98 protein-coding genes and 2 pseudogenes (2 of these 100 cut by a window edge) are annotated in these 108,895 nt (G+C 65.0%); 43 read left to right on the top strand and 57 right to left on the bottom strand.

Going from position 1 to position 108,895, the window contains the following annotated elements; genetic code table 11:
- Both rhtA and K2O50_RS09295 read left to right on the top strand, forming a co-directional pair.
- Positions 1–429 carry the 3' portion of a threonine/homoserine exporter RhtA gene (gene rhtA, locus K2O50_RS09300; RefSeq protein WP_050705008.1) on the top strand. Its footprint begins 459 nt before the window's first position, so only the last 429 of its 888 coding nucleotides appear in the window; its start codon lies off the left edge, out of view; it ends in the stop codon at positions 427–429.
- A 185-nt stretch (positions 430–614) separates the two neighbouring features.
- Positions 615–896 carry a hypothetical protein gene (locus K2O50_RS09295; RefSeq protein ID WP_050705007.1) on the top strand — a complete coding sequence of 94 codons (282 nt, stop codon included), beginning with the start codon at positions 615–617 and terminating at the stop codon, positions 894–896.
- A gap of 40 nt (positions 897–936) precedes the next feature.
- Here K2O50_RS09295 and K2O50_RS09290 read toward each other — a convergent pair whose 3' ends face one another.
- Positions 937–2,739: an aminopeptidase P family protein gene (locus tag K2O50_RS09290; protein WP_050705006.1), complete on the bottom strand. Its 1,803-nt coding sequence runs from the start codon at positions 2,737–2,739 to the stop codon at positions 937–939.
- 195 nt (positions 2,740–2,934) lie between these two features.
- Here K2O50_RS09290 and K2O50_RS09285 point away from each other — a divergent pair, with 195 nt between their 5' ends.
- On the top strand, positions 2,935–4,047 hold the full coding sequence (locus tag K2O50_RS09285) for a DUF3182 family protein (RefSeq protein WP_050705005.1): 1,113 nt from the start codon (positions 2,935–2,937) through the stop codon (positions 4,045–4,047).
- Positions 4,031–4,801 carry a S9 family peptidase gene (locus tag K2O50_RS09280; RefSeq protein ID WP_050705004.1) on the top strand — a complete coding sequence of 257 codons (771 nt, stop codon included), beginning with the start codon at positions 4,031–4,033 and terminating at the stop codon, positions 4,799–4,801. Before K2O50_RS09285 ends, K2O50_RS09280 begins: the two co-directional genes overlap by 17 nt.
- On the opposite strand, the gene K2O50_RS09275 is transcribed toward K2O50_RS09280, so the two are convergent.
- Positions 4,780–5,160 (bottom strand): antibiotic biosynthesis monooxygenase, encoded by a 381-nt coding sequence (locus tag K2O50_RS09275; RefSeq protein ID WP_050705003.1) that lies wholly within the window; start codon positions 5,158–5,160, stop codon positions 4,780–4,782. The two genes, K2O50_RS09280 and K2O50_RS09275, sit on opposite strands and share 22 nt — an antisense overlap.
- An 88-nt stretch (positions 5,161–5,248) precedes the next feature.
- On the opposite strand from K2O50_RS09275, the gene soxR reads away from it, so the two are divergent.
- Positions 5,249–5,737, top strand: coding sequence for a redox-sensitive transcriptional activator SoxR (soxR, locus tag K2O50_RS09270; RefSeq protein ID WP_050705002.1), 489 nt, complete (start codon positions 5,249–5,251; stop codon positions 5,735–5,737).
- On the opposite strand, the gene K2O50_RS09265 is transcribed toward soxR, so the two are convergent.
- On the bottom strand, positions 5,704–6,681 hold the full coding sequence (locus K2O50_RS09265) for a GlxA family transcriptional regulator (protein ID WP_050705001.1): 978 nt from the start codon (positions 6,679–6,681) through the stop codon (positions 5,704–5,706). The genes soxR and K2O50_RS09265 overlap by 34 nt on opposite strands.
- Before the next feature lie 82 nt (positions 6,682–6,763).
- Here K2O50_RS09265 and K2O50_RS09260 point away from each other — a divergent pair, with 82 nt between their 5' ends.
- Positions 6,764–7,312, top strand: coding sequence for a cysteine hydrolase family protein (locus K2O50_RS09260; protein ID WP_050705000.1), 549 nt, complete (start codon positions 6,764–6,766; stop codon positions 7,310–7,312).
- Between the two features lie 4 nt (positions 7,313–7,316).
- On the opposite strand, the gene K2O50_RS09255 is transcribed toward K2O50_RS09260, so the two are convergent.
- Positions 7,317–7,880, bottom strand: a complete 564-nt coding sequence (locus K2O50_RS09255) for a helix-turn-helix domain-containing protein (protein WP_050704999.1) — start codon at positions 7,878–7,880, stop codon at positions 7,317–7,319.
- A gap of 21 nt (positions 7,881–7,901) precedes the next feature.
- On the opposite strand from K2O50_RS09255, the gene K2O50_RS09250 reads away from it, so the two are divergent.
- The 7 genes from K2O50_RS09250 (at position 7,902) to K2O50_RS09220 (ending at position 15,253) form a co-directional block, all read left to right on the top strand.
- Positions 7,902–8,909 carry a DMT family transporter gene (locus tag K2O50_RS09250; RefSeq protein ID WP_409077810.1) on the top strand — a complete coding sequence of 336 codons (1,008 nt, stop codon included), beginning with the start codon at positions 7,902–7,904 and terminating at the stop codon, positions 8,907–8,909.
- 295 nt (positions 8,910–9,204) lie between these two features.
- Positions 9,205–12,111 (top strand): monovalent cation/H+ antiporter subunit A, encoded by a 2,907-nt coding sequence (locus tag K2O50_RS09245; RefSeq protein ID WP_050704996.1) that lies wholly within the window; start codon positions 9,205–9,207, stop codon positions 12,109–12,111.
- Complete coding sequence (locus K2O50_RS09240) at positions 12,111–12,455, top strand: Na+/H+ antiporter subunit C (protein ID WP_028690551.1); 345 nt, start codon at positions 12,111–12,113, stop codon at positions 12,453–12,455. The genes K2O50_RS09245 and K2O50_RS09240 overlap by 1 nt, the downstream gene beginning before the upstream one ends.
- Positions 12,452–14,131, top strand: a complete 1,680-nt coding sequence (locus tag K2O50_RS09235) for a monovalent cation/H+ antiporter subunit D (protein ID WP_050704995.1) — start codon at positions 12,452–12,454, stop codon at positions 14,129–14,131. Before K2O50_RS09240 ends, K2O50_RS09235 begins: the two co-directional genes overlap by 4 nt.
- Positions 14,128–14,616: a Na+/H+ antiporter subunit E gene (locus tag K2O50_RS09230; protein ID WP_050704994.1), complete on the top strand. Its 489-nt coding sequence runs from the start codon at positions 14,128–14,130 to the stop codon at positions 14,614–14,616. The genes K2O50_RS09235 and K2O50_RS09230 overlap by 4 nt, the downstream gene beginning before the upstream one ends.
- Complete coding sequence (locus K2O50_RS09225) at positions 14,613–14,891, top strand: K+/H+ antiporter subunit F (protein WP_011534656.1); 279 nt, start codon at positions 14,613–14,615, stop codon at positions 14,889–14,891. Before K2O50_RS09230 ends, K2O50_RS09225 begins: the two co-directional genes overlap by 4 nt.
- Entirely contained in the window at positions 14,888–15,253 is a 366-nt protein-coding gene (locus K2O50_RS09220; RefSeq protein WP_050704993.1) for a Na+/H+ antiporter subunit G, read from the top strand. The genes K2O50_RS09225 and K2O50_RS09220 overlap by 4 nt, the downstream gene beginning before the upstream one ends.
- Before the next feature lie 165 nt (positions 15,254–15,418).
- Here the strand turns inward: K2O50_RS09220 and K2O50_RS09215 are convergent, their stop codons facing one another.
- Together K2O50_RS09215 and K2O50_RS09210 are read right to left on the bottom strand one after the other, a co-directional pair.
- Positions 15,419–15,628, bottom strand: a complete 210-nt coding sequence (locus K2O50_RS09215) for a hypothetical protein (protein WP_050704992.1) — start codon at positions 15,626–15,628, stop codon at positions 15,419–15,421.
- A complete protein-coding gene (locus K2O50_RS09210; protein ID WP_050704991.1) occupies positions 15,625–16,095 on the bottom strand; it encodes a hypothetical protein in 471 nt (156 codons plus the stop codon). The genes K2O50_RS09215 and K2O50_RS09210 overlap by 4 nt, the downstream gene beginning before the upstream one ends.
- Positions 16,096–16,354: 259 nt before the next feature.
- On the opposite strand from K2O50_RS09210, the gene K2O50_RS09205 reads away from it, so the two are divergent.
- Positions 16,355–16,597 (top strand): hypothetical protein, encoded by a 243-nt coding sequence (locus K2O50_RS09205; protein ID WP_082337700.1) that lies wholly within the window; start codon positions 16,355–16,357, stop codon positions 16,595–16,597.
- A 4-nt stretch (positions 16,598–16,601) separates the two neighbouring features.
- Here K2O50_RS09205 and K2O50_RS09200 read toward each other — a convergent pair whose 3' ends face one another.
- The 3 genes from K2O50_RS09200 to K2O50_RS09190 form a co-directional block, all read right to left on the bottom strand.
- Entirely contained in the window at positions 16,602–16,796 is a 195-nt protein-coding gene (locus K2O50_RS09200; protein WP_050704990.1) for a hypothetical protein, read from the bottom strand.
- Between the two features lie 116 nt (positions 16,797–16,912).
- Positions 16,913–18,397, bottom strand: coding sequence for a methyl-accepting chemotaxis protein (locus K2O50_RS09195; RefSeq protein ID WP_256205978.1), 1,485 nt, complete (start codon positions 18,395–18,397; stop codon positions 16,913–16,915).
- Between the two features lie 275 nt (positions 18,398–18,672).
- On the bottom strand, positions 18,673–19,077 hold the full coding sequence (locus tag K2O50_RS09190; protein WP_050704989.1) for a TraR/DksA family transcriptional regulator: 405 nt from the start codon (positions 19,075–19,077) through the stop codon (positions 18,673–18,675).
- Positions 19,078–19,419: 342 nt separating this feature from the next.
- Here K2O50_RS09190 and K2O50_RS09185 point away from each other — a divergent pair, with 342 nt between their 5' ends.
- Positions 19,420–23,964, top strand: a complete 4,545-nt coding sequence (locus K2O50_RS09185; RefSeq protein WP_050704988.1) for a hypothetical protein — start codon at positions 19,420–19,422, stop codon at positions 23,962–23,964.
- Positions 23,965–24,003: 39 nt separating this feature from the next.
- Here K2O50_RS09185 and K2O50_RS09180 read toward each other — a convergent pair whose 3' ends face one another.
- From K2O50_RS09180 to K2O50_RS09145, 8 genes are all read right to left on the bottom strand, one after another.
- Positions 24,004–24,777 (bottom strand): enoyl-CoA hydratase, encoded by a 774-nt coding sequence (locus K2O50_RS09180; RefSeq protein ID WP_050704987.1) that lies wholly within the window; start codon positions 24,775–24,777, stop codon positions 24,004–24,006.
- 13 nt (positions 24,778–24,790) lie between these two features.
- Entirely contained in the window at positions 24,791–25,918 is a 1,128-nt protein-coding gene (locus K2O50_RS09175; RefSeq protein WP_050704986.1) for an acyl-CoA dehydrogenase, read from the bottom strand.
- Between the two features lie 8 nt (positions 25,919–25,926).
- The gene (locus tag K2O50_RS09170) at positions 25,927–27,120 is read right to left on the bottom strand and encodes an acetyl-CoA C-acyltransferase (RefSeq protein WP_050704985.1); all 1,194 of its coding nucleotides are present in this window, start codon (positions 27,118–27,120) and stop codon (positions 25,927–25,929) included.
- Positions 27,121–27,132: 12 nt separating this feature from the next.
- Complete coding sequence (locus K2O50_RS09165) at positions 27,133–27,900, bottom strand: SDR family NAD(P)-dependent oxidoreductase (protein WP_050704984.1); 768 nt, start codon at positions 27,898–27,900, stop codon at positions 27,133–27,135.
- A 12-nt stretch (positions 27,901–27,912) separates the two neighbouring features.
- Positions 27,913–29,559, bottom strand: coding sequence for an AMP-binding protein (locus K2O50_RS09160; protein ID WP_050704983.1), 1,647 nt, complete (start codon positions 29,557–29,559; stop codon positions 27,913–27,915).
- Between the two features lie 89 nt (positions 29,560–29,648).
- Positions 29,649–34,202: an NEL-type E3 ubiquitin ligase domain-containing protein gene (locus tag K2O50_RS09155; protein ID WP_050704982.1), complete on the bottom strand. Its 4,554-nt coding sequence runs from the start codon at positions 34,200–34,202 to the stop codon at positions 29,649–29,651.
- 70 nt (positions 34,203–34,272) lie between these two features.
- On the bottom strand, positions 34,273–35,301 hold the full coding sequence (locus K2O50_RS09150; protein WP_050704981.1) for an AraC family transcriptional regulator: 1,029 nt from the start codon (positions 35,299–35,301) through the stop codon (positions 34,273–34,275).
- A gap of 64 nt (positions 35,302–35,365) precedes the next feature.
- A complete protein-coding gene (locus tag K2O50_RS09145) occupies positions 35,366–36,229 on the bottom strand; it encodes a LysR substrate-binding domain-containing protein (RefSeq protein ID WP_050704980.1) in 864 nt (287 codons plus the stop codon).
- A 113-nt stretch (positions 36,230–36,342) separates the two neighbouring features.
- Between K2O50_RS09145 and K2O50_RS09140 the strand changes: the two genes are divergently transcribed.
- Both K2O50_RS09140 and phnX read left to right on the top strand, forming a co-directional pair.
- Positions 36,343–37,449, top strand: a complete 1,107-nt coding sequence (locus K2O50_RS09140) for a 2-aminoethylphosphonate--pyruvate transaminase (protein ID WP_050704979.1) — start codon at positions 36,343–36,345, stop codon at positions 37,447–37,449.
- Between the two features lie 34 nt (positions 37,450–37,483).
- Positions 37,484–38,311, top strand: a complete 828-nt coding sequence (gene phnX, locus K2O50_RS09135) for a phosphonoacetaldehyde hydrolase (RefSeq protein WP_050704978.1) — start codon at positions 37,484–37,486, stop codon at positions 38,309–38,311.
- Positions 38,312–38,402: 91 nt separating this feature from the next.
- On the opposite strand, the gene K2O50_RS09130 is transcribed toward phnX, so the two are convergent.
- Entirely contained in the window at positions 38,403–38,963 is a 561-nt protein-coding gene (locus K2O50_RS09130; RefSeq protein ID WP_050704977.1) for an NADPH-dependent FMN reductase, read from the bottom strand.
- Positions 38,964–39,121: 158 nt separating this feature from the next.
- On the opposite strand from K2O50_RS09130, the gene K2O50_RS09125 reads away from it, so the two are divergent.
- Positions 39,122–39,340: a hypothetical protein gene (locus K2O50_RS09125; RefSeq protein WP_028690532.1), complete on the top strand. Its 219-nt coding sequence runs from the start codon at positions 39,122–39,124 to the stop codon at positions 39,338–39,340.
- Here the strand turns inward: K2O50_RS09125 and K2O50_RS09120 are convergent.
- From K2O50_RS09120 to K2O50_RS09105, 4 genes are all read right to left on the bottom strand, one after another.
- Entirely contained in the window at positions 39,324–41,567 is a 2,244-nt protein-coding gene (locus tag K2O50_RS09120; RefSeq protein WP_050704976.1) for an Orn/Lys/Arg decarboxylase N-terminal domain-containing protein, read from the bottom strand. The genes K2O50_RS09125 and K2O50_RS09120 overlap by 17 nt on opposite strands.
- A gap of 152 nt (positions 41,568–41,719) precedes the next feature.
- Complete coding sequence (gene dnaQ / locus K2O50_RS09115; RefSeq protein WP_050704975.1) at positions 41,720–42,475, bottom strand: DNA polymerase III subunit epsilon; 756 nt, start codon at positions 42,473–42,475, stop codon at positions 41,720–41,722.
- Between the two features lie 150 nt (positions 42,476–42,625).
- Positions 42,626–43,072, bottom strand: coding sequence for a ribonuclease HI (gene rnhA / locus K2O50_RS09110; RefSeq protein WP_050704974.1), 447 nt, complete (start codon positions 43,070–43,072; stop codon positions 42,626–42,628).
- A 13-nt stretch (positions 43,073–43,085) separates the two neighbouring features.
- Positions 43,086–43,859, bottom strand: coding sequence for a class I SAM-dependent methyltransferase (locus tag K2O50_RS09105; protein ID WP_028690528.1), 774 nt, complete (start codon positions 43,857–43,859; stop codon positions 43,086–43,088).
- An 84-nt stretch (positions 43,860–43,943) separates the two neighbouring features.
- Between K2O50_RS09105 and gloB the strand changes: the two genes are divergently transcribed.
- The 11 genes from gloB (at position 43,944) to K2O50_RS09050 (ending at position 56,190) form a co-directional block, all read left to right on the top strand.
- Positions 43,944–44,723, top strand: coding sequence for a hydroxyacylglutathione hydrolase (gene gloB, locus K2O50_RS09100; RefSeq protein ID WP_050704973.1), 780 nt, complete (start codon positions 43,944–43,946; stop codon positions 44,721–44,723).
- 100 nt (positions 44,724–44,823) lie between these two features.
- Positions 44,824–46,251: a lytic transglycosylase domain-containing protein gene (locus tag K2O50_RS09095; RefSeq protein WP_050704972.1), complete on the top strand. Its 1,428-nt coding sequence runs from the start codon at positions 44,824–44,826 to the stop codon at positions 46,249–46,251.
- 236 nt (positions 46,252–46,487) lie between these two features.
- Positions 46,488–48,320 (top strand): extracellular solute-binding protein, encoded by a 1,833-nt coding sequence (locus K2O50_RS09090; RefSeq protein WP_218188890.1) that lies wholly within the window; start codon positions 46,488–46,490, stop codon positions 48,318–48,320.
- Positions 48,317–50,149: an extracellular solute-binding protein gene (locus tag K2O50_RS09085; RefSeq protein WP_050704970.1), complete on the top strand. Its 1,833-nt coding sequence runs from the start codon at positions 48,317–48,319 to the stop codon at positions 50,147–50,149. Before K2O50_RS09090 ends, K2O50_RS09085 begins: the two co-directional genes overlap by 4 nt.
- 1 nt (position 50,150) lies before the next feature.
- A complete protein-coding gene (locus K2O50_RS09080) occupies positions 50,151–51,224 on the top strand; it encodes a microcin C ABC transporter permease YejB (RefSeq protein WP_050704969.1) in 1,074 nt (357 codons plus the stop codon).
- A gap of 1 nt (position 51,225) precedes the next feature.
- Positions 51,226–52,245, top strand: a complete 1,020-nt coding sequence (locus tag K2O50_RS09075; protein WP_028690523.1) for an ABC transporter permease — start codon at positions 51,226–51,228, stop codon at positions 52,243–52,245.
- A gap of 1 nt (position 52,246) precedes the next feature.
- The gene (locus K2O50_RS09070; protein ID WP_050704968.1) at positions 52,247–53,857 is read left to right on the top strand and encodes an ABC transporter ATP-binding protein; all 1,611 of its coding nucleotides are present in this window, start codon (positions 52,247–52,249) and stop codon (positions 53,855–53,857) included.
- Positions 53,858–54,244: 387 nt separating this feature from the next.
- Positions 54,245–54,490 (top strand): hypothetical protein, encoded by a 246-nt coding sequence (locus tag K2O50_RS09065; protein WP_050704967.1) that lies wholly within the window; start codon positions 54,245–54,247, stop codon positions 54,488–54,490.
- Positions 54,491–54,689: 199 nt separating this feature from the next.
- Complete coding sequence (locus K2O50_RS09060; protein WP_050704966.1) at positions 54,690–54,959, top strand: DUF3077 domain-containing protein; 270 nt, start codon at positions 54,690–54,692, stop codon at positions 54,957–54,959.
- 278 nt (positions 54,960–55,237) lie between these two features.
- Complete coding sequence (locus K2O50_RS09055; protein ID WP_156329607.1) at positions 55,238–55,861, top strand: hypothetical protein; 624 nt, start codon at positions 55,238–55,240, stop codon at positions 55,859–55,861.
- Complete coding sequence (locus K2O50_RS09050; protein ID WP_050704964.1) at positions 55,858–56,190, top strand: hypothetical protein; 333 nt, start codon at positions 55,858–55,860, stop codon at positions 56,188–56,190. Before K2O50_RS09055 ends, K2O50_RS09050 begins: the two co-directional genes overlap by 4 nt.
- Positions 56,191–56,284: 94 nt before the next feature.
- Here K2O50_RS09050 and K2O50_RS09045 read toward each other — a convergent pair whose 3' ends face one another.
- Together K2O50_RS09045 and K2O50_RS09040 are read right to left on the bottom strand one after the other, a co-directional pair.
- On the bottom strand, positions 56,285–57,601 hold the full coding sequence (locus K2O50_RS09045; RefSeq protein ID WP_050704963.1) for an APC family permease: 1,317 nt from the start codon (positions 57,599–57,601) through the stop codon (positions 56,285–56,287).
- Between the two features lie 425 nt (positions 57,602–58,026).
- A complete protein-coding gene (locus tag K2O50_RS09040; RefSeq protein WP_050704962.1) occupies positions 58,027–58,839 on the bottom strand; it encodes a LuxR C-terminal-related transcriptional regulator in 813 nt (270 codons plus the stop codon).
- A gap of 123 nt (positions 58,840–58,962) precedes the next feature.
- Between K2O50_RS09040 and K2O50_RS09035 the strand changes: the two genes are divergently transcribed.
- Positions 58,963–59,778, top strand: coding sequence for a carbon-nitrogen hydrolase family protein (locus K2O50_RS09035; RefSeq protein WP_050704961.1), 816 nt, complete (start codon positions 58,963–58,965; stop codon positions 59,776–59,778).
- Between the two features lie 63 nt (positions 59,779–59,841).
- Here K2O50_RS09035 and K2O50_RS09030 read toward each other — a convergent pair whose 3' ends face one another.
- The gene (locus tag K2O50_RS09030) at positions 59,842–60,714 is read right to left on the bottom strand and encodes a contractile injection system protein, VgrG/Pvc8 family (protein WP_050704960.1); all 873 of its coding nucleotides are present in this window, start codon (positions 60,712–60,714) and stop codon (positions 59,842–59,844) included.
- Between the two features lie 185 nt (positions 60,715–60,899).
- Complete coding sequence (locus K2O50_RS09025) at positions 60,900–62,003, bottom strand: polyamine ABC transporter substrate-binding protein (protein WP_023629237.1); 1,104 nt, start codon at positions 62,001–62,003, stop codon at positions 60,900–60,902.
- Between the two features lie 138 nt (positions 62,004–62,141).
- On the opposite strand from K2O50_RS09025, the gene K2O50_RS09020 reads away from it, so the two are divergent.
- Complete coding sequence (locus tag K2O50_RS09020; protein ID WP_050704959.1) at positions 62,142–62,933, top strand: response regulator transcription factor; 792 nt, start codon at positions 62,142–62,144, stop codon at positions 62,931–62,933.
- A 23-nt stretch (positions 62,934–62,956) separates the two neighbouring features.
- Here K2O50_RS09020 and K2O50_RS09015 read toward each other — a convergent pair whose 3' ends face one another.
- Both K2O50_RS09015 and K2O50_RS09010 read right to left on the bottom strand, forming a co-directional pair.
- Positions 62,957–63,388, bottom strand: coding sequence for an MAPEG family protein (locus K2O50_RS09015; RefSeq protein ID WP_050704958.1), 432 nt, complete (start codon positions 63,386–63,388; stop codon positions 62,957–62,959).
- A complete protein-coding gene (locus K2O50_RS09010; protein ID WP_050704957.1) occupies positions 63,385–63,699 on the bottom strand; it encodes a hypothetical protein in 315 nt (104 codons plus the stop codon). The genes K2O50_RS09015 and K2O50_RS09010 overlap by 4 nt, the downstream gene beginning before the upstream one ends.
- A gap of 246 nt (positions 63,700–63,945) precedes the next feature.
- On the opposite strand from K2O50_RS09010, the gene K2O50_RS09005 reads away from it, so the two are divergent.
- A complete protein-coding gene (locus K2O50_RS09005; protein WP_050704956.1) occupies positions 63,946–64,770 on the top strand; it encodes a helix-turn-helix domain-containing protein in 825 nt (274 codons plus the stop codon).
- A 45-nt stretch (positions 64,771–64,815) separates the two neighbouring features.
- Here K2O50_RS09005 and K2O50_RS09000 read toward each other — a convergent pair whose 3' ends face one another.
- The 5 genes from K2O50_RS09000 to K2O50_RS08980 all read right to left on the bottom strand — a co-directional run bounded on the left by K2O50_RS09000 (position 64,816) and on the right by K2O50_RS08980 (position 71,562).
- Positions 64,816–66,168, bottom strand: a complete 1,353-nt coding sequence (locus K2O50_RS09000) for an MFS transporter (protein ID WP_050704955.1) — start codon at positions 66,166–66,168, stop codon at positions 64,816–64,818.
- A 179-nt stretch (positions 66,169–66,347) separates the two neighbouring features.
- Entirely contained in the window at positions 66,348–67,601 is a 1,254-nt protein-coding gene (locus tag K2O50_RS08995) for an OprD family porin (protein ID WP_050704954.1), read from the bottom strand.
- A gap of 63 nt (positions 67,602–67,664) precedes the next feature.
- A complete protein-coding gene (locus K2O50_RS08990) occupies positions 67,665–68,969 on the bottom strand; it encodes a CitMHS family transporter (RefSeq protein WP_050704953.1) in 1,305 nt (434 codons plus the stop codon).
- Between the two features lie 123 nt (positions 68,970–69,092).
- Positions 69,093–70,406 carry a C4-dicarboxylate transporter DctA gene (dctA, locus tag K2O50_RS08985; RefSeq protein ID WP_028690501.1) on the bottom strand — a complete coding sequence of 438 codons (1,314 nt, stop codon included), beginning with the start codon at positions 70,404–70,406 and terminating at the stop codon, positions 69,093–69,095.
- A gap of 76 nt (positions 70,407–70,482) precedes the next feature.
- A complete protein-coding gene (locus K2O50_RS08980; RefSeq protein ID WP_052896410.1) occupies positions 70,483–71,562 on the bottom strand; it encodes a 4-oxalomesaconate tautomerase in 1,080 nt (359 codons plus the stop codon).
- 146 nt (positions 71,563–71,708) lie between these two features.
- Between K2O50_RS08980 and K2O50_RS08975 the strand changes: the two genes are divergently transcribed.
- The 3 genes from K2O50_RS08975 (at position 71,709) to K2O50_RS08965 (ending at position 75,250) form a co-directional block, all read left to right on the top strand.
- Positions 71,709–72,602 (top strand): LysR family transcriptional regulator, encoded by an 894-nt coding sequence (locus K2O50_RS08975; protein WP_028690499.1) that lies wholly within the window; start codon positions 71,709–71,711, stop codon positions 72,600–72,602.
- A gap of 132 nt (positions 72,603–72,734) precedes the next feature.
- Positions 72,735–73,988, top strand: a complete 1,254-nt coding sequence (locus tag K2O50_RS08970; protein ID WP_050704951.1) for an MFS transporter — start codon at positions 72,735–72,737, stop codon at positions 73,986–73,988.
- Between the two features lie 8 nt (positions 73,989–73,996).
- Complete coding sequence (locus K2O50_RS08965) at positions 73,997–75,250, top strand: arsenic transporter (protein WP_050704950.1); 1,254 nt, start codon at positions 73,997–73,999, stop codon at positions 75,248–75,250.
- 9 nt (positions 75,251–75,259) lie between these two features.
- On the opposite strand, the gene K2O50_RS08960 is transcribed toward K2O50_RS08965, so the two are convergent.
- The 3 genes from K2O50_RS08960 to K2O50_RS08950 form a co-directional block, all read right to left on the bottom strand.
- Positions 75,260–76,483: an amidohydrolase family protein gene (locus K2O50_RS08960; RefSeq protein ID WP_050704949.1), complete on the bottom strand. Its 1,224-nt coding sequence runs from the start codon at positions 76,481–76,483 to the stop codon at positions 75,260–75,262.
- A gap of 164 nt (positions 76,484–76,647) precedes the next feature.
- Positions 76,648–77,118 (bottom strand): cyanase, encoded by a 471-nt coding sequence (gene cynS, locus K2O50_RS08955; RefSeq protein WP_050704948.1) that lies wholly within the window; start codon positions 77,116–77,118, stop codon positions 76,648–76,650.
- A gap of 29 nt (positions 77,119–77,147) precedes the next feature.
- Entirely contained in the window at positions 77,148–77,807 is a 660-nt protein-coding gene (locus K2O50_RS08950; RefSeq protein ID WP_028690494.1) for a carbonic anhydrase, read from the bottom strand.
- A 110-nt stretch (positions 77,808–77,917) separates the two neighbouring features.
- Here K2O50_RS08950 and cynR point away from each other — a divergent pair, with 110 nt between their 5' ends.
- Positions 77,918–78,808, top strand: coding sequence for a transcriptional regulator CynR (gene cynR, locus K2O50_RS08945; RefSeq protein ID WP_050704947.1), 891 nt, complete (start codon positions 77,918–77,920; stop codon positions 78,806–78,808).
- A gap of 3 nt (positions 78,809–78,811) precedes the next feature.
- On the opposite strand, the gene K2O50_RS08940 is transcribed toward cynR, so the two are convergent.
- Both K2O50_RS08940 and K2O50_RS08935 read right to left on the bottom strand, forming a co-directional pair.
- Complete coding sequence (locus K2O50_RS08940) at positions 78,812–79,150, bottom strand: hypothetical protein (RefSeq protein WP_050704946.1); 339 nt, start codon at positions 79,148–79,150, stop codon at positions 78,812–78,814.
- A gap of 79 nt (positions 79,151–79,229) precedes the next feature.
- Positions 79,230–80,144 carry a LysR family transcriptional regulator gene (locus K2O50_RS08935; protein ID WP_050704945.1) on the bottom strand — a complete coding sequence of 305 codons (915 nt, stop codon included), beginning with the start codon at positions 80,142–80,144 and terminating at the stop codon, positions 79,230–79,232.
- Between the two features lie 227 nt (positions 80,145–80,371).
- Here K2O50_RS08935 and lysA point away from each other — a divergent pair, with 227 nt between their 5' ends.
- Positions 80,372–81,601: a diaminopimelate decarboxylase gene (gene lysA / locus K2O50_RS08930; RefSeq protein ID WP_050704944.1), complete on the top strand. Its 1,230-nt coding sequence runs from the start codon at positions 80,372–80,374 to the stop codon at positions 81,599–81,601.
- 87 nt (positions 81,602–81,688) lie between these two features.
- Here the strand turns inward: lysA and K2O50_RS08925 are convergent, their stop codons facing one another.
- The 14 genes from K2O50_RS08925 to K2O50_RS08860 all read right to left on the bottom strand — a co-directional run bounded on the left by K2O50_RS08925 (position 81,689) and on the right by K2O50_RS08860 (position 95,959).
- A complete protein-coding gene (locus K2O50_RS08925) occupies positions 81,689–82,384 on the bottom strand; it encodes a response regulator (protein WP_050704943.1) in 696 nt (231 codons plus the stop codon).
- A complete protein-coding gene (locus tag K2O50_RS08920; RefSeq protein WP_220689995.1) occupies positions 82,381–85,035 on the bottom strand; it encodes a sensor histidine kinase KdpD in 2,655 nt (884 codons plus the stop codon). Before K2O50_RS08920 ends, K2O50_RS08925 begins: the two co-directional genes overlap by 4 nt.
- A gap of 156 nt (positions 85,036–85,191) precedes the next feature.
- Positions 85,192–85,755: a potassium-transporting ATPase subunit KdpC gene (gene kdpC, locus K2O50_RS08915; protein ID WP_050704941.1), complete on the bottom strand. Its 564-nt coding sequence runs from the start codon at positions 85,753–85,755 to the stop codon at positions 85,192–85,194.
- 10 nt (positions 85,756–85,765) lie between these two features.
- Complete coding sequence (gene kdpB / locus K2O50_RS08910; protein WP_050704940.1) at positions 85,766–87,820, bottom strand: potassium-transporting ATPase subunit KdpB; 2,055 nt, start codon at positions 87,818–87,820, stop codon at positions 85,766–85,768.
- Between the two features lie 10 nt (positions 87,821–87,830).
- On the bottom strand, positions 87,831–89,525 hold the full coding sequence (kdpA, locus tag K2O50_RS08905) for a potassium-transporting ATPase subunit KdpA (protein WP_050704939.1): 1,695 nt from the start codon (positions 89,523–89,525) through the stop codon (positions 87,831–87,833).
- A gap of 9 nt (positions 89,526–89,534) precedes the next feature.
- Positions 89,535–89,624 (bottom strand): K(+)-transporting ATPase subunit F, encoded by a 90-nt coding sequence (gene kdpF / locus K2O50_RS08900; protein WP_011534724.1) that lies wholly within the window; start codon positions 89,622–89,624, stop codon positions 89,535–89,537.
- A 238-nt stretch (positions 89,625–89,862) separates the two neighbouring features.
- Positions 89,863–90,915, bottom strand: coding sequence for an AI-2E family transporter (locus K2O50_RS08895; protein ID WP_220689994.1), 1,053 nt, complete (start codon positions 90,913–90,915; stop codon positions 89,863–89,865).
- A gap of 12 nt (positions 90,916–90,927) precedes the next feature.
- Positions 90,928–91,722 carry a DUF4892 domain-containing protein gene (locus K2O50_RS08890; RefSeq protein WP_050706500.1) on the bottom strand — a complete coding sequence of 265 codons (795 nt, stop codon included), beginning with the start codon at positions 91,720–91,722 and terminating at the stop codon, positions 90,928–90,930.
- A 102-nt stretch (positions 91,723–91,824) separates the two neighbouring features.
- Complete coding sequence (locus tag K2O50_RS08885) at positions 91,825–92,679, bottom strand: alpha/beta hydrolase (RefSeq protein WP_050706501.1); 855 nt, start codon at positions 92,677–92,679, stop codon at positions 91,825–91,827.
- A complete protein-coding gene (locus tag K2O50_RS08880; RefSeq protein ID WP_050706502.1) occupies positions 92,676–93,464 on the bottom strand; it encodes an alpha/beta fold hydrolase in 789 nt (262 codons plus the stop codon). Before K2O50_RS08880 ends, K2O50_RS08885 begins: the two co-directional genes overlap by 4 nt.
- Positions 93,465–93,553: 89 nt before the next feature.
- On the bottom strand, positions 93,554–93,910 hold the full coding sequence (locus K2O50_RS08875) for a hypothetical protein (RefSeq protein WP_050706503.1): 357 nt from the start codon (positions 93,908–93,910) through the stop codon (positions 93,554–93,556).
- A gap of 209 nt (positions 93,911–94,119) precedes the next feature.
- On the bottom strand, positions 94,120–94,578 hold the full coding sequence (sixA, locus tag K2O50_RS08870; RefSeq protein WP_050706504.1) for a phosphohistidine phosphatase SixA: 459 nt from the start codon (positions 94,576–94,578) through the stop codon (positions 94,120–94,122).
- A complete protein-coding gene (locus K2O50_RS08865) occupies positions 94,575–94,922 on the bottom strand; it encodes a DUF4389 domain-containing protein (RefSeq protein ID WP_050706505.1) in 348 nt (115 codons plus the stop codon). The genes sixA and K2O50_RS08865 overlap by 4 nt, the downstream gene beginning before the upstream one ends.
- Before the next feature lie 11 nt (positions 94,923–94,933).
- Positions 94,934–95,959 carry an NAD(P)H-dependent glycerol-3-phosphate dehydrogenase gene (locus K2O50_RS08860; protein WP_050706506.1) on the bottom strand — a complete coding sequence of 342 codons (1,026 nt, stop codon included), beginning with the start codon at positions 95,957–95,959 and terminating at the stop codon, positions 94,934–94,936.
- Between the two features lie 192 nt (positions 95,960–96,151).
- On the opposite strand from K2O50_RS08860, the gene K2O50_RS08855 reads away from it, so the two are divergent.
- The 5 genes from K2O50_RS08855 (at position 96,152) to fabB (ending at position 103,068) form a co-directional block, all read left to right on the top strand.
- Positions 96,152–98,299: a TonB-dependent siderophore receptor gene (locus tag K2O50_RS08855; RefSeq protein WP_177330854.1), complete on the top strand. Its 2,148-nt coding sequence runs from the start codon at positions 96,152–96,154 to the stop codon at positions 98,297–98,299.
- A complete protein-coding gene (locus tag K2O50_RS08850) occupies positions 98,299–99,189 on the top strand; it encodes an ABC transporter substrate-binding protein (RefSeq protein ID WP_050706507.1) in 891 nt (296 codons plus the stop codon). The genes K2O50_RS08855 and K2O50_RS08850 overlap by 1 nt, the downstream gene beginning before the upstream one ends.
- On the top strand, positions 99,186–101,114 hold the full coding sequence (locus K2O50_RS08845; protein WP_050706508.1) for a response regulator: 1,929 nt from the start codon (positions 99,186–99,188) through the stop codon (positions 101,112–101,114). The genes K2O50_RS08850 and K2O50_RS08845 overlap by 4 nt, the downstream gene beginning before the upstream one ends.
- A gap of 206 nt (positions 101,115–101,320) precedes the next feature.
- On the top strand, positions 101,321–101,836 hold the full coding sequence (fabA, locus tag K2O50_RS08840) for a 3-hydroxyacyl-[acyl-carrier-protein] dehydratase FabA (protein WP_028690473.1): 516 nt from the start codon (positions 101,321–101,323) through the stop codon (positions 101,834–101,836).
- Between the two features lie 11 nt (positions 101,837–101,847).
- The gene (gene fabB / locus K2O50_RS08835; protein WP_050706509.1) at positions 101,848–103,068 is read left to right on the top strand and encodes a beta-ketoacyl-ACP synthase I; all 1,221 of its coding nucleotides are present in this window, start codon (positions 101,848–101,850) and stop codon (positions 103,066–103,068) included.
- 151 nt (positions 103,069–103,219) lie between these two features.
- Here fabB and K2O50_RS26885 read toward each other — a convergent pair.
- The 3 genes and pseudogenes from K2O50_RS26885 to K2O50_RS08825 all read right to left on the bottom strand — a co-directional run.
- A pseudogene (locus K2O50_RS26885) lies at positions 103,220–103,816 on the bottom strand (methyl-accepting chemotaxis protein); the annotation flags it as partial.
- A 306-nt stretch (positions 103,817–104,122) separates the two neighbouring features.
- Positions 104,123–104,791, bottom strand: a pseudogene (locus K2O50_RS26880) (MCP four helix bundle domain-containing protein); the annotation flags it as partial.
- A gap of 168 nt (positions 104,792–104,959) precedes the next feature.
- A complete protein-coding gene (locus tag K2O50_RS08825) occupies positions 104,960–105,967 on the bottom strand; it encodes an amidohydrolase family protein (RefSeq protein ID WP_050706511.1) in 1,008 nt (335 codons plus the stop codon).
- Between the two features lie 109 nt (positions 105,968–106,076).
- Between K2O50_RS08825 and K2O50_RS08820 the strand changes: the two genes are divergently transcribed.
- On the top strand, positions 106,077–106,940 hold the full coding sequence (locus K2O50_RS08820) for a pirin family protein (protein WP_050706512.1): 864 nt from the start codon (positions 106,077–106,079) through the stop codon (positions 106,938–106,940).
- 113 nt (positions 106,941–107,053) lie between these two features.
- Here the strand turns inward: K2O50_RS08820 and K2O50_RS08815 are convergent, their stop codons facing one another.
- Positions 107,054–107,779, bottom strand: a complete 726-nt coding sequence (locus K2O50_RS08815; protein ID WP_050706513.1) for a dienelactone hydrolase family protein — start codon at positions 107,777–107,779, stop codon at positions 107,054–107,056.
- A 112-nt stretch (positions 107,780–107,891) separates the two neighbouring features.
- On the bottom strand, positions 107,892–108,895 hold the 3' portion of the coding sequence (htpG, locus tag K2O50_RS08810) for a molecular chaperone HtpG (protein WP_050706514.1). 904 nt of this gene lie beyond the right edge of the window; the window shows 1,004 of its 1,908 coding nt (coding positions 905–1,908); its start codon lies off the right edge, out of view; it ends in the stop codon at positions 107,892–107,894.

Raw genomic sequence — 108,895 nt, 5'->3', positions numbered from 1 at the left:
GCCCTGGGGGCCGGAGTGTGCTGGGCGCTGTACATCCTCTATGGGCAAAAAGCCGGTGCCGAGAACGGTATACAGACTGCAGCCCTGGGCGTGGTGATCGCCGCGCTGTTCGTCGCCCCCATTGGCATTGCCCACGCCGGCAGCGCCCTGCTGACGCCCGCGCTGCTACCGGTGGCCCTGGGCGTGGCCGTCCTTTCGACAGCCCTCCCCTACAGCCTGGAGATGGTTGCCCTGACCCGCATGCCCGCCCGCACTTTCGGCACGCTGATGAGCATAGAACCAGCGTTTGGCGCACTGTCCGGACTACTCTTCCTGGGCGAGAAACTCACCCTCTGGCAATGGCTGGCTATTCTCGCCATCATCACCGCCTCGGTGGGCGCGACCCTTTCCATGAAACGGGATACAGCACCGCCCGTGGCCGCCGACTGATTTGAGAAATATTTGCATTTAGCTGACCTGCAACCTTGTACCACCCGGCCTGGCTGATTAAGCTGTCACCCAATCATCATCTTGACGCTATCTACTGTGCGGCACATGGACGCCGGGGATCATCAGGGAAGAGGCAAAGCGCAAACGACAGGTCCGTTAAAGCAGTCGGGCCGATAAGGACAGGAATGAAACGTATTTTGCTCATCCTGGGCATCCTGGCCATCGCGGGATGCGCCGCGACAGCCAACACCGAGGTGAAGCGGGGGAAGAAGGGCCTGCACATCAACTGCTCGGGGCTCTCCTCGTCGTGGGACAAGTGCTACAGCAAAGCCGCCAGCTCGTGCAGCAGCAAGGGCTACAAGGTCATCGCCCGCTCCGGCGACACCGACGAAGAGCCTGGCGATTATGTATTCGGCATCAATCCGGCCGGCTATACCAGCCGCAGCATGATCGTGATCTGCAAGTAACAGATGCAAATAGGGCAGCCAGTGGCTGCCCTTTTCATAGTCAGAGCGCCGCGGTGCGCCGCTCCAGCCAGGCCAGCGCCTCGCCTTCCAGCAGCGGTGCCAGCCGTTCCCGTACCGTCTGGTGGTAACGGTTCAGCCAGGCGATATCTTCACTGCCCAGCGCCTCGACCAGCAGGCAACGCGTGTCGATCGGGCACAGGGTCAACGTCTCGAAGTTCAGGAACTCACCGAACTCGCTGCTACCCGCCTCGCGATTGACCACCAGGTTCTCGATCCGCACACCCCACTGCCCCGGGCGATAGGTCCCAGGCTCGATGGAACTGATCATGCCCGGCTGCATGGCCGTCTGCGGTGTGGCCGCAGCCTGGTAGGCGATCACCTGCGGGCCTTCGTGCACGTTCATGAAATAGCCGACACCGTGACCGGTACCATGGCCGTACTCGACCTGATCGGCCCAGATCGGTGCCCGGGCAATGGCATCGAGCAGTGGCGAAAGTATTCCGCGCGGGAAGCTGGCCCGTGACAGGGCAATCATGCCCTTGAGCACCCGGGAGCAATCGGCCTTCTGCTCATGGCTCGGCTCGCCGATCGGCACCATGCGGGTGATATCGGTGGTCCCACCCAGGTACTGGCCACCCGAGTCGATCAACAGCAGGCCATTGCCTTCGATGACGGCGTGGGACTCTTCGGTGGCGCGGTAATGCGGCATCGCACCGTTGGCGTTATAGGCCGCGATGGTGGAAAAACTCAGCGACACAAAGCCTGGACGGCGGGCACGGGCCGCGCTCAGCTGGTCGTCGATGGTCAATTCGGTGATCGCTTGCGCGCCGAGGTTCGCTTCGAACCAGGCGAAGAATTCGCACAACGCCGCGCCATCCTGCTCCATGGCCTGGCGGATATGGACGAGGTCGCCCTCCCCCTTGCGCGACTTGCTCAAGGTAGTGGGGTTGATGCTCTCGACCAGTCGCACCTGCTCGTGCAGGTTGTCCAGCAGGCCGCGGGTAACCCGCGTCGGGTCCACCAGCAGGCTCGCCGCAGCCGGTATCGCGGCCAGCGCGTCATTGACCTCGGCGTAGTCGCGAACCTCGATGCCATCGGCCGCCAGCACCTGGCGCAGGTGGCCATCGACCTTGTCACGCCCGACAAACAGGAACGCCTTGTCCTGGCTGACCAGCGCGAAGGAAACGAACACGGGATTGTAGGAGACATCGCTGCCGCGCAGGTTGAACAGCCAGGCGATGTCGTCGAGGGTGGCAATGAAATGCCAGTCGGCACCCTTCTCCCGCAATGTGCTGCGCAACTCGGCGAGTTTTTGCGCACGGTTGACCGTGGCATGGGGTGGCAGGTGCTGGTATACCGGATTACCCGGAAGCGAGGGACGGTCAGCCCAGACCAGTTCCAGCAGGTCGAGATCGGTGCGCAATTTCGCACCACGCGCCTGCAGGCGCTCGCCCAGTTGCCGCGCCGAGGCCAAGGCCATGACTGCGCCGTCCACCGCGACGGTACCGGACACTTCTGCGCCCAGCCACTCCAGCGCCCCGGGCTGGCCGGGGCGCAGCTTCATCAACTCGATGCCGCTGCCGGCCAGTTCCTTGTCCGCCTGTTCCCAGTAACGGCTGTCAGCCCACAGCCCGGCAAAGTCCGCGGTCACCACCAGCGTCCCCACCGAACCGAGGAACCCGGACAGCCACTGCCGTCCCTGCCAGTAGCCCGGCAGGTACTCGGACAGGTGCGGGTCGGCCGAAGGCACCAGCAAGGCATCCACGCCCTCCCGGGCCATGGCCTCGCGCACGCGGGCAAGGCGCGCGGGGACGGATTCGTGAAGGGGGGACTGACTGTTCATGCGCACTCCTGCGGATAGGTGTCGACGGGTCCAGGACGCTGATAATGGAACAGCCGGCAGGCGCCCGCAATCTCCGCGACCGTAACAAGGCATGCATTGCCCCAACTGCCCTGCCGACCGTCGATCCATCCTCCTGAACTAATCCGGCTGCGGGCCTTCACAACCCTTACATACCGTGCGTACGCGAGGCCAAGCATGCCCCACTCACGCAAGCCGAAAAGCGCCATCGTGCTGCTCGACACCCGCGAGCACACACCCGAGCATGAACGGGCAGTCCACCTGAAGATCGCCGATCACCTGGCGCCCCTGCTGGGAATCGAGCGGGTCGAGCCTTCACCCACGCAATCCGATACGGCCGGCTACTACTATGTACCGACCCAGACTTTGGTCGATCCGGAGCGTCACGCAGCACTGGGCATTCACGACGAACAGGATCTGTTTGGTGGCATTGTCAGCCATCCGCACATGGCCACCAAGGCCATCTCGCACCCGCTGCCAGCCGACGCCAGCTTCCCGCCCGGCTGGACCGATGCCTTTGCCCAGCATGCCAGCGACGCCCTGCTGCGCGGCTACACCGTGTTCTCCAGGGCCGACGCCCGCCGCGCCGCCGAACTGCTGCTGCGCGATGGGCCGGTAAGGATCAAGCCGGTACTGGCCTGCGCTGGCCGGGGCCAGGAGGTGATCATCGACAGGCTGGCCCTGGAGCCGTTGCTGGAGGCGATGGATGAACAGCAGCTGGGCTTATGGGGATTGGTATTGGAAGAAGACCTCGACAAGGTCGAGACTTTCAGCGTAGGGCAGGTGCGCGTGGCCGGGCTGACCCTGAGCTATCACGGCACCCAGCACCTCACCCACGATCATGCGGGCACGGAGGTGTACGGCGGCTCCGACCTGGTGATCGTGCGCGGCGACTACCAGCAACTGCTGCAGTTGCCGCTCGAGGACCACCTGCGCCTTGCCATCAACCAGGCCATGACCTACGAAGAGGCCGCCGAACGCTACTTCCCGGGCTTCATCGCCTCACGTCGCAACTACGACATCGCCCGTGGCCAGGACCACCATGGCCATCTGCGCAGTGGCGTGCTCGAGCAATCCTGGCGCCTGGGCGGCGCCAGCCCTGCCGAGGTCCTAGCGCTGCAGGCCTTCGCCGCCGATCCCGCGCTGCAACGGCTACACGCCTCGACCCACGAGGTATTCGGCGACGCGCAACTGCCCGCCGATGCCACCCTGTTCTACCAGGGCCATGACAGTGAACTTGGACAACTCAGTAAATATGCACGGATACGCGACCATGACCATCGAGAGTGAAACCGTGGAACTGCAAGTAGAAGGCGACAGCATCGCCGGCACCCTGGTCAGCCCGGGCAGCCGCATGCCTGGGATCCTCTTCGTCCATGGCTGGGGCGGCAGCCAGCAGCGCGACCTGGCCCGTGCCCGGCAGATCACCGGGCTCGGCTGCGTATGCATGACCTTCGACCTGCGCGGCCACGAAAAGACCGAGAGCCAGCGCCTGACCGTCACCCGCGAGCAGAACCTGGCCGATCTGCTGGCCGCCTATGACCGGCTGGCCAGCCACCCGTCGGTCGATCCCGGCGCCATCGCCGTGATCGGCAGCAGCTACGGCGGCTACCTGGCGACCCTGCTCACCCGTCACCGGTCAGTCAAATGGCTGGCGTTGAGGGTGCCGGCCTTGTACTGGGACGATGAATGGGATGCGCCCAAGCAGGCCCTCGACCGTCAGCGGCTCAACGCCTATCGCCGGCGTGACCTGGGCCCGGCCGACAATCGTGCCCTGGCGGCCTGCGCCGAGTTCGGCGGCGACGTGCTGCTGGTGGAGTCCGAACAGGACGACTATGTGCCACACAGCACGTTGATGAGCTACCGCTCGGCCTTCGTCGGCGCCCACTCGATGACCCACCGCCTGGTCGACGGCGCCGACCACGCGCTGTCCAGCGAGGAAAGCCAGAAAGCCTACAGCGCCATACTCACCGCGTGGATCAGCGAGATGGTCATCGGCGCACGCCTGGACCGCTACCCGCACTACGCGCCCTGGTACGCCTGATTACTGCCCAGCTGGCAATGCAGGCCGCCATCGGCGCCACGCACCAGGCTGCGCAGCGTCTGGTACGCGGCGAAGTTCACCCCACGGGCCTGATGCTCGCCCAGCAGGTCGAGGAACGGCTCCTCGATGAAGCAGCCGGCGGCGGCGACCCAGGCCTGGCGCGATTGCCAGCGCAGGTGCTGGAGTACCCGGCGACCGTCGTCGCTGACCTGGATGCTGACGCTGAGCAGGCCGTCGCAGCGATGCGCCAGGTATTCGCTGCGCACCACCAGGGCCTCGGCCAGGGCGTCCTGGCGCAAGGGTGGCACGTCGTACTCGATCATCTGGGTGAACCACAGGGATTGGGTGTTGGCCGCCATGACGCATCTCCTCGTTTCGGGCTCTTGCAGCAGATGGTCGTGGAGGGTAAAACCTCCAGCTAACTCAAGGTCAAGGATTTTATTGCCGATGAAGCCCCCTTCCGCCCAGGAGCGCCTGCTCAGCGTCGGCCAGCTGGCCGCGCGCAGCGGCGTGGCCGTGACCGCCCTGCACTTCTACGAGACCAAGGGGCTGATCCACAGCACCCGCAACGCCGGCAACCAGCGCCGCTATCCACGAGCCATGCTGCGCCGGGTGGCGGTGATCAAGATGGCCCAGCGCCTGGGCATCGCCCTGGCCGACATCGCCAGCGCCCTGGAGGCCCTGCCCTGCGATCACACCCCAACCGCCGACGATTGGCAGCGCCTGTCGGCGCGCTGGCGCGACGACTTGAGCCGGCGCATCGACGAGATGGTGATGCTGCGCGATCAGCTCGACGGCTGCATCGGCTGTGGCTGCATGTCGTTGAAGGAATGCCCGCTGCGCAACCACCACGACCGCCTCGCCGATGAAGGCCCGGGGCCGCACCCGACCAGCAGCGAGGCTCAGCCGCTGATGACCGCGAAGCGCCGCCGGTAGTCGCTGGGGGTCATCCCGGTCAGGCGCTGGAACACCTTGCGAAAGGCGCTGGGGTCCTGATAGCCGACGCCCCAGGCGATCTGGTCGACGCTGCGCCGGGTGAACTCCAGCAAGCGGCAGGCCCGGCCGACCCGCACCTGCTGCGCGTATTCGGTGGGACGCAGGCCGGTGGCGGCGCGAAAGCGACGCAGGAAGGTGCGCGGCTCGAGGCCCGCGCAACCGGCCATGTCGGCCAGCCCGGCATCCCGGGCCTCCTCGGCCTGCAACCAGTGCTGCACCTTCAGCACCGCCTCGTCACCATGGTCCAGGCGCGGCTGGAACAGGGCGCCGGGCAGCGGCGCCGGCGAGGGCTCGACCGCAAGATAGCGGGCCGTCTCGCGGGCCAGGGTGTGGCCGAGGAAGCGTTCGATCAAGTGCAAGCCGAGGTCGGTCCAGGCCATCAGCCCGGCAGAGGTGACGATGTCGCCGTCGTCGAGCAGTGGCTGGCTGCCTTGCACCCGCACCTTGGGGAAGCGATCGGAAAGGGCCTGGGCATAGTTCCAATGGGTACAGGCCGCCCGACCATCCAGCAGGCCGCTGCCGGCCACCAGGAACACACCGATGCATACCGAGGCCAGCACGGTACCCTGGCCGTGCACCCGACTGAGCGCGGCGCGATGGGCCTGCAACACCTCGGCCGAAGGGGTCGCCGCCAGGCTCGGCGGAATCATCAGCGCCCGCAGCGCATGGCCGCTTGCCGGCTGGCTGTCATGCACCACCTGCAGCTGCCCCGCGCCATCGAGCTGCCAATGGGTCACCCGCAGCACCGGCAGATCGTGGCCCCCCAGCTGCGCGGCGACCCGGTTGGCCACCGCGAACAGGTCGGTCAGGCCGTGCACCGCCGCGCTCTGGGCGCCGGGATAGATCAGCACGCCGATTTCCAGGCTGTCAGTTTTTGCCGTCATTGTGTCGCTCGCGCCTATCCTCGATCGGGTCGCCACAGCCTATAACTATCGGCAGTTCATCACTACTGCCGCAGGAGGCACCATGAGCAAGCGCGCCCTGATCGTCATCGATATCCAGAACGACTACTTCCCCGGTGGCAAATGGACCCTGGACGGCGCCGAGGCGGCCGCCGACAACGCCGCCCGGTTGCTGGCCGCGGCCCGTGAGCGTGGCGACCTGGTGGTGCATGTGCGCCATGAGTTCGAGAGCGTCGACGCCCCCTTCTTCGTGCCAGGCTCGGCCGGCGCGCAGATCCACCCCAAGGTCGCGCCGGCGGCCGGCGAGGCGGTGGTGCTCAAGCACAAGGTCAACAGCTTCCGCGACACCCAGCTGAAGGCGCTGCTCGACCAGCACGACATCAAGGCACTGACCATCGCCGGCAGCATGAGCCACATGTGCATCGATGCCGCGACCCGCGCCGCCGCCGACTTCGGCTATGAAGTCAGCGTCGCCCACGATGCCTGCGCGACCCTAGCGCTGGATTTCGGCGGCAAGTCGGTGGCGGCGACCGATGTGCACGCCTCGGCAATGGCCGCGCTGGCGTTCGCCTATGCCAGGGTCGCCAGTACCGACGAGTTGCTGGCCGGTTGAGGGCTCAGATCACCACGTTGCGCACGAAGCGCACCGACTCCTGCCCATCGTTGCGGTAGGCGTAGCGGCAGTCGCTGGGGAAGACGAAGAACTCGCCCTTGCCCAAGTGCCGCTCTCCCCCTTCGATGATCAGGGTCAGGCGGCCTTCGGTCACATAGATCTGCTCGCTCCAGCCGGCGGCATCGGCTTCGCTGGCGTAGCACTCGCCGGGGGCCAGGGTCCACTCCCACAACTCGACCTCGCGTCGCGCCGGGCTGCTGCCTAGCAGCACGGCGCGGCTGGCAGGGTGCACACCGGCCCAGGCCAGCTCTTCGATGCGGCTGGGGTCGCGGCGGTCCGGCGCCTGGATCAGGGTGCTGAACGCCACCCCCAGCGCTTCGGCGATCAGGTCCAAGGTGGTGAGGCTGACATTCTTCTCGCCAGCCTCGATGGCCACCAGCATCCGCCGACTGACCCCGGAACGCTCGGCCAGGGCGGCCTGGCTCAGGCCGGCGTCGCCGCGCAGGCGACGAACGTTCTGGCTGACATGCTGCAGCACCGATGCGCGGTGCTCGGAATCTTTGTGCACTATATTGCTCACTGGTAGGGGATGCGCAGTATACTGCCCACTTTGCGGCGAATTGTGCGCCGCCCCTTCCGAGTGTGCAAGACCATGAACCAGGCCCCCACCCGCAAACCCACCGTGAGCTTGCGCCTGAGCAAGGCCGAACTGGTGCTGGTGTTCATCACCATGCTCTGGGGCGGCACCTTCCTGATCGTGCACAACGTCATGACCGTCAGCGGGCCGATGTTCTTCGTCGGCCTGCGCTTTGCCGCCGCCGCGCTGTTCGTCGGCCTGGTATCGGCCCGTTCGCTGTCGGGGCTGACCTTCACCGAGCTCAAGGCCGGCGTGCTCATCGGCGTATCGATCATGCTTGGCTACGGCTTGCAGACCATGGGCCTGCAGACCATCAGCAGCAGCCAGTCGGCGTTCATCACCGCGCTCTACGTGCCCTTCGTGCCGCTGCTGCAATGGCTGGTGCTGGGCCGCCGCCCGGGCCTGATGCCGAGCCTGGGCATCGGCCTGGCCTTCGTCGGCCTGATGCTGCTGGCCGGCCCCGAGGGTGGCGCGCTGCACTTCAGCGAAGGCGAACTGGTGACGCTGGTCAGCGCCGTGGCGATTGCCGGCGAGATCATCCTGATCAGCCGCTACGCCGGCAAGGTCGATGTGCGCCGGGTCACCGTGGTGCAGCTGGCCACCGCCTCGGCGCTGTCGTTCCTGATGATCGTGCCGACCCAGGAGCAACTGCCCGGTTTTTCCTGGCTGCTGTTGATCAGCGCGGTGGGCCTGGGCGCCATGAGCGCGGTGATCCAGGTGGCGATGAACTGGGCGCAGCAGTCGGTTTCGCCGACCCGCGCCACCCTGATCTATGCCGGCGAGCCGGTGTGGGCCGGCATCGTCGGGCGCATCGCCGGCGAGCGCCTGCCGGGCGTGGCGCTGATCGGCGGGCTGCTGATCGTACTGGCGGTGGTGGTGAGCGAGCTGAAGATCCGTCGCCAGGATGAGGCCGATGCCTTGCAGGATGATGAGGCGCGTGAGCGCGAGGCGGGGTTGTAGGTAACCACCTTGTGTAGGAGCGGCCTTGCGCCGCGAAAAGGGCTGCAAAGCAGCCCCGGCGATTGAACACTGAATCCCCGGGGCCGCCATGCGGCCCTTTTCGCGGCGCAAGGCCGCTCCTACACAGGGAACGCATAACCCCACGGGCACACGATCAGCCGCTATGCTCTGAAAGAAACTGTTATAAAAAAACAGCGTGTCACAGCACATTTGTAGGATCCTGCAAACCCTTGCGTGTTGGTGATCAACCGTCCGGCACGTATGATCCTTGGCAAACTTCTCAGAACAGAACGCTATGTCATTGATTGTGCTATTGCTTCTGCCCTTCCTGGGCAGTTGCCTGGCGGCAGTACTGCCGCACAACGCACGCAACGCCGAGTCCATTCTTGCCGGGCTCGTGGCCCTGGTCGGCACCGTCCAGGTGGCGTTGCTGTACCCTCAAATCGCCGATGGCGGGGTGATCCGCGAAGAGTTCCTCTGGCTGCCAAGCCTGGGCCTGAACCTGGTCCTGCGCATGGACGGCTTCGCCTGGCTGTTCAGCCTGCTGGTGCTGGGCATCGGCACCCTGGTGTCGCTGTACGCCCGCTACTACATGTCGCCCCAGGATCCGGTGCCGCGCTTCTTCGCCTTCTTCCTGGCGTTCATGGGCGCCATGCTCGGCCTGGTGATCTCCGGCAACCTGATCCAGCTGGTGTTCTTCTGGGAACTGACCAGCCTGTTCTCCTTCCTGCTGATCGGCTACTGGCACCACCGCGCCGACGCCCGCCGCGGCGCCTACATGGCGTTGATGGTCACGGGGGCCGGCGGCTTGTGCCTGCTGGTCGGGGCCCTGCTGCTCGGCCATGTGGTCGGCAGCTATGACCTGGACAAGGTCCTGGCTGCCGGCGACACCATCCGCCAGCATGCGCTGTACCCGGTGCTGCTGCCCCTCATCCTGATCGGCGCCCTGAGCAAGAGCGCACAATTCCCCTTCCAGTTCTGGCTGCCCCATGCCATGGCGGCTCCCACCCCCGTCTCGGCTTACCTGCACTCGGCGACCATGGTCAAGGCCGGGGTGTTCCTGCTGGCCCGCCTGTGGCCGGCGCTGTCGGGCAGCGAGGAATGGTTCTGGATCGTCGGCGGCGCCGGCGCCGCCACCCTGCTGCTCGGCGCCTTCGCCGCGATGTTCCAGAACGACCTCAAGGGCCTGCTGGCCTATTCGACCATCAGCCACCTGGGCCTGATTACCCTGCTGCTGGGCCTGAACAGCCCGCTGGCGGCGGTCGCCGCGGTGTTCCACATCCTCAACCACGCCACCTTCAAGGCCTCGCTGTTCATGGCGGCGGGTATCATCGACCACGAGAGCGGCACCCGTGACATCCGCCGCCTGAGCGGCCTGTTCCGCCTGGTGCCGTTCACCGCGACCCTGGCCATGGTCGCCAGCGCCTCGATGGCCGGCGTGCCGTTAATGAATGGCTTCCTGTCCAAGGAAATGTTCTTCGCCGAGACCGTGTTCATCACCTCCACCGCCTGGGTCGAAGCGGCCCTGCCGGTGATCGCCACCCTGGCCGGGACGTTCAGCGTGGCCTACGCGCTGCGTTTCACCGTCGATGTGTTCTTCGGCCCACCGGCCCAGGACCTGCCACACACGCCCCACGAGCCGCCGCGCTGGATGCGCGCGCCGGTCGAACTGCTGGTGCTCACCTGCCTGGTGGTCGGCATCTTCCCGGCGCAATCGGTCGGCCCGCTGCTGGCCGCGGCCGCGACCCCCGTGGTGGGTGGCGTGCTGCCGGAATACAGCCTGGCCATCTGGCACGGTTGGAACGCGCCACTGATGATGAGCCTGATCGCCATGACCGGCGGTATCGTGCTCTACCTGCTGCTACGCAAGCAGCTGCAGCGCGGCCGCTTCCCCTACCCACCGCTGATCGAGCGTTTCAACGGCAAGCGTCTGTTCGAGCACGGCCTGGTGCGCCTGATGCTGCTGGCCCGGCATGCCGAGCGGCTGCTGACCACCAAGCGCCTGCAGACGCAATTGTTCATGCTGGTGCTGGCGGCCTTCGTCGCCGGCCTGGTGCCGTTGCTGTACAGCGGTCTGAGCTGGGGCGACCGGCCGAAGATCCCGGGCTCCGGCGTGTTCGTCGCGCTCTGGCTGATCGCCATCGCCTGCGCCATCGGCGCCGCCTACCAGGCCAAGTACCACCGACTGGCCGCCTTGATCATGGTCGGCGTCTGCGGCCTGATGACCTGCATCACCTTCGTCTGGTTCTCCGCGCCGGACCTGGCACTGACCCAGCTGGCGGTCGAGGTGGTCACCACCGTGCTGATCCTGCTTGGCCTGCGCTGGTTGCCACGGCGTATCGAAGGCGTGTCGCCGCTGCCCGGCAGCCAGGACCGCGCACGCCTGCGGCGCCTGCGCGACCTGGTGCTGGCGGTACTGGTCGGCGGCGGCATGGCGCTGCTGTCCTACGCCATGCTGACCCGTCCGACGCCCAACGACATCTCATCGTTCTACCTCAGCCGTGCCTTGCCCCAGGGCGGCGGCAGCAACGTGGTCAACGTGATGCTGGTGGACTTCCGCGGTTTCGACACCCTCGGCGAGGTCACCGTGCTGGTGGCCGTGGCGCTGACCGTGTTCGCCCTGCTGCGCCGCTTCCGCCCGCCGAAGGAGAGCATGCAGTTGCCGGCCCAGCAGCGTTTACTTGCGCCGGACGTGGTCACCGACCTGGTCAACCCGCGTCAGGCCACCGACACCGCGCTCGGCTTCATGATGGTGCCGGCCGCCCTGGTGCGCCTGCTGCTGCCGATCGCCCTGCTGGTGTCGATGTACCTGTTCATGCGCGGCCACAACCAGCCGGGTGGCGGCTTCGTCGCCGGCCTGGTGATGTCGGTGGCGTTCATCCTGCAGTACATGGTCGCCGGCACCCAGTGGGTGGAGGCGCAGATGAGCCTGCGTCCGCTGCGCTGGATGGGCACCGGCCTGCTCTGCGCCACCCTCACCGGCGCCGGGGCGATGCTGCTGGGCTACCCGTTCCTGACCACCCACACCGCCCACCTGCACCTGCCGCTGCTGGGTGACGTGCACGTGGCCAGCGCGCTGTTCTTCGACATCGGCGTCTACACCGTGGTGGTCGGCTCGACCCTGCTCATTCTCACCGCCCTGGCCCACCAGTCGGTGCGCGCCTACCGCCCCGCCAAGTCCAGCCAAGCAGGAGCCGCCTGATGGAAGAAGTCATTGCAGTCGCCATCGGCGTCCTGGCCGCCTCCGGGGTCTGGCTGGTCCTGCGCCCGCGAACCTACCAGGTGATCATGGGCCTGTGCCTGCTGTCCTACGGGGTCAACCTGTTCATCTTCAGCATGGGCAGCCTGTTCATCGGCAAGGAGCCGATCATCAAGGACGGCGTGCCCCACGACCTGCTGCACTACACCGACCCGCTGCCCCAGGCACTGGTGCTCACCGCGATCGTCATCAGCTTCGCCATGACTGCGCTGTTCCTGGTGGTGCTGCTGGCTTCCCGCGGCCTGACCGGGACCGACCACGTCGATGGCCGGGAGCGTGAGGAATGAGCGGGATGAACCAACTGATCATCGCGCCGATCCTGCTGCCGCTGATCACCGCCTCATTGATGCTGCTGATTGGCGAGAAGCACCGCTGGCTCAAGGCGCGCTTGAACCTGCTGTCCACCGCCGTCGGCCTGGGCATCGCCATCACCTTGTTGATGTGGGTGCGCACCCAGGGCCAGGCCGAGTCCATCGGCGTCTACCTGCCGGGCAACTGGCCGGCGCCGTTTGGTATCGCCCTGGTGGTCGATCACCTGTCGGCGCTGCTGCTCACCCTCACCGGCATCGTCGGCTTGAGCGCCCTGCTGTTCGCCCGGGCACGCTGGGATGGCGCCGGGGCCAGCTTCCATGCGCTGTTCCAGATCCAGCTGATGGGCCTGTACGGCGCCTTCCTTACTGCCGACCTGTTCAACCTGTTCGTGTTCTTCGAGGTGCTGCTGGCGGCCTCCTACGGCCTGCTGCTGCATGGCTCGGGGCGGGCGCGGGTCAAGGCCGGGCTGCACTACATCGCCATCAACCTGTTCGCCTCGTCGCTGTTCCTGGTCGGCGCGGCCATGCTCTATGGCGTGACCGGCACCCTGAACATGGCCGACCTGGCGCTGAAAGTGCCGCTGGTGCCGGAAGCCGACCGCGGCCTGCTGCATGCCGGCGCGGCGATCCTGGCCATCGCCTTCCTGGCCAAGGCCGGGATGTGGCCGTTGAACTTCTGGCTGGTGCCGGCCTATTCATCGGCCAGCGCGCCGGTGGCCGCGCTGTTCGCAATCATGACCAAGGTCGGGCTGTACGCCATCCTGCGCATGTGGACGCTGCTGTTCTCCGGCCAGGCCGGCGCCTCGGCGTACTTCGGTGGCGACTGGCTGGTGTACGGCGGCCTGGCGACCCTGGCCGTGGCGGCCATGTCGATCCTCGCCGCCCAGCGCCTGGAGCGCCTGGCGGCCCTGAGCATCCTGATGTCCGCCGGCACGCTGCTGGCCGCCGTCGGCTTCGGCCAGTCGATCCTGACCGGCGCCGCGCTGTTCTACCTGGCAAGCTCCACCCTGGCCCTGTGCGCGCTGTTCCTGCTGGCCGAGCTGGTGGAGCGCTCGCGTTCGGCCAACGAGGCGCCGCTGGATGAGGAAGAGGACGCGATGCCCTCGCCGCTGGAGTCGCTGCACCCGCCCAAGGGCATCAACCTGGACGACGAGCAGCAGGTGGTGATCGGCCAGATCATTCCCTGGACCATGGCCTTCCTGGGCCTGAGCTTCATCGCCTGCGCCCTGCTGATCATCGGCATGCCACCGCTGTCGGGCTTCATCGGCAAGCTCAACCTGATCAGCGCGCTGTTCAACCCGCAAGGCCTGGGCGTTGTCCCGGAGCAACCGCTGGGCGCCGCGGGCTGGACCCTGGTCACCCTGCTGGTGCTGTCCGGCATGGCCTCGCTGATCGCCTTCGGCCGCGTCGGCATCCAGCGCTTCTGGAAGCCCGAGGAGCGCCCCTCCCCGGTGCTACGTCGCTATGAATGCGTGCCCATCGTCATCCTCCTGGGCCTGTGCATCTTCCTCAGCCTCAAGGCCGAACCGCTGCTGCGCTACACCCAGGACACCGCCGCCAGCCTGCGCACGCCGGAGGCCTACATCAAGGCCGTGATGTCGACCCGGCCGCAGCCCGGCCCGACCACCGCCGGCCTGGAGGTGCAGCCATGAACCGCCTGTTCCCCGCGCCGCTGCTGTCCGTCGCGCTGTTCGTGCTGTGGCTGCTGCTCAATCTGTCGGTCAGCCCGGGCAACCTGCTGCTGGGTGCCTTGCTGGGTATCCTCGCGCCGATCCTGATGGCCCCGCTGCGCCCGCAACATGCCCACGTGCGCCGGCCCTGGGTGATCGCCAAGCTGATTGGTCGGGTCGGCCTCGACGTGATCCATTCCAACCTGCAGGTCGCCCGTGGTGTCCTGCGCGCCGGCAGCACGCCACCGCGCTCGGCGTTCGTGCATATCCCGCTGGACCTGCGCGACGCCCACGGCCTGGCGGCCCTGTCGATGATCACCACCGTGGTGCCGGGCACCATCTGGTCGGAGCTGGCCCTGGACCGTAGCGTGCTGCTGCTGCACGTGTTCGACCTGGACGACGAACCGGCGTTCGTCGAGCACTTCAAACACACCTATGAACGCCCGCTGATGGAGATCTTCGAATGAGCGGCCTGCTTGCCAATGCCGTCCTCGCCAGCCTGTTCATCTTCGCCCTGGCCATGGGCCTGACGCTGATCCGGCTGTTCCGCGGTCCGTCCGCCCAGGACCGGGTACTGGCCCTGGACTACCTGTACATCCTCGGCATGCTGATGATGCTGGTGCTGGGCATCCGTTACGCCAGTGACACCTACTTCGAAGGCGCCCTGCTGATCGCCCTGTTCGGCTTCGTCGGCTCCTTCGCCCTGGCCAAGTTCCTCCTGCGTGGCGAGGTGATCGAATGAACGAAAGCGTGGTATTGCCGTTCTGGCTGGAGCTGGTCACCGCCGCCCTGCTGCTTATCGGCAGCCTGTTCGCACTGATCGGCGCCATCGGCCTGGTGCGCCTGAAGGAGTACTTCCAGCGCATGCACCCGCCCGCGCTGGCCTCGACCATCGGCGCCTGGTGCGTGGCGCTGGCCTCGATCCTGTATTTCTCGGTGCTCAAGCAGAGCCCGGTGCTGCACGCCTGGCTGATCCCGATCCTGCTGTCGATCACCGTGCCGGTGACCACCCTGCTGCTGGCCAGGGCCGCGCTATTTCGCAAACGCACCTCGGGCGAGGACGTACCGGAAGAAGTCAGCAGCGGGCGTGATCGCGGTAACTGAAGCAGCGTCAAACCACGCACGCCCCTTGTAGGAGCGGCCTTGCGCCGCGAAAGTGCCGCAAAGCGGCCCCGGCGATCTCTGTATGGACGCTGATACCCTGGGGCCGCTGCGCAGCCCTTTCGCGGCGCAAGGCCGCTCCTACATGGAGGCGTGTAAACCCAACCGTCAGGCCTGGCTCAGGCGCTGCAACTCGCGTCGCACCATCGCAACGAAAGGCGGCGGGCTCATCTGGTAGAGCTCGCCGGCCACCCAGGCCAGCCATGCCCCCTGCAGCTCATCCCGGCGCGCCAGCAGACGCTCGGCCTGCTCGAGGGCCCGGGCCTGATGCTCACGGTGGAAGTCGGCCCGCGAGGCAGGCGTGGCCTCGTCGCTCACTCGCTGGCCTTGAAGGTGGTCAGCTCACCCTTGCGCCACTTGGCGACCTTGCCGGTCACCGCCTTGAGCAGCTTGCCCAGGCCTTCCTGGACCTGCTGGTGGGCTGCGAACACCAGCATCACGCCCTGCCCTTCACGGAACACGATGGCCTCGCCTTCCGGCACGGAAACGAAGGCGTAGTCGCCCTGACCGTACACATTGAACTTGATCTCGCGAAAACGCAGTTCGAGCTTGCCGCCTTCGCGGCTGGGCAGCACCGCGGCGCGGAAGTGGTCACCCACTTTCAGCTCCAGGCGCTGCTTGTCGTCGACCACCATGGCGTCATCGGTATCGATCTCGGCCATGTACAGACCGTCGGGGTTCTGCTCGGTGACATACACGAAGCGCCCCTGGAACAACTTGACCAGCTTGGCGCGCAAATCGCCCAGGGCAAACAACGCATGGGTATCAAGAGTACTGACTGCCAATGAAAAGCTCCTCACATCAATTACAGCGGGCCGCACCGCGCACGCCGCTGGGCGTGGGGTGGCAGCCACTTCGAGTCGAAGTCCGATGGACCATGGATTCGGTCAGCGAAGATCCACGCACAGGGACGATACGCCAAGCAGGGAACACTTCCCCGCTGGAACATCCGGCGTGCTTCGGCAAACTATCCGCAAATAGGAAACGTATTACCTGACAGCTATGGGGTCAGGAAGATGCGACTACTGAGGGCGACACTTCAGCATGAGTGTGCCCCAACCCTTCGTCGCGCATTACAGGGATACGAATATGCACGAAAACACTGAAATCCGTCGAGAGGCGCGTAACATTTCTTGTCATGCGGCGGTGCCAGACAAGCCTCGATATCGTGTCGTAGCAGCCGGTAAAGGCTTGTTCCACATCACCGAAAGCCCCTCAGGCAAGGTCCGTGGCTTTCGCCAGCGTTACCAGGACGCCTGTGAACTGGCACGCTGGCTGGAGCGCTGAGGCCTCACGCCGCATGACTCCTGTCCACTTGCTGCTGCCACGCCGCCTGGCACTCCAGGGCCTCGTCGCGGCTGGCAAAGGCCGTGCCACGGCGCTCGCCGTCAACCAGCACCACCCAGCAGGCCCTTTTGCCCAGGGCCTGCAAGGACCGTGGCACACCACTGCCGATCATCACGGCCACATCGACTCGGCTAGTCATCATTCCCTCCGGAATTTAATTAGCAACCTAACGATGCGCGCATGATACGACCTGGGTACCCCGCGAATAAAGCGCAACGCGGTACAGCAGTGTTGCATTCCAGGCAACAAATCGCCTCAGTCGAGCCCGGGCTCGGGCCGATACCCCAGGCGCAGGCCGCCCCAGTGCTGTCCCGCGACGAAGATCGGTACCGACAGGTCGTGCATCAGCTCGCCGGTGTCCCGCGTGTAGGTCTGCAACAACACCCTCTGCTGATGACTGCCGCAACGGGCACCCGTACGGTCGTCGAACATACGCTTGCTGCGGTTATGTGCGGTGTCGTGGGCGATATCGCCGGTCAGCGGCTGGTTGAAGGCATTGTTGTGGGTCGGCACATACCCCTGCTGGGTGCAGGCGATGGCATACACCAGCCCGTCCTGCTGCAGCAATGGCTCCTGGAGCTGTGGCAGCACGGTATCGGTGTAGTGGTCGAAGCGCGTGGTGAAACGCGGGGGCTGCATGCCGGCAATTGGCCGATACTGGCGGTCGAACAGATCATCCAGGCCGATGCGCCCCTGCGCGATGTCCGCCTCGAAACGCTCGCCGATCTGCCGCGCGCCGGTCTGCGCCAGCTCGAACACCCGCTGGTGATAGGCGTCCAGGCCGACCTCGGCCAACCGTTCGCTGAGGCTTTCCACCTGCCCCTCCATCTGCACCGCCGCCTTGGCCAGGCGACGGGTCTGCTGGTCGCTGACCTCCAGATCACCACGCACCTGGGCCACGGCCTGGAACAGGGTATCGAGCTGGGCCTGGTTGACCTGAGTCCCTCCGGCGATCTCGCTCACCTGCCCCTCGACACTGGCCGCCAGACTGGCGATCTGCGCCAGCTGCCTGCCGGCCTGCTCGACTTGGCCGACACCCTTGCCCAGGTCCTCGGCCAGCGTGCGGATCTGCGCCACCACCTGGGCAGTGCGCGACTGGATATCCGCGACCATCTGCCCCACCTCCTCAGTAGCGCTGGCGGTGCGCCCGGCCAGGCCGCGCACCTCGTCGGCCACCACCGCGAAACCACGACCATGCTCGCCGGCTCGCGCCGCCTCGATGGCGGCGTTGAGCGCCAGCAGGTTGGTCTGGCTGGCGATGCCCTGGATCACCAGGGTAACCCGGGCGATATCCTCGCTGCGCTGGTGCAGGGCCTCGATCAGCTCGCGGCTGGCCGAGGCGCGGGCACTCAGCTCGCGCATGCACTGGATGGACTCGGCCAGCACTTCGCTGCCGGCCACGCTGCTGCCGTGGGCAGAGCGAGCAGCTTCAAGCGCCTGCTGGCTGAGCTGGGCGGTCTGCTCCTCGGTGGTGATCATGATCTCGGCGCTGCCGACGATCTCCTGCGCCGCCCCCAGCTGCGACTGCACCCGGGCCGCCAGTTGCTGCACCGAATGGGCCACCGCGGCGGCCGACAGGGCATTGTGGCTGGTACCGCGGGCCAGTTCCTGAAGCAGCGCGCCATCCTGGACAGGAGCCGACACCAGCTGCACGACGGCTGCCTTGCGCGCACGCGGTAGCCACAGCACCAGCAGCGCCAGCGGCAAGGCCAGGTACAGGGGCAACCCGGTGAACGCCATGGCCGCCAGCAACGCGCACAGCAAAACGCCCTGCAACAGGGCGACGGCGGCTCCCGTACGGGCCGGGGTGGCCCGCGGTGATTCGCTGGCCGGCAGAGATCCTTCTCGCATCATCTTCGTGGTCCATCCGCATGTCGTTATTGTGACGCCATTAAACGCCACTATAACGCCATTATCCACGCTCACTTGGATGCAGCCGGCCACCCGTTGATACAGGGCAAGAAAACACGAAGGCCCCAGGGATCACTCCGTGGGGCCTTGCGCAAGGCGCTGGATCAGATCTGCCGCTGGTGGCGGTCGAGCTGCTCGTGACGCTCCTGGGCTTCGATGCAGTACTTGGTGGTCGGGCTGATCAGCAGGCGCTTCAGGCCGATCGGCTCGCCGCTGTCGTCGCACCAGCCGAAGCTTTCATCGGCGATGCGGTCCAGGGCCATCTCCAGCTGCGGCAACAGGCGCTGGTCGCGGTCGATGGCGTTGACCAGCCAGGTACGCTCTTCCTCGACCGAGGCCACGTCAGCCGGATCCGACGGGCTGTCCAGGCTTTCGATGGAGGTGCGGCTGAGTTCGATGCGCTCGTGCGTTTCGACTTTCATCGCTTGCAGCAGCTTGGTGAAGAACGCGAGCTGTTCGGCGTTCATGTAGTCATCGGCCGACATGGCCAGCAACTGTTCCTTGGTCATCGATTTCTCTATGAAAAAATGTGCATTTGGGCGATTCGGGTGCCGCCAGCGAAGCTTCGTCGGCGGCGGAATTCTTCAAGCGCCAACCGGCACTCTTTTACAGGGGGCGGCAGTCTAAGGCGCCGCGCCCGAGTGGGCAACAGAAATGACGGCGGATTTGGCCGAAACAGGTGAGGAATCCGCTGATTGGCGCGGTGGAATAGTACGGATTGCGCACCTGCGCGGAGCCACTGGGTAATATGCCGAAATAATAATGGTTCTCTCGGGTAGTAGCCAGCTAGCGCACGAATCGCCAGGCAAGCGCGCTTGATTGTGGCCCTCTCACCGCCCCGAGGCCCTTTCATGAACGACAACCTGCACCAACGCCTGGCCAGCTTCAGCAGCCTGGACTGCAAGGTCGCCAAACGCTTCAGCGACCGCCCCACCCTGCTGGACGCCGCAGATGACATCCTGCGTGAACAGTGGCAACAACGCCATGTCAGCAGCGCACATGATCCTCTCACCCTGTACCTGGCCAGTCCCCAACCCGATCCGGGGAGCGCCTGGGTCCGACCGCTTTCACAGGTCCTGGTGGAGCGTTACTGTCAACCGGGCACCTTGAACCTCACCGCCGAAGAAGACTATCTCACCACCCGATCCGAGGCCGATCCGGCCTGGAGCGTGGATATCGACCTGCACGAAGTCGAACTGCTGATCAACGAAAGCGGACCGCTTCTGCTCGAGATCTACCTGCAGCAGCTGATCGCTTACTGGAGCCGCTTCGACAGCAGCGGCGTAACGCCGTGGAGCTGGTACTCCGGTTACCTGCGCAACCAATTCCAGCAGGCTCAACGTAAGGCAACCCGCTTGCCGGGCTTTGCCCGTGCCATTCTGCAGATGGTGCACGACGATCCCGCCGAAGGTCAGCGCGACCGCTGGGCGAACACCCAAGGGCTCAAGGCACTCAACATGGGGTTGGACCTGTCGGCCGGCGGCAGGCTCGATGCCGATATGTCCAGCGCGGTGCTGATCGAGCACAGCGACAAGGATCCCGCGCGCAACGTAGCGCTGCTGTACACACTGACCGGTCGCCTGTTCCGCTATCCATCACGCCCGGCGTTGCTGCAAGCGCTCAGCACCGCATTGCCGGCTCCGTTGCGTTCCACGCCCCGCCAACTCGAGATCGCGGCCTCGACCGACTCGGTATTTGAAGTCCAGGCCCTCGGCCTGCTGATCCAGTTACTACGGCTCATCGAACACCTCGCCGGGCGATACCGCGGCAGGCTCGACGCGCTTGCCATGAACCGCGATCTGGATCGCCTGACATCATTGATCGATCTGTGCGACGAAGTCGAAACCGCGCAACGCCAGGCCCTCAGCAAACAACTGCCTGACTGGCTGCGCAACGCCACAAGCCGCTCACTGATGCAGTACAGCGAACGACTGATCGATGTCGCCCAGCAATACCGCGACAGCAGTGGGCAATTCTGGCTTGACGGTATCGAGCAAGCCGAAGCCTTCGCCAACCGCCAACTGGCGGCACGACTGGCCCGCGACCATCCACAGGACACGCTCAAGCCCGAAGATATCGTGGTCACCAACTACCAGACCACCGCCAGCGCGATCGCCGGTCAGGACGTGATCATCACATCGGGGGAAGTCACCCCGGTGGACTTCTCGCTGGCACAACTGGCCATCGGCAACTTGGGGCTGCTCAGGCCAGGACGCGTAGCCCTGAGCCGAAAGGACGACGATACCCTGCCTGCCTGGATGGACGCCGCTTACCTGCGTCGCCTGGTGTCCGAGCTCGACATTGGCCGCGCCTATCCCGCCATGCTGCGCGAAAAGCTGCTGAACGATCCGCTTCGACGCCCGCAACGTCAACGCCAGCTAAGCGATCAGTTGCGGGTGCAACTGCCGGCACTGGCAATGGAGCTGTACCTTCGCGGCCAACTGCCAAGCCCTACCCTGGCAGAACACATCGCCCAGGTATTCGTCCCCGGGCCCGACCAGGGCGCGACGCGCTGGATCATGCGAGCATTGGGGTTGATCAAGGCACCTGGCTCATCACCGGATCATCCGCTCAATACCTGGCTGATCGAACCCGAAACACCCGGTACCGAGGGCTGCCTGCTGTATCGCCCCCTGCACGTGGCGCCGCTGCTGTACTTCGGCGACCGCATGGCCCTGTTCGTCGCCATCAGCACCGCAGGTGCGCTGCAGGACGACCTGCTGCAACGCTTGCCCGCCGAGGACCGGCGCTTCTATGCCCACGGAGGCTTCATCGAACCCCATCTGTTCGTGCCCCTGGACGATACCAGCGCCGTGCCTTTCGGGACTCCCGCCCCGGTCACACTGTCCGTAGAGGATGCGATCAGCGACATCGGCAAGGCGCTCTATGAGGGATGCGTGACCGAATCGATCCAACGTTTCGAGGCGCAGTCCGCCACCACCGCCCAGGCACGCTGGGAAAGCTGGAAGGAACTGGGCTGGTTGCTGTTCAACACGCTACTGCCCTTGGCAGGCAAAACCCTGGGCAAGATCGCATGGCTGGCCCAGATGGAAGTCGCCCTGGCCGACTTCATCGAATCCGATGCCGAGAAAAACCCGACAGGTCATGAGCTGGCACTGGTCAACCTGCTGGTAAACATCGCCTTGTTGCTGTTTTCCCACGCCCTGTTCCGCCTGGAACTGGAACAGGGCGATACCGCGCAATCGCCGCTCGAACAAAGCCCCCCGACCCTACCTGAGAAAAGCGAGCCCCTCTCCTTCGGCCCCCCATCGCCACCTTCTCGCCTCGAGTTCGGCTGGGCACACCCCGATCGCACGCTTAACGCCACACAGCGCAAGACACTTGAGACACTCCAGGCCACGGTTGCCGCCCCCGCGCTTGGTAAACCGATTCCAAATGGCACGCTGCGGGGCCTTTACCTCAAAGGCACACGCTTTTACACGGTGCTTGACGACAAGGTCTATGAAGTGGAGATGGCCGAACCACAGAAGCTGCACATCATCGGCCCGGACGGCACCCAGGGCCCATGGCTGCACCGTGACGAGATCGGCCGCTGGCAACTCGATCTGCGCCTGGGCCTGAAAGGCGGCATGCCATTGTCCGAACAGATCCGCAAGCTGCGCCTGAACAAGGAACAGGCCATGCTCGCTGCCAATGAGGCGATCAAGGCAGACAAGCAAAGCCTCCCCACCAAGCTTGCACAGATGGCCACGATTGAAAAACTGGTTCACGCCACCCCGGACGACACCATCCTCGAACAGTGCCAAGGCAAGCTCCAGGCGCTCTCACAGTTCTGGGGCGAACACAGGGAACACCTCAGGGCACGCAACGCCCTGGAACCGGTGAAGGACTTCAGGAAAGTGCATGCCTTTGCGTTGTATCAGGACGCCAGCTGCCAGCATTTACTGCGCAAACTCCTGAACAAACGCTACAAGCCCAGTCGCGAACAGTTGCTGGTGATCGCTCGACAACAAGAGCAGAACCGCGAGGAACTCACCCCCGCCGATGTCCAGATCGCTACCCAGCGCCTGGACAAGCTGGTCCCCCTGCTCGAGCAGATGATCGACAACAACGACCGGTTGCGCCAACGCCAGGAGGAGCTGGCCAGGCTGGCCAGCCAGCGACACCCGCAGATCGTCGAATGGCGCGACCTCGCGGCCCTGCCTGCGGCCACGGCACAAAAGGACCTGCTCATGCGCTTCCTGCTGCTGGAGGCCCAACTCAATCGCCTGACCCTGGTTCATGGTCTGACCAGCGAAGCCTGCTACTGGAGGGATCGTTTCTGGAGCAACTTCCAGCTGGGTATCGTCCAGCGCAGTGAACTGTACAACCTGACAGACCCGGCACAAGAGCTCACGGTCCGCCTGCTGCGCAGCATCCAGGGGCACTTTCAGGCGGCGGCCCGCCAGCTCGGCAATCTCGGTGAGCTTATCCAAGGCAAGGCCGCGCAGCAGACCTTGCGTCTGCTACAGGACGAGTTGGAACACATACAAGCGCTGATTGCCCAGGACCTTGGCAACCTGCCGGACTATCCTCCGGTCAGCTCGCTGAAGCAGTTGCGCAACAAGGCGCCCGGCCTGATCGAGACCACCGAGCATGGCCTGCTGCTGGCCGAGCCCCGAGCGGACGATGAGAACACCGTGGACATACCCGGCCCGGACAGCAAGACACCCGGCCAGACCTACCACCTCAAGCAAGGCGAATGGGTGGAAGTCACGCCGCCCTCTGCGCCAAGCCGCCCCTCGGGGCACAGTCTCAAGCGCCTGCTAAAAGACAGCGACGGTTTGATAACACAAGCCCAGAAAGAGGTCGCACGTCTGCTGCGTGCATCGGACAGCTACCTGCCGGTGGAGATCGAAGAGTCCGTGTTGCACCAGCGCGATCGCGTCCTGGCCATGGTCGACGGTATCGAGGCACGCCTGACCCAGGACAACGAAACCGATGAAGCCAGCCAGGGCAAGGACGCCGAGACGGTTGCCAAACACCTGCGGGAACTTGCCGATACGTTGACCAGCCAAGCGACACGGATGCGAATAGAGGCCGCAGTGACGCGCAAGCCCAAGATGGGCGAGGTGCAGTTCCTGCTGGAGCAGGGCGAGGCGCGTATCGCCAAGGTAGGCCAACGCACGCGCCTGGCCAAGGTCAAAGGGCGGCCCGACGACTACATCGATGAGTACAGCATCAGCCGTGACGGCCAGGTGCTGTGGTACGCGCATTTCCACTACCCGGCACTGGATACGGCCAAAGTCGACTTCACCGCCGGCCACCTGAAGACCGCCGCCCAGCGCCATGCCGCCGGCGGGCGTTACACCGACGCCAGCGGCAAGGACGTGGAGGTCTACCGAGCACCGATTACCGGCGCCGCAGCCGCACGTTACTTCTTCAGTCTGGAGTGACCACCAGTGGGGCGCCGCACGGACGGCGCCCCTGTTACATCAACGGTCCTTGAACTGCGCCTCGCGCTTGGCGATGAACGCGGCCATGCCTTCCTTCTGGTCTTCGGTGGCGAAGGCTGCATGGAATACCCGGCGCTCGAAGCGCACGCCCTCGCTCAGAGTGACCTCGAAGGCGCGGTTGACGCTCTCCTTGACCATCATGCTCACCGGAATCGACTTGCTGGCGATGGTCGCGGCCACCTTCAGCGCCTCTTCCACCAGCTCCGCCTGCGGCACGATACGCGCCACCAGGCCGGCACGCTCGGCTTCCTCGGCCCCCATCAGGCGGCCGGTCAGGCACAGCTCCATCGCCTTGGCCTTGCCGACGGCGCGGGTCAGGCGCTGGGTGCCGCCCATGCCCGGCAGCACGCCGAGGTTGATCTCCGGCTGGCCGAACTTGGCGTTGTCGGCGGCGAGGATGAAGTCGCACATCATCGCCAGCTCGCAGCCACCGCCCAGGGCAAAGCCCGATACCGCGGCGATGATCGGCTTGCGCCGGTTGGCAATGCGGTCGGCATCGCTGAACAGGTCGTCGACGTAGATCTGCGGATATTGCAGCTCGGCCATTTCCTTGATGTCGGCGCCGGCGGCGAAGGCCTTGGCGGAACCGGTCAGCACCACGCAGCCGATGTTCGGGTCACGCTCCAGCTGGTCCAGGGCCTGGTTGATCTCGCCGACGATCTGCGCGTTCAGCGCGTTCAGCGCCTGTGGGCGGTTGAGGGTGATCAGGCCGACCTTGCCGTGGATGTCCAACAGGATGGTTTCGAATGCCATGCAGTCTGCTCCTTCAAAGATTGCGCGCAATGACCATGCGCTGAATGTCGCTGGTGCCTTCGTAGATCTGGCAGACCCGCACGTCGCGGTAGATCCGCTCCAGCGGGAAGTCGCTCAGATAGCCATAACCGCCGAGGGTCTGCAAGGCATCCGAACAGACCTTTTCGGCCATTTCCGAGGCAAAAAGCTTGGCCATCGAGGCTTCCACCAGTGCCGGACGCCCGGCGTCGCGCAGGGCGGCGGCGTGCAGCACCATCTGCCGGGCCACGGCGATCTTGGTTGCCATGTCGGCCAGGCGGAAGGCCACGGCCTGGTGCTCGATCAGCGGCTTGCCGAAGGTCTGCCGCTCATTGGCGTAGTCGCGTGCCACCTCGAAGGCAGCGCGGGCCATGCCCACCGACTGCGAGGCGATGCCGATGCGGCCACCTTCGAGGTTGGCCAGGGCGATCTTGTAACCCTGCCCTTCCTCACCGAGGCGGTTGGCCACCGGCACGCGCACGTTGTCGAAGACGATCTGGCAGGTGTCGGAGGCATGCTGGCCAAGTTTGTCCTCGACCCGCGCCACCTGGTAGCCCGGTGAATCGGTGGGCACGATGAAGGCCGAGATGCCGCGCTTGCCGGCGTCCGGATCGGTGACGGCGAAAACGATCACCACCCCGGCGTTCTGCCCGGAGGTGATGAACTGCTTGCTGCCGTTGAGCACGTAGTGGTCGCCTTCCAGACGAGCGCGGGTCTTCAGGCTGCTGGCGTCGGAGCCGGCCTGGGGCTCGGTCAAGGCAAAGGCGCCGAGCATCGCACCGCTGGCCAGTGGCGCCAGGAACTGCTGTTTCTGTGCCTCTGTGCCGAACTTGAGGATCGGCACGCAGCCCACCGAATTGTGCACGCTCATGATGGTCGAGCAGGCACCGTCACCGGCAGCGATCTCTTCCAGGGCCATGGCATAGGCCACATAGCCGGTGTCGCTGCCGCCGTACTGTTCCGGCACCAGCATGCCGAACAGGCCCAGGCCGGCCATCTCTTCGATGGCCTCCTTGGGGAAGCGGTGTTCCTTGTCCCATTGCTCGGCAAACGGCTTCAGGCGCTCCTGGGCGAAGTCGCGCACGGCGTCGGCGATCTGTTGTTGCTCTTCAGTTACCAGCATGATTCACCTCAGTACAGGCACTCGACCGCCATGGCCGTGGCTTCGCCACCGCCGATGCAGATGGCCGCCACGCCACGGCGCAGGTTGTTCTGGCGCAGGGCCGACAGCAGGGTTACCAGAATGCGCGCGCCCGAGGCGCCGATCGGGTGACCCAGGGCGCAGGCGCCGCCGTGGATGTTGACTTTGTCATGGGGCAGGTCGAGGTGCTTCATGGCCGCCAGGGTGACCACGGCGAAGGCCTCGTTGATCTCGAACAGGTCCACCTCGGCCAGATTCCAACCGGTGCGTTTGAGCAGCTTGTCGATGGCGCCGATGGGTGCGGTGGGGAACAGTGCCGGGGTGTCGGCGAAGGCGGCGTGGCCATGGATCACCGCCAGTGGTTTGAGGCCACGTTTCTCGGCCTCGGAACGGCGCATCAGCACCAGTGCCGCAGCACCGTCAGAGATGGAGCTTGAGTTGGCCGCGGTGACGGTGCCGCCTTCGCGGAACGCCGGCTTGAGCTGCGGGATCTTGTCCAGACGCGCCTTGGGCGGCTGCTCGTCGTCCTTGATGACGCGTTTTTCCTTGCCCTCGGTGACTTCAACCGGAACGATCTCGGCGGCGAAGCGGCCACTCTTGATCGCGTCCTGGGCACGGGTCAGCGAAGCGATGGCGAAGGCGTCCTGGGCCTCGCGGCTGAAGTCGCCCTTCTGCGCGCAGTCCTCGGCGAAGGTGCCCATCAGGCGGCCCTTGTCGTAGGCATCTTCCAGGCCGTCCATGAACATGTGGTCGATGATCTTGCCGTGGCCCATGCGGTAGCCGCCTCGGGCCTTGTCCAGCAGGTACGGGGCGTTGGTCATGCTTTCCATGCCACCGGCGACGATCACGTCGGCGCTGCCGGCCAGCAGTTGGTCATGGGCCATGATCGCCGCCTGCATGCCCGAGCCGCACATCTTGTTCAGGGTGGTGCAGGTGGTGTGCTTGTCCAGGCCGGCACCCAGCGCCGCCTGGCGTGCCGGTGCCTGGCCCTGGCCGGCCGGCAGCACGCAGCCGAACAGCACTTGCTCGACACTGGCGGCATCGATACCGGCGCGCTCGACAGCGGCACGAATGGCTGCGCTGCCCAGTTGTGGCGCAGTCAGGCTCTTGAGGTCGCCCTGCAGGCCGCCCATGGGGGTGCGCACGGCGCTGACGATGACAATCGGATCGTGGTTCAGGCTCATGTTCGGTTCTCCTTACTTGGCAGCCATGCGCAGCGCGCCGTCGAGACGGATCACTTCGCCGTTGAGCATGCTGTTCTCGATGATATGACGAGCGAGCGCTGCATACTCCTGCGGGCGGCCCAGGCGTGGCGGGAATGGCACGCCGGCGGACAGCGAAGCGCGGACTTCGTCGGTCATGCCGGCCATCATCGGGGTTTCGAAGATGCCGGGGGCGATGGTCATCACGCGGATGCCGAAGCGCGCCAGCTCACGGGCCGCCGGCAGGGTGAGGCTGGCGATGGCGCCCTTGGAGGCGGCATAGGCGGCCTGGCCGATCTGGCCGTCATAAGCGGCGATGGAGGCGGTATTGATGATCACGCCCCGCTCGCCGCCCTCATCCGCAGGTCCTTCGGCCATGGCCGCTGCAGCCAGGCGCAACAGGTTGAAACTGCCGATCAGGTTGACGTTGATAACCTTGGCGAAGCTGCCCAGGGCGTGCGGGCCATTCTTGCCCAGGACCTTCTCGGCGCCGACGATGCCAGCGCAGTTGACTAGGCCATGCAGGCTGCCAAAGGCGTTGACGGCGGCATCGACCGCCGCCTTGGCGGCCTGCTCGTCGCTGATGTCGGCCACCGCGAAGCAGGCATTTGTGCCTAGTTCGGCGGCCTTGGCCTCGACGGCCGCAGCGTTCAGGTCGACCAGCATGACCTTGGCGCCGGCCTCGATGAGCATCTGCGCGGTGGCGGCGCCCAGGCCCGAGGCCGCGCCGCTGACAATGAAATTCTTTTGAGTGATGTGCATGTCGGTCTTCCTTCAGGCGCCCGCAGCGATCGGCTGCGCGGCTTGTTGTCGGGCGATTTCCTGGTTGCGCAGGATGAAGCGTTGCAGCTTGCCGCTCGGGGTCTTGGGCAGCTCGCCGACGAATTCGATTTCACGCGGGTAGGCGTGGGCGTAGAGACGCTGGCGTACGTGTTGGCGCAGGATTTCCTCAAGTTCGGCGCTGCCCTGGTAACCCTGGGCCAACACCACGAAGGCCTTGATCAATTCGGTGCGCTCCGGGTCGGGTTTGCCGATCACCGCCGCCTCGACCACCGCCGGGTGCTCGATCAGCGCGCTTTCCACGTCGAACGGGCCGACCCGGTAGCCCGAGGTGGTGATCACATCGTCGCTGCGACCGACGAAGCTGATGCTGCCGTCCTGATTGAGCTCGACCGTGTCGCCGGACAGGTAGTACTTGCCGACGAAGGCCTTGGTCGGCAGCCCGTGGTAACCGGCGAACCAGCACAGCGGCGATTGCTCGCGGTCCACCGCGAGGATGCCGGGCTGGCCGACAGGCAGTTCGTTGCCCTGCTCGTCCACCACGACGATGCGGTGGCCGGGAATGGCGAAGCCGGCCGAGCCCAGGTGCACCGGGTGCGCCAACGCGTGGTGGTTGCACAGCACCATGCCCAGCTCGGTCTGGCCGTAGTGGTCATGAATGGTCACCCCGAGCTCGTCGGCGAACCAGCGGATCACCTCAGGATTGAGCGGTTCGCCAGCACTGCTGACCACCCGCAAGCGCCCCTTGATCGGCACCGAGAATGCGCTGCCCGCCGCGATCAGCAACCTGTAGGCGGTAGGCGAACCCGCCAGGTTGGTAATGCCCAGCTTGTCGATGACCCGCGCGCAACTTTCGACGCTGAACGGACCGTCGTAGAAGGTGGTGGCGTGGCCCAGCGACAACGGGCCGGTGACCGCGTAGTAAAGACCGTAGGCCCAGCCGGGGTCGGCCAGGTTCCAGAAGTTGTCGTCCGGGCGCAGGCCGATGGCATCGCGCATGTAGCCCTGGAACGCGACGATGGCGCGCAGCGGCACTTCCAGCGGCTTGGCCGGGCCGGTGGTGCCCGAGGTGAACATCAGCAGGAAAGGATCGTTGCCGCTACGCATGACCGGCGCGCATTCGCTGGCAGCGGCTTCGAGGCTGCGGTGAAAGTCCAGCTCGCCCTCGGCGGCGGCGACCGTGACGATGGTCGGGCAGCCCGCCACCCCATCGAGCTTGGGCCGATTGTGGCGGTCGGTGACCACCACCTTGGCGTGGGACTGCTCGAGACGGTGCTCGATGGCCTTGGGGCCGAAAGCGGTAAACAGCGGTTGATAGACCGCACCCAGGCGCCAGGTAGCGAGGATGGTCACCAGCAATTCAGAGGTACGCGGCATAAGCCCGGCGACCCGGTCACCGTCCTCGACACCCTGGGCCTTGAGCACGTTGGCAAAGCGTGCGGCCAGGGCCTGCAGTTGATCGAAGGTGTAACGCCCGCTGTTGCCATCCCGGTCCTCCCAGACCAAGGCGGGTTTGTTGCTGCCGGTGTGGCGGTCGCAGCACTCGACACAGGCATTGAGGGCCTCGAGGTTGCCATGCAGCGCCGCAGTGGCGGCCCGGGCATGGTCGAACGAACGGGCGGCCTCGGCGTAATCGCGCATCGTCAGACTCCTGGTTTCTTATTGTTGGAGTGCACCATCGGTCTGACGATGTTCGCGCCGAGAGGCGCAGCCGGCAATGGCCAAAGCTGTCAATCCGGCTGAGCGGATTCGCCATCCTCCGGATCGAGCTTGACGCCCACGGCCTCAAGGTCCAGCACTTCCTGGGTCAGCGTGACCGTCATCGCGCGCTCACTGGCCTCGCGCTCCGCCGCCACGGCATTGCAGGCCTTCAGGTACGCATCGCTGCTCAAGGCCTGCTCATCCAGCGCGGCAAGCTTTTCAGCGAACTCTTCGTCATGCTGGGCAAAGAGTTCGCCATGCCGCACTTTCAGGTAATCACGCCAAAATTCACGATTGGCCAGGCTCTGCACCAGGTGCCCATCCGTCTCGTCCGCCAGCACCGCATCGACCGCCCGCTCCTTCAGCGAAGGCGTGATGTTCGCCACCGCGCCATACAGCATCGACCTGGGTTGCCCGATCAGACCCAGCGTGTCGGCCAGCTCGACCCGCAGGCCGAGCACGACCTCCAGCTCGTCGACCTCCTGCCTCGCAGCCTCCCGCACCATCACTTCCTGCCTGGCGAACTCGTCGAGACGGTCCAGGCGAAACAGGGCCCGTCCCAACTTCAGCAGTTCGTCACCATTGCTGCCTACCTTGCCCTGTAGTTCGGCATGGTGAACCAGCGCCCGCATCCACAACCTGCTGAAGCGTTCCGCGACACTATCATGGCAGGTGAGCTGGATACCGGCATGGGTGAAGAGGTCATCGCGCAACACGCTGTCGGTGTCTATATCCTCGATCAACTGCCAGACCTGCTCACCCAGGTATTCGGGGGCCTGGAGGAAGTCCTGGGTCCTGGTGAGAGTCGCCAACAACTGGAACCATTGTGCGCTGCCTTCGAGTTGTTGCACGCGCTGCCACATGGCACGTCGTTCAGCACGCCCCTGCGGCTCACCCGTCTCGAGCCAGCGTTGCAAGGGGTCGATAACCTCCGGTAGCTGCGCGTCGACCGGTTCGTCAGCGTCCCCGGCCATGAATGCGGTCAACGTTGGCAGTGGCACCGGGTTGCCGTCCAGGTTCACGCGACGCCTGAAGGTCCGCGAGGTCGCCATCAGGCCATTGGGAATCGTCGAAATCAGGTTGAAACGCAGATCGGCCAGGATCAGTTGCGTGCATCGCTCGATACCTGTCGGCACGCTTCTCAGGGAGCATCGATCCGCCCTGAGGAATTGCAGTTCGGTAAGACGGGAGAAGTCCAGTTCGAGCGAACGCAGCGGATTGAAGTCGAGCACCAGGGTCTCCAGGCCTTCAAGGCTGGACAAGGTGGCGACGCCCGAGGCATTCATCTGGATGCGGTTCGACCTCATCTCCAGCCGCCTGAGCCTGGGCAGCTGGGCAATCTGCTCAGGCACCGTAGTCAGCAGGTTATTGTTCAAGCTCAAGGTTTCCAGGGAATCGAAGCAGCCCAGGAACATCGGCGACATGCTCATCAGGTCCATGCCGGACATGCGCAACTCGTAGATGTGCCCCATGTCGATTTCCGCCGGCAGGTCGGGCAATGAGCCGATGCGCCAGCCCCCGATGCTCAGGATACGCCCGACACGGTCCTGGCTGTGGCTGCGAATGGTTTCACCCTCATGGCGCCAGGCGCTGCGCAGGCGATTGGAGAACTGCCGGCGCCGATTGCGCAGTGCACGGCTGCGCGGCTCACGTTCCCAGGCGCTTAGCGTATCTTCCAGGTAAGTGAAATTGGTTTCCTGGGACAATAGCTCCTCGATGGCATCCCCGGTGCGCAACTGCCACTCCTGGATCATCCTGTCCACCTCGACAATGCTGAGCGAGGGGTAAAGCGCCCTGACACGTAGCCTCAGGGTATCCATGGTCCCAGAGCGCCTGGAAAGAGAGCCGCCAAGGGTGTAGCCGACTCGTCCATCAGGCAAGCGCTTGCCAGGGTTGAACCTGGGGGCCACTGCCCGCCAGCCTAAGCGGTTGATGATGGCGTCTCGTGATATTGGCAGTTCGCCGATGATCGCTTGGCGCAGTTGCTCGGCGGGTGACTGGCCAGTGAGCTTGAGGGCCTGCCTCCCCTCCTGCCCGAGCACGCCCACCAGAGCCTGGAACAACCCGCCCGGCGCGTCGATGTCCTGCTCCAGCGCCAGCCCCTGGTGGTCATAAAGGTGGAACTGGCCCGACCGCCAGACCAGCACAGTGCGTTTCTCGCGCAGACCTTGAGGGTCCAACACACTGATCAGTCGACCAAACGCCGAACCTTCGCGCAGCTCCAGGTTCAGCGACGCAGGCCAGTTGGCGAGTCTGGGCAGCAAGGCCAGCACCAGCTCGCCAGTCCCATCGGTGTAGCTGGTATCCAGCAAAAGACCTTCCAGTGCCCGTGTCAGTCGCGCTTGCCCAAGCAGCGAGCGAACCTGCTTTAGTATCGTCATCGGCAGCCGAGACTCGCTGATGGCCACCCGACGCAACATCGAATCGGCGCCTTGCACCGCCTCGGTGGCATAAGCCAGGGGCAAGCCGGGAAACTCGCTTTGCAACTGCTTTAACAGCGCGTCAGCAGGAGGTTCATCGTCGGGCAAGGCCTCCAGAGGATCCTCGGCGAGCAGCAGGTCCTCCGCCAGGTGATTCTGCAAGGCCTCTCGCAGCTCATACCGTCGCGTCAGCAACTGCCTGCCGATGGCCGGGTCTTCCAGTGTGTGCATGTCCGCACAGGCTCTGCACCATGCCAGTACCTGGGTGTCCTCGAGGAGCGCACCGGGTTTCTCCAATGCACTGAACAGCGCCGAAACCCGACTCGCCGCCATGTAGCGCCTCAAGGTATCCCGTAGGGTGATCGGCGCCTGGCGGTTCTCCACCAGCACCCCACGCAATGCCTCCTTGTCGACGCCGGCCACCTGCAGTATCCGCCCGGCCGTTTCGGCAGACAGCGGGGGGTCCAGCGGCCAAAGGCGGTTGAGCATCCGTGTGCTGTCGTCCCACTCCAAAGGTCGCTCCAGGCGTATGCGCCAGCAACGCTCGCCATTGAAGTCGACCGGCGGCCCGTAAGCATCGGCGCGCTCGGCATGACGCAAACTCCAGGGCTTGCCTGGCGCCTCTCGTTGCAATTCGTAGTACTTGTCGTCGACACGTAACCAGCGCCGGGAGCCTTCGCCGTACAAGCCGTTGTCCAACAGCCGCGCCGCCCCCGGGTCAGATTCGTACACCTGCAGGTCCGACTGCCAAAGGCGCGCTCCCAGATTTGTCTTGACCGGATCCAGTAGGTCGACGAACGAACTGCGCTTCAGCACGCTTGCAACCGCCATGGCACCTGCGGCGGTGGCGGCGGTGATCGCCACGGTCTCGGCGACGCTGAACAGGTGCTCCAGCGCTTCATGCTGGTGCCCCTCGCTCCAATCGACAGCGCCTTCATACACATGCGCGAGGGTGTCCACCACCAAGGTCGCGAAGAGCGCCACACCAACGATAGGAATACCCAGCCCCGCCAATCCGAGCACGGTGAAACCGATCCCTGACCAAGTGGCCAGACGCTCATTGGCGGCTCGTTGATCGGCGTCCGCGTTAGAGACCAGCAGCAGCTTGCCGTCATCCTTGAACCGCTCTACTTGGGTAGTGGCCAGAGTGCTGAAGATATCTTGCCCGGAAGCGGCACCTTCCATTTGCAGGTCTGGCACATCATCACTCAGGCGCACCTCCAGCAACCGACTGAAAGCAGCGCGGTCACGCAGGCGAATCCGTTCGCGAAAGTCCCGACGGATATCCGCGTTTTCCAGCTCACTGGCCAGCGCCTGCTCCATTCGCCGGGCCGAATCGAAACGGCGCAATGAGTTCTGCCCATCATCGGGCACGTATAGGATGACGCCCTTGTCCGTACCCTGCGCGTCACGCAACTGGATTTTCAAAGCGTTCTCGACGGTGAACCCCAGCATGCGCAGTTCACCGGCGCCGGCGAAGCACTGTTGGCCTGGCTGATCTGCCTTGCCGCTCGAAAGCTGGTCAAGGGCCATGTACTCCTCGACGCTGATCTGCGCACGACACAAGGCAAGCTCGCACATCAGGACAAACGCGGCTCGTTTATGTTCAGCAAGCAAAGTTCGATTGGCCGGGCTGAGCACCTGAGCGATCAATGCCTGGTACTGCTTGCCCAGATCCAGCTTGCGGCAGGCACCGGCAACACCCTCTGGGTTGGACAGGACAGCCGAAGCGCCGCTGTTCACCAATCCTGTGGCAACGAAAAACGAGGCAGATGTGGGAAAGTTCTGCATCAGCCGCAGCCGTGCCGGCGAACGCAACTCATGTGGCTCGACACTAGGTGTGGACAGGATCGGCGTCACCCCGTACCAGGCGTCGACCCACTCCAGCGCATCCAGCGCGGGCCCGTCAGGCAACAGGGTCTTGAGCATCGGTTGGAAATGCTGCTCGGCGAACTGTTGCGCCGATACCAAAGCAGTTGTCGCCCGCGCCAGTTGCTGACGACTCTTTTCATGGACCTGGAACGCCTTGTGCAGTGCCCTCAGGCGCTCCACGGAAGCCTGTGTGAACCAGTCCGGCAGTCTTGCACCAATGAATTTGTCCAGAAGTACGCGAAGTTGCGCATTCCTGCCTGCTTCGGTTGGCAAGAGGGTATTGGAAGTCATGCTGTAAGGACCTTGTACTTGAAGGTGCCTCACAGTGCACAAGCCGCCAGCGCCGCTTCAGCGGGAAGGCTCACCCACCCGTTGCGCCACCTTCATGCATGACCAGCGAACGGTAATGCCCCGGATTGCAACCGAACCACTTGCGAAACGCCTTGTAGAACGAGCTGCTGTCGGCAAAGCCCAGGCGCTCGGCGATATCGCTCAACCCCAGCTGCGCCTCGGCCAGCCAGGCAATGGCCAACTCCCGACGCACGCCATCCTTGATGCCCTGATAGCTCTGGCCCTCTTCCGACAGACGCCGGCGCAACGTCGACACCGACATGTGCAGGGTGGCGGCCACCTGCTCGGCGTCCGGCCAGGCGCCCGGCGGCATCTCCAGCAAGCGGTGGCGGATCTGCCGGGCCAGGCTGGCCGGGTCGCGGAACTTGACCAGAATATTGCCTGGAGCCTCGGCCAGAAAACGCTGCAACTCCTCGTCACTGCGCCTGACCGGCAGTTCCAGGCATTCGGCGGCGATGATCATCCGCGTACGCGGACGCTCGAACTGCAGGTTTTCGGAAAACATCACCCGGTAGTCATCGCAGAATGGCGGCTCGGCGCAACGCAGGTCGATGGCCAGGATCGGAATGCGCCGCCCGGCCAGCCAGCAGGCCAGGCCGTGCACGATCATCCAGAAGGTGAAGTAGGTGAACGCCCGGCGCGGCGTGTCGCCGGGCTCGTTGATGACGATCTCGGCCAGGCTCTGCTGGCGCACCAGGCCCGGTTGCAGGTCTTCGAGCATCAGCGACAGGAACGCCAGCAGGTTGTCCAGGGCCGCGCCCAGGGTCGGCTGGGCCATGGCGCTGCGGGCCATGAAGGCCAGGCTGCCACTGCGCAGGCCGCGCCGGTCCATGGCGAAGAACTCGTCGTTGCAGCGCCGCGCCAGCAGGCGCCAGAGCCGGGCGTAGGACTCGGCCGTCACCCGTGCCTCGGGCCGGTCCAACTGCTCGGCCGCGATCCCGGCACGCGCCAGCAGCCCAGCATCGGGTTCGCCGGCCGGGCAGGTCTGCAACAGGGCTTCGCGCACCAGTTGCATGGAAATGGTGTCCTTCTCGCTCATCGACAATCCAGTCTGCGCTGTGGCGGCCATCTTAGGCCGCCACGGGGAAAACGTCAGCCGCCAATCACTGGCCGGCGGCCAGGCCCAGGAACGCCTGGATCAGGCGCAGCTCGCGGCGGCGCTCCAGGCAACCGACCATGTGCTGGTTGACCAGGCCCAGACCGGCCAGGGGGCGGGCCACCACCCGCGGGTCATGGGCCACCTCGGTGGAGGACACCACGCCAATGCCCAGTTCCGCCGCCACCGCCTCGGTAACTGCTTCGCGGCTGTCCAGCTCCAGCAGCACCCGAGGTTGCACGCCGGCATCGGCGCAGGCCTTATCGAAGGTGCGCCGGGTGGTCGAGTTGGGCTCGCGCAGCACCATGATCTGCCTGTCCAGCTCGGCCAGCGGCAAGTCTCCCCCGGCACCCGCCCACGCATGCCCCACGGGCAGCAGCGCACACAACCGCGATTCGCATAACGCCTGCAGGTGCAGGCCCTTGCGCGGCTCGATCTCGGTCAGCACAGCCACATCGGCATGCTCCGACAGCAACGCGGCCAGGGTTTCCTGGGCATTGCCCAGGCGCAGGTTGACGGTGATGCCGGGATAGCGTTCGCGCAACTGCGCCAGCATCGGCATCACCCGGTGCGGGCCGTCCGCCGCCACCTCCAGGCGCCCGGTCAGTAACTGCCGGTTGGCCTCGAGCATGGCCTGGGCCTCCTCGGCCAGGCCGAACATGGCCCGGGTAATGGCCGCCAGCCGCGTGCCCTCCTCGGTCAGCTCGACCCGCCGGGCGGTACGGCGCAGCAGGGTGATCTGGTAGTGCTCCTCCAACGCCTTCACATGCCCGGTCACCGCCGGCTGGCTGATGAACAGCCGCTCGGCGGCGCGGGTGAAGCTGCCCTCGCGAGCGACGGCGTCGAAGGCGCGGAGCTGGAACAGGTTCATATCTATCGGCCTGACTTATGGCTGGCATATCTACAAACAATTTGATTGATGACACAGCGAATTGCAACCTAGCCCCACTAGTTTCCAGCCCACCGCAAGTGAGGAACCACGGAATGAGCAACGCCCCGATCCTGCTGACCCCCGGTCCACTGACCACCTCGATCCGCACCCGCCAGGCCATGCTCGTGGACTGGGGCTCGTGGGACCGCGACTTCAACCAGCTGACCGCCAGCGTTTGCGAGCAACTGCTGGCCATCCTCGACGGCAGCGCCAGCCACCACTGCGTGCCCCTGCAAGGCAGCGGCACCTTCGCCGTCGAGGCCGCCATCGGCACCCTGGTACCCCGTGACGGCAAGGTCCTGGTGCTGATCAACGGCGCCTACGGCCAGCGCCTGGCGAAGATCTGCAAGGTGCTGGGCCGCGCCTACAGCACCTTCGAGACCGCCGAGGACCAGCCGACCACCGCTGCCGATGTCGACCGCCTGCTGGCCGCCGACCCCGCCGTGACCCACGTGGCGCTGATCCACTGCGAGACCAGCACCGGCATCCTCAACCCACTGCCCGAGATCGCCCAGGTGATCCAGCGCCACGGCAAGCGCCTGATCATCGACGCAATGAGCTCCTTCGGCGCGCTGCCGATCGATGCCCGCCAGATCCCCTTCGAAGCGCTGATCGCCGCCTCCGGTAAGTGCCTGGAGGGCGTGCCGGGCATGGGCTTCGTCTTCGCCGAGAAAACCGCCCTGGCCGCCGCGGAAGGCAACGCCCACTCCCTGGCCATGGACCTGCACGACCAGCACGCCTACATGGCCAAGACCGGCCAGTGGCGCTTCACCCCGCCGACCCACGTGGTCGCCGCCCTGCACGAAGCACTGCAGCAATACAACGAAGAGGGGGGACTGCCCGCCCGCCACCAGCGCTACGCCGACAACTGCAAGACGCTGCTCGACGGCATGGCGAAGATCGGCCTGCAGAGCTTTTTGCCCGCCGACATCCAGGCACCGATCATCGTCACCTTCCACGCGCCGAAGGATCCGCGCTACCAGTTCAAGGACTTCTACGAGCGGGTCAAGGCCAAGGGCTTCATCCTTTACCCGGGCAAGCTGACCCAGGTCGAGACCTTCCGCGTCGGCTGCATCGGCGTGGTCGGTGCCGACGGCATGCAGGCCGCCGTCAATGCCGTGGCCGAGGTGCTGCGGGAAATGGAAGTGCTGGACATCTGACCCTTTGCCCACCCAATTCAAGGAAAATGCGCACATGAACTACAGCAACCCCACCCAGCTGCAAGCCGCCATCCTCGACTGGGCCGGCACCGTGGTCGACTTCGGCTCGTTCGCCCCGACCCAGATCTTCGTCGAAGCCTTCGCCGAGTTCGACGTGCAGGTGTCCATCGAAGAGGCCCGTGGCCCGATGGGCATGGGCAAGTGGGACCATATCCGCACCCTGTGCGACGTGCCGGAGATCGCCGAGCGCTACCGCAAGGTGTTCGGCCGCGCACCCACCGACGACGACGTCACCGCCATCTACGAGCGCTTCATGCCGCTGCAGATCGAGAAGATCGCCGTGCACTCGGCGCTGATCCCCGGCGCCCTGGAGACCCTGACCGGGTTGCGCAAGGACGGCTTGAAGATCGGCTCCTGCTCGGGCTACCCGAAGGTGGTGATGGACAAGGTGGTCGAACTGGCCGCGCAGAACGGCTACGTGGCCGACCATGTGGTGGCCACCGACGAGACACCGAACGGCCGCCCGTGGCCGGCCCAGGCGCTGGCCAACGTGATTGCCTTGGGCATCGATGACGTGGCTGCCTGCGTGAAGGTCGACGACACCGTGCCGGGGATTCTCGAAGGCCGCCGCGCCGGGATGTGGACCGTGGCGCTGGTGTGCTCGGGCAATGCCCTGGGGCTGACCTGGGAAGGCTACCGGGCGTTGAGCGCGGAGAAGCTGGAGAGCGAACGCAAGCGGATTCATGGGATGTTCGCCGCATCGCGGCCGCACTACTTGATCGATACCATCAACGAGTTGCCCGAGGTGATTGCCGATATCAACCGGCGATTGGCCAAGGGGGAGATGCCGCAGAGCGCGTGATGTCGAAAAACATCGCGGGGCAAGCCCGCTCCCACGCAGGTTGGTATAGCCTGGCGTGGGAGCGGGCTTGCCCCGCGATGCCTTTTGGGGATCAGACCGCCCGGTTCAGCTTCACCCACGACGCAAAACGGTCGATAAAGCCCTGCAGGAACGGCCGGGTCTTGTCATTGAGCTTACCGCTGTCATCGAACAACGTCGCCGCCCCGCCGATATACGCCTCGGGCATCTGCATGCACGGCATGTCAAGGAACACCAGCGACTGGCGCACCGCATGATTGGCACCGAACCCGCCGATTGCCCCCGGCGACACGCTGGCCACCGCTGCCGGCTTGCCGCCCCACACGCTCTGCCCATAGGGCCGCGACCCCACATCGATGGCGTTCTTCAACCCGCCCGGCACCGAACGGTTGTACTCCGGGGTGACGAACAGCACCGCATCGCTGCGGCGGATCTCGTCGCGAAAATGCTTCCATGCCTCGGGCGCGCCCTCGGCCTCGACATCCTCGTTGTACAACGGCAGCTCGCCAATCTCGACGATCCGCAGGGCAAGGCTGGACGGCGCCAGCTCAGACAGCGCGCGGGCCACCTTGCGGTTGTAGGACTCCTTGCGCAAGCTGCCGACGACAACCGCAACCGAATAGACCTGGCTCATGGCGTTTTGCAACCTCTGCTCTGGGAATGGGACCTGTTAGTTATAGATGACCGTTCCTCGGCTTCGCGGTTTTTTTCCATTCGGCTGAAAACTTCCCGGGCGTTTCACTGGTCTATGCCTACAGACATTTCCTACACGATTCAGAGGTTTCCACCTAAATGGCAGCAGTAATGGTCGGCCAGTTCCACGCCCGCGACGCCGAAGGCCGTATCTACCCGGTCCACGAGTTCCAGGAGTCCACCCTCCAGGCCGACGGCAGCACCCTCGGCGCGCCGGTCACCAGCTATCGGCTGGCCATCGGCGACCGCGTCAACCACCTGGGCGACGACCGCTTCGAACTGGCCCAGACCGGCGTCGAGATCATCCGCATTCCTTGACGCAATCGACGGTGTACAGCGTCCCCTCGCGCTGCAGGCCATGCACGTCGGCGACAAAGCCCGGGAAGCCCTGGTCGAAGGCCCGGGCACAGTCCAGGTAGACCAGGATCGAGCGGGTCGCCTCGGTGAAGCGCTCGCCCGGCATGATCAAGGGAATTCCCGGCGGATACGGCACCAGCATCACCGCCGCGACCCGACCCAACAGCTGCTCGATCGGCACCGCCTCCACCTCCCCGCGCACCATCCGGTCATAGGCCTCGGCCGGGGTCATCGCCACTTCGGGCAAACGGGTGAACAGCAGCTTGAGCTGCCTGGACGTGGCATTGGCGCGGTAGAAGGCATGCAGTTGCTGGCACAGGTCGCGCAGCCCCAGCCCCTGGTAGCGTGACGGCTGCGGCGTCACCACGCTGGGCAGGCAGTCGGCCAGCGCGGTATTGGCATCGTAATGGCGCTTGAACTCCAGCAGCTCGGTGAGCAGCGTGCTCCACTTGCCCTTGGTGATGCCCATCGAGAACAGCACCAGGAAGCTGTACAGGCCAGTCTTCTCCACCACCAGCCCCCGCTCCCACAAAAACTTGCTGACCACCGCAGCCGGAATGCCCTGCTCGCCCGCGCCGCCACCGGCCCCGGGCATCACCAGGGTGACTTTGAGTGGGTCAAGCAGCACATACTCGTCGCTCAGCTCGGCAAAGCCATGCCACTCGGCACCAGGCTGCAACAGCCAGTCCGACGCCTCCAGCCGCTCGCCACCCTGGGCCTGCGGCGGCTGCCAGATGCTGAACCACCAGTCGTCGGCAGCGATGTGCTCGCGCAGGTTGGCCAGCGCCCGGCGAAAGCTCAGGGCCTCGTCGAACATCTCCTGCAGCAGCGAACGCCCGGCTGGGCCTTCCATCATCGCCGAGGCCACGTCCAGCGAGGCGAGGATGCTGTACTGCGGCGAAGTGGAGATATGCATCATGAACGCTTCGTTGAAACGGTCGCGGTCCAGCTGGCGGGAGGCGCCATCCTGCACATGGATCATCGACGCCTGGCTGAAGGCGGCCAGCAGCTTGTGGGTCGAATGGGTGCTGAACAGCAGCGGCCCTTCATCGCCGCGTGGCGTGCCCATGGCATAGCGGCCAGCGAAGAATTCATGGAAGGCGGCGTAGGCGAACCAGGCCTCGTCGAAGTGCAGCACCTCGACACTGGCGCCGAGGGTCTGCTTGATCAGCCCGGCGTGGTAGCACAGGCCGTCGTAGGTGGAGTTGGTGACCACCGCCAGCTTGATCTTCGCCGGCCGCCCCTGGGCCAGCGGATGGGCCTGGATCTTCGCCTGGATCGACGCCGGGGTGAACTCGCTGAGCGGAATCGGCCCGATGATGCCCAGCTCGTTGCGCTCCGGGCTCAGGTAGAGGGGGATGGCGCCGGTCATGATGATCGCGTGCACCACCGACTTGTGGCAGTTGCGGTCCACCAGCACCAGATCACCGCGCCCGACCATCGCATGCCAGACGATCTTGTTGGCGGTGGAGGTGCCGTTGATGACGAAGAAGGTGTGGTCGGCGCCGAAGTTGCGCGCCGCCCGCGCCTCGGCGGCGGCCAGAGGGCCAGTGTGATCGAGGAGCGAGCCCAGCTCCGGCACCGACACGGACAGGTCCGAGCGCAGGGTGTTTTCGCCGAAGAATTGGTGGAAGGCCTGCCCCACCGGGCTCTTGTGATAGGCCACGCCGCCGCCGTGACCCGGCGTGTGCCACGAATAGTTCGACTGCGCGGTGTGTTGCACAAGGGCCTTGAAGAATGGTGGCAGCAGGCCGTCTAGGTAGCTGTGCGCGGCCCGTGCCACCTGGCGGGCGAGAAAGGGCACGGTGTCTTCGAACAGGTAGAGGATGCCGCGCAGCTGGTTGAGCTCACCCATGGCCTCGGCCGGAGCGTTTTCCAGGGTGACCTGCTCGCCCAGGGCGAAGATCGGCAGGTTGGGTGCGCGCAGCCGAGCCAGGCGGATCAGCTCGGCCATGTTCTGCAGAAGCCGGCTGTTGTCGCCAACGCCCTCGGCGGCGATCAGCATGCAGGCCAGGCCGTGGTGGGTGGCGGCCACCAGGCGCGCCTCGGCCTGGTCGGCGGCGGCGAGGATGGCGAAGCCGTCCCTGGCCAGTTCATCGGCGATGCCGCGCACCCGCTCGCCGGCGACACTGTCGGCCTTGATCGCCCGGTGGACGATGAGGATGGGGAACTGGAGGTCCTTGTACATCGGGCGGCTACCTCTGCGGGGGCTTCCCCCTCAGGGTAGTTGAGGCTGGTGTCGTCAGTGCCGGCCTCTTCGCGGGTAAACCCGCTCCCACAGGTTCGGGGATAGCCTGTGGGAGCGGGTTTACCCGCGAAAGGGCCAGTACTGCTGGCAAATCAGCTGGCAGGTGTCTCGGTCAACGCCTGCCACATCGCCGGCCCACCGGCTGACTTGGCAATGGCCGCCAAGCGCTCGGCATGGGCCTCAAGCTCTTCCTCGCTGGCCATGATCACCTTACCCGCCGCACGACCGGTAATCCGACGGATCTCACTGCCGGTACTGGCCTGCCCATCCTCGCCCTGCGCGCCATCCCCCGCCAGCGACAGGCTGGTCTGGCCGCCGGTCATCGCCAGGTAGACGTCGGCCAGCAGTTCCGAGTCGAGCAGTGCGCCGTGCAGCTCACGGCCGGAGTTGTCGATGCCGTAGCGTTTGCACAGCGCATCGAGGCTGTTGCGCTGCCCCGGATGGCGCGAGCGCGCCATCATCAGGGTGTCGAGGATCGGGCAGTGCTGCGAGATGTCGGCGCGGTCCTGCTGGCCGATCAGCGCGAACTCGTTGTTGATGAAGCCGACGTCGAACGCCGCGTTGTGGATGACCAGGGTGGCGCCCTGGATGAACTCGAAGAACTCCTCGGCCACGTCGCCGAAACGCGGTTTGCCGACCAGGAAGGCGTCGGTGATGCCGTGGACGTTGATCGCGCCCTCGTCACTGTCGCGGTCGGGCTGCAGGTAGACGTGAAAATGCCGCCCGGTCAGGCGCCGGCCGATGACCTCGACGCAACCGATCTCGATGATGCGGTGGCCTTCGGCCACCGGCATGCCGGTGGTCTCGGTGTCGAGGATGACGAACCGTTTGTCTTGCTGCTGCTCCACGCGGGGACTCCAACTGGCGGTGCTTGAATTCAGGGTGGGAGTATAACGAAATCGGGGCCGCTTTGCGGCCATCGCGGGGCAAGCCCGCTCCCACGCAGGCAGTGCTCACCCTGTGGGAGCGGGCTTGCCCCGCGATGACCCGCAACACAATCAACGCTGGGCGCGTACTTCGTCGACCCCACGATTGGCCAACTGGTCAGCCCGCTCGTTGCCCGGGTGGCCGATATGCCCGCGCACCCACTTCCAGGTCACCTTGTGCCGGTTGACCTGCTCATCGAGGGCCATCCACAGGTCGGCGTTCTTCACCGGCTCCTTGGCGGCGGTCTTCCAGCCGCGCTTCTTCCAGTTGGTCATCCACTCGTTGATGCCCTTCATCACATACTGGGAGTCGGTGGTCAGCACCACCTCGCACTCGCGCTTGAGCGCCTTCAGGCCCTCGATCGCGGCCATCAGCTCCATGCGGTTGTTGGTGGTCTCGCGCTCGCCGCCCCACAGTTCCTTCTCGACGCCCTTGAAAATCATCAGGACGCCCCAGCCGCCCGGGCCGGGATTGCCCTTGCAGGCACCATCGGTGTAGATCTCGACGCTATCGCTCATGTACCACTCGTGTTCAGTGCTTTTCGGAATCGGGGTGGGTGGCGCTGCGGTTGACCTTGGCCAACGGCAGCGGCAGCAGCTTGCCCATCGGCTCGCGGCGCTCCAGGCGCAGCGGCCGCAGGCCGACCACCATCTTGCGCGCCACCAGCAGGTAGACGCCGCCACCAGCACTCTGCCAGCCTCCGGCCACCCGCTCCCAACCGGCCAGGCGTTGTTGCCAGGCCGGCGAGGCAAGCGGCGGACGATAGCACCCGAAGCGGCGTTTCTCCAGCGCGAAGCCCAGCAGGTTGAGCCAGTCGCCGACCCGCGACGGCGAGATGCAGCGGGCCTTGCGCAAGGCGCCCTGGCTGAAGAAATGCCGCAGGCCCCAGCTGCTCCACGGGTTGATGCCGACGATCAGCAGGTGCCCGCCCGGACGCACCGCGCTGGCCGCCTCGCGCAGCAGGCCATGGGGCGACAGGCTGAAGTCCAGGCCATGCTGCAGCACCACCACGTCGGCGGCGTGCTCCGACAACGGCCAGGCCTGTTCCTCGCAGACGATCTCCACCCCCGGCAGTGGCGCACCGAGGCGCACGTTGCGCTGCACCTGTGGCGCATTGGGCGGAGGTTCGGCGCAGGGGCCGTAGTGCACCAGGTAACCACCGAAGAAGCGCCGCAGCTCTTCTTCAAGCAACTTTTCCTCTTCCTTGAGCATCAACTGCCCAAGGGGGCCATTGAACCAGTCGCGGGCCAGGCTGATGAGCTCGACCCAGTCGGGGTCGGCCTGGGCGAAGGCTTGGTCGGTCATTGCATTCTCCCTCGAAGGTTCTCGGGCCGCGACATCGCGGCTAAGATGCCCCCAATGTCCAGGCTTGGCGATACGGATCCGCACATGATACAGATCGATGCCCTACCCGCTTTCAACGACAACTACATCTGGTTGTTACAGGATACTGCCAATCGCCGCTGCGCAGTGGTCGATCCCGGCGATGCCGGGCCGGTGCTCGCCTGGCTCGGCCAGCATCCCGACTGGGCGCTGGAGGCGATCCTGGTCACCCACCACCACCATGACCACGTCGGCGGTGTCGAAGCCCTGAAGCAGGCCAGCGGCGCCACCGTCTACGGCCCGGCCAACGAGCGCATCCCGGCCCGTGATGTCGCCCTGGAGGACGGCGCACAGGTGCAGGCACTGGGCCTGACCTTCGAGGTCCTGGCCATGCCCGGACACACCCTCGGCCACATCGCCTATTACACTGCGCAATCGCCCACGCCGCTACTGTTCAGTGGCGATACCCTGTTCGCCGCCGGCTGCGGGCGGTTGTTCGAAGGCACGCCCGAGCAGATGCACCATTCGCTGCAGCGCCTGGCCGCCCTGCCGGCCGAGACCGAAGTGTACTGCGCCCACGAATACACCCTGAGCAACCTGCGCTTCGCCCGTGCCGTGGAACCGGAAAACCTGCACGTTCTGCAACGCTTCGAAGACGTTACCCGCCTGCGCGCCGACAATCGCATCAGCTTGCCCTCCACCATCGGCCTCGAGCGCCTGACCAACCCGTTTTTGCGTACTGCTGAAACATTCGTTAAACAAAAAGCAGACGAATGGAAGGGACATTCCAACCCCACCCAAGCCACTGTTTTTGCTGCCTTGAGGTCTTGGAAGGACGTGTTCTGATAACCTCAAGATATATCGTGACATAAGCCCAAAGGTTGACCCGGCCGGGGCCGGTTTTTAGAATCGCCCAACTTTTTTGCCCGGATAACCGTTCCAGCCGATGTCTTCCCCTAGCCGCAGAACCGCTCATTCGGTCGCCCTGACGCGACTGGCACAGATCAGTGCACTGGCGCTGGCCGCCACCCTGGTCGGCTGCCAGAGCACCCGTCAGCTCGACGATTCGGACAGCGTTCGCGCGCACAACTACCAGGCGCGGATCAAACACAAGCCCGCGCCGCTGGTGGTCAAACCCAAGGAAGCACCGCCCCAGGACGTCTGGGAGCGCATGCGCCAGGGCTTCGCCCTGCAGGACGGCATGGACGTCAACCCGCGCATCGAACAGCAGCGCCTGTGGTTCGCCAGCAACCCGTCGTTCCTCGAGAACGCCGGCGAGCGCGGCAGCCTTTACCTGCACTACATCGTCGAGCGCCTCGAAGAACGCGACATGCCGTTGGAACTGGCCCTGCTGCCGGCCATCGAAAGCGCCTACAACCCGATGGCCTATTCCCGCGCTCATGCCGCCGGCATGTGGCAGTTCATCCCATCCACCGGGCGCCACTTCAACCTGCGCCAGACCAACTTCTACGACGGTCGCCGCGACGTCACCGCCTCGACCAACGCCGCGCTGGACTACCTGAACCGCCTGCACGACATGTTCAACGGCGACTGGCTGCTGGCCCTGGCGGCCTACAATGCCGGCGAAGGCACCGTCAGCCGCGCCATCGAGCGCAACGAGCGCCTGGGCCTGCCGACCGACTACTGGAACCTGCCGCTGCCGCAGGAAACCCGCGACTACGTGCCCAAGCTGCTGGCCCTGTCGCAGGTGGTCAACACCCCGGCCGCCTACGGGATCAACCTGAACCCGATCGCCAACGAACCCTATTTCGAAGCCGTCGCCATCAACGACCGCCTCGACCTGTCCCGCGTCGCGGCTTTCGCCGACATCGACGAAGACGAACTGATCCAGCTCAACCCCGCCTTCAAGAAGCGCATGACCGTGGACGGCCCGCAGCAACTGCTGGTGCCCACCGCCAAGGCGCAGCTGCTGAGCGACCGCATGTCCAACCTCAAGCCCGAGGAACTGGTCGCCCTGCAGCCGAACAAGGCTGTGTTCCAAGCCGCCCTGGCCGAAGCCAAGGCGCCGGCGGCGCGCAGCTACCGGGTCAAGCGTGGCGACAACCTGGGCAGCATCGCCAAGGCCAACCGCGTCGCGGTCAAGGACATCCAGCGCTGGAACAGCCTGCGCGGCAACAGCCTCAAGGTCGGCCAGGTGCTGGCACTGCGTGGCGGCAACGCGCCGAGCGCGGCGGCCAACCGCGTGGCCGACGCGAAGCAGCGGTCCACCCAGTACAAGGTGCGCAAGGGCGACTCGTACTACCTGGTGGCCAAGCGTTTCAACGTTGAGATGAAACACCTCAAGCGCTGGAATCCGCGTAGCGGGCATGCGCTCAAGCCGGGGCAGACGCTGACCGTTTACCTGTCGCGTTGATGTGAATTCTGGGGGCGCTTCGCGCCCCTTTCGCGACACAAGGCCGCTCCTACAGGCATTGCACCAGCCTGAGGGTTTGCGCAATCCCTGTAGGAGCGGCCTTGTGTCGCGAAAGGGTTGCGAAGCAACCCCATTGCAGCCACCCCCACCCGCCCTGCCCCAGCCCTTTTTCCATTCCAGACAAGCTGTTACTGTACCCCGAACCAAGCCCAACGCCTTCTGGATCGGATGCCGACTTGATACGTCCCCTCCTGCTGTCTCTCAGCCTGGCCTTGAGCTTCCCCGCCGTCGCGATGGTGAGCGAAAGCCACGGATACGCGCAGTTCGGCACGCTCAAGTACCCGGCCAGCTTCACCCACTTCGACTGGGTCAACCCGCAAGCCCCGAAAGGCGGCACCTTGCGGGCCATGGCCTTCGGCACCTTCGACACGCTCAACCCCTATACCTTCAAGGGCTCGAGCCCGGTCACCACGCCCAACTTCCTGCAATACGGCATCAACGAGCTCAACGAGCCGCTGATGGTCGGCACCGGCATGTACGACCCCTCCGGAGACGAACCCACCTCCAGCTACGGCCTGATCGCCCGCTCCGTCGAATACAGCGAGGACCGCAGTTGGGTGGTGTTCAACCTGCGTCCCGAAGCGCACTTCCACGACGGCGTGCCGATCACCGCCGCCGACGTCGCCTTCAGCTACCGCACCCTGCTCAAGGACGGTCACCCGATCTACCGCACCAACCTGCAGGAAGTGGCCCGGGTCGACATCCTAGGCCCGCTGCGCATCCGCTTCGTGTTCAAGCGCGCCGGCAACCCGCTGCTGATCCTGCGCCTGGGCGAAATGCCGGTGCTGCCCAAGCACTACTGGGAAAAACGCGACTTCAAGGCCACCACCTTCGACCCGCCGCTGGGCAGCGGCCCCTACCGCATCACCGAGGTGCAACCGGGCCGGCGCCTGGTGTTCGAACGGGTAAAGGACTACTGGGGCAAGGACCTGGCCGTGAACCGCGGCAAGTACAACTTCAAGCGCGTCGAATACGAGTTCTACCGTGACGCCACCGTGGCCTTCGAAGCGTTCAAGGCCGGCGAATTCGACATCTATATCGAACACCAGGCGAAGAACTGGGCCAATGGCTACACCTTCCCCGCCGTGCGCCGGGGCGAGGTGATCAAGGCGCAGATCCCACACCAGATCCCCACGCAGACCCAAGGCCTGTTCATGAACAGCCGCCGTGCCGCGTTCAGCGACCCACGGGTGCGCCAGGCCCTGAGCCTGATGCTCGACTTCGAATGGACCAATCGCGCCCTGTTCAACGGCGCCTACCGGCGCGCCACCAGCTATTACCCTAATAGCGATTTCACCGCCACAGGCCTGCCCACCGGCAAGGAATGGCTGCTGCTCAAGCCGTTCCGCGACCAGTTACCCGAAAAGCTGTTCACCCAGCCCTACCAGGTCAGCCACACCGACGGCAGCGGCATCAGCCGCCCTGCCCTGCGCCAGGCGCTCGACCTGTTCGCCCAGGCCGGTTGGAAACTCAACGGCCAGCGCCTGGTGGACGGCAAGGGCCAGCCATTCCGTATGGAACTGCTGCTGGTGAACCCGAACCTCGAACGCATCCTGCAACCTTATGTCGAAAATCTGGCCAGCATCGGCATCGATGCGCGCTTGCGCACCGTCGACCGCGCCCAGTACAAACAACGGCTCGACCAGTTCGATTTCGACATGATCCTGATGACCTTGAACCAGACCCTGAGCCCGGGCCTCGAACAGTGGCTGTATTTCCACTCGAGCCAGGCCGCCACCAAGGGCAGCAAGAACTATGCTGGCGTGAAGGACCCGGTGGTCGACCACCTGCTCGACACCCTGCTCGCCGCCCGCAGCCGCGATGACCAGATCGCCGCCGCGCGCGCCCTGGACCGCGTACTCTCATGGCAGTACTACATGATCCCCAACTGGTACCTCGACAATCACCGCCTGGCCTACCGCAACCGGTTCGCCTTCGTCACCACGCCGCCCTACACCCTCGGGCTGAACAGCTGGTGGATCAAGAAGACTTCGGAGAAAGCCAAATGACGCCCACCCTGCGCCGCCTGGCCGCCAGCCTGCTGCTGGCCTGCCTCACGCTCCCGGCCGTGGCCGCCCCGCAACACGCCCTGACCCTGTACGGCGAGGAGCCGAAATACCCGGCCACCTTCAAGCACTTCGATTTCGTCAACCCCGACGCACCCAAGGGCGGCACCTTCCGCCAGTCCAGCTTCGGCGGCTTCGACAGCCTCAACCCGTTCATCAACAAGGGCGTGCCCGCCGACAACGTCGGCAGCATCTACGACACGCTGATGCGCCAGAGCCTGGACGAGCCCTTCACCGAGTACGGCCTGGTGGCCGGCAAGATCGAGAAGGCCCCCGACAACAGCTGGGTGCGCTTCTACCTGCGCCCCGAGGCGCGCTTCCACGACGGCCAGCCGATGCGCGCCGAAGACGTGGTGTTCACCTTCAACGCCCTGATCAAGGACGGCGCGCCGCTGTACCGCCAGTACTATGCCGACGTCGCCGAAGTGGTCGCCGAAGACCCGCTCAAGGTGCTGTTCAAGTTCAAGCACAGCAACAACCGCGAGCTGCCGCTGATCCTCGGCCAGCTGCCGGTGCTGCCCAAGCACTGGTATGCCAACCGCGACTTCAACCGCGGCAACCTGGAAATTCCGCTCGGCAGTGGCCCGTACAAGGTCGCCGAGGTGAAGGCCGGCCGCTCGATCCGCTACGAGCGGGTCAAGGACTACTGGGCCAAGGACCTGCCGATCAACCGCGGCTTCTACAACTTCGACGTGATGACCTTCGACTCCTACCGCGACAACACCGTCGCCCTCGAAGCGCTCAAGGCCGGCCAGTTCGACTACGCCCTGGAAGTCAGCGCGAAGAACTGGGCCACCGCCTACGACGTGCCCGCCGTGCGCGACGGCCGCCTGATCAAGGAAGAGATCCCCAACGGCAACCCGGTGGGCATGCAGGGCTTCATCTTCAACCTGCGCAAGCCGATGTTCCAGGACATCCGCGTGCGCCAGGCCATCAGCCTGCTGCTGGACTTCGAATGGACCAACAAGCAGCTGTTCAACGGCGCCTACACCCGCACCGGCAGCTATTTCGAGAACTCCGAGATGGCCGCCAGCGGCCTGCCCTCGCCCGCCGAACTGAAGATTCTCGAACCGCTGCGCGGCAAGGTGCCCGACGAGGTGTTCAACGGCGCCTTCCGCAACCCCGTCACCGACGGCAGCGGCATGATCCGCGACCAGCAGCGCCAGGCCTACAAGCTGCTGCAGGACGCCGGCTGGAAGATCGTCGACGACAAGATGGTCGACAAGGACGGCAAGCCGCTGAGCATCGAGTTCCTGCTGGCCCAGACCCAGTTCGAGCGCGTGCTGCTACCGTTCAAGCGCAACCTCGCGGACCTGGGCATCAACCTCGAGATCCGCCGCGTGGACGTGTCGCAGTACATCACCCGCTTGCGTTCGCGGGACTACGACATGATCGTCGGCGGCTTCGCGCAATCGAACTCGCCCGGCAACGAGCAGCGTGAATACTGGAACAGCGCCGCCGCCGACAACCCCGGCAGCCGCAACTTCATCGGCCTGCGCGACCCCGCCATCGACCAGTTGGTGGAACAGCTGATCAACGCCGATTCGCGTCAGAGCCTGGTCGACCACTGCCGCGCCCTGGACCGCGTGCTGCTGTGGGGCTACTACGTGATCCCCAACTGGCACATCAAGACCTGGCGCGTGGCCTACTGGAACCACATCGGTCACCCCGCCGTGTCGCCCAAGTACGACATCGGCATCGACACCTGGTGGATCAAGCCCGACGTCACGCCTGCCGTAAGCGAAGCCCCCGCCGTGGAAGAGGCTCATTGACATGCTGGCCTATATCCTGCGGCGCCTGCTGCTGATCATCCCGACCCTGTTCGGCATCCTGATCATCAACTTCATCATCGTCCAGGCCGCCCCCGGCGGCCCGGTGGAGCAGATGATCGCCAAGCTCGAAGGCTTCGACGGTGCCACCAGCCGCATCGCTGGCGGCGGCGCCGAAGTGTCGGTGGCCGGTTCCAATTACCGTGGCGCGCAAGGCCTGGACCCGGCGCTGATCGCCGAGATCGAGCGCATGTATGGCTTCGACAAGTCCGCGCCCGAGCGGCTGTGGATCATGGTCAAGAACTATGCCCATCTGGACTTTGGCAACAGCTTCTTCCGCGACGCCAAGGTCATCGACCTGATCGCCGAGAAGATGCCCGTGTCCATCTCGCTGGGGCTATGGAGCACGCTGATCATGTACCTGGTGTCGATCCCCCTGGGGATCGCCAAGGCCGTGCGCCACGGCAGCCATTTCGACGTGTGGACCAGTTCGGCGATCATCGTCGGCTACGCCATCCCCGCGTTCCTCTTCGCCATCCTGCTGATCGTGCTGTTCGCCGGCGGCAGCTACTTCGACTGGTTCCCGCTGCGCGGGCTGACCTCCAACAACTTCGACGAGCTTTCCACCGCCGGCAAGGTACTCGACTACTTCTGGCACCTGGTGCTGCCGATCACCGCACTGGTGATCGGCAACTTCGCCACCATGACCCTGCTGACCAAAAACAGCTTCCTCGACGAGATCAACAAGCAGTACGTGGTCACCGCCCAGGCCAAGGGCCTGAGCCGTTCGCGGGTGCTGTACGGCCATGTGTTCCGCAACGCCATGCTGCTGGTGATCGCCGGCTTCCCCTCGGCGTTCATCGGCATTTTCTTCACCGGTTCCTTGCTGATCGAGGTGATCTTCAGCCTCGACGGCCTGGGCCTGATGAGTTTTGAAGCGGCGATCAACCGCGACTACCCGGTGGTGTTCGGCACCTTGTTCATCTTCACCCTGCTCGGTCTGGTGGTGAAGCTGATCGGCGACCTCACCTACACCCTGGTCGATCCACGCATCGACTTCGCCAGCCGGGAGCACTGACATGGCCCTGTCCCCCCTCAATCGCCGGCGCTTCGAGCGCTTCAAGGCCAACCGCCGCGGCTGGTGGTCGCTGTGGATCTTCCTGGTGCTGTTCGTGCTCAGCCTGGGCGCCGAGTTCATCGCCAACGACAAGCCGATTGCCGTGCGCTACGACGGCGAGTGGTACTTCCCCGCCTTCAAGCGCTACCCGGAGACCACCTTCGGCGGCGAGTTCCCGTTGGAGGCCAACTACAAGAGCCCGTACATCCGCGAGCTGCTGGAGAAAAAAGACGCCTTCGTGTTGTGGGCGCCGATCCCCTACAGCTACCAGAGCATCAACTACGACCTGAAAGTGCCGGCCCCCGCGCCGCCCTCCACCGACAACCTGCTGGGCACCGACGACCAGGGCCGCGACGTGCTGGCCCGGGTGATCTATGGCTTCCGTATCTCGGTGCTGTTCGCCCTCACGCTGACCATCGCCAGCTCCATCGTCGGCGTAATCGCCGGCGCCTTGCAGGGTTTCTACGGCGGCTGGGTGGACCTGGCCGGCCAGCGCTTTTTGGAGATCTGGTCCGGCCTGCCGGTGCTGTACCTGCTGATCATCCTTGCCAGCTTCGTGCAGCCCAACTTCTGGTGGTTGCTGGGCATCATGCTGCTGTTCTCGTGGATGAGCCTGGTGGACGTGGTGCGCGCCGAGTTCCTGCGCGGGCGCAACCTCGAATACGTGCGCGCCGCCCGCGCGCTGGGCATGCGCAACGGCCCGATCATGTTCCGCCACATCCTGCCCAACGCCATGATCTCGACCATGACCTTCATGCCGTTCATCCTCACCGGCGCCATCGGCACCCTCACCGCCCTGGACTTCTTAGGCTTCGGCCTGCCTGCCGGCTCGCCGTCGCTGGGCGAGCTGGTCGCCCAAGGCAAGTCCAACCTGCAAGCCCCCTGGCTGGGCATCAGCGCCTTCGCCGTGCTGGCGGTGATGCTGAGCCTGCTGGTATTCATCGGCGAATCCGCCCGCGACGCCTTCGACCCGAGGAAATGACATGAGCCAAGACACCCTGATCGAAGTCCGCGACCTGGCGGTGGAGTTCGTCACTGGCGAGCAGGTCAACCGCGTGGTCGACGGCATCAGCTTCGACATCCGCAAGGGCGAGACCCTGGCCCTGGTCGGCGAAAGCGGCTCGGGCAAGTCGGTGACCGCCCATTCGATCCTGCGCCTGCTGCCCTACCCGCTGGCCCGGCATCCTTCCGGCACCATCCAGTACGGCGGCAAGGACCTGCTGCACCTGGGCGAGAAGCCCATGCAGCGGATTCGCGGCAACCGCATTGCGATGATCTTCCAGGAGCCGATGACCTCGCTGAACCCGCTGCATAGCATCGAGAAGCAGATCAACGAGATCCTGTTGCTGCACAAGGGCCTGACCGGCAAGGCCGCCACTGCGCGCACGCTGGAGCTGCTGGAGCTGGTGGGTATTCCCGAGCCGAAGAAGCGCCTGAAAGCCCTGCCCCATGAGCTGTCCGGTGGCCAGCGCCAGCGGGTGATGATCGCCATGGCCCTGGCCAACGAGCCCGAACTGCTGATCGCCGACGAGCCCACCACGGCGCTCGACGTGACCGTGCAATTGAAGATTCTCGACCTGCTCAAGGAGCTGCAGGCGCGCCTCGGCATGGCCCTGCTGCTGATCAGCCACGACCTCAACCTGGTGCGCCGCATCGCCCACCGGGTGTGCGTGATGCAGTGCGGCAAGATCGTCGAGCAGGCCGATTGCGCCATGCTGTTCAGCAAGCCGCAGCATCCGTATACGCAGATGCTGATCAATGCCGAGCCCAGCGGGGCGCCCGCCGCGAACGCCGAAGGGGCGCCGTTGCTGGAGGTGAAGGACCTGAAGGTGTGGTTCCCGATCAAGAAGGGGCTGCTGCGCCGGACCGTGGACCATGTGAAGGCCGTGGATGGGGTGAACTTCAGCCTGCCCCAGGGGCAGACGCTGGGGATCGTTGGCGAGAGTGGATCGGGCAAGTCCACCTTGGGACTAGCCATCCTGCGGTTGATTTCCAGCCAGGGTGGCATTCGCTTTCATGGGCAGGATCTTGAAGGGCTGAACCAGAAGGCCGTGCGACCGCTGCGGCGGGAGATGCAGGTGGTGTTTCAGGATCCCTTTGGCAGCCTGAGCCCGCGCATGTGCGTGGCGGATATCGTTGGCGAGGGGTTACGGATTCACAAGATCGGCACGCCGGCTGAGCAGGAAGCGGCGATTATTGCGGCGTTGGAGGAAGTGGGGCTGGATCCGCGGACGCGGCATCGGTATCCCCATGAGTTTTCTGGGGGGCAGCGGCAGCGGATTGCGATTGCTCGGGCGTTGGTGTTGAAGCCGGCGCTGATTTTGCTGGATGAGCCGACCTCGGCGCTGGATCGGACGGTGCAGCGGCAGGTGGTTGAGTTGCTGCGGAATTTGCAGGTTAAGTACAACCTGACTTATCTGTTTATCAGTCATGACCTGGCGGTGGTCAAGGCGTTGAGTCATCAGTTGATGGTGATCAAGCATGGGCAGGTGGTGGAACAGGGGGATGCGGGGGCGATATTTCATGAGCCGCGGCATGGGTATACGCGGCAGTTGTTGGAAGCTGCGTTTTTGGGGACGACATCGACCGCCTGAAGCAGCGTAGCCAACTCAAATGTCATCGGACGCGCAACCGCTGTCCGCCTTGTTGGTATCACGTCGTATCGCGGTGGGTCGTCCAGAAAAATCAGATTAAGACCCTATGCTGTAGTCCATTTCCCAAACATACTTCTGCCGCCTTTTTTCCGTTGCGGTCGCCCTGGCGGGGCTCTAGTCTCGGCCTATCGTTGCACATCAACGATACAGCTTTGACAGGCTGTGACGGCAAATTGCACGCAGCTCAACCTTTATGGCAGCTGTACGTGCGGGCACGCTTGCGTGCGCCGGAACTTTGCAATTTCCGCCGGTCTGTCAACCCACGTACAGCTGCCACCCTACTGTTTGACAGCAGGCAGGTGGCCGCACCACCACAGGGAAATTGTTATGTTAAAGATCGTCCCCGATCCACCTCACAACCACCACTCCCTCGAAGACACCATCATTCAGGCCACGGAGTACGCCCTGTGCGCGCAGACTGTGGCGCATCAGGCTATTCTGCTGCATCCCAAGTCGCCCGTGTCGATTCTGGTCATGGCCGCGATGCATGAAATGGAGGCGCTGCGGGTACTGCTCGAGTCGGCGTTGATTCAGGTGCAGATGCCGCAGGTGGAGCCTCGGACTTTGCACTAGGGCTTGAGTCATTTGTTGGCTGGGCTGACGCAATCGCGGGGCAAGCCCGCTCCCACGCTGTGATCCCAACACGCTGTGATCCATGGCTGCGATCTATGTGCAGCACACCCACATGCGGCGTGGCACCTGTACCCGTGGGAGCGGGCTTGTCCCGCGATTGCGCAAGCCCAGGCACCGATCATTTCAGGGAGATTGAGCCATGAGCACAGACGACAGCACGCCCCACACCACCGTGGGCAAGACCAAGTTCTACCAGGGTGAAAAGCATACCGACCCGCTGTTCTGCATCGAACCCGGCATCCCTTGCCAGCACGCTCGGGAACAGGCTTCGGAGTTGATGGGCTGCGTGTGCGACCTGACCATCACCGGGATCATGGAGGAGAAGCCTCAGTTAATCTGGGCATCGTATTACCTGAGCGCGCTGGCCAAGGCGCTGATGGATGATGCGGAGTTGGGGATGAAACACTGACCTCAAGGTACATGCGGGCTCTGTAGGAACGGCCTTGTGCCGCGAAAGGGCTGCGTAGCAGCCCCGGCAATAGCCTGGGCTGTGTCGCGGCCCATCGCGGCACAAGGCCACTTCTGGAGATTTGTATGAGGGTGGACACGACAGAAGCGCCACCCCATGGCTGTTTGGGAAAGCACTGACACACCGAGTCACGCTATCGGGCAGCTGCACAGTTTGCCCTGCCACTATAATCAGTTTTCTTGTTCGGCCCGGCACAGTACAAACAATGGAACTCCCCCATGAAAGGAAACCCCTTAAGCCGATTGGTGTACATAGCTATCTTGGTTCTACTCACAGCAGGTGCACTTTTCACTGCACACAAATACCCAGCATTGCATGACACTGACGTCAACACCTTGGGCTTCCTGGGATTCTGGTTAACGCTGTACGGCTTGATTGTTGCCATATGCGAAATTGTACGCAATGGCTCAGCGGCTCATCAAATGGCTCGCGTTGCCGAGGCTTCACACAATAGGCTCAAGCGTCAAATGGAACATCATGAAGTCCAAGCCTGCATTGAAATAATAAATTCCGCACTGAGCGACCTGTATAACAAGAAAGCCGTTTCAGTCATTTTTATAACCCGGATCAAACAAGGCTACATCTCGTCATTCTCAAAAGCCGGGATACCTGATCGTTACCGAGAAAACCTGAATATCCTGAATAGCTACGAGCATCTGGTGCAATCCCGAGTGCTCAAGACCAAAACCAATCCCAACTATGCGGGAAGCCAGTATCCCAAACCCAACCCCGGGGCGCCCGACAATCCCTATAGACTGACCATCGACACACTGAAACGAATGCAAGATGACCTGCTGATGCATTCGGCTTCAAAAAATGAATACATAGGTGACCCTGCATGATTCCATCTCACTTCGAACGTTTTATGCAATTCGTCTTGACCCACACTCAAAATGGCGACTTGCAATGGGGCATTGGCGAGGGTGGTAGCTTCGTTGCTTCTCACGAGGAAATCACCTTGATCATCTCCTCTGATTACGACCCAGACCGCGATATCAACACATTTTGGTTCCGTCTGAATGGCAGTACACGCTCTACGCCATTTTCAGTCTCTGAAAAGGAACAGGGGTATGGGCTTATGAAGAGTATTTTTGAAGAAGTCACTGCAAACGCGAACGATGTCAAAAGCGATATGGAGAAGTTCATGGCCGGGTTCAGTCGTGGAGCTTGAGGCATAGCTCGCCATGCCTCGTTTTATTTCGATCTCAGTTGATCGCGGGGCAAGCCCGCTCCCACCAGATACCTGACCTGGACACCCTGCGCTTTCAGGTCTCAACCTCCATAAGCCCCGGCGTGGGCTTGCTGAACCCCGCCGTCAACCACATCAGGTACAACCCGCCACACACCAGCCAAGCCACCCCGGCCAGTATCACCACCGTGCTCAACAGCGACAGCAGATACAGGTTTACCCCAATCGCCAGCAGCGGAAACACCACGAACCCCACCCCACTCAACCGCTGCTTGCGCCGCTCACGCAGGTAGTACGCAATCACGCAGACATTCACCGCGGCAAACGCCAGGAACGCGCCGAAGTTGATCAGCGAAGCGGCCGAGCTCACATCCGCGCCGATCCCGATCAACCCCAGCCCGGCAATCAGCAGCAGGTTGAACACCGGCGTGCGCGCCCTGCCCTGCACCTTGGCGAAGTAACGCGGCGGCAGCACGCCTTCGCGGCCCATGAAGTACAGCAAGCGGCTGGCGCTGACCTGCACCGCCAGGCACGAGGCGAAGCCGGCGACGATGCCGCCGAGATTGACGAAGTCGGCGAAGAACTGCCCACCCACCTCGATCGACAGTGCGTAGGTCGCGGTCTCTGGGTCGGCGAACTGGCCACCGGGGTGGCTCAGTTGCATCAGGTAAGCCACCGCCGTGAACAGCAGCCCGCCCACGCTGATCACCAGCAGCACCGCCCGGGGGATGTCGCGCTTGGGCTGCTCGGCCTCCTCGGCCAGGGTGGTCACGGCGTCGAACCCGAGGAACGAATAGGCGGCGATGGCGGCGGCGGCGGTGAGGCCGGTCAAGGTGCTGTGCTCGTTCCATACGGGGTGGGTGAAGCCGACCTGGGGCTGGCCGGCCACATAGCGCAGGCAGTAGCCAATGAACAACAGCACCAGGGCCATGCTGAAGACCGTGAGCACTTTGTTCAGGCGGTCGGTCAGGGTCATGCCGCTGACGGTCACCGCCGTGGTCAAACCGATGTTGATCAGCAGCCAGCCCCAGGTGGGCACCTGCGGGAACTGGGCGTTGAGGAACACCGACTGCAGCAGCCAGGCAACCATGGGCATGAACAGGTAGGCCAGCAGCACCGCCCAGCCGACCACAAAGCCACAACCGGGGCCGAGCAGGCGCTTGGCGTAGTAGTAGGCCGAGCCGGACACCGGGAACAGGCGCGAAAGCTTGGCGTAGCTCAGGGCCGACAGCAGCATGGCGCCGGTGGCCAGCAGGAAGGCGCTGGGGGCGATGCCGTCGCTGCGTTCGGAGATCACGCCGAAGATCACCATGGCCAGGCTCGGGCACATGTAGGCCAGGCCGAAGACGGTCAGGGAAGTCAGGGAAAGTTTTGCAGGGGTGGCGTCAGGCATGAGTGGCCTCCTGGCGCGCAGGGGCGATGCCACGGGCCGGGCCGTGAGCGAAATGAGCCATGGGTCATCCTCTTGTGATTGTTCTAGGAAATTGCCAAGCCGGTATGCAGCACGCTAAGCAGATGCAGCAAGTGCAGGTGCAGGAAATACAGCGTGGGAGCGGGCTTGCCCCGCGATGCAGGCAATGTGGTGGATGGCACCGGCCTTGCCGGTGATCGCGGGGCAAGCCCGCTCCCACGATGCGACCGCGAAGCCCGCTACTACGCGACGACCGCGAAATCCGCTCCCACGCTGCGACCACGAAGCCCACTCTCACGCGGCTTCCAGGTGGTCACTCGCAAGGAAGCTGCCAGCCCAGTATGCGGATCCCCGTGCGGATTCCTATAACGTCGAAGGATTAACCTGGGGGTAATGGCGCGGGGGAATCACGGCGCCGGTTGCAGGCTGGCGAGGTCTTCGCCGGCCAGGAACAGCAGCGAAAAAAGCTCGCTCTGGGAGTTCACGTCCAGCTTGCGATACACGTTGCGGCGATGGACCTTCACCGTCTCGGCCGACAGCTTGAGCTTGATGGCCGTCTCCTTGTTCGAATGCCCCGACAGGATCAGCCGCACCACGTCCAGCTCCCGCGCCGTGAGCACCGACTCCAGCTGCCGCCGTGCTTCGTCGCGCCCCTGGGCCAGGCCCAGCGCGGGCTTGGCCGGTGCGCGCTCGGGCAGTTGCTCGAAGTGCAGGCGCTGGCGCAGCAGGCCGATCAGCCAGGGGCGCACCAGCTCCAGCTGGGCGATGGCCTGGGCGTCGAAACGTGAGCGCCCGCCCAGCGACAGGCACAGCGTGCGCCCATCGCCCAGGGCCAGGTTGAACTGCACCTCGTCGGCGACTACGTTGTGGGTGAAGTACAGGCGGTAGTAGTCGGTCTGCTGGAACTGCTCCGGGGCTACGTCGACCAGGCGCACCAGGCCGGTCAGCGGCCGCTCGCGGCTGCTGAGGTAGAACGGGTCGAGCAGGTACAGGCCGTTGGCGTACACGCTCACCAGCGGGTCGATGCCCTCGCGCTCGTAAGGGCTCTGGTCGAAGATCAACGGCTTGTCGTGACTGAACAGCAGCGCCACCCAGGTGTCGACCTCGACGAAGTCGCCGAGCAGCGTCGCCAGGGTGCGCCAGAAGCTCGGCCGGTCGAGGTGCTCGATGCATTGGCCCACACCCTGGTGCCACGAAAGATCCTGCAGGCTCAAGCTCATGCCCTACCCCCGGGTTAACCCGTCGAAGTGATTGTTTTGCCAATGATTGTTTTCATACTTGCACCACCCTTCGCAAATGTCACTCGCCCGCGGAAGGGTCGGGCCCAGCGAGACGGATTGCCCATGAAGATCGAAGTGGTACAGACGACAACCCGCGACGGCGACACCGCCCACAACCTGCGCGGCATCCTCGAGGCCCTGGCCCAATGCGCGCCGGACACCGATATCCTGCTGTTCCCCGAGTCGCACCTGACCGGTTTTCTCACCGCAGATGACGTCGGCATGCTGTCCGAAGCCATCGATGGTGACGCCGTGCAGGCGGTGGTCGCGGCAGCGCGCCGGCACAATGTCGCGGTGGTGCTGGGGCTGTACGAGAACGACGGCGGCACGTTCTACAACACCACCCTGTTCATCGCCCCTGAAGGCATCCTGCTCACCTACCGCAAGACCCACTTGTGGTTGCCGGAGCACGGCATCGTCGTTCCGGGCGACCGCTTCGCCACCGTCGAATGGCGCGGCGTGCGCCTGGGTCTGTTGATCTGCTACGACAGCGAATTCCCTGAGACGGCACGGGCGCTGAAGGCCTTGGGCGCGCAGTTGATGCTGATCACCGATGGCCTGGCCGAACCGGAGGATCATGTGCACCGGGTGTCGGTGATGGCCCGGGCGATGGAGAACCAGGTGTTCGCCGTGGTCGCCAACCGCGTGGGCGACGGGCCGGATGGCTGCGTGTTCGTGGGGGCGAGCCTGGCGGTGGACCCGTATGGCCAAACGCTGTTCGAGGCCGGGCGTGGCGAGTCGCGGCATAGCGTGACCCTGGACCTGTCGCTGATCGACAAGGCCCGCGCCTTCCATGACTACAGCGCCAACCAGCGCATCCGGTTGCCGGGTGAGCGGATCGAGCATGCCAGTGGCGTATGGGAGCTGGTTATCGACTAAGGGAACACACGACAGGGCAGGACGCAGAGGATTTCGGATAAAGCTGCCGTAGCCAGAATGAGGCTATCGGCAGCACAGGCACCCACTGACCCGCGGCTGATCAGGATCGTTTCCGAGAAACGTGACCATGACTTCCATTCCCGTTCGTGGGACAGTGCTTTCACAGCACCATTCGGACTCCACCGACAACCAGCAACAGCTCTTGTCGTCGAACCTGTCCTCAGGATCCCAGGGAAACTTGACCTGAATCCGGGCAAGGCGCCGATCACACCGGCTCTCGTCATCCTCCACGGCAATGACCACGGCGGTCTGGTTCTCCACCACCCGTGGTTTGGCATGAACCAGGGGCGGACGATAAAGCACGCCCCACGGCAGCACCGCCTGACCATCGGCAAACACCAACACATGGCCTTCGGCGCTGTGCTGGAAGTGGAAGCGAATACCCTCCTCTTCACACAAGCGCTGGACGAAGTGCAGATCCGTTTCGCCATACTGGGTGCAATAGTCGCGCTCGGGGTAGCTCGCACTCAGCTCGAAGCGATAGGCATCTCCCACGATCCCATGCTCTTCCAATATCAAGGCGACGATCCTGGGCACCGAGAACTGTTGAAAGATCCGCTGGTTGATGCGGTGACGCAGGTAGGACAAATGCGGCACCAGGGTCAACCTGTAACGCGCCGAACACGGGGCCTGCCTCATCGGCGCGATGTGGTAGATCCGCCCATGGATGCCATTGCCGTTCATGTCGAAGCTGAAGAACGCCTCGAGGTCGAGGAAGCGTTCAAGGTCCAGGTCGGGCCATTCGCTGGCCAGTTCCACGTTGAAAAAGAAAGGCCTGTTGGCCACCGCTTCCCCGGTGTAGCCGAGCACCTGGAAATCGTGCTCCACGCCTTCGATCGTCAAGTTCAAGTGTGTCTTCTGGGCTGGGCTGAACATCCGCTGTTCTCCTCCGGCTCAAGATGAAATCAGGTACGCAAGACCCGCCCGCCTCGGCTGGGCAGCCGGATACCGCGAGACGATGGTGTTCGCTGGTGCTTGAAGCAATCGGCCGCAGGCAACCTTGGTCAACGCGCTGTCCGGGACTCCCTTGCACCGGGCAGCGGGCGACACGTCAATTCAGGTCAAACGCCACTCTTCACCTTGGTCCAGACCCGCGTGCGGATCCGCTCCAGTTTCAACGGCAGCGGCTCGAGCGGGATCAACGTGGCAATCGTCTTCTTGTCGGGGTAGATCCACGGGTTGTCCCGCAGCGCCTGTTCGACGAACTGGGTGGCGTCCTTGTTGGCGTTGGGGTACAGGGTGTGGTTCGAGGTCTTGGCGATCACTTCCGGGCGCATCATGTAGTTGATGAACGCCATGCCTGCCTTGGGATGGGGCGCATCCTTGAGCAGCACCAGGTTTTCCGACCACACCAGCGCGCCTTCGCGCGGCAGGCTGTAGTTGATCCTGCGCCCGGTGTTGTTCTTCTCGTTGAGGGCCTGGGCGGCCAGGGCGCCGTTGGCCCAGCCGACCACCGCGCAGATATTGCCGTCGGCCATGTCGGTGTCGATGCGCGACGAGTCGAAATACAGCACGTAGGGGCGGATCTTCATCAGCAGGTCTTGCGCCTTCTGGTAATCCGCCGGATTGCTGCTGTTGCTGGGCAGGCCCAGGTAGTTCAGGGCAATCGAGATGATCTCGCTGGGCGAGTCGAGCATCGCCACGCCACAGGACTTGAGCTTGCTGATGTTCTCTTCCTTGAAGATCAGGTCCCAGCTGTCCACCGGCGCCTGGTCGCCCAACGCGGCCTTGACCTTGTCGACGTCGTAGCCGATGCCGGTGGTGCCCCACAGGTAGGGCACCGCGTAGCGGTTGCCGGGGTCGTTGACCGCCAGCTGGGCGAGGATATCGGGGTCGATATGCGACAGGTTGCCCAGTTGCGCACGGTCCAGCGGTTGCAGCACGCCCGCCGCGATCAGGCTGGGCAGCACGTTGGAGGTCGCCACCACCACGTCATACCCGGTGCGCCCGGCCATGACCTTGCTCTGCATGATGTCGGCGCTGTCGAACGCGTCCATGTGCACGCGGGTGCCGGTTTCCTGCTCGAACGCCTTGGGCGTCTCCGGCGCGAGCAGCCCGAACCAGTTGTACAGGTGCATCCCGGGCTCGGCGGCCAGCACCGAGGTGCTGATCCCTGCGCAGAGCAGCGAGGCCGAAAAAAGGGTTCGCAAACGTGACCTTCTCATGCAACATCCTTATCGAATCGATGTATCTTCACGGCCATCCTAGGCCCAGTGAGCGACTATACCGGGCAGGACCGGATAGTAAATACCTCGGAATACTTACCTCTGACCCGCGAATGCCTAACCCAAAAGGGGTAGATAATGCCGTTCGACCTGCAAAGCCTGGCCTGGCACCGATCGATCGGCAAGCTGATCATGCAGCTGGACCGTCCGGCGTTCTGGAGTTCGCTGGTTCGGGTGTTGAACGAGTACGTGCAGATCGACAACTGGGTGGTGCTGATCTTCGCCAGCCAGCAAGTGGAAGTGGTGAGCCTGCCCGAGGTGGCGGATGCCGAAGAGGTCAACGCGTTCATCCATCGTTATGTGAAGGGGCTCTACCTGCTGGACCCGTTCTACATCGCCAACCGGGAAAACCCGCAGAGCGGTTTCTTCCACCTGCTGGATATCGCGCCGGAGTACTTTCTCGAAACCGAGTACTACCACCAGTATTTCGCACACTACATCTCGGCCGATGAGGCGCAGTACAACGTTCAGCTCGACGCCGACCGCACGCTGTGTATCTCCATTGGCAGCAAGGCGCGCTTCAGCCAGGAACAGATCACCATCCTCGACCTGATCAAGCCCTGGGTGACGGCCTTGATGCACCAGCGCATGGCCTTCGAGGTGGATGTCGAGAAGGACCTTGCAGAGACCCCGCCATGGCAGGAAACATTGACCCAGCTGGGCGCGCAGATCACCACCCGTGAAAGCGATGTGCTCAGGCTGCTGCTGAGCGGCTTCTCCAACAAAGAGATTGCCGGGAAGCTTTCACTCTCGGCGGAAACAGTGAAAGTGCACCGCCGGAACATTTACGCCAAGTTGAACATCAAGTCGCAGTCGGAATTGTTTGCTCGCTTCTTTGTGCCAAAGCCGGATGTTTTCTGTACCAGTTGAAGTCAGGCACTGGCTGCTGGCCTTCAAGGCATCGTTGCCAACGACTCGATAACCAAGGCCGCCAACCCGATCAAACAGACTACCCCCACGCCATAACTCACCGTCCGCCACGGCTGGATGCCCGCCAGGTAAGTCACTGTATGCGACACCCTCGTTACAGTGAATAACCCGCTCAACCATGCCGTGATGACAACGGGCGCCTCCATCACGACCGCCAGGCCGCCCAACGCGAGAAACATCGGGATGTTCTCCAGATCGTTGCGCCAGGCCTGCATTGCCCGCGTTACCTGCGGCAGTTCCGCAGGGCACGCCGAACGCTTGAACACCGCCGCATCCTCGCTGTTGGTGAAGGCCAGAAAGCGCAGGCGGAAGTAACCCTGGTAGCAGGAAATCGCCAGCATCTTGAAGCACAGCACCACTACGCAGCAGGCGTAGACCGCCAGCGCGCTGCTCATGCCCCGCGCCTCTGCGCAAAGCTCTTGACCACGATGTACAGCAGCGGCCCCAACGAGACGAAAATCGCCGTCAGTAACAGATAAGGCAAAACACCGATCAATGAGCCGCCTCGCTTGCGCTGGTCGCTTGCCATCCAGATACAGCCCAGCCCGGCCATCACATACAGGTCGATAACGACTTGAGCTGTATCTGGCCGGGACATCAGGTCCAAGCCAAAGGCGATGAGCGACTGATCCGCAATCATCAGGGTCCAACCGGTGTACAGGGTAAACAACACCAATACGGGCAGTGCGATCCATTCGACTTTCATTGTCCGACTCCTTGGCAGGGACTTGTAGGAGCGGGCTTGCCCCGCGATGCAGGCGCCGCGGAGCCTGGCACCCGCGACGCGGGTGATCGCGGGGCAAGCCCGCTCCCACGCAGCCCCAGTCAAATCAAAGGATTGTGTTTCGTTCCATGACCGCGATCCTGCTTTCACGGTAGTGATAGAGTCGTCCCCGCCTCAATGACCTCACAGGTCATGGACGCTTCAGCCAAGGACAGCCAGAGTCGACGCATGAGCCCTTCTCCCTTTCACCCCACGCAAACACCGGCCATCACCGATGCCGGAGAACACCTGCGTCGCCTGCGCCGCCAGGCCGGCCTCAGCCAGCTCGACCTGGCGCTGTTGGCGGGCTTGTCGCAACGCCACCTGAGCTGCGTGGAAACCGGCCGTGCCAAGGCCAGCCCAAGCACGCTGCACGCCCTGCTCAGCGCACTGGAAGTGCCGCTCGAACACTGCAACGAAGTGTTCCTCGCGGCAGGCTACGCACCGCGCTATGCAGCCTCGGCACCCGACGCCCCAGCCATGAAGATGGTGCACGACGCGCTGGAGCACATCCTGCAGGCCAACAACCCCGCGCCAGCCATCGTCATCGCCAGCAACTGGGACATCACTGCAGCCAATGCCAGTGTCGGGTTGCTGTTCGCGATGGCCGGTGTGCCAACGAACAGCGCCTCGGGCCTCAACCTGCTGGACACACTGCTGCGCCCGGGCGGACTGGGAGATCATCTGCTCAATGCCGATGAGATACGGGCGATCGCCTGGCAGCGGGCGGCCAGGGAGGCGGTGGGCAATCCTGACCTGGCGCGGCGGCTGCAAGGCTTGCCCACCCCGCCCACATTGACAGCAGGCACGCCGCAATCACCTGTGGTGTTGACGCGGGTGCGGACTGCCGAAGGTGAATTGAGGTTTCTGTCCACCTTCACTACCTTCGGCATGCCACAGGACATCACGGTGGCTTCACTGCGCATCGAACACCTGGTGCCGGCCGATGGCACCACGTGGCGAACAATGACGGCAGCCTATGATCAATGGCTGGCTCAGCATCACCCACGATAAAATCGATAATGATCGAGCCGTAACATCTGGCCGAACTACAGGGACTCAGGCCTGTGCAGCCTGCCCCGTCACCGCTGCGCCATCCAGCGCCATGCCCTCGCGCATCCGCTGCGCATCCCGGCTGAAACACCGCGAGGCCGCCAGCAGGAACACCATGGTCAGCAACAGGGCCACAGGGATCAGGTACATCGCGTCATGCAGCCCCTGGGCCTTGAACGCCTCGTTCATCGCCACCTCACCCGCCGACACCATGGCCGCCACGGCAAAGTGATCTGACAGCCCACCGACCACCACCGGCCCCAAGCCGCCACCCAGCAGGTACAGCCCGGCGAAGAACAGGGCCATGGCCGTAGCCCGCAGACGCGGTTGCACCACGTCCTGGATGGCGGTGTACACGCAGGTGTAGAAGTTGTACGAGAACAGCCAGCCGACCCCGAACACCGCCACGAACACCCCCAGTTCGATGCGCCCGGCATGCAGCGCCCAGGCGGTGCAAATGGTAGCGACTAGCATGCTCAGCGCGGCGAACACCAGGCGGCCGTTGGCAAAGCGCTGGTGCACCTTGTCGGCCATCCAGCCGCCAAGGGTCAGGCCCACCAGACCGCTCAGACCGACGATCATCCCGGTGGCCACCGCGGCGTCGTGCAGCTGTAGCGCGAAGTAGCGCTGCAGCATCGGCACCATGAACGAGTTGCAGGCATACGAGGCGAAGTTGAAGGTCAACCCCGCCAGCACCAGCCAGGCGAAGGTGGGCACGCTCAACACCCGGCGCAGGGGGCGGTCCAGCTGTACCTGGGCCGTGGCCACCGTCTCCGCCGCGCCGCGCGCGGGCTCGCGGATCATGAAGATGAACAGCGCCAGCAGCACGCCAGACACGGCGGCGATGAAGAAAGGCGCGCGCCAGCTGTCGAAGGCCTGGACCATCGCACCGATGGTGAAGAACGCCAGCAACAGGCCCAGCGGCAGGCCGAGCATGAAGATGCCCATCGCCCGTGCCCGCCGTCCGGCCGGGAACAGGTCACCGATCAGCGAGTTGGCGGCCGGCGCGTAGCTGGCCTCGCCGATGCCCACGCCCATGCGTACCAGCAAAAAACTCCAGAAACTGCCGACCATGCCGTTGACCGCCGTCAGCCCGCTCCACGCCAGCAGGCCCCAGCCCATGAGCTTGCTGCGTGAACCCGTGTCGGCGATACGCGCCAGCGGCAGGCCGGCGATGGCATAGACCAGGGTGAAGGCGGTGCCGATGATGCCGATCTGGAAGTCGCTCAGGTGCCACTCCAGGCGGATCGGCTCTATGACGATGGCGGGGATGGTGCGGTCGAAGAAGTTGAACAGGTTGGCCAGGAACAGCAGGAACAGGATGCGCCAGGCGTTGGATGCTTGGGTGGCGGTGGGCATAGTCAGGTCCCTCGTTATTGTTGTTCGGGGCTTCCAGCACGCCTTTGCAATCTAGAGGGACATCAGGCCATCGTCTGCCAACATTGATCGCGCTGATAGCAGCCGATGGACCTCGGCAAGCCCGCCATCAATGCCCACAACCGACGCCTGGACGCGCACCGTCCACCCAGGATGGACACTCACCAAAGCGCGATGTCGTAGGTCAGGTACACACGGTTGCTATCGCGACCTCGGGCGAAGTCGGAACGATAGACATAGTTTCGCAACCTCACCCCCAGGCCTTTGAGCGGGCCACCCTGGACCACGTAGGCCAGCTCGGCGTCACGCTCCCATTCCTTGATACCCGCCTCCCCGGCGCGACCGTTGTCGCCGCTGAGGTAACGCGTCATGAAGGTCAGCCCGGGCACCCCTGCGGCGGCGAAGTTGTAGGCATAGCTGGCCATCCAGGTTTTTTCCTGCTCCTCGATGAACTTGCCGATACCGACGTTGCTGAACGAATACACCGTTGCGCCGCTGATATAGGGCAGCCCCGCCTCGCCATCAAGCACCTGGTAGCCGGCACCGACCGTATGCCCGGAATGCGCATACGCCAGTTGCCCGCTGTACAGGTCGTTGTCGATGGCGCCGCCATGGGCGGCACCGCTGTCGCGGCTTCTGAAGTAGCGCAGGTCGGTGGTCAGCACCCCGCCGGCCAGCGACAGGTCATGCACCAGGCCGGCGAAGTCCTGGCGATAGAAGCCGTCGAGCTGGGCGTGGAAGTAGCTCAGGCGCAGCGGCTTGCCCACCGCATAATCGGCACCGACGTAGGAGAAATCACCGGACGCGTTGCCGCTGTAGCCATCCAGGTACAAGCCGGTGCTGTCCGAGGAGTCGCGCAACTTGAACTTGTCCAGGTGACCGGCGGTGAGGCTCAACCCATCGATGTCGGTGCTGGTCAGCTGCGTGCCCTGGTAAGTCTGTGGCAACAACCGCGCGTCGTTGTAGACCAGCACCGGGGTCTTGGGCAGCAAGGTGCCGTGCTTGATCACGGTCTGGCCCAGGCGCGCCTTGGCGGTCAGGCCGGCGCTGCTGAATTCGTCCGCGGCCCGACCGTCGTCGTGCACCGGCAACAGGCCGCTGCCGCTGCGACCGCGTCCGGAGTCCAACCGCACGCCCACCAGGGCCAGGGCATCGAGCCCAACGCCCAAGGTGCCTTGGGTGAACCCGGACTGGTAGTCGAGCAAAAAGCCCTGTGCCCACTCGGTCCGCTCATGCTTGGCGGAGGCCGCCGCGCGTGGGGACAGGCCCTGCTCGTCACGGAAGTTCTCGTTGAAATAGACGTTGCGCAGCTGCAGCTTGAGCTTGCCGTCGTCGACGAATCCGCCAGCGCCGGCAACGGGCAACCAGCCGCAGAGCAGGCCACAGGTGGCCCCACGGGAAACACTTCGGAACATGATCGGTACTCTGTTGTTGTTCTTGGATGAGCGGTGGGTGGGCGCCGCGCGGCGCCCGGTGATTCACACGAAGAAAGACAAGGCACCTGTGAGCAGCGCCAGCGCGGTGATCACCAGCGAGGTAAGCACCGCCCACTTGACGGTGGCTTTCTGGAAGTCGCCGATATCGCGGTCGACCATCCCCACCAGCAACAGGGTCGAGGCTACCAACGGGCTCATCAGGTGCACCGGCTGCCCCAGTACCGAGGCCCGGGCGATTTCCACCGGGTCGATGCCATAGGCCGCGGCCGCGTTGGCCAGAATCGGCACCACCCCGAAGTAGTAGGCGTCATTGGACAGTACGAAGGTCAGCGGCATGCTGGTCAGCGCCACCACCAGCGGGAACCAGTGGCTCCAGGCGTCGGGGATCCAGTCCACCAAGGTCTGGGCGAGGGCGTCGACCATTTTGGTGCCGGAGAAGATGCCGGCGAATATGCCGGCGGCGAACACCAGCAGCACGACGGTCATGGCATTGCCCGAATGGGCGAGAATGCGCTCCTTCTGCAGCTCCAGTTGCGGATAGTTGATCATCAACGCGGCGACGAAACCGATCATGAACAGCAGCGCGGAATGCATCACGCCCATCACCAGCGCGGTCATCACGGCGATCACCAGCATCAGGTTCACATAGGCCAGGCGCGGACGCTTGTGTGGGTTGTCGCCTAGGATCTCCTTGATGTAGCAATTGCCGCCCCCTGACGCCAGGGTGACATTGCCGATGCGCCGACGCTCGGCGCGCCCCAACAGATAGGCGGTGAACACCACCCAGGCCGCGCCGCCGATCACGGTGGGCAGCATCGGGATGAAGTATTCGGTCGCATCCAGGCCAAGGGCGGCGATCGCGCGGGTGGCAGGCCCGCCCCAGGGGCTCATGCCGCTCATGATACTCAGCGATAGCATCGACACCGTGGCCAAAATCATCGGGTTCATGCCGATGCGTTTGTACAGCGGCAGCATCGCCGCGCAGGTGATCATGTAGGTGGTGGTGCCGTCGCCGTCGAGGGCAACCAGCAACGACAGCAGCGCGGTGCCTATGGCGATCTTGATCGGATCGCCGTTCACCCGCTTGAGAATCTTGCGGATCAAAGGATCGAACAGGCCGGCATCGATCATCAGGCCGAAGAACAGGATGGCGAACAGCAGCAACGCCGCCGAGGGTGCCACCATCTTCAGGCCATCGAGCATCATCTTGCCGAGCTCGGGAGCGAAACCGCCGATCACGGCAAAAACGATGGGTACCACTGTGAGCGCGACGATCGGCGACAGGCGTTTGCTCATGATCAGGTAGGTGAACGTCACCACCATGATCAGGCCCAGGAGTGCGAGCATGGTTTTTTCTCTTGTTTTTATTCTGTGTTTGGCCGCCCGACGCGCAGGCGGCCCCCTGCCCCACCCGGCATCGCAGGGATGCTGGGGGGAAGTCTACTGCAACATGGGAGCGATAACCGGTTGTCAGCCGTGCCGGGGAGGCTGCGCGGACCACTCGGGGTGAGCGTCGACGGCTTCGTCGGCCGCCGATGGCGCGCCGTCGAGGCGGCGCAGCAAGGTTTCGCGATCGCAGGCATGCTCCGACAGCGAGATGACCACGGTGGCCACGGCGTTGCTGGCCAGGCTGGTCAGGGCCCGCGCCTCGGACATGAAGCGATCGATACCGATCAACAAGGCAAGCCCGGCCAGCGGTATGTCGTGGATGACCGTGAGGGTCGAGGCCAACGCCACGAAGCCGCTGCCGGTCACGCCGGCGGCCCCCTTGGACGACAGCAGCATGATTGCCAGCATGGTTACCGTCTGCCCGAGGGTCAGGTCGATGTTGCAGGCCTGCGCGATGAACACGGCCGCCAGCGACAGGTAGATGGCGGTGCCATCGAGGTTGAAGGAATACCCGGTTGGCAGCACCAGCCCTACCACGCCTTTGCGACAACCGAGCCGCTCGAGCTTTTCGAGCATGCGCGGCAGCACCGGCTCGGTGGACGAGGTACCCAGCACCACCAGAAATTCTTCGCGGAAATAGCGCAGCAGCTTCCACAGGCTGAAGCCATGGGCGCGACAGATGCCGCCCAGCACAACCAGGACGAAGAAGGCACAAGCGATGTACAGCGTGCCCACCAGCTTGGCCAGGGCGCCGAGGGAGGTGACGCCGTATTGCCCGACGGTGAAGGCCAGCGCACCGAACGCACCGACCGGGGCGAAACGCATCAGGTAACCGAAGATACGGAACACCATGATCGAGACCGACTCCAGCACCGCAAGGACGGGCCGGCCTTTCTCGCCCATGGACGACAGGGCGAAGCCGCTGAGTACGGCGATGAACAGCACCGGCAGCACCTCACCCTTGTTGAAGGCACCGATGAATGTCTCCGGAATGATGTGCATGAAGAAGTCGACCACGCCCAGTTTCGCCGCCGAGGCGGCGTATTGGCCCAGGCCCTCTGTACTCAGGGTGGCAGGATCGATGTTCATGCCGGCGCCGGGCCGGAACAGGTACACCGCCGCCAGGCCGATCACCAGGCTGATCACGGTCAGCAGCAGGAACAACAGCAAGGTCTTGCTCATCAGGCGCCCCAGGGAGCGCTTGTCGGTCATGCCGGCTATGCCGGTGACGATGGTGCAGAACACCACTGGCGCGATCATCATCTTGATCAACTTGATGAAGGCGTCGCCCAGGGGTTTGAGGGCAACGGCCTGTTGCGCCCAGAAGTGGCCGACCACCACGCCCAGCAGGACGGCGCAGAGGATCTGGAAATACAGGGATCTGGCAAGTTTCATGAGGCATCACCCATTGTTGAAATTGTGCGGATGCGCTTGTTGCTGAAGCCACGCTGATGGTGGCGGCGGCCTGGGGCTATCCCGCCAGCCTGCGCGAGGACGGGGCGTAGACGAACCCTGAGAAGAGCCGACGGGCGGTACGCACCACCGATGCCTGCAGGGTCTTGCCATCGACGCCGCTGCGCGACAGCGCCACGTCGATGCCACCACTGGGATGTTCGATGTGCACCTGCTCCAAGTGTTGTGCCCCCTCGCCGAGCAGGTCGCCGACCACCGTACCGGCGCTGACGCAAGCCGTGGCCAACCCGACGGCGCCGGTGATCGCCAGGGCCCGGTGGCAATTGTGCGGCATGAAATAGCGCACCTGCACCGTACCGTCATGCCGAGGTGGCGCGACCAGCACCGGCTTGGGGATCACCATGCCGCTGACATCACCCAGGCCCATGGCCTTGCCAGCCTTCAGGCGCAAGGCTTCCAGGCGCTGCAGCAAGGCATTGTCGGCATCCAGCTCGGCCGGGGTTTCCGAGCCGGTCACGCCCAGTTGCCGGGCGTCGACGATCATCATGGGCATCGCCATGTCGATGCAGGTGACCGGCACGCCGTCGATCACATCCTGAGGTTTGCCGGTAGGGAACAGCTTGCCGGTCTTGCTGCCCACTGCATCGAGGAACGTCAGGTGAACCGGGGCCGCTGTGCCAGGGACGCCGTCGATCGCCGTGCGCCCTTCGTAGCGCACGATGCCACCAGGCGTTTGCACCAGTGAATCGACGAAGGTTCCGGTATTGAGGTTGCGGATGCGCACCAGGGTCTTGCCGTCGTTGGCCTTGACCAGCCCTTGCTCGATGGCGAACGGCCCGACGGCGCACAGCATGTTGCCGCAGTTGGGCGCGGTGTCGACGCGCCGCTGGGCGACCATCACCTGGACGAACAGGTAGTCGACATCGGCATCGGCGTGCAACGACGGGCTGATGATCGCCACTTTGCTGGTCTGCGGGCTGCCGCCACCGATGCCGTCGATTTCCAGCTCGTGCCCGGAGCCCATCAGGTTGATCAGCAACTCGTCGCGCTCGACCACGTTTGCAGGCAGGTCCCAGGCGTGGAAGAACGGCCCTTTGGAGGTACCGCCGCGCATGAGTACGCAAGGAATTCGTTGCATGATTTCGCACTCTTGTTGATCAATGGACATCATTGATGTTGTGAGCAAAAGAGTGACAGGGATGGATAAATCAATCCAATGCAAATATCGTAGTCATTATTGCGATACAAGCATCAATAATCGAACGGCCCACTGAGCGATGCCTGATGGAATATGAACTGCAAGATATAAGATCTTTCGTGAAAATCGCCGAACTTGGCAGCTTTCACGAAGCTGCAGAAGCGCTGCACTTGTCCCAACCCGCCCTGAGCCGACGAATCAAGAAGCTCGAGGAAGGGCTCGGTACTTCGTTACTCGAACGCACTACGCGCCGGGTCAGCCTGACGAGCGTGGGTCGGGATTTCCTGCCCAAGGCCAGGCGCCTGCTGGATGATTTCGAGGATTCGATCCTGAGCATCCGCGAACTGGCCGAGCGCCAGACGGGGCAGGTCACCCTCGCTTGCATTCCCACGGCAGCGTTCTACTTTCTGCCCTCGGTGATCCGCGACTACAACGCGCAGTACCCGAAGATCCGCATCCGCCTGCTGGACCTCAGTGCCAACGATGGGCTGGAAGCCGTACTGCGCGCAGAGGCCGATTTTGGCATCAACATGATGAGTGGCCAGCATCCGGACATCGAGTTCGTCTCGCTGGTACAGGAGCATTTTGTGCTCGCTTGCCGCCGGGACCACCCGTTGGCCAAGCGCGAGTCGGTGACCTGGGCCGAACTGGCCGACTACCGCTTGATCGGAGTCGGTCGCCTGAGCGGCAACCGGATGTTGCTCGATCATGCGCTGGCCGGCCTGAACCTTCGTCCTCAATGGTTCTACGAGGTCCAGCACCTGTCGACCTCGCTGGGCATGGTCGAGGCCGGGCTTGGGGTCTCGGCCATGCCTAGCCTGGCCATGCCCAGCGCCGACCATCCGACGTTGGTCAGCGTGCCGCTGGGCGAGCCGCAGGTCAGCCGCACGCTGGGCTTGGTGTTTCGTCGCGGTGCGTCGCTGTCGCCGGCGGCCGAAAAGTTCGTATCGATCCTGTTGCAGCAATGGCCCAATCGCTGACCCCTGGGCCGATGGCATGCCGGATCCGCGCAAAGTTCATCAGCACCTGCGCCGCGGAGTGCTAACGTATGCGGCTATTGACCGCCCTTGAAATCCAGGGCGCTCTGTTCACTTGTCCCTGCGGAGTTTTCCTTGGCCTCGCCTGCTCATGAACGTTCGCTCGATGGGTTGAATTTTTTCCTGGCCGATGTCCGTGATGGGCTTGGCCCCTACCTGGCGATCTACCTGCTGGCGGTGCACCATTGGGAGCCCGGCAGCATCGGCTTGGTCATGACCTTGGCCAGCGTCACGGCATTGCTGACCCAGACGCCAGCTGGCGCGCTGATCGACAGGACCACGGCCAAGCGCGCCGTGATGGCCATCGCCGCGCTGCTGGTGACCGGCAGTTGCCTGGTGCTGCCCTGGGTCACCAGCGTCGCGCTGGTGACGTTGACCCAAGCCATCAGCGCGCTCGCCGGTTCCGTGTTCGCGCCGGCCATCGCTGCCATTTCACTGGGCCTGACCGGGCCCCGGGCATTCACCCGGCGCATGGGTCGCAACGAAACCTTCAACCATGCCGGCAATGCCTGCTCGGCGGTGCTCGCCGGCGGGCTGGCCTACCTGTTCGGACCGGTGGCGGTGTTCTACCTGATGGCGGCGATGACTGTGGCCAGCCTGATCGCCATCAGCCGAGTGCCGGCGACAGCCATCGACCATGACCTCGCGCGCGGCCTTGACCCGCGGCCGCCGGGCCAGCACGCCCACCCCGCCGGACTTGCCGTACTGTTGCACAATCGCCCCTTGCTGCTGTTCGCCGTGTGCTGCGCGCTGTTCCATCTGGCCAACGCGGCAATGCTTCCGCTGGTGGGCCAGAAGCTGGCTCAGGCCAACCTGCAGTTGGCCACGCCGCTGACCTCGGCGTGCATCGTCGCGGCGCAGCTGGTGATGGTGCCCATGGCGCTGCTGGCCGGCGCCAGGGCCGACCGCTGGGGACGCAAGCCGCTGTTGCTCGCCGGCTTTCTGATCCTGCCGCTGCGTGGCGTGCTTTACGTGATGTCGGACGATCCGTTCTGGCTGGTGGCCGTGCAATTGCTCGATGGCATCGGCGCCGGACTGTTCGGGGCATTGTTCCCGGTAGTGGTCAAGGACCTCACCCAAGGCAGCGGGCGCTTCAATGTCAGCCTTGGCGCATTGTCCACGGCCTTCGGCCTGGGCGCAGCGCTAAGTCCCGGTGTCGCGGGGCTGGTGGTACAGTCCGCAGGCTACGACGCGGCATTCCTGACATTGGCGGGCATCGCGACTGCAGCGTTGCTTCTGCTTTGGCTGGCCATGCCGGAGACCCGCCGACCTGCCAGCGATACCAACGCCGAGCAAGCCCCTCTCCTTCACTCCCCTTCCGGAAACTGAGTCCTCGCATGCCTGTCGCTGAGTCATCCCTGATCATCTGGTCGGTTGCGGCCGCGGCCACCGCCCTGGTCATCCTTCGGCCGGGACGCGTGCCCGAATATGTCTGGGCGATGGGCGCCGCCTTAGGGCTGACGGCCTGCGGCCTGATCCCATGGCGCCTGGCCTTGGCGGCAATCGCCGAAGGAGGCGATGTCTACCTGTTCCTAACCGGCATGATGGTGCTGGCCGAGCTGGCTCGCCAGGAAGGCTTGTTCGACTGGCTGGCCAGGTACGCGGTGCAGCATGCCAGGGGCTCGGGCCAACGCCTGTTCGACCTGGTATTCCTGGTCGGTACACTGGTCACCGTGTTCCTGTCCAATGACGCCACCGCTGTGGTGCTGACACCGGCCGTGTATGCGGCGTGCAAGGCGGCCAAGGCCGAGCCGCTGCCCTACCTGTTCATCTGCGCCTTCATCGCCAATGCCGCCAGCTTCGTGCTGCCCATCTCCAACCCGGCCAACCTGGTAGTCTTCGGCAGCCAGATGCCACCGCTGCTGGAATGGCTGCGCCAGTTCACCCTGCCCTCGCTGGGCGCCATCGCCATGACCTACCTGGTGCTGCGCCTGACCCAGCGCAAGCGCATCCGTCAGCCGCTGGCCGTGGCCATCGAGATGCGCCCCCTGTCGGCCGGCGCCCGGCTTTGCGCGCTGGGCCTGATGTTCACCGGCACCCTGCTGCTGACGGTATCGGCACTGGACGTGCCGCTGGGGCTGCCGACATTTTGCGCAGGCATGGCCACCACCGGGTTGATTCACCTGCGTCAGCGGCGCAACCCGGCGCCGTTGCTGCGTCACGTGGCCTGGGGGGTCCTGCCCTTGGTCGCAGGATTGTTCGTGCTGGTGGAAGCCGTGGCCCACACCGGCGTGATCGACCGTCTTGCCCAATCGTTGGCCGCCCTGGCGCAACAGTCGGCAGGCACGGCAAGCTGGACGGCGGGCGTGACTGCGGCCGTGGCCAGCAACCTGATGAACAATCTGCCCACCGGCCTGATCGCCGGTTCCATCGGCCACCTCGTCGAACTGCCCCGGCAGACCACCGCCGCCTTGCTTATCGGCGTCGACCTGGGACCGAACCTGTCGATCACCGGCTCCCTGGCCACGCTGCTGTGGCTGGTGGCGATCCGCCGCGAGGGCGAGCATGTCGGCGCATTGAGTTTCTTGCGTCTGGGCGTGCTGGTAATGCCCCCGGCACTGCTGGCGGCACTGTTGCTGCTGGCCGTCTGAACCCGGCCTTCAGAACACCACCGAACGCTGCTGCTCCGCTGTCGCCACCACCCTGCCGCGCTTGAGCACCATCAGCCGCGCGGGCAGGTCGAGGATCACGTCGCTGACACGGTGGGTGTCCATCAGCACCAGGTCCGCGTCGTTGCCCACCGCCAAGCCATGGCTCTGCAAACCCAGGGCCTTGGCCGGGTTGCTGGTGAGCATCGGCAGCACCGTGGCCTGGTCGTCCGCCCCGCCCAGGTGACAGGCGGGGATGGCCAGCTGCGCAATATGCAGCAGGTCGCCGGTGCCGTAGGGAGTGAAGGCATTGCGGATGTTGTTGGTGGCCAGGCACACGTTCACTCCGCCATCGCGCAAGGCTCGCACCGGGGTCAGGGTGCGCCGCACATTGTGGCTGTCGCCACGGGCGCCCAGGTGCAGGTCGGTGGCCGGCAAGCACATCACGCTGATGTCGGCTTCGCGCAGCAGCGCGATGATACGCGACTGGCGCGCTGGTTCGACGGCCGCCAGGCTGGTCAGGTGGCCGACGCTGACGCGCCCTTGGTAGCCTGCTGCGAGGGTCCGGCGGGCCACGTATTCGATGGTCATGTGCTCGGCGTCGTCGGCGAAGTCCTGGTGCAGGTCGATGTCCTTGCCATAGCGCTGGGCCAGGTCGAAGACGAAATCAATGTGCTCGTGGGGCGATACGTCGTTGTAGGGAATGCCGCCGACCACATCGGCGCCCTTCTCCATCGCCTCGACCATCATCGCTTTCATGCCGGGCACCTTGAGGATGCCTTCCTGGGGAAAGGCGACCACCTGGATATCGATGACATCGCGTAATGTTTCCCGTAGCTCCAGTACCACATCCAGGCCCGTGAAACCCTGGGCGGGGTCGAACTCGGCGTGGGCACGGACATGGGTGGTGCCGGCCTGCACCAGCGCGCGCAACACCTGCGTCGAGCGCTCGCGGATGTCTTCGCGGGTGAGCGTGGGCTTGAGCTCGGCGGTGACGGCGATCGCTTCCTTCAAGGTGCCGGAGCGGTTGGCCTTGCGCTGCATGACGTTGGCTTTTTCCAGGTGCAGGTGGCCTTCGACGAAGCCCGGGATCAGGACATTGCCGTTGCCTTGGATTTCCTGGGTTGCCGTTGCGGTGATCGTTTGGGCGATTTCAGTGATCTTGCCGTTGCGCACGGCCACATCCATCAAGGGTTTTGCATCATCGATGCGGATATTTCTGAAGATCAGGTCCATGCCGTCGTTTCTCGTAACTCAGTCATTACGGTCGACACCCTGTGGTGGATGGCACCGGCCTTGCCGGTGTTCGCGGGGCAAGCCCGCTCCTACAGGGGGCCAATATCGTCTGTGGAAATGGCCCGGCCACCCTGTGGCAGCCGGGCCATTTCCCTATGAGCGAATCAGAACGGCTTGGTCGGCAGATACTTGCCATCCAGGGTGATCACAGCGCGCGAACCCCCTTCCGGATCGTCGACCTTCTTCACGTCCAGCTTGAAGTTGATGGCGCTGATGATGCCGTCGCCGAACTTCTCGTGGACCAGTGCCTTGAGGGTGGTGCCATACACTTGCAGCATCTCGTAGAAGCGGTAGATGGTCGGGTCGGTCGGCACGCCGCCGGGGATGCTGCCGCGCAGTGGCACGGTCTGCAGCAGGGCGATGCCGTCGGCGTCCAGGCCCAGTTTGTCGCCCACCACCTGGGCGGCGCTGGCCGGCAGCGGGTGCTGGCCCAGCAGCGCGGCGGTGACGAAGGCTTCGGACAGGCCGGTGCCGTCGGTGATCTGGGCGAACGACAGGTCCTTGCGGGCCTTGGCCAGGAGGATGACTTCGCTCAGGGCAAGGCGGGCATTCTGGCTGATTTGCGACTGGATCATGAGGTGTCTCCTTGGGTTGAAAAACGGGTTCAGGCAACGTGCCGGGAAGCGTGGGAAACCGCGCGGACTTCTGGGTTGTCCGCCAGGGATACGAACTGGCCGGTGCGCCCGTCGAAGGCGTCGATGCGACCGCTCTCGATGTCGTAGATCCAGCCGTGCAGGGCCACGCGGCCCTCTTCCAGGGCCAGGCGCACCGAGGGGTGGGTCTGGATGTTGGCCAACTGGGCGATCACGTTCTCGCGCACCATGGCCTCGACCTTGGCGTGGGGGTTTTGATGCTGGCGGGCTTCATTCACCACCCGGGCCGAGTCGGCGTAGCGCAGCCAGCCGGCCACGGCGGGCATATGGTCCAGGCACTTGCAGGTGGCGATGGCGGTCATGGCGCCACAGTCGGAATGGCCACAGATGACGATATCGGCCACTTGCAGGGCGGCGACGGCGTATTCGACCGAGGCCGACACCCCGCCGGGTTCAGGGCCGTAGGACGGCACGATGTTGCCGGCGTTGCGGATGACGAACAGGTCACCGGGTTCACGCTGGGTGACCAGCTCGGGCACCAGGCGGCTGTCGGAGCAGGAGATGAACAGCGCCCGTGGGCTTTGCTGGGTTGCCAGGTCCTTGAACAGCTTGACCCGCTCGGGGAAGGCGTCGCGCTGGAACTTCAGGAAGCCGTCGATGATGTCTTGCATGGCTGATGCCTCAGTGTCGCGGTGTGTGAGGCAAAGGTTAGGCTTCGCGTTACATAAGGTAAAAGTCTCATTTATGATGCACAGCATCAGATTATCTTATGGAGCGTAAAATGCTCGCCCGGCACATCCAGTACTTTCTCGCGGTCGCACAACACCACAGCTTCACTCGGGCGGCGGCAGCCCTGCACGTCTCCCAGCCCGCGCTTTCGCAGCAGGTCAGGCAACTGGAGGAAAGCCTGGGGGCGCAGTTGTTCGATCGCTCGGGGCGCACGACACGGCTGACCGATGCTGGCGAGGTGTATCTGCGCTATGCGAAACGGGCGTCGCAGGAACTGCAGGAGGCCAGGCGCGCGATCCATGACGTGGGCGACCTCAGCCGAGGCTCATTGCGGGTGGCGGTGACGCCCACCTTTACCAGCTACCTGATCGGCCCCCTGGTCGAGGCCTTTCATGGCCGGTACCCCAACATCACCCTGAACCTGAGCGAAATCGCTCAGGAGCGTATGGAACAGATGCTGCAGTTGGATGAACTGGATGTCGGTATCGCCTTCGATGAACGCCATGCCCAGGACATCGACACCTACCCCTTACTGGTCGAGACCCTGGCGCTGGTGGTCGGCAGCCAACACCCGCTGGCCCAGGCAAGTGCCATCGGACCACAGGCGCTGAATGACGAATCGATGATCCTGCTCAGTGCCGAGTTTGCCACCCGTGAGCAGATCGAGCGCTACTGCAGGCGGCATGGTATCCGCCCGCAGGTAATGATGGAGGCCAACGCCATCGGCGCGGTCATCGAAGTGGTGCGCAGGACAACGCTGTCGACACTGCTCCCGGCCAACATCGTCCTGGCGCATGACGACCTGGCCGCCATCGCCCTGGACCCCTTGCGCCTGCAACGCACGGCCGTGCTCATGCAGCGCAGGGGTGTCTACCAGACGGCGGCGGCGCGGGCCTTCCTGGCGCTGGCCAAGGAGGTGGCCGCGCAACTGGAGCACGGCTGAGGCTCAGCTCAACTGTGCAATCAGCACCGCGTTGGTGTAGATCAGGCTGCCATCGCTGGCCCGATGCCCGACCAAGTGAAACTGGCCACGTTCGTCGTTGCTCAGGTAGACGCGCAGGCGGCAGTCGGACAGCGGACCGTAGCCTTCGGGCAAGACCAGGTTCAACGTGTCCATGTCGACATCAACCATCGCTTCGGGCTCGTGGCTCTGTTGTAGACGCTCCTCGGCCTGCTCCAGCGCCGTGTGGGTCGGGCCCTGGATGTCGAAGTGGATGTCACCCACCGGGGAAGATCGGCGGTCGCCGTCACTTTTGCACCAGCCTTCGATTGTCAGGGTACTCATGGCGAGTCCTCGTTTGGACACTGTCGAAAGGGTTGACTGCGCCGCGTTCCGAATCGTTCCAACAGGTGACACGGCGTGCTCAAGCGCCCTTTGCCAATGCCCGCTCCATCTCCCCGGCCTGCAGCCGAAGCGCTTGACAGAATGGCTCCAGCACCGCCGACGCCGGGCGCAGCTCTGGTCGGATCAGCATTACCTGATACGGTACCGAGAGACTCAAACGGCGCATGGGCAGCCCACCCTGCCCTGCCTCCAACCCGCTCAGCGGGTTGATGATCGCCACGCCCAGCCCTTGCCGGACCATGGCGCATACCGAGGCGGCGCTGGTGGTTTCGATCACCGTGCGCCTGTTTACTCCAGCCTCGCGGAAGTGACGGTCCAGCTGTTGCCGATAGCTGTCCAGGCTGGCCAGGTTGATGAAGTCGACCTCATGGAAGTCGTGCAACTCAAGCATCGGCTTGGCGAGCAACGGATGATGCTCGGGCAACACGCAGACCATGTCGGCGCTGAATAGCAGTTCCCCGACCGCCCCCCTGGGCACCTGCCCGGTTTCGGTCAAGCCGAGGTCGTGCTGCTGGGCCACCAGCGACTCCTCCAGCAGCGGCGACTCCTGGGCGGTGATACTCACGCTGACGCCCGGATGCTGCTGGTGGAACGCCTTGCAGGCCTTGGGCAGCAGGGTTTGCGAGAACAGCGGCAGGCAGGTGATGGCCAGCCGGCCCTGCTCGAAATTACGGATGGCCTGGGCGAAGCGGTCGATGCGTTCGAGGCCGACGAAGGCGCGCTCGACTTCCTCAATTAACAACAAGGCCTGGGCCGTGGGCACCAGGCGCCCACCTTCGCGTTCGAACAGGTTCAGGCCGGTAACCTGTTCCATGCGCGCCAGCTCGCGGCTGACGGTGGGCTGAGAGGTGAACAGCAGCCGGGCGGCACCGGTGACGCTGCCGGCGGCCATGATGGCGCGGAACACTTCGATGTGGCGGATGGTGAGTTTCATGGGGGCATGCAACACCTGAACGTTTGGCAGGGACCTGTAGGAGCGGGCTTGTCCCGCGAACACCGGCAACGCGGTGGATGGCACCGGCTTTGCCGGTGTTCGCGGGACAAGCCCGCTCCTACAGCCGCGAAGGTATATCAGATACGGATGACCTTCTGAAAATTAGCTATTTTTATGAATCATCCAACTCACTCAAGATCGGTGTATCCATTACAAGGAACACCACCATGACCACCACCCTCCTGGCCCAGGCCGTTCGCCAGTACGGCTCCCCACTGTGGGCCTACGACGCCCAGACCATCCACCAGCGCATCGACCAGCTGCAGCAGCACTTCGACACGGTCCGCTTCGCGCAGAAGGCCAACCCCAACCTGCACGTCCTGCGCCTGATGCGCGAACGTGGCCTGGTTCTGGATGCTGTGTCGCTGGGTGAGATAGAGCGGGCCTTCGCGGCTGGGGCAACGGTGGACGGCGAGCCGGCCGGCGTGGTGCTGACCTGCGACGTGCTGGACCAGCCGACCCTGGCCCGAGTGGTAGAGACGAAGATCGAAGTGAACGCCGGTTCCATCGACATGCTCCGTCAGCTGGGCGAGCACTCCCGTGGACACCGGGTCTGGTTGCGCATCAACCCCGGTTTCGGCCACGGCCACAGCCGCAAGACCAACACCGGTGGCGAGAACAGCAAGCACGGCATCTGGCACGAACAACTGCCCGAGGCGCTGGCCTGCGTGAAGCAGCACGGATTGCACCTGGTGGGCGTGCACATGCACATCGGCTCGGGGGTGGACTACGCGCACCTGGAACAGGTGGCCGGCGCCATGGTCGGGCTGATCGGCAAGCTGGGCATGGATATCGAGGCCTTCTCCATCGGTGGCGGGCTGTCCACGCCGTACCGCAGTGACGACCAGCCGGTGGACCTGCAACGCTACGCCCGCACCTGGGCGGTGGCACGGGCGGAGATCGAAGCCATGCTCGGCCACCCCGTGCGCATGGAGATCGAACCGGGCCGCTTCCTGGTGGCGGAGTCGGGTTGCCTGGTGACCGAGGTGCGCGCCGTCAAGCAGATGGGCAACCGGCACTACATCCTGGTCGATGCCGGCTTCAACGACCTGATGCGCCCGGCGATGTACGGTGCCTACCACCGCATGAGCCTGTTCGATGCGGTAGGCCGGCCAGTGAGCCGCCCGCTGCAGCCGACCGTGGTGGCCGGGCCGCTGTGCGAGTCGGGTGATGTGTTCACCCAGAACGACGAGGAACTGACCCCGCAGCAACTGCCCCAGGCCAAGGTGGGCGATCTGCTGGTGATTCACGATGCGGGGGCTTACGGGGCTTCGATGTCGTCGAACTACAACAGCCGTCCCCTGCTGCCTGAGTTTCTGATTGAACAGGGCAACCTGCGCATGATCCGTCGGCGCCAGACCGTGCAGGAGCTTCTGGCCCTGGAACTGGGTGTTTAACGCCCAGCTCTACCTGTGGGAGCGGGCTTGCCCCGCGATGCGATGTATGGCGCCGCCTTCGCCGGTGGTCGCGGGGCAAGCCCGCTCCTACAGGGTCGGCGTCACCAACCGATACCCCACCCCCGCCTCGGTAACGATGAACCGCGGCGCCGTGGGGTCGTCCCCCAACTTCTGCCGCAGGTGCCCCACCACGATGCGCAGGTAGTGGGTGTCGTCCACATGAGTCGGCCCCCAGATGTCCTTCAGCAGTTGCTGCTGGGTGATCACCCGCCCCGGGTGCCCGGCCAGCTGCGCCAGCAGCGCGTACTCCTTGCGCGTCAGCGCCACCTCGACGCCCTCAAGCGTCACCTTGCGAAAGGCGAAGTCCACCACCAGCGGCCCGAAGCTCGCCGCCGACGACACGGTGCCCACCTGGGGCGCCTGGCGCAGCAACGCCCGCACCCGTGCGAGAAATTCCTGGATGCCGAACGGCTTGGTCACGTAGTCGTTGGCCCCGCCATCCAGCGCATCGACCTTCTGCACCTCGCTGGCGCGCACCGACAGCACCATTACCGGTACCGCGCTCCATTCACGCAGCTCGCGCAGCACCTGCTGGCCGTCCATGTCTGGCAGGCCCAGGTCGAGCACCACCAGGTCGGGCTTGTTCAGCGCGGCCTGGGCCAGGCCCTCGCTGCCGGTGGCGGCTTCGAGCACCTTGTAGCCCTGGGACGCCAGGCTGATGCGCAGGAACTTGCGGATCTGTGGCTCGTCGTCGATAACCAGCAGGGTGGCGGCTTGGCTCATGGGGCTTCACTTTCAGTATCGGGTTGGGTCGGCAGCGGCAAGCATAGAGTGATGCAAGTGCCGTGGCCATCGATGCCATCATCGACCAGGATGCGCCCGCCATGGGCGCCGATCATGCCCTGGCAGATCGCCAGGCCCAGGCCGGTGCCCTGTCCGCCTCGGTCACCGCGGGCCGCGGTGTAGAACATGTCGAAGATCTTCTCGCGCTCGTCCGGAGGAATGCCGGGGCCTTCGTCGGCGACGGCGAAGCACAGCTGTTCGTCGCGCACCGAAACCTGCAACTCCAGGCGGCCCTGCGGCGGGGAGAAACGGGCGGCGTTCTCCAGCACGTTGATCAGCGCCTGCTCGATCAACGCCGCGTGCACGAACAGCAGCGGCAGCTCGGGCGGCACTTCGGTGTGCACGCGCAGGGGCGCCAGCACCACGCGCAGGCGATTGAGGGCACTGCCGACGATGTCGGCCGGGGCCACCCAGTCGCGGGCCAGCTTGAGGGTGCCGTGGCCCAGGCGGGTCATGTCCAGCAGGTTCTGGATATAGCGGTCCAGGCGCTCGGCTTCGTTGCGGGTGCCTTCGAGCAGTTCGCGGCGATCATCCGGGGGAATCGCGTCGCCCAGGGCCAGCAGGCTGTCGATGCTGCCGCGCATGGACGTCAGCGGTGTGCGCAGGTCGTGGGATACCGAGGCGAGCAAGGCGCTGCGCAGCTGCTCGGTTTCGCCGTGCAGGCGCGCGGCTTCCAGTTGCTCGCCAAGGCGTGCGCGGGCCAGGGCCTGGGCCAGGGGTTGTGCCAGGGCCTTCAGCAGACGGCGGCGCTGGGCACTCAGCGGCTCGCCATCGCGGGGACGAATGCCGAGCAGCGCCAGGGGTTGCTCTTCCACGGCCAACGGCCACCACCACCAACGACCGTGAGGCAAGGTGTCGCTGCCAAAGCCTGCGGCCTGGCCATGCTGCCAGGCCCATTCGGCGGCGGCGCGCTCGTTGTCGGTAAAGGCATGGTTGCCGCCGCTGGCGACCTGCAGCAAGCCATCGGCGCTGCGTTCGAGCAGGCACACCTGCACGTCCTGCCAGCCATCCATATGCTGGCCGGCGGCGCTGAACACGGCCTGGCGGTCGGTGGCCACGGTCAGGCGGCGCGACAGGTCGAGCAGCTGGTTGGTCTGCGCCTGGGTCTCGCGCAGGGCCTGCAGCTGGCGGCGCTGGCGGGCGGCAAGATTGCCGGTGAGCGCGGCCATCAGCAGGAAGAACACCAGGGTCAGCACATCCTCTTCGCGCTGGATGGCAAAGGAGAAGTTCGGCGGAATGAACAGGAAGTCGTAGGTCAGGAACGACAACGCCGCGCAGGCCAGCGCCGGGCCCAGGCTGCTGCGCACCGCCACCAGCAGCACGGCGGCGAGGAACACCAGGGAGATGTTGGGCAGCGCCAGCATGCTCGACACGGCCCAGGCCAGGCCGGTGGCCAGCACCGTGGCGAACAGCGCCAGCAGGTAATGACGCCATACCCACACGCGCTTGACTGCCGCCCGCGCCGGTTGCGGCTGGGCGTCGCGGTCGAGGACGTTGATCTCAAGGCTGTGGCTTTCGCGCAACAGGCGCGCGGCAACGCCGGCGCCGAAGAAGCGCCGGCGCAGCAGGTCGCGGGACTGGCCCACCAGCACCAGGCTGGCGCGGCGCTCGGCGGCGTGCTGGATCAGCGTGCGGGCCACCTCGCCAGCGCGCAGCAGCACCACTTCGCCGCCCAGGCGCTCGGCCAGTTGCTGGGCGGCCTGCAGGCGATGGCGAGCAGTCTCGTCGCGCAGGCGGCCGTTGTCGACATGCACCACGCTCCACGGCAGGTGGCGCCGCTGGGCCACGCGGCAGGCATGGCGCACCAGACGCTCGGCCTGGTCATCGCCGTCGATGCCCACCAGCAGGCGACCACGCAGGGCCGGCGCTTCCTGGCCACGCTGGCGGTAGCCGCTGGCCAGGTCCGCATCGACCTGGGCGGCGGCGGTCTGCATGGCCAGCTCGCGCAGGGCGGTGAGGTTGGTCTGGGAGAAATAGGCCTCGATGGCCGCCCGTGCCTGCTCGGGCACGTAGACCTTGCCCTCGCGCAGACGCTCGAGCAGTTCACGGGGCGGCAGATCGATCAACACCAGCTCGAAAGCTTCCTGCAGCACCCAGTCGGGCAGGGTCTCGCGCACCTGCACGCCGGTGATGTCGCGGACCTTGTCGTTGAGGCTTTCCAGGTGCTGGACGTTGACCGTGGTGTATACGTCGATGCCGGCGGCGAGCAGTTCCTGCACGTCCTGCCAGCGCTTGGCGTGACGGCTGCCGGGGGCGTTGGTGTGGGCCAGTTCGTCGACCAGCACCAAGGGGGGCGCGGCCTTGAGCAGGCCGTCGAGGTCCATTTCCTCGAGCATCACGCCGCGGTATTCGCTGCGCAGCAGGGGTTGCTGGGTCAGGCCGCCGAGCAGGGCCTCGGTCTCGGCGCGACCGTGGGTCTCGACCACGCCGGCCACCACGCGCACCCCCTGGCGTTGCTGGGCGTGGGCGGCCTGCAGCATGGAAAAGGTCTTGCCGACCCCGGGCGCGGCGCCGAGAAATACCTTGAGCCTGCCCCGGCCTTCCCGGGGCAGGCCCGCCAACAGCGCGTCGGCGCGGGCGGAGTCACTCATGTTTTATCCTTTTTTGCCTCATTACGCGGTCGATGTAGGAGCGGCCTCGTGCCGCGATAGGGCTGCATAGCAGCCCCAGGTGATCTGTGGTGAGGCAACAATCGCTGGGGCCGCTGCGCGGCCCTTTCGCGGCACAAGGCCGCTCCTACAGGGGTATCAGTGCACGGCCACTGGCGCCAAGCGCTCCAGCGCCTGGTTCAGCGCCAGCACATTGACCACGGGCGGCCCGACCAGTGGACGCAGGGTGGCCTCATTCACCAACGCTTGCAAGCGTTCCTCCGAGACCTGCCGCGCCGCCGCCACGCGCGGCAGCTGGTAAGCGATCGCCTCGGGCGGCAGATGCGGATCCAGCCCGCTGCCCGAGGTGGTCAGCAGCGCTTGAGGCACCGGCCCCTGCTGCCCCTGGTACTGCGCAGCGGCATCAGTCTTCACGCGCTCGGCCAGCGCCGGATTGCTCGGCGCCAGGTTGCTCGCGCCACTGGCCACGGTGGCATAGGCACCCGCCGAAGGCCGCGACTGGAACCAGGCGTCACCCTTGAACTCCTGGGCGATCAGCGCCGAGCCACGCACCTCGCCGCGGTCATCGCGCACCAGGCTGCCATTGGCCTGGTCGGGGAAGGCGACCTGGGCGATGCCGGTCACCGCCAGGGGATACAGCGCGCCGGTGATCACGGTCATCAGCAGGACCAGGCTCAGGGCCGGGCGTACATAAGCAGTCATGTCAGTCTCCTCAGACCAGGTGCAGCGCAGTAAGCAGCATGTCGATCAGCTTGATCCCGGCGAACGGCACGATGATGCCCCCCACGCCGTAGATCAGCAGGTTGCGCCGCAGCAGGTGGGCGGCGCTGGCGGCCTGCACCCGCACCCCGCGCAGGGCCAGGGGGATCAGCACGATGATGATCAGCGCGTTGAACACGATGGCCGAAAGGATCGCGCTCTGCGGGCTGGCCAGGTGCATCAGGTTGAGCACGCCCAGTTGCGGGTAGATGGCGGCGAACAGCGCCGGCAGGATGGCGAAGTACTTGGCCACGTCGTTGGCGATGGAGAAGGTGGTCAGCGCGCCGCGGGTGACCAGCAGTTCCTTGCCCACCTGCACCACGTCCAGCAGCTTGGTCGGGTCGCTGTCCAGGTCGACCATGTTGGCGGCCTCTCGGGCGGCCTGGGTGCCGTCATTCATGGCCATGCCCACATCGGCCTGGGCCAGGGCCGGGGCGTCGTTGGCGCCGTCGCCGCACATGGCCACCAGGCGGCCGTCATTCTGCTCCTGGCGAATGCGCGCCAGCTTCTTTTCCGGGGTGGCTTCGGCAAGCACGTCGTCCACGCCGGCCTCGGCGGCGATGGCGGCGGCGGTCAGCGGGTTGTCGCCGGTGACCATCACGGTGCGGATACCGAGCTTGCGCAGTTCGGCGAAGCGCTCGCGGATACCGGGCTTGACCACGTCCTTGAGATGGATCACGCCGAGCAGGTGCGTGTCGACGCACACCAGCAGCGGAGTGCCGCCGCTCTGGGCGATGCGCTCCACTTCACGGGCCAGGGCGGCGGGCAGCTCCAGGCGTTGCAAGCCACAGAAGGCCAGCACCGCGTCGACGGCGCCCTTGCGGTAGCGGCGCTGCTGGAAATCGATGCCCGACAGGCGGGTCTCGGCGCTGAAGGCGATGGCTGTGTACTGCTCGACCGAAGGCTCGGCGAAGTCATGCAGCTGGCGCAGGTACTCGACGATCGACTTGCCCTCGGCGGTATCGTCGGCCAGCGAGGCGAGCAAGGCGCCCTCCCCCAGCTCCTTGGCAGTCACCCCGGAGGCGGCGTGCAGGGCGCTGCAACGACGGTTGCCGAAGGTGATGGTGCCGGTCTTGTCGAGCATCAGGGTGTGCACGTCGCCGGCCGCCTCGACGGCGCGGCCGGAGCGGGCGATCACGTTCAGGCGCACCAGGCGGTCCATGCCGGCGATGCCGATGGCCGACAGCAGGCCGCCGATGGTGGTGGGGATCAAGGTCACCAGCAGCGCAGCGAGGAAGATCAGCGGCAGCTCGCCACCAGCGAAGCGGGCGAACGGCTGCAGGGTCACCACCACGATCAGGAAGATCAGGGTCAGGCCGATCAGCAGGATGTCCAGGGCGATCTCGTTGGGGGTCTTCTGGCGCTTGGCGCCTTCGACCAGGGCGATCATGCGGTCCAGGGTCGACTCGCCCGGATTGCTGGTGATGCGGATCAGCAGCCAGTCGGAGACCAGGCGGGTGTTGCCGGTGACCGCCGAGCGGTCGCCGCCGGACTCGCGGATCACCGGGGCGGACTCGCCGGTGATCGCCGACTCGTTGACCGCGGCGATGCCTTCGAGCACCTCGCCGTCGCCGGGGATCATCTCGCCGGCCACGACGCGCACCACATCGTCCTTGCGCAGCTGGGTGGCAGCGACGCTCTCGAAACTGCCGTCGCTCTTGCGGCGCTTGGCGGTCAGGCCTTGGCTACCGGCCTTGAGGCTGTCGGCGCGGGCCTTGCCGCGGCCCTCGGCCAGGGCTTCGGCGAAGTTGGCGAACAGCACGGTGAACCACAGCCATACGGCGATCTGCACCGCCACGCCGGTGCTCACGCCGCTGCCGGGCACCAAGCACAGCACGGTGGTGAGCACGGCGGTGAGGGCCACCACCAGCATCACCGGGGCGCGCCTGAGCTGGCGCGGGTCGAGCTTGACGAAAGCCTGGACCAGCGCCGGGCGCCACAACGCGCTGAAGCGGGTCTGGTCCTTGGCGCCTTGACGCGCCTTCACTTCGGGAATGGGCATGTTCATTGTGTATTCCTCAGAAACCCAGGCTCAGGTGTTCGGCGATCGGCCCCAGGGCCAGGGTCGGCAGGAAGGTCAGGCCACCGACCAGCAGGATGGTCACCAGCAGCAGCGTGGTGAACAGCGGGCCGTGGGTGGGGAAGCTGTTGATGCCTTGCGGCGCGCTCTTCTTCGCCGCCAGGCTGCCGGCCAGGGCCAGCACCGGCAGGATGTAGCCGAAGCGGCCGATCAGCATGGCCAGGCCGATCATCACGTTGTGGAACACCGTGTTGGCGCCGAAACCGGCGAAGGCCGAGCCGTTGTTGGCGGTGCCGGAGGTGTAGGCGTACAGCAGTTGGCTGAAACCGTGGGCGCCGGGGTTGGTCACCGCGCCGGCCGGCCCGGGCAGGCTGGCGGCGATGGCGCCGAGGATCAGCACGCCCACCGGCATCACCAGCAGGCTCGCCACCAGCAGTTGCACTTCACGGGCCTGCAGCTTCTTGCCCAGGTATTCCGGGGTGCGGCCGATCATCAGGCCGGCCAGGAATACCGCGATCAACACGAACAGCAGCATGCCGTAGAGGCCGGCGCCAACGCCGCCGAAGATCACTTCGCCAAGCATCATGTTGACCATCGCCACCATGCCGGTAATCGGGTTGAGGCTGTCGTGCATGGCGTTGACCGAGCCGTTGGAGGCGGAGGTGGTGGTCACCGTCCACAACACCGAGCCGGTGGTGCCGAAGCGGCTCTCCTTACCTTCCAGCGGCGCGCTCTGTTGCACCTGGGCATTTTCCAGGGCCGGGTTGGGCTGATGCTCCGACCACAGCGCGGTACTGCCGCCGATCAGGAACAGCGCCAGCATGCAGGCGATGATCGCGCGGCTCTGGCGCAGGTCCTTGACGTAATGGCCGAAGGTGAACACCAGGGCCACCGGGATCAGGATGATCGAAGCCACCTCGAACAGGTTGCTCCAGGCCGTGGGGTTCTCGAACGGGTGCGCCGAGTTGACGCCGAAGAAGCCGCCGCCGTTGGTGCCCAGCTGCTTGATGGCGATCTGGCTGGCGGCCGGGCCCAGCGGAATGGTCTGGTCGGTGCCTTGCAGGGTCACGGCGTGGACGTAGTCGGCGAAGGTCTGCGGCACGCCCTGCCACACCAGCAGCAGCGCCAGCACCAGGCACAGCGGCAGCAGGCCGTAGAGGGTGGCGCGGGTCAGGTCGACCCAGAAGTTGCCCAGGGTGCTGGCCGAGCGACGGGCGATACCCCGGCACAGGGCGACCAGCACGGCAAGGCCGGTGGCGGCGCTGACGAAGTTCTGCACGGTCAGGCCGATCATCTGGCTCAGGTAGCTGACCGAGGCTTCACCGCTGTAGGCCTGCCAGTTGGTGTTGGTCATGAAGCTGACCGCGGTGTTGAACGCCAGCGACCATTCCTGGCCCGGCAGGTGCTGCGGGTTGAGCGGCAGGCTGCCCTGCAGTTGCAGGACGCCGAACACCATCAGAAAGCCGACCAGGTTGAAGGCCAGCAGGGCCAGGGTGTACTGCTTCCAGCTCTGCTCCTGGTCGGCGCGCACGCCGGCCACGCGGTAGCAGCCCTGCTCCACCGGGCCGAGGATCGGCGTCAGCCAGGTGCGCTGGCCTTCCATCACCTTGTAGTAGAAACACCCGAGCCAGGGCGCCGGCAGCAGCACGATGGCGAAGAACGCCAGCAGCAGCAGGTAATCGTAACTGTGCATGGTCGCCCCTTAGCCGCGATCGGCGCGCAGCAGCGCCACCAGCAGGTAAACCGCCAACGCCACTGCAAGAAGCAGTGACAGCCCGTCGAGCATGTACATGAGTGAATCTCCCCTGATTGCGGCGTGAGGGCCGCTTTGGAGAAATTGTCCGAGGGAGGGGCGTAAAGGGGCGAGATCGGGGGTGGGGGCGGGGCATAAAGAATGCGTAAAGATCAGATACACCGAATCGCTGCACGGGCCCATTCGCGGGTAAACCCGCTCCCACAGGTGCTGCGCCAAGCTCAAGGGCTGTGCTGTACCTGTGGGAGCGGGTTTACCCGCGAAGAGGCCTGAAAGGTCAGCGTTGTGGCGTGTGCTGCGCGGTATTGCGGCTCCAGTCCAGCAGCAGGCTGTACCCCACCGCCAGCAGGGTCGGCCCGATGAACAGGCCGATGAAACCGAACGCGATCAAGCCACCGAACACCCCCAGCAGCACGATCACCAGCGGCAGGTTGCCGCCCCGGCTGATCAGGTACGGCTTGAGCACGTTGTCCACGCCACTGATGACGAAGGTACCCCAGATCCCCAGGAACACCGCCATGCCATAGTCGCCCTTCGATACCAGCCAGGCGGTGGCCGGTATCCAGGCCAGCGGCGGGCCCATGGGGATCAGGCTGAGCATGAAGGTTACCAGGCCGAGCACGATGGCCCCCGGCACGCCGGCGATCAGGAAACCGATCAGCGCCAGCAGGGCCTGGGCCGCGGCGGTGCCGATCACGCCGTTGACCACCCGCTGCACGGTACCGGCCACCAGGTCGACGTAGTACTCGGCGCGCTCGCCCACCAGCCGTTGCAGCAGACGATGGACGAAGGCCGCCAGGCGCGGCCCGTCGCGGTAGAAGAAGAACACGAACACCAGGCTCAGGGTCAGCTCCAGCACCCCGCCGCCAATCTGCGCACTGCGTGCCAGCAGCCAGTTGCCGACCTGGCCCAGGTACGGCTTGGCCGAGGTCAGCAAGGCCGCGCCCTGCTGGTCGAAAGACTCCCACCAGCTCACCAGGCGCTCACCGACGAACGGAATGCCCGCCACCCAGGCGGGCGCGTCCGGCAGGCCATCGACCTGCACGTCGCGAATGAACGCGGTGGCATCGCGTACATGGTCGGCCAGGTTGAAACCCAGCCATACCAGCGGCAGCGCCACCAGCAGGATCCAGACCGTGGTCAGCAGGCTCGCGGCGAGGGTTTCGCGCCCGCCGAGCACGCGAGTCAGCAGGCGCATCAGCGGCCAGCTGGCGAAGGCCAGGATGGCGCCCCACAGCAGCGCCGAGATGAACGGTGCCATCACCCACAGCGCGGCACCCAGCAGGGTCAGCAGCAGGATCTGGATCAACAGGCGGTCATTGTTGGCCATGGTGGCGCTCACTCAACGGATCAGTTCCAGGTGCAGGCCTTCGGTCGGGGCGTCGCCGACCTCCAGCCGGGCGCTGCGCACGCCGGCCTTGACCAGTTGCTCGCGCCAGGCCTCGGCGCCCTTGCCGCTGAGGCTGGCGCGCAGGGTGCTGTCGAGGTTCAGGCTGCGGGCCAACAGCGTTGCCCAGGTAGTCTGGGGCTCGGCCAGATCAGGGTAGTCGAGCTTGCCGGTATCGCGCAGTTCGCGCAGCACCGTGGCGGCGGTAGGCAACAGCTCGCCCAGCGGGCTGCCAGAGACGAACTCCTCGACATGCAGATAGGCACGGCGGTTGCCGCGGGTCACGCTGTACAGCGCCACCAGGGTATCGGCTTCCTCGGCGGAACGGCGCAGCAGGATGAACGCCTGCTGCTCGTCACCGCCATTGAGCCGGGCATTGGCGAACACGTCGTTGGCCCACAGGCTGGCCTCGCCGCAATCGCGGCCCTGGCACCAGAACAACGGATAGCCGCCCTCCTGCTGCAGGGCCTCGCGGGCGCTGGTGAAGGCTTCTCGGGCGCTGCGTTCGACCGGCAGCTCGTAGGTCACGGAACTGACCTGGCCACGGCTCTCGACCTTGTCGTCGACCCGCAGGCGGCCGCTGATCTTGCGCAGCGGGCCCATGGGGTAGACCCGCTCCTGCTCCACCGCCGGGCGCTGGTCGACCACCTTGGCGTCAGGCGGTACCGGCAGGCTGCCGGCCCACAACAGGGAGCTGGCGATGGCAAGGCAAGCGGCGATGGCGCCGCGAACGAAAACAGGTGCGCTCATCGACCACCCTCGCAGGTGGCGGGGCAAAACGCGTGGATGTCTGGCATGTACATGGTTGTCTCCCTTTCAACCCGCCAAGCCTCGACACTTGTCCGGTGCAAGTCAAGGAATGCCAAAAAAGCGATTGAAACAGTCTGCGACAAGGGCCGCGCCCTCGGCGTCGTTCAGGTGCAGGTGGTGCCCGCCCGGCAGGGTCACCTGCTCGAAGGGTAGCTGCTCCAGCAGTTGCGTGTGGCGCGCCAGCATGCCATCGGCGGCCACCACCAGGCAGGCCGGGCAGGCGATGCGCTTGACGAAGGCCATGGCCTGGTCCTGGTTCAGGCGAGTTGGCGAGGGCAAGGTCAGGCGGCTGTCGCTGCGCCAGCTGTAGCCGCCGGGCACCGGCATCAGGCCGCGCCGGGCCAACAGTTCGGCGGCTTCGCGGCTGACCGCGACCATGCCCTTCATGCGCGCCTCGACGCCCTCCTCCAGGGTCGCGTACACCGATTTGCGCTTGCCTTCCAGGCGCAGTTGCGCCTGCAGCGCCAGCCCCAAACGCTCGGCGGCATCCTGTTCGCTGAGCGTCGGCGGAATCACCCCGTCGATCAGCGCCAGGTGGCTGACGCGTTCGGGCAAGGCCCCGGCCAGTTGCACCGAGATGATCGCCCCCAGCGAATGACCGAGCAGGCCGAAGCGCTCCCAGCCCAGTTGCTCGGCAACCCGAAGCACGTCATGGGCGTAGTCGGCCAGGGCGTAGCCGGCACCGACCGGGCGATGTTCGGAATAGCCATGCCCGGCCAGGTCCAGGGCGACGATGCGCAGCCCCTTCAGGTGCGGGGCCAGGCGGGCGAAGCTGTTGGCGTTGTCCAGCCAGCCGTGCAGGGCGATCACCGGCAGGCCGTCGGCCGGGCCGAACAGGTGCGCGGCCAGCTCGATATGGCCGAGCGTCAGGCGGATCTCCTCGACCTGGGCGCTCATGCCTGGCTCCAGCGGTCGAACAGGCCCTTGATCAGGCCGGCGGTGTCGGTGGGCCGCTCCAGCGGGAACATGTGCCCGCCAGGCAGGCTGTGGTACTCGCCCTTGGCCATGGCGCGCACGGCCAGCGCATGGTGCTTGCGGATCACCCGGCTCTGGGCGCCGCGCACCATCGCCAACGGCACCTGCAACTGGCGCGGCCGCGCCGGACTGACATGGGGAATGCTGCGGTAGATGCTGATTTCGGTGGCCGGGTCGAAGCGCAGGCGCAGCCCCTCCTCGCCCTGCTCCAGGCCATGTTCCAGGTAGGCTTCAAGGCAGTCCGGGTCGAAGTGGCGGAACAGGGTCTTGCCGGCGAAGTAGCGACGGGCGCTGTCGCGGTCGGGGAATGCCTCGCGCCGACCGAGGGTGCGCCCGGCCGGGGTGATGCGGTCGATGAAGCCCAGGCGCTTGGCGGCCTGGATCAGCCACTCGTCCGCGCGGGTCAACACCGGCGAGTCGAGCATCACCACCCCGCGGTAGAACGCCGGTCGGCGCAACGCCGCATGCAGGTGCAGCACGCCACCCAGCGAATGACCGACACCCCACACCGGCGCGTCCTGCTGTTCGAGGTGATGCAGCAGTTCGTCCACCAGGTTCTGCCAGTTGTCGTTGACCGGAAAACGCGGGTCATGGGCGTGCTGCGCCAGGTGGCGGACCTCGTAGTCCGGCCCCAGGGCGGCGAACAGCTTGCCGTAGGTGGCCGAAGGGAAGCCGTTGGCGTGGGCGAAGAAGATCTGCTGCGACATGGCCGCCTGCTCTGCACGGGGATGGATGGCCCATTGTCGGCAAGCCGGCCCCCGGCGGCAACGTTCGGATAGGTCATCGCCAGTGGCGATCAGGTCATCGAGCAGCGCTCGAGGCTGGCCAGCGAACGGTGCAGGCAGGCCTGCATGTAGCCCAGTTGCCACTCCAGGGCCTGACGGCCCAGGCTGCAGTCGCCCTCATTGTCAGCCAGCCGGCGCAGGGCCAGGCAGCTGGTCTGCAGCAGGTGGGCCATGCGAATGCTGGCCTGGCGCAGTTGCTCGAATTCATGCTGGCCTTCGAAACGGCGAATCAACTGGTCGAGCTTGGCATCGGCGATGTCCTGCATCAGGCGGTACTCGGCGAAATCCAGCCGGTGATCCTCCGTCAGCTTGTCGAGCAGCCATTGCGGGTCAACCGAGCGCACCAGCGCCATGCGATAACGGTTCACTCTTCACTCCCTGTGCCAGTACGGGCCCATGAATCATTCACCGCGCAACGCTACTTGGCCCAACGTCCGGCTGGCAACTGACAGAAATGCCAGTTGCCGGGGCTGCTTTGCAGCCCTTTCGCGGCACAAGGCCGCTCCTACAGGAGCGCGCGGTCGCTTGTAGGAGCGGCCTTGCCGAGGCGTCGGACCGGCCGGAAAGGGCTGAGGGCTCAGCCGGGATGACGCAGGCTATGCAGGGTCATCAGCCCCGCCAGTGGCCAATCCCCTTCCAGCTCCGCCAGGCTCGCCGTGCTCAGTGGTGCCGGCTGCTGGCCGTGGCCATGTTCGAGCAGGCCGACCAGGCTTCCCACCAGTGGCTGGTGGCTGACCAGCAGCACATGCTCCAGCCCCAGGCGCTCGACTTCACCGATTACCTGCTGCGCGTCGCTGTCCGGCGTCAGCCAGGGCACTGTGCGCACCGGCTCGGCAAAGCCCAGCGCGCCGTGCACCAGGGCGGCGGTCTGCTGGGCGCGCACATAGGGGCTGGCGATGATCGCCTGCAACGGCTGGCCGAGCAGGTGCGCGGCGCTGCGCAGCACCTGCTCGCGACCGTGGCCGGTCAGGCGTCGCTCGGCATCGCTGTTGGCCCGGGGTTCCGCCTCGCCGTGGCGCAGCACCCAGAGCTTCACAGCTTGGGCTCCTCGTCACGCACCGGATGCGCTGCCGGGGCGACGGCGTGCGGCACCTCGCCTTCCGGGGCGCGCGGCGTCGGCCAGTCGGCGAACGGCCAGGGCTTCTGGTCGGAGTGGAAGGTGCCGAAGCGGCCGATCTGCGCCAGGTACTGGCTGAGGCTGTCGCCGAAGTTCATCAGGCTGGCGCTGGGCGCGCCGTAGATCAGCCGGTAGATCAGCTGCACCAGCACCAGGCCGCCGAGCAGCAGCTCGGCCAGTTGCCAGGCCACCAGGAACACCAGCATCCACAGCACCCGCAGGATGATCGACTCGCGCTGGGCGCGCTCGGGAGTATCGTTCATGGGTCGTTCCTTCAGTTGAAACCGCTGGTGGAAATGAAATCGACATCGGTCTTGGGTTCGGCACGCATCAGGTGCTCGATCACCTGGTTGAGCGTGCGCCCTTCGAACAGGATCGCGTGCAGGCCCGCCACCAGCGGCATGTACACGCCCACTTCCTGGGCCTTGGCCTTGAGCACCTTGAGCGTGTTGACGCCCTCGGCCACCTCGCCCAGGCGGCTGACCGCCTGTTCCAGGCTCAAGCCCTGGCCCAGGGCATGGCCGACCTGGTAGTTGCGGCTCTTGGGCGAGGAGCAGGTGACGATCAGGTCACCCACCCCGGCCAGGCCCAGGAAGGTCGTGGGGTTGGCGCCCTGGCTAACGGCGAAGCGAGTCATCTCGGCCAGGGCGCGGGTGATCAGCATGCTCTTGGTGTTCTCGCCCATCCCCAGGGCCACGGCCATGCCGGCGATGATGGCGTAGACGTTCTTCAGCGCGCCGCCCAGTTCGACGCCGAAGCGGTCGGCACTGGCGTAGACGCGGAAGGTACGGCCATGCAGCACGGCCTGTACCTGCTGGCACAGCGCCTCGTCCTCGCTGGCGACCACGGTGGCGGTCAGCGCATGCTCGGCGATCTCGCGGGCCAGGTTGGGCCCCGACAGCACGCCGATGCGCGCCTGGGGGGCGATCTCTTCGAGGATCTGGCTCATCAGCTTGAAGGTGTGCGCCTCGATGCCCTTGGTCAGGCTGACCAGGCCCTTGCCGCGCAGCAGCTCGGCATGGGGCGCCAGCACGCTGCGCAAGGCGCTGGAGGGCAAGGCGACGAAGATCAGCGCGCTGCCCTGCAGGGTGGCGAGCAGATCGTTGACCGGCTCGACGCCGTCGTGCAGGCGGATGCCCTTGAGGTAGCGCGGGTTCTCGCGATCGACGCGCATCGCCTCGGCCTGCGCCGGGTCGCGCATCCATTGCCGCACCGGATGGCCGTTCTCGGCCAGGAGGTTCGCCACGGCGGTGCCGAAGCTGCCGCCTCCAAGAACCGCAACAGGTTGCTGTTCAGTCATATCCAATCCGTTAACCAATAAAGTAAGTGGCGACCCGGGCATTATACGGTGCCGATGCGACAGAACCAGTGCGTATGCATCGCGGGGCAAGCCCGCTCCCACGCACCCGAACACAATAGAGAAAGTTCAGGGGGTGCGATGCGGCAATAGGCCATCCGCCAATCACTGGCAAAAGCCGTACGGTCGGTTAACATGCCTGATTCATTTCTGAAACAAGGCCGTTTCGTGTTCCCTGGCACGCCTCCCTATCCACGCCTGATTTTGTTGACTGCCTTGCTGGGCGGCCCGGCCGTGGCCGACGACCTGTTCATCGACAACCAGGACCTGCCGCAGGTTCTGACCGCCACGCGCCTGAAACAATCCCCGGCGGCGGTCCCGGGCAGCATGACCGTGCTCGACAACGAGCTGATCCGGGCCAGCGGCGCCCGCGACATCCCCGAACTGCTGCGCCTGGTGCCGGGGATGATGATCGGCTACGGCGCCGGCAACCAGCCGACGGTCAACTACCACGGCAGCAATGTCAGCGACGCCCGGCGCATGCAGGTGCTGATCGACGGCCGCTCGGTGTACCGCGCGGGCCTGGCCACGGTGGACTGGAGCGATATCCCGGTGGCGATCGAGGACATCGAGCGCATCGAGGTGTTCCGCGGCCCCAACACCGTCAGCTACGGCGCCAACGCGCTGATGGCGGTGGTCAACATCCTCACCCGCAACCCGGCCGATAGCCATGGCACGCGGGTCAAGCTGACCCGCGGCCAGGATGGTATCAACGATTACTACGCAAGCCAGGGCTTTGGCTGGGACAGCGGCGACCTGCGTCTGTCGCTCTCCGGCCAGCAGGACGATGGCTTCGACCACGACCAGTTCGGCCGCGACTACCGCGACAGCCGCCGGCTCAACCGCGTCAACCTCAACGCCAGCCACACCCTGGCGCCGAACCAGACCCTGGAATGGCAACTGGCGGCCAAGGAAGGTAGCAACCAGCGCCCCTATACCTACCAGCCGGTGTTCGGCAACTACCGCGCCGGCGACAACGCCGATGTCAACGCCAAGGACTACGCAGGTTCGGTGCGTTGGAACCTCGACCTGAACCCCGAGCACAGCCTGTATGTGCAGGGTTCGGCCCAACACTTCGACCGTCAGCAGGTGTGGCGCGCCTGTGATGCGGCGATCGCCTTCAGCCCTGAGCTTACCCGCCTGTGGCAGCTCGATCCGAACTTCGCCGAGAAAGTCGCCCGCAATTTGTTTACCGGCAACCTGCCCAGCAGCACCAACCCCGAACTCAACTCGCTGATGGGCCAGGTGCAGGACCAATGGGCCAACGGTGGCCGCAACACGATCTGCGGCGACGTCGACCAGAGCACCCGCGAGACCCGCTACGACCTGGAAATCCAGGACACCCTGAGCCTGACCGACAGTCTGCGCCTGGTCACCGGCATGAACTACCGCTACGACAAGGCCGACTCGCAGACCTACTTCAACGGCAGCATCGACGACCAGACTTGGCGTCTGTTCGGCCAGCTCGAATGGCGTATCGACGAACACTGGATCGTCCAGGGCGGGGCGATGCACGAGCACTCGCAGCTTTCGGGCAACTCGCTCACGCCACGGGTGGCGGTGAACTACCTGATCACCCCGCGCCACGGCCTGCGCGCAGTGTATTCCGAGGCGATCCGCTCGCCGGACATGTTCGAGAACAACGTCAACTGGAGCTACACGGTCAAGAACCTCACGCCCAACCGCTACGGCCTGCAGAACGGCGAATACTTCGTCAAGACCCGCGGCCCGGGGAACCTCGACCAGGAACGCATGCGCTCGCGTGAACTCGGCTACAACGGCTATTTCACCGACCTCGACCTGAGCATGGACGTGAAACTGTTCTACGACGAGATCACCGGAATGATCAGCGAGCCGTTGAAGAACAACCAGTACATCGCCAGCAACGCCAACAAGGCGCGCTTCAGCGGCAGCGAGGCGCAGTTCGACTGGCGCGCCACCCAGCGCGACCGCCTGCGCCTGACCTACGCCTACGTCGACGCCTGGGCCAGCAACCCCAACGACCGGCGCCTGAGCGCCCGCAACAGCGGTTCGGCCGGCTGGCTGCGCGACTGGGGCGAAGGCTGGTCCAGCGCCCTGTTCTACTACGGTGACGACGCCCTCAATGGTTACCGTTACGAACGGGTCGACCTGCGCCTGGCCAAGCGTTTCAAGGTGCAGGGCAGCAACCTGGAGCTCGCCGCGCTGTGGCAGCAGCGCCTGGATGACGAGCCGGTCACCCTGGAACAGAACCGTTACGACAGCCGCCACCGCCTGAGCGTCAGCGCGGAGCTGGAATTCTGATGGTCCGTCTGCTGCGCCTGTTATTGCTGTGCCTCTGGCCCCTGGGATCGCTGTCCGCCAGCGAAATCCTGCTGGTCGGCGCCGAGGACCAGCCCGGCATCCGCAGCTTCGTCACGGCCCTGGAAAAACGTCGTCCCAACGACCAGGTGCGGTTCCAGACCATCGAGCAGTTGCCAAGCCCGGCCAAGCTCAAGGCCGACACCCGCCTGATCCTCCTCGACACCCCGGCCCTGGAGTGGCGCCTGGCTGAATCCGCAGGACCGGCGGCGTTGGCGTTGCGGGTCAGCCGGGTCCAGATCGAGCAGCGCCTGGGCACTTCGCGCCCCGCCTACCTGACCCTGCTGTGGAGCGACCCGCCCCTGGCCCGGCAGTTGCGCCTGGCCCGCTACCTGTTGCCGCAGGCGCGGCGCATCGGCGTGCTCTACGGCGAACACAGCCGTTTCCTGCTCGAAGAGCTGCGCCAGGCCGCCAGTTCACTGGGCCTGGAGATCGTCGCCCAGGACTGGCCCGACCTGCGCGACAGCCGTCCCCTGCAAGACCTGCTGGGCAACAGCGACGTGCTGCTCGGCCTGGACGACCCCGACCTGTACAACTCCAAGTCGGCCAAGAACGTGCTGCTCAGCAGCTATGGCCGGCAGATGGCGCTGATCGGACCTAACGTCGGCTTTGTCCGCGCCGGCGCCCTGGCCAGCACCTACAGTGACCAGGACGACTGGCTGGCGGTGCTCGGACAGCTGCTCGACCTGCCGCCGGCCCGCTGGCCGCGCAGCCTCTACCCCGCGCACTTCGGTGTCAGCGGCAACCAGCAGGTGGCCCGCGCCCTGGGCCTGGAGGCGATCGACCCGGTCTCCGCCGCCCTGGCCCTTGCCGAAGGAACCTCCACCCCATGAGCAAGCGCCTGAGCTGGGACATCCACACCCGCACCCAGATCATCAGCCTGGGCCCCGCCCTGTTGCTGACCCTGCTGCTGATCAGCTTCTTCACCTTCGTGCGGATCCAGGACCTGCGCCAGGAACTCAACCACACCGGGCAACTGATCGCCAACCAGCTGGCACCGGCCTCGGAGTACGGGGTGATCTCGGGCAACAACGAGGTGCTCGAGAGCCTGATGCGCGCCACCCTGAGCATTCCCCACGTGCGCTTTCTCGAGGTGCAGGACAGCCGCAACCATATCCTGGTGTATGTCGAGCAACCCGACGAAAGCCACAGCCGCGCCCAACGCGTCGAGGTGTTCCAGGCGCCGATCCGCCTGCAGCAGATCCGCCTGGACAATGACTTCCTGCAGGGCAAGGCGCCGGCGCCGAACATCGGCGACGATTACCTCGGCCGGGTGATCGTCGGCATGTCCGACGACGCCTTCAGCCAACGCCAGCAGGAGATCGTGATCAAGGCCGCGATCCTCGCCCTGTTCGCCCTGCTGTTCACCTTCCTGCTGGCGCGGCGCCTGGCCACCAGCCTGTCCAAGCCGATCAGCGACATGGGCCACGCGGTCCGGGCGATCCAACAGGGCGACTTCAACGCGCCGCTGCCGGTGGTCGACGACAGCGAGCTGGGCCACCTGGCCCGGCACATCAACAACCTGGCCAGCGCCCTCGACCAGGCGGCTCATGAACAGCAACAGGCCATGGGCCAGCTGATCCAGGCCCGTGAAGAAGCCGAGCAGGCCAACCGCGCCAAGTCGGACTTCCTGGCGATGATGAGCCACGAGCTGCGCACGCCCATGAACGGCGTGCTGGGCATGCTGCAACTGCTCGAGACCACCGAGCTGACCAGCGAACAGGCCGACTACACCGCAGTGGCCAGCGAATCCACCGGCCACCTGCTCAAGGTGATCAACGACATCCTCGATTTCTCGCGGATCGAGCGCACCACCCTGGAGCTGGAACATATCGACTTCAACCTCGGCGAGCTGATCACCAGCAGCGTGCTGTCGTTCCAGCACAGCGCCCAGCAGCGCAACCTGGACCTGCGCCTGCAGTTGCCGCCGGGCATGAACCAGCTGCAGGTGATGGGCGATCCGACGCGCATCCGCCAGATCCTGCTGAACCTGGTGGGCAATGCGCTGAAATTCACCGAGCGTGGCGAGGTGGCCATCGAGGCCCGCTGGCAGGTGCTCGACCGCCAGCTGATCTGGCTGACCTGCACCGTGCGCGACACCGGCATCGGCATCGACAGCAACCGCCTGGAAATGATGTTCGTGGCCTTCCAGCAGGCCGACAACACCATTTCCCGGCGCTACGGCGGCACCGGCCTGGGCCTGTCGATCGCCCGCACCCTGGCCGAGCGCATGGGCGGCCAGTTGCGCGGCGAGAGCCGCGAGGGGTTGGGCTCGACCTTCACCCTGGAGATGCCGCTGGCCCTGGCCAGCGCTCCCGCCGCCCTGCCCGGCGCCGCGCCCCGGGACAGCACGACGGACGCAGGCGGCGGGCGGGTCCTGCTGGTGGAGGACAATCCGGTCAACCAGAGCGTCATCGAGGCGATGCTGCGCAGCCTCGGTTTCGAGGTGAGCCTGGCCATGGACGGCGCCCAGGCGGTCGACCTGGTCGGCCAGCAACGCTTTGCCGCCGTACTGATGGACTGCCGCCTGCCGAATGTCGACGGCTACGAGGCCACCCGTCGCATCCGCCAGTTGCCGCGCACCGAGGGCCTGCCGATCATCGCCCTGACCGCCAGCGCATTGCAGGGCGACCGCGAGCGCTGCCTGGCCGCCGGAATGAACGATTACCTGAGCAAGCCGTTCAAACGCACTGATCTGCAACGCATCCTGCAGCGCTGGTTGCCGGGTCGGACAGCCGCGACTGGCGATAAATGCTAAATTGCGGCAGTCTTAAGGACTGGACAGGACCGCCTCAGGGCCGGAAAATAACATTTCAGTGCACACCTGTACTTCTTTTGCCAGGTGCGCTGTGACTTTCACCACAACGCAATAGTCTACCTGTAGGCTGCCGCCTCGAATGCCACGCGCTTCGGGCCGGCCGGGAAGATTCATCCCCTGCCGCAGGGGGTTATTGAGGAGCTCGCATGACCAAACAACACGCCTTTACTCGGGAAGATCTGCTGCGCTGCAGTCGCGGTGAGCTGTTCGGCCCCGGTAATGCGCAACTGCCCGCCCCGAACATGCTGATGGTCGATCGCATCACCCATATCAGCGAGGAAGGCGGCAAGTTCGGCAAAGGTGAATTGGTCGCCGAGCTGGATATCAATCCGGACCTGTGGTTCTTCGCCTGCCACTTCGAAGGCGATCCGGTGATGCCGGGCTGCCTGGGCCTGGATGCCATGTGGCAGCTGGTCGGTTTCTTCCTCGGCTGGCAGGGTCTGCCGGGCCGTGGCCGCGCCCTGGGTTCGGGCGAAGTCAAATTCTTCGGCCAGGTCCTGCCGGAAGCGAAGAAAGTCACCTACAACATTCATATCAAGCGCGTCCTGAAAGGCAAGCTGAACATGGCCATCGCCGATGGCTCGGTCAGCGTCGACGGTCGCGAGATCTACACCGCCGAAGGCCTGCGGGTCGGCGTGTTCACCTCCACTGACAATTTCTAAGGGTTATTCGCATGCGCCGCGTCGTGATCACTGGTCTGGGCATCGTATCGTGCCTGGGCAATGACAAAGCTACCGTCACCGAAAACCTGCGCAACAGCCGTCCGGGTATCCGTTACAACCCGGAATACAAGGAAATGGGGCTGCGTAGCCAGGTTTCCGGTTCCATCGACCTCAACCTCGAAGAGCTGATCGACCGCAAGGTCTATCGCTTCGTCGGCCACGCCGCCGCCTATGCCTACCTGGCAATGCAGGACGCGATCAAGGACTCGGGCCTGACCGAAGAGCAGGTTTCCAACCCGCGCACCGGCCTGGTTGCCGGCTCCGGCGGCGCTTCCACCCTGAACCAGATGGAAGCCCTGGACACCCTGCGCGAAAAAGGCGTCAAGCGCGTCGGCCCGTACCGTGTCACCCGCACCATGGGCAGCACCGTGTCGGCGTGCCTGGCCACTCCGTTCAAGATCAAGGGCATCAACTACTCGATCTCGTCGGCCTGCGCCACCTCCGCGCACTGCATCGGCACCGCCCTGGAGCAGATCCAGTGGGGCAAGCAGGACATCGTCTTCGCCGGTGGCGGTGAAGAAGAGCACTGGAGCCAGTCGTTCCTGTTCGACGCCATGGGCGCCCTGTCGACCAAGCGCAACGAAACCCCGGAACTGGCCTCGCGCGCCTACGACGCCGACCGTGATGGCTTCGTCATCGCCGGCGGCGGCGGCATGGTGGTGGTCGAGGAGCTGGAACACGCCCTGGCCCGTGGCGCCAAGATCTACGCCGAGATCGTCGGCTACGGCGCAACTTCCGACGGCTACGACATGGTCGCCCCAAGTGGCGAAGGCGCGATCCGCTGCATGCAGCAGGCGCTGTCCACCGTCGACACCCCGATCGACTACCTGAACACCCACGGCACCTCCACCCCGGTCGGCGACGTCGCCGAGATGAAGGGCGTGCGTGAAGTGTTCGGCGACAAGGCACCGAAGATCAGCTCGACCAAGAGCCTGTCGGGCCACTCGCTGGGCGCCGCCGGCGTGCACGAGGCGATCTACTGCCTGCTGATGATGGAGAACAACTTCATCGCCGGCTCCGCCAACATCGACGAGCTGGACCCAGAGGTCGCCGACCTGCCGGTACTGCGCAAGACCGAAGAGAACGCCAAGATCGACACGGTCATGAGCAACAGCTTCGGCTTCGGCGGCACCAACGCCACCCTGGTGCTCAAGCGCTGGACTGGCAAGTGATCGCTTGATCTGCTGAACGAGAACGCCCGGACCTAGGTTCGGGCGTTTTTGTTTGTGCCCTGCAGGCCCTTATCGCGGGGCAAGCCCGCTCCCACGCCATCCGCTCAGGGTCATGCGTATGCGTGGGAGCGGGCTTGCCCCGCGATGGCCCTTATACCGAAAACCGCTGTACCAGGGTGTTCAGGTCCACCGCAAGCCGCGACAGCGCCTGACTGGCGGCGGACGTCTCCTCGGCCCCGGCCGAGGACTGGTGCGCCAAATCGCGGATGGTGGTCAGGTTGCGGTCCACCTCCCGCGCCACCTGGGCCTGCTGCTCCGAGGCACTGGCGATCACCAGGTTGCGCTCGTTGATCTGGCCGATGGCCGCGGCGATCGCTTCCAGTGCCTGGCCGGCGGCATGAGCGCCATCCAATGTCGAACGGGCCTGGGCGTCGCTGTGCTGCATGCCCTGCACCGCCCGCTCGGCCCCACTGCGAATAGCGACGATCATCTGCTCGATCTCCTGGGTCGAGGTCTGCGTGCGATGGGCCAGCGCCCGCACCTCGTCGGCAACCACGGCGAACCCGCGCCCGGCCTCGCCAGCCCGCGCCGCTTCGATGGCGGCATTGAGCGCCAGCAGGTTGGTCTGCTCGGCGATCGAGCCGATCACATCCAGCACCTTGCTGATGTCGTGCACCTGCTGGGCCAGCTGCCCCACCTCCTCGGCGTTACCCGCCACGCCATTGGCCAGCGCCTCGATGGCGGTGACCGTGGCTTGCACCTGCTCACGCCCACGGCGGGCGATCTGGTCGGACTCGCGGGAAGCCTCCGAAGTGGCCACCGCATTGCTCGCCACCTCCTCCACCGCCGCCGTCATCTGGTTGACCGCGGTCGCGGCCTGCTCGATTTCCATGCTCTGCTGCTGCAGGCCGCGGGTGGCGTCCTCGGTGACCGCGCTCAGCTCTTCGGACGCCGAGGCCAGCTGGCTGGCTGAATCGGAAATCCGCCCGATGGTCTCGCGCAGGCTCTGCTGCATGCTCTTGAGCGCCGCCAGCAAGCGCGCCGGCTCATCGTCGCCCTGCACGGTGATCTGCGGCGTGAGGTCGCCCGTGGCGACCGTCTCGGCGACCTTCAGCGACTGCCCGAGCGGTCGCACGATGCTGCGGGTCAGGGCCAGGGCGAGCACCACGGTGAGGCTCAGGGCGATCACCAGCAGCACGCCGACCCAGACCTTCGCGCCGTTGTACACGGCCTCGGCCAGGTCGGTGGCGGAGTTGGCCTGGTGGTTGTTCAGCTCGATCAGCTCGTTGAGCGTGGCGGTCATCTGGTCGGCCAACTGGTTCATCTCGCCGTTGACCAGCGCCGCCGCCGCCTGGACATGCCCATCGGTGGCCTGCTGCACCACCTGCCCCTGCAAGGTCATGTACTGGCGCTCGAGGACCTGGTAGCGGTCGAACAAGGTCCGCTCCTCAGGCAGCACGATCAACCCATCGTAATGATTCTGAGCCTTGCTCAGGCCGCCCTTGATCTCTTCGATGCGGGCACGGTTCTGCTGCTGGGCTGCCGGGTCGGTGTTGACCAGCAGGCGCAGGGTCAAGGCGCGGATGCGCAGCATGTCCTGGGTCATGCGGCCCACCGAGATCACGCTCGGCAGCCAGTTGTTGTCGACCTGCTCGGACTGCTGGCGCATGCTGGTCATCTGCTGCAGCGCGAAGCCGCCCAGCGCCACCACCAGCAGCGCCATGATGCCGAAGCCCAGGCCCGCGCGCGGGGCGATATTCAAGCGTCTCAGGCTCATTTCCAGGATCCCTCCCAAAAGCGTTGTTCCGTCGCTTAATGAAGGTATCGGGCCGCCTGGAAATTGCGTAAGACGAAAAGGCGATATCAAAAAGCTATCTACTGCTAAAACGCGCTACTTCGCCGCTTTTGGCAGCAGATTAAGAAAATTTGTCCGACTCACCTGCTCCGCCACCCCTGCCGGCAAGGCATCGAGGAAGGGGTCGAAAGCGTGCATCTGCTCACCCAGGCTGTCGAAGCGCCCCACAAGATCGGAGCCGAGCATGAAGCGCTGCGGGAAGCGCTCGACCAACGCCACCCAGTCCTGACGCGGTGCACCCTGCGGGTCGAGCAGGTAGGGCTCGAGGACGCTCCAGGACAGGTCGACATACAGGTTCGGGTAGTCCTCCAGCAGCCGGGTCAGCACCGGCAGGAGAAAATCCATCTGCTCCTGGTGCCGGTGGATCTCCAGGCTGCTGCCGGCGTGGGCCCAGATGAAACGGGTATGCGGGTGATTGCGCAGCGGCTCTTCGATCTCGGCCAGGTAGAGCGGGTTGCGTTCGCGCTTGGAGGTGAGGTTCGAATGCACCAACACCGGCAGATCGCGCTCGGCGGCCAGGTGGTAGATGCGGGTCATGGCTTCATTGTTGGCCCGCGGCGTATCGCCGCTGGTCAGGGCGGTGAGGTCGTCATGGCGGGTGAAGACCTCGCCGATGCCCTGCCACAACCCCGGGTAGAGCTCGAGCATGCGTTCGATATGGCTGACGGCGTTCTTGTCCACCGGATTGAAGCCGGTGAGGAACGGGTGGAATCGACGGCGTTGCTCTGCTGGCAGCTTCTGCAACGCGGCAGCGACATACAGGTCGGTGGCGCTGTACCAGTAGGCGTCGGCGTCGTCGCCGGCGTAATAGCGCGGGCGCTTGGGCTCGTCCTCGTGCCACTTCTTGGCCACCGGGATGCCGGAGATCATCGACTGCTCGACCCCAGCTGCGTCCATGGCCTTGAGCAGCGCCGGCATGCCCTCGGTTTCCTGGAAGAAGTCCACATAGTGCAGGTGCGCGTCGCTGTAGCGGTAGTCGCGGGCCTGCGCGGTGTCGAGCAGGCTAGCGCTCAACAGCAGGCAAGCCAGTGTGCGGGCGATCATCGGAGCCTCCTTTGCCGGTCCCGCAAGAGTAGACCGGGCAGCGCCTGCGACGGTTCAGCCACGGACGGCGAAACGCTATGCTTGCAGGCATCCCTCAAGGAGTTTCGCCATGAGCAGTCCCCTGGTCATCCGCCCACGTGCCGAATCGGTCGAGGGCCAGCCGATCCTGCGCCCGCTGCCCTCGGCGCAGTGCCGCAGCGTCGGCCCCTTCGTGTTCTTCGACCATATGCTGGAAACCGACTACGCGCCGGGGCATGGCATGGACATTCGCCAGCATCCGCATATCGGCCTGTCCACCCTCACCTACCTGTTCGAGGGTGAAATCCAGCACAAGGACAGCCTGGGTTCGGACCAGCATGTACAGCCGGGCGATGTCAGTTGGATGACCGCCGGCGCAGGCGTGGCGCATGTCGAGCGCACGCCGACAGAAGTGTTTCGCAAAGGCTCGCGCCTGCATGGACTGCAGGTATGGCTGGCCTCACCGCAAAGCGCCGAACAAGGGCCGGCGAGCTACAGCCACCACCCGGCGGCCAGCCTCCCGCTCAGCGACAGCCTGGGCGTGCAGATCCGCATGATTGCCGGCACAGGTTTCTGCCTGGAGTCCCCCGTGCCCGTGCTCTCCCCCACGCTCTATGCCCATGTGCGCATGCATCCGGCCACCACACTGATCGTGCCGCCGGAACATGCACAGCGCGCGCTGTATCTGCTCGAAGGCGAGTTGATGCTGGATGACGAGGAAGTCGAGCCATGCAGCCTGGTCGTGCTGCCTGAGGGCGAAGCCGTGAGCTTGTATGCCGAGGATGAGTGCCAACTGGTGCTGATCGGCGGCGCGCCGCTGGATGGGCCGCGGCGGATGAACTGGAATTTCGTGGCCAGTGATCCGGCCTTGATCGAGTCGGCTCGGGCGCGCTGGGCGGCTGGGGATTGGCCGACGGTGCCTGGGGAAACGTCGAGAATCGAGTTGCCTCGCTAAATTGGGGCTGCGTTGCAGCCCTTTCGCGACACAAGGCCGCTCCTACAGAAATACGCGCCCCTGTAGGAGCGACCTTGTGTCGCGAAAGGGCCGCAAAGCGGCCCCCTGCGGTATCAGCGCTGGAACACTTCCTTGAGCAAGTTATGCATCGAGCGGAACGCCCGCTCCGACGTACGCCGGTCATACTGCATCTTGCCCGGCACATTGGCGTTCGGGTCGGTGAACGAGTGCACCGCACCGCCGTAGCTGAGCAACTGCCAGTCGACTTTAGCGGCGTTCATCTCCTCCTCGAAGGCCGGTAGCTGCTCTTTGGGCACCAGCGGGTCAGAGGCACCATGAAGGACCAATACCGAGCCTTTGATACGCTTGGCATCTTCGGGGTTCGGCGTGTCCAGGGTGCCATGGAATGACACTGCCGCCTTCAGATCAGCGCCAGTACGGGCCAGCTCCAGGGCGCAGCAGCCGCCGAAGCAGAAGCCGAAGGTGGCCACCTTGCCGGGCTCCAGCAAGGCCTTCGATTGCCCCACCAACTGCGCAAGCGCCTCCTGCATGCGCTTGCGCAGCTCGGCGCGATCGTTCTTCAGCGGCATCATCGCCGCGCCCGCCTCGTCGGCATTGGACGGGCGCACCGACTGGCCGTACAGGTCGGCGATCAACACCACATAGCCTTGCTCGGCCACTTCCTTGGCGATACGTTCGGCGCCCTCGCCGATACCCATCCAGTTCGGCGCCATCACCAGCCCCGGCTGCGGCAGCGCGCCCTGGGTGTAGACCAGGCGGCTCTCGTAGGCTTTGCCTGACAGGTGATAGACCAGCGATTCGACGATGACCTTGCTCATTCAGCTCTCCTTGGGCTTCACGGGTCAGCACATGATAGATGTATTCGTGGGAGCGGGCTTGCCCCCGCCAGAAATGAAAAAGCCCGCCGAAGCGGGCTTTGTCTGCGTCAGATCAAGCGGACAGCTCGACCAGCAGCTTGTTGAGGCGACGCACATAGGCCGCCGGATCCTTCAGGCTGTCGCCGGCCGCCAGGGCCGCCTGGTCGAACAGGATGTGCGAAAGCTCGGCGAAGCGGTCTTCGCTCTGCTCGCCATCGAGCTTCTCGATCAGCGGGTGGGTCGGGTTGAACTCGAAGATCGGCTTGGACTCCGGCACCTTCTGCCCGCTGGCTTCGAGGATCTGGCGCATCTGCAAGCCCAGGTCCTGTTCGCCGATGGCCAGGATCGCCGGCGAGTCGGTCAGGCGGTGCGAGACACGCACTTCGGCCACGCTGTCACCCAGCGCGCCTTTCAGACGCTCGACCAGGCCTTCCTTGTCCTTGGCGACTTCTTCCTGGGCCTTCTTGTCCTCTTCGGAGTCCAGCTTGCCCAGGTCCAGGTCGCCACGGGCGACGTCGACGAAGGCCTTGCCATCGAACTCGCTGAGGTAGCTCATCAGCCACTCGTCGATGCGGTCGGTCAGCAGCAGCACTTCGATGCCTTTCTTGCGGAAGACTTCCAGGTGCGGGCTGTTCTTGACCTGGGCGTAGGATTCGCCGGTCAGGAAGTAGATCTTGTCCTGGCCTTCCTTGGCGCGGGCCAGGTAGTCGGCCAGGGCGACGCTCTGCTCGCCGCTGTCGTCATGGGTGGAGGCAAAGCGCAGCAGGCTGGCGATCTTCTCCTTGTTGGCGAAGTCCTCGGCCGGGCCTTCCTTCAGCACCTGGCCGAAGTTCTTCCAGAAGCCCTTGTATTGCTCGGGTTCGTTCTTCGCCAGCTTTTCCAGCATGTCCAGCACGCGCTTGGTCAGCGCGGTCTTCATCGAATCGATGATCGGATCCTTCTGCAGGATCTCGCGGGAAACGTTCAGCGACAGGTCGTTGGAGTCGACCACGCCCTTGATGAAGCGCAGGTACAACGGCAGGAACGACTCGGCCTGGTCCATGATGAACACGCGCTGCACGTACAGCTTCAGGCCGC

This window comes from Pseudomonas sp. 2hn (assembly GCF_019646095.1).
Lineage (GTDB): Bacteria > Pseudomonadota > Gammaproteobacteria > Pseudomonadales > Pseudomonadaceae > Aquipseudomonas > Aquipseudomonas peradeniyensis.
The sequence above is the reverse complement of the archived record's forward strand: the minus strand, read 5'-3'. Positions and strand labels throughout refer to the sequence as shown.

What these genes read in the sequence shown, in the direction of transcription:
- K2O50_RS09295 (WP_050705007.1), top strand. Translation starts at nt 615, where the DNA reads ATGAAACGTATTTTGCTCATCCTGGGCATCCTGGCCATCGCGGGATGC.
- K2O50_RS09290 (WP_050705006.1), bottom strand. Translation starts at nt 2,739, where the DNA reads ATGAACAGTCAGTCCCCCCTTCACGAATCCGTCCCCGCGCGCCTTGCC.
- K2O50_RS09285 (WP_050705005.1), top strand. Translation starts at nt 2,935, where the DNA reads ATGCCCCACTCACGCAAGCCGAAAAGCGCCATCGTGCTGCTCGACACC.
- K2O50_RS09280 (WP_050705004.1), top strand. Translation starts at nt 4,031, where the DNA reads ATGACCATCGAGAGTGAAACCGTGGAACTGCAAGTAGAAGGCGACAGC.
- K2O50_RS09275 (WP_050705003.1), bottom strand. Translation starts at nt 5,160, where the DNA reads ATGGCGGCCAACACCCAATCCCTGTGGTTCACCCAGATGATCGAGTAC.
- soxR (WP_050705002.1), top strand. Translation starts at nt 5,249, where the DNA reads ATGAAGCCCCCTTCCGCCCAGGAGCGCCTGCTCAGCGTCGGCCAGCTG.
- K2O50_RS09265 (WP_050705001.1), bottom strand. Translation starts at nt 6,681, where the DNA reads ATGACGGCAAAAACTGACAGCCTGGAAATCGGCGTGCTGATCTATCCC.
- K2O50_RS09260 (WP_050705000.1), top strand. Translation starts at nt 6,764, where the DNA reads ATGAGCAAGCGCGCCCTGATCGTCATCGATATCCAGAACGACTACTTC.
- K2O50_RS09250 (WP_409077810.1), top strand. Translation starts at nt 7,902, where the DNA reads ATGCGCAGTATACTGCCCACTTTGCGGCGAATTGTGCGCCGCCCCTTC.
- K2O50_RS09245 (WP_050704996.1), top strand. Translation starts at nt 9,205, where the DNA reads ATGTCATTGATTGTGCTATTGCTTCTGCCCTTCCTGGGCAGTTGCCTG.
- K2O50_RS09240 (WP_028690551.1), top strand. Translation starts at nt 12,111, where the DNA reads ATGGAAGAAGTCATTGCAGTCGCCATCGGCGTCCTGGCCGCCTCCGGG.
- K2O50_RS09235 (WP_050704995.1), top strand. Translation starts at nt 12,452, where the DNA reads ATGAGCGGGATGAACCAACTGATCATCGCGCCGATCCTGCTGCCGCTG.
- K2O50_RS09230 (WP_050704994.1), top strand. Translation starts at nt 14,128, where the DNA reads ATGAACCGCCTGTTCCCCGCGCCGCTGCTGTCCGTCGCGCTGTTCGTG.
- K2O50_RS09225 (WP_011534656.1), top strand. Translation starts at nt 14,613, where the DNA reads ATGAGCGGCCTGCTTGCCAATGCCGTCCTCGCCAGCCTGTTCATCTTC.
- K2O50_RS09220 (WP_050704993.1), top strand. Translation starts at nt 14,888, where the DNA reads ATGAACGAAAGCGTGGTATTGCCGTTCTGGCTGGAGCTGGTCACCGCC.
- K2O50_RS09205 (WP_082337700.1), top strand. Translation starts at nt 16,355, where the DNA reads ATGAGTGTGCCCCAACCCTTCGTCGCGCATTACAGGGATACGAATATG.
- K2O50_RS09200 (WP_050704990.1), bottom strand. Translation starts at nt 16,796, where the DNA reads ATGACTAGCCGAGTCGATGTGGCCGTGATGATCGGCAGTGGTGTGCCA.
- K2O50_RS09195 (WP_256205978.1), bottom strand. Translation starts at nt 18,397, where the DNA reads ATGGCGTTCACCGGGTTGCCCCTGTACCTGGCCTTGCCGCTGGCGCTG.
- K2O50_RS09190 (WP_050704989.1), bottom strand. Translation starts at nt 19,077, where the DNA reads ATGACCAAGGAACAGTTGCTGGCCATGTCGGCCGATGACTACATGAAC.
- K2O50_RS09185 (WP_050704988.1), top strand. Translation starts at nt 19,420, where the DNA reads ATGAACGACAACCTGCACCAACGCCTGGCCAGCTTCAGCAGCCTGGAC.
- K2O50_RS09180 (WP_050704987.1), bottom strand. Translation starts at nt 24,777, where the DNA reads ATGGCATTCGAAACCATCCTGTTGGACATCCACGGCAAGGTCGGCCTG.
- K2O50_RS09175 (WP_050704986.1), bottom strand. Translation starts at nt 25,918, where the DNA reads ATGCTGGTAACTGAAGAGCAACAACAGATCGCCGACGCCGTGCGCGAC.
- K2O50_RS09170 (WP_050704985.1), bottom strand. Translation starts at nt 27,120, where the DNA reads ATGAGCCTGAACCACGATCCGATTGTCATCGTCAGCGCCGTGCGCACC.
- K2O50_RS09165 (WP_050704984.1), bottom strand. Translation starts at nt 27,900, where the DNA reads ATGCACATCACTCAAAAGAATTTCATTGTCAGCGGCGCGGCCTCGGGC.
- K2O50_RS09160 (WP_050704983.1), bottom strand. Translation starts at nt 29,559, where the DNA reads ATGCGCGATTACGCCGAGGCCGCCCGTTCGTTCGACCATGCCCGGGCC.
- K2O50_RS09155 (WP_050704982.1), bottom strand. Translation starts at nt 34,202, where the DNA reads ATGACTTCCAATACCCTCTTGCCAACCGAAGCAGGCAGGAATGCGCAA.
- K2O50_RS09150 (WP_050704981.1), bottom strand. Translation starts at nt 35,301, where the DNA reads ATGAGCGAGAAGGACACCATTTCCATGCAACTGGTGCGCGAAGCCCTG.
- K2O50_RS09145 (WP_050704980.1), bottom strand. Translation starts at nt 36,229, where the DNA reads ATGAACCTGTTCCAGCTCCGCGCCTTCGACGCCGTCGCTCGCGAGGGC.
- K2O50_RS09140 (WP_050704979.1), top strand. Translation starts at nt 36,343, where the DNA reads ATGAGCAACGCCCCGATCCTGCTGACCCCCGGTCCACTGACCACCTCG.
- phnX (WP_050704978.1), top strand. Translation starts at nt 37,484, where the DNA reads ATGAACTACAGCAACCCCACCCAGCTGCAAGCCGCCATCCTCGACTGG.
- K2O50_RS09130 (WP_050704977.1), bottom strand. Translation starts at nt 38,963, where the DNA reads ATGAGCCAGGTCTATTCGGTTGCGGTTGTCGTCGGCAGCTTGCGCAAG.
- K2O50_RS09125 (WP_028690532.1), top strand. Translation starts at nt 39,122, where the DNA reads ATGGCAGCAGTAATGGTCGGCCAGTTCCACGCCCGCGACGCCGAAGGC.
- K2O50_RS09120 (WP_050704976.1), bottom strand. Translation starts at nt 41,567, where the DNA reads ATGTACAAGGACCTCCAGTTCCCCATCCTCATCGTCCACCGGGCGATC.
- rnhA (WP_050704974.1), bottom strand. Translation starts at nt 43,072, where the DNA reads ATGAGCGATAGCGTCGAGATCTACACCGATGGTGCCTGCAAGGGCAAT.
- K2O50_RS09105 (WP_028690528.1), bottom strand. Translation starts at nt 43,859, where the DNA reads ATGACCGACCAAGCCTTCGCCCAGGCCGACCCCGACTGGGTCGAGCTC.
- gloB (WP_050704973.1), top strand. Translation starts at nt 43,944, where the DNA reads ATGATACAGATCGATGCCCTACCCGCTTTCAACGACAACTACATCTGG.
- K2O50_RS09095 (WP_050704972.1), top strand. Translation starts at nt 44,824, where the DNA reads ATGTCTTCCCCTAGCCGCAGAACCGCTCATTCGGTCGCCCTGACGCGA.
- K2O50_RS09085 (WP_050704970.1), top strand. Translation starts at nt 48,317, where the DNA reads ATGACGCCCACCCTGCGCCGCCTGGCCGCCAGCCTGCTGCTGGCCTGC.
- K2O50_RS09080 (WP_050704969.1), top strand. Translation starts at nt 50,151, where the DNA reads ATGCTGGCCTATATCCTGCGGCGCCTGCTGCTGATCATCCCGACCCTG.
- K2O50_RS09075 (WP_028690523.1), top strand. Translation starts at nt 51,226, where the DNA reads ATGGCCCTGTCCCCCCTCAATCGCCGGCGCTTCGAGCGCTTCAAGGCC.
- K2O50_RS09070 (WP_050704968.1), top strand. Translation starts at nt 52,247, where the DNA reads ATGAGCCAAGACACCCTGATCGAAGTCCGCGACCTGGCGGTGGAGTTC.
- K2O50_RS09065 (WP_050704967.1), top strand. Translation starts at nt 54,245, where the DNA reads ATGTTAAAGATCGTCCCCGATCCACCTCACAACCACCACTCCCTCGAA.
- K2O50_RS09060 (WP_050704966.1), top strand. Translation starts at nt 54,690, where the DNA reads ATGAGCACAGACGACAGCACGCCCCACACCACCGTGGGCAAGACCAAG.
- K2O50_RS09055 (WP_156329607.1), top strand. Translation starts at nt 55,238, where the DNA reads ATGAAAGGAAACCCCTTAAGCCGATTGGTGTACATAGCTATCTTGGTT.
- K2O50_RS09050 (WP_050704964.1), top strand. Translation starts at nt 55,858, where the DNA reads ATGATTCCATCTCACTTCGAACGTTTTATGCAATTCGTCTTGACCCAC.
- K2O50_RS09045 (WP_050704963.1), bottom strand. Translation starts at nt 57,601, where the DNA reads ATGCCTGACGCCACCCCTGCAAAACTTTCCCTGACTTCCCTGACCGTC.
- K2O50_RS09040 (WP_050704962.1), bottom strand. Translation starts at nt 58,839, where the DNA reads ATGAGCTTGAGCCTGCAGGATCTTTCGTGGCACCAGGGTGTGGGCCAA.
- K2O50_RS09035 (WP_050704961.1), top strand. Translation starts at nt 58,963, where the DNA reads ATGAAGATCGAAGTGGTACAGACGACAACCCGCGACGGCGACACCGCC.
- K2O50_RS09030 (WP_050704960.1), bottom strand. Translation starts at nt 60,714, where the DNA reads ATGTTCAGCCCAGCCCAGAAGACACACTTGAACTTGACGATCGAAGGC.
- K2O50_RS09025 (WP_023629237.1), bottom strand. Translation starts at nt 62,003, where the DNA reads ATGAGAAGGTCACGTTTGCGAACCCTTTTTTCGGCCTCGCTGCTCTGC.
- K2O50_RS09020 (WP_050704959.1), top strand. Translation starts at nt 62,142, where the DNA reads ATGCCGTTCGACCTGCAAAGCCTGGCCTGGCACCGATCGATCGGCAAG.
- K2O50_RS09015 (WP_050704958.1), bottom strand. Translation starts at nt 63,388, where the DNA reads ATGAGCAGCGCGCTGGCGGTCTACGCCTGCTGCGTAGTGGTGCTGTGC.
- K2O50_RS09010 (WP_050704957.1), bottom strand. Translation starts at nt 63,699, where the DNA reads ATGAAAGTCGAATGGATCGCACTGCCCGTATTGGTGTTGTTTACCCTG.
- K2O50_RS09005 (WP_050704956.1), top strand. Translation starts at nt 63,946, where the DNA reads ATGAGCCCTTCTCCCTTTCACCCCACGCAAACACCGGCCATCACCGAT.
- K2O50_RS09000 (WP_050704955.1), bottom strand. Translation starts at nt 66,168, where the DNA reads ATGCCCACCGCCACCCAAGCATCCAACGCCTGGCGCATCCTGTTCCTG.
- K2O50_RS08995 (WP_050704954.1), bottom strand. Translation starts at nt 67,601, where the DNA reads ATGTTCCGAAGTGTTTCCCGTGGGGCCACCTGTGGCCTGCTCTGCGGC.
- K2O50_RS08990 (WP_050704953.1), bottom strand. Translation starts at nt 68,969, where the DNA reads ATGCTCGCACTCCTGGGCCTGATCATGGTGGTGACGTTCACCTACCTG.
- dctA (WP_028690501.1), bottom strand. Translation starts at nt 70,406, where the DNA reads ATGAAACTTGCCAGATCCCTGTATTTCCAGATCCTCTGCGCCGTCCTG.
- K2O50_RS08980 (WP_052896410.1), bottom strand. Translation starts at nt 71,562, where the DNA reads ATGCAACGAATTCCTTGCGTACTCATGCGCGGCGGTACCTCCAAAGGG.
- K2O50_RS08975 (WP_028690499.1), top strand. Translation starts at nt 71,709, where the DNA reads ATGGAATATGAACTGCAAGATATAAGATCTTTCGTGAAAATCGCCGAA.
- K2O50_RS08965 (WP_050704950.1), top strand. Translation starts at nt 73,997, where the DNA reads ATGCCTGTCGCTGAGTCATCCCTGATCATCTGGTCGGTTGCGGCCGCG.
- K2O50_RS08960 (WP_050704949.1), bottom strand. Translation starts at nt 76,483, where the DNA reads ATGGACCTGATCTTCAGAAATATCCGCATCGATGATGCAAAACCCTTG.
- cynS (WP_050704948.1), bottom strand. Translation starts at nt 77,118, where the DNA reads ATGATCCAGTCGCAAATCAGCCAGAATGCCCGCCTTGCCCTGAGCGAA.
- K2O50_RS08950 (WP_028690494.1), bottom strand. Translation starts at nt 77,807, where the DNA reads ATGCAAGACATCATCGACGGCTTCCTGAAGTTCCAGCGCGACGCCTTC.
- cynR (WP_050704947.1), top strand. Translation starts at nt 77,918, where the DNA reads ATGCTCGCCCGGCACATCCAGTACTTTCTCGCGGTCGCACAACACCAC.
- K2O50_RS08940 (WP_050704946.1), bottom strand. Translation starts at nt 79,150, where the DNA reads ATGAGTACCCTGACAATCGAAGGCTGGTGCAAAAGTGACGGCGACCGC.
- K2O50_RS08935 (WP_050704945.1), bottom strand. Translation starts at nt 80,144, where the DNA reads ATGAAACTCACCATCCGCCACATCGAAGTGTTCCGCGCCATCATGGCC.
- lysA (WP_050704944.1), top strand. Translation starts at nt 80,372, where the DNA reads ATGACCACCACCCTCCTGGCCCAGGCCGTTCGCCAGTACGGCTCCCCA.
- K2O50_RS08925 (WP_050704943.1), bottom strand. Translation starts at nt 82,384, where the DNA reads ATGAGCCAAGCCGCCACCCTGCTGGTTATCGACGACGAGCCACAGATC.
- K2O50_RS08920 (WP_220689995.1), bottom strand. Translation starts at nt 85,035, where the DNA reads ATGAGTGACTCCGCCCGCGCCGACGCGCTGTTGGCGGGCCTGCCCCGG.
- kdpC (WP_050704941.1), bottom strand. Translation starts at nt 85,755, where the DNA reads ATGACTGCTTATGTACGCCCGGCCCTGAGCCTGGTCCTGCTGATGACC.
- kdpB (WP_050704940.1), bottom strand. Translation starts at nt 87,820, where the DNA reads ATGAACATGCCCATTCCCGAAGTGAAGGCGCGTCAAGGCGCCAAGGAC.
- kdpA (WP_050704939.1), bottom strand. Translation starts at nt 89,525, where the DNA reads ATGCACAGTTACGATTACCTGCTGCTGCTGGCGTTCTTCGCCATCGTG.
- kdpF (WP_011534724.1), bottom strand. Translation starts at nt 89,624, where the DNA reads ATGTACATGCTCGACGGGCTGTCACTGCTTCTTGCAGTGGCGTTGGCG.
- K2O50_RS08895 (WP_220689994.1), bottom strand. Translation starts at nt 90,915, where the DNA reads ATGGCCAACAATGACCGCCTGTTGATCCAGATCCTGCTGCTGACCCTG.
- K2O50_RS08890 (WP_050706500.1), bottom strand. Translation starts at nt 91,722, where the DNA reads ATGAGCGCACCTGTTTTCGTTCGCGGCGCCATCGCCGCTTGCCTTGCC.
- K2O50_RS08885 (WP_050706501.1), bottom strand. Translation starts at nt 92,679, where the DNA reads ATGAGCGCCCAGGTCGAGGAGATCCGCCTGACGCTCGGCCATATCGAG.
- K2O50_RS08880 (WP_050706502.1), bottom strand. Translation starts at nt 93,464, where the DNA reads ATGTCGCAGCAGATCTTCTTCGCCCACGCCAACGGCTTCCCTTCGGCC.
- K2O50_RS08865 (WP_050706505.1), bottom strand. Translation starts at nt 94,922, where the DNA reads ATGAACGATACTCCCGAGCGCGCCCAGCGCGAGTCGATCATCCTGCGG.
- K2O50_RS08860 (WP_050706506.1), bottom strand. Translation starts at nt 95,959, where the DNA reads ATGACTGAACAGCAACCTGTTGCGGTTCTTGGAGGCGGCAGCTTCGGC.
- K2O50_RS08855 (WP_177330854.1), top strand. Translation starts at nt 96,152, where the DNA reads ATGCCTGATTCATTTCTGAAACAAGGCCGTTTCGTGTTCCCTGGCACG.
- K2O50_RS08850 (WP_050706507.1), top strand. Translation starts at nt 98,299, where the DNA reads ATGGTCCGTCTGCTGCGCCTGTTATTGCTGTGCCTCTGGCCCCTGGGA.
- K2O50_RS08845 (WP_050706508.1), top strand. Translation starts at nt 99,186, where the DNA reads ATGAGCAAGCGCCTGAGCTGGGACATCCACACCCGCACCCAGATCATC.
- fabA (WP_028690473.1), top strand. Translation starts at nt 101,321, where the DNA reads ATGACCAAACAACACGCCTTTACTCGGGAAGATCTGCTGCGCTGCAGT.
- fabB (WP_050706509.1), top strand. Translation starts at nt 101,848, where the DNA reads ATGCGCCGCGTCGTGATCACTGGTCTGGGCATCGTATCGTGCCTGGGC.
- K2O50_RS08825 (WP_050706511.1), bottom strand. Translation starts at nt 105,967, where the DNA reads ATGATCGCCCGCACACTGGCTTGCCTGCTGTTGAGCGCTAGCCTGCTC.
- K2O50_RS08820 (WP_050706512.1), top strand. Translation starts at nt 106,077, where the DNA reads ATGAGCAGTCCCCTGGTCATCCGCCCACGTGCCGAATCGGTCGAGGGC.
- K2O50_RS08815 (WP_050706513.1), bottom strand. Translation starts at nt 107,779, where the DNA reads ATGAGCAAGGTCATCGTCGAATCGCTGGTCTATCACCTGTCAGGCAAA.